The 115343-nt window shown below is 71.9% G+C and carries 105 protein-coding genes, 1 pseudogene and 1 riboswitch (2 of these 107 running past the window's edge); of the genes and pseudogenes, 81 read left to right on the forward strand and 25 right to left on the reverse strand.

The window, feature by feature from the left end; genetic code table 11:
- From rho to ES689_RS03255, 15 genes are all read left to right on the forward strand, one after another.
- Positions 1 to 1206, forward strand: the 3' portion of a protein-coding gene (gene rho, locus ES689_RS03185) for a transcription termination factor Rho (protein ID WP_146900081.1). The gene continues 1062 nt to the left of window position 1, outside the view; only the last 1206 of its 2268 coding nucleotides appear in the window; the start codon falls outside the window, past its left edge; the stop codon is at positions 1204 to 1206.
- Entirely contained in the window at positions 1206 to 2288 is a 1083-nt protein-coding gene (gene prfA / locus ES689_RS03190) for a peptide chain release factor 1 (RefSeq protein WP_146900084.1), read from the forward strand. The genes rho and prfA overlap by 1 nt, the downstream gene beginning before the upstream one ends.
- A gap of 50 nt (positions 2289 to 2338) precedes the next feature.
- The gene (prmC, locus tag ES689_RS03195) at positions 2339 to 3172 is read left to right on the forward strand and encodes a peptide chain release factor N(5)-glutamine methyltransferase (RefSeq protein ID WP_223269429.1); all 834 of its coding nucleotides are present in this window, start codon (positions 2339 to 2341) and stop codon (positions 3170 to 3172) included.
- A 38-nt stretch (positions 3173 to 3210) separates the two neighbouring features.
- Positions 3211 to 3888 (forward strand): L-threonylcarbamoyladenylate synthase, encoded by a 678-nt coding sequence (locus ES689_RS03200; RefSeq protein WP_146900089.1) that lies wholly within the window; start codon positions 3211 to 3213, stop codon positions 3886 to 3888.
- The gene (locus tag ES689_RS03205; protein WP_370512321.1) at positions 3885 to 5165 is read left to right on the forward strand and encodes an MraY family glycosyltransferase; all 1281 of its coding nucleotides are present in this window, start codon (positions 3885 to 3887) and stop codon (positions 5163 to 5165) included. Before ES689_RS03200 ends, ES689_RS03205 begins: the two co-directional genes overlap by 4 nt.
- Positions 5162 to 5587 (forward strand): hypothetical protein, encoded by a 426-nt coding sequence (locus ES689_RS03210; protein WP_146900092.1) that lies wholly within the window; start codon positions 5162 to 5164, stop codon positions 5585 to 5587. The genes ES689_RS03205 and ES689_RS03210 overlap by 4 nt, the downstream gene beginning before the upstream one ends.
- Before the next feature lie 240 nt (positions 5588 to 5827).
- On the forward strand, positions 5828 to 6634 hold the full coding sequence (gene atpB / locus ES689_RS03215; RefSeq protein WP_146900095.1) for a F0F1 ATP synthase subunit A: 807 nt from the start codon (positions 5828 to 5830) through the stop codon (positions 6632 to 6634).
- Between the two features lie 71 nt (positions 6635 to 6705).
- Complete coding sequence (gene atpE / locus ES689_RS03220) at positions 6706 to 6939, forward strand: ATP synthase F0 subunit C (protein WP_043594505.1); 234 nt, start codon at positions 6706 to 6708, stop codon at positions 6937 to 6939.
- A gap of 20 nt (positions 6940 to 6959) precedes the next feature.
- Positions 6960 to 7520, forward strand: coding sequence for a F0F1 ATP synthase subunit B (locus ES689_RS03225; RefSeq protein ID WP_146900098.1), 561 nt, complete (start codon positions 6960 to 6962; stop codon positions 7518 to 7520).
- A gap of 2 nt (positions 7521 to 7522) precedes the next feature.
- Positions 7523 to 8317, forward strand: coding sequence for a F0F1 ATP synthase subunit delta (locus ES689_RS03230; RefSeq protein ID WP_146900101.1), 795 nt, complete (start codon positions 7523 to 7525; stop codon positions 8315 to 8317).
- A gap of 58 nt (positions 8318 to 8375) precedes the next feature.
- Positions 8376 to 10013 (forward strand): F0F1 ATP synthase subunit alpha, encoded by a 1638-nt coding sequence (gene atpA / locus ES689_RS03235; protein WP_146900104.1) that lies wholly within the window; start codon positions 8376 to 8378, stop codon positions 10011 to 10013.
- 44 nt (positions 10014 to 10057) lie between these two features.
- Positions 10058 to 10957 (forward strand): F0F1 ATP synthase subunit gamma, encoded by a 900-nt coding sequence (locus ES689_RS03240; RefSeq protein WP_146900107.1) that lies wholly within the window; start codon positions 10058 to 10060, stop codon positions 10955 to 10957.
- A 39-nt stretch (positions 10958 to 10996) separates the two neighbouring features.
- Positions 10997 to 12457 carry a F0F1 ATP synthase subunit beta gene (gene atpD / locus ES689_RS03245; protein ID WP_133737669.1) on the forward strand — a complete coding sequence of 487 codons (1461 nt, stop codon included), beginning with the start codon at positions 10997 to 10999 and terminating at the stop codon, positions 12455 to 12457.
- Positions 12458 to 12459: 2 nt separating this feature from the next.
- Positions 12460 to 12720 (forward strand): F0F1 ATP synthase subunit epsilon, encoded by a 261-nt coding sequence (locus tag ES689_RS03250; protein WP_123546308.1) that lies wholly within the window; start codon positions 12460 to 12462, stop codon positions 12718 to 12720.
- A 29-nt stretch (positions 12721 to 12749) separates the two neighbouring features.
- The gene (locus ES689_RS03255) at positions 12750 to 13550 is read left to right on the forward strand and encodes a YaaA family protein (RefSeq protein WP_146900110.1); all 801 of its coding nucleotides are present in this window, start codon (positions 12750 to 12752) and stop codon (positions 13548 to 13550) included.
- Here ES689_RS03255 and ES689_RS03260 read toward each other — a convergent pair.
- Positions 13520 to 14080, reverse strand: a complete 561-nt coding sequence (locus ES689_RS03260; protein ID WP_223269354.1) for a methylated-DNA--[protein]-cysteine S-methyltransferase — start codon at positions 14078 to 14080, stop codon at positions 13520 to 13522. The genes ES689_RS03255 and ES689_RS03260 overlap by 31 nt on opposite strands.
- A 200-nt stretch (positions 14081 to 14280) precedes the next feature.
- On the opposite strand from ES689_RS03260, the gene ES689_RS03265 reads away from it, so the two are divergent.
- From ES689_RS03265 to ES689_RS03305, 9 genes are all read left to right on the forward strand, one after another.
- A complete protein-coding gene (locus ES689_RS03265) occupies positions 14281 to 14820 on the forward strand; it encodes an FHA domain-containing protein (protein WP_223269355.1) in 540 nt (179 codons plus the stop codon).
- Complete coding sequence (locus ES689_RS03270) at positions 14817 to 15611, forward strand: PP2C family serine/threonine-protein phosphatase (protein ID WP_146900113.1); 795 nt, start codon at positions 14817 to 14819, stop codon at positions 15609 to 15611. Before ES689_RS03265 ends, ES689_RS03270 begins: the two co-directional genes overlap by 4 nt.
- Before the next feature lie 183 nt (positions 15612 to 15794).
- On the forward strand, positions 15795 to 17225 hold the full coding sequence (locus ES689_RS03275) for a serine/threonine-protein kinase (RefSeq protein WP_223269356.1): 1431 nt from the start codon (positions 15795 to 15797) through the stop codon (positions 17223 to 17225).
- The gene (locus ES689_RS03280) at positions 17222 to 23068 is read left to right on the forward strand and encodes an Ig-like domain-containing protein (RefSeq protein ID WP_146900119.1); all 5847 of its coding nucleotides are present in this window, start codon (positions 17222 to 17224) and stop codon (positions 23066 to 23068) included. The genes ES689_RS03275 and ES689_RS03280 overlap by 4 nt, the downstream gene beginning before the upstream one ends.
- 73 nt (positions 23069 to 23141) lie before the next feature.
- The gene (locus ES689_RS03285; RefSeq protein ID WP_146900122.1) at positions 23142 to 24113 is read left to right on the forward strand and encodes a MoxR family ATPase; all 972 of its coding nucleotides are present in this window, start codon (positions 23142 to 23144) and stop codon (positions 24111 to 24113) included.
- Positions 24110 to 25561, forward strand: coding sequence for a DUF58 domain-containing protein (locus tag ES689_RS03290; protein ID WP_146900125.1), 1452 nt, complete (start codon positions 24110 to 24112; stop codon positions 25559 to 25561). The genes ES689_RS03285 and ES689_RS03290 overlap by 4 nt, the downstream gene beginning before the upstream one ends.
- On the forward strand, positions 25558 to 27921 hold the full coding sequence (locus tag ES689_RS03295; protein WP_146900127.1) for a transglutaminase-like domain-containing protein: 2364 nt from the start codon (positions 25558 to 25560) through the stop codon (positions 27919 to 27921). Before ES689_RS03290 ends, ES689_RS03295 begins: the two co-directional genes overlap by 4 nt.
- Before the next feature lie 8 nt (positions 27922 to 27929).
- Positions 27930 to 29948, forward strand: a complete 2019-nt coding sequence (locus tag ES689_RS03300) for a zinc-ribbon domain-containing protein (protein WP_146900130.1) — start codon at positions 27930 to 27932, stop codon at positions 29946 to 29948.
- Positions 29949 to 30037: 89 nt separating this feature from the next.
- A complete protein-coding gene (locus ES689_RS03305) occupies positions 30038 to 30964 on the forward strand; it encodes a hypothetical protein (protein ID WP_146900133.1) in 927 nt (308 codons plus the stop codon).
- On the opposite strand, the gene ES689_RS03310 is transcribed toward ES689_RS03305, so the two are convergent.
- Positions 30945 to 31973 (reverse strand): asparaginase, encoded by a 1029-nt coding sequence (locus ES689_RS03310; RefSeq protein WP_146900135.1) that lies wholly within the window; start codon positions 31971 to 31973, stop codon positions 30945 to 30947. The two genes, ES689_RS03305 and ES689_RS03310, sit on opposite strands and share 20 nt — an antisense overlap.
- A gap of 35 nt (positions 31974 to 32008) precedes the next feature.
- On the opposite strand from ES689_RS03310, the gene ES689_RS03315 reads away from it, so the two are divergent.
- The 20 genes from ES689_RS03315 to rbfA all read left to right on the forward strand — a co-directional run bounded on the left by ES689_RS03315 (position 32009) and on the right by rbfA (position 53677).
- The gene (locus tag ES689_RS03315; protein ID WP_146900138.1) at positions 32009 to 32488 is read left to right on the forward strand and encodes an OsmC family protein; all 480 of its coding nucleotides are present in this window, start codon (positions 32009 to 32011) and stop codon (positions 32486 to 32488) included.
- Positions 32489 to 32631: 143 nt separating this feature from the next.
- Positions 32632 to 33195, forward strand: a complete 564-nt coding sequence (locus ES689_RS03320) for an FKBP-type peptidyl-prolyl cis-trans isomerase (protein WP_146900141.1) — start codon at positions 32632 to 32634, stop codon at positions 33193 to 33195.
- A 2-nt stretch (positions 33196 to 33197) separates the two neighbouring features.
- Complete coding sequence (locus ES689_RS03325) at positions 33198 to 34184, forward strand: FKBP-type peptidyl-prolyl cis-trans isomerase (protein WP_146900144.1); 987 nt, start codon at positions 33198 to 33200, stop codon at positions 34182 to 34184.
- Positions 34185 to 34237: 53 nt separating this feature from the next.
- Positions 34238 to 35314, forward strand: coding sequence for a 1-deoxy-D-xylulose-5-phosphate reductoisomerase (dxr, locus tag ES689_RS03330; protein ID WP_146900146.1), 1077 nt, complete (start codon positions 34238 to 34240; stop codon positions 35312 to 35314).
- 128 nt (positions 35315 to 35442) lie between these two features.
- Positions 35443 to 36774, forward strand: coding sequence for an RIP metalloprotease (locus ES689_RS03335; RefSeq protein ID WP_146900149.1), 1332 nt, complete (start codon positions 35443 to 35445; stop codon positions 36772 to 36774).
- A 61-nt stretch (positions 36775 to 36835) separates the two neighbouring features.
- The gene (gene ispG / locus ES689_RS03340) at positions 36836 to 37984 is read left to right on the forward strand and encodes a flavodoxin-dependent (E)-4-hydroxy-3-methylbut-2-enyl-diphosphate synthase (RefSeq protein WP_191330158.1); all 1149 of its coding nucleotides are present in this window, start codon (positions 36836 to 36838) and stop codon (positions 37982 to 37984) included.
- Between the two features lie 646 nt (positions 37985 to 38630).
- Positions 38631 to 39548, forward strand: a complete 918-nt coding sequence (locus ES689_RS03345; RefSeq protein ID WP_146900152.1) for a MetQ/NlpA family ABC transporter substrate-binding protein — start codon at positions 38631 to 38633, stop codon at positions 39546 to 39548.
- A 79-nt stretch (positions 39549 to 39627) separates the two neighbouring features.
- The gene (locus tag ES689_RS03350; RefSeq protein ID WP_146900155.1) at positions 39628 to 40677 is read left to right on the forward strand and encodes a methionine ABC transporter ATP-binding protein; all 1050 of its coding nucleotides are present in this window, start codon (positions 39628 to 39630) and stop codon (positions 40675 to 40677) included.
- Between the two features lie 2 nt (positions 40678 to 40679).
- Complete coding sequence (locus ES689_RS15790) at positions 40680 to 41339, forward strand: methionine ABC transporter permease (protein ID WP_146900158.1); 660 nt, start codon at positions 40680 to 40682, stop codon at positions 41337 to 41339.
- Between the two features lie 29 nt (positions 41340 to 41368).
- A complete protein-coding gene (locus ES689_RS15795; protein WP_370512322.1) occupies positions 41369 to 42403 on the forward strand; it encodes an AAA family ATPase in 1035 nt (344 codons plus the stop codon).
- A gap of 5 nt (positions 42404 to 42408) precedes the next feature.
- A complete protein-coding gene (locus tag ES689_RS03365) occupies positions 42409 to 43290 on the forward strand; it encodes a DUF58 domain-containing protein (RefSeq protein WP_146900161.1) in 882 nt (293 codons plus the stop codon).
- Positions 43283 to 43762: a hypothetical protein gene (locus ES689_RS03370; protein WP_146900164.1), complete on the forward strand. Its 480-nt coding sequence runs from the start codon at positions 43283 to 43285 to the stop codon at positions 43760 to 43762. Before ES689_RS03365 ends, ES689_RS03370 begins: the two co-directional genes overlap by 8 nt.
- Complete coding sequence (locus ES689_RS03375; protein WP_146900167.1) at positions 43753 to 44754, forward strand: VWA domain-containing protein; 1002 nt, start codon at positions 43753 to 43755, stop codon at positions 44752 to 44754. Before ES689_RS03370 ends, ES689_RS03375 begins: the two co-directional genes overlap by 10 nt.
- On the forward strand, positions 44751 to 45815 hold the full coding sequence (locus ES689_RS03380) for a VWA domain-containing protein (protein WP_223269357.1): 1065 nt from the start codon (positions 44751 to 44753) through the stop codon (positions 45813 to 45815). Before ES689_RS03375 ends, ES689_RS03380 begins: the two co-directional genes overlap by 4 nt.
- Positions 45812 to 46657, forward strand: a complete 846-nt coding sequence (locus tag ES689_RS15525; protein WP_191330160.1) for a hypothetical protein — start codon at positions 45812 to 45814, stop codon at positions 46655 to 46657. The genes ES689_RS03380 and ES689_RS15525 overlap by 4 nt, the downstream gene beginning before the upstream one ends.
- 78 nt (positions 46658 to 46735) lie before the next feature.
- Positions 46736 to 48499 carry a proline--tRNA ligase gene (locus tag ES689_RS03385; protein ID WP_146900170.1) on the forward strand — a complete coding sequence of 588 codons (1764 nt, stop codon included), beginning with the start codon at positions 46736 to 46738 and terminating at the stop codon, positions 48497 to 48499.
- A 152-nt stretch (positions 48500 to 48651) separates the two neighbouring features.
- The gene (gene nusA / locus ES689_RS03390; RefSeq protein ID WP_146900173.1) at positions 48652 to 49638 is read left to right on the forward strand and encodes a transcription termination factor NusA; all 987 of its coding nucleotides are present in this window, start codon (positions 48652 to 48654) and stop codon (positions 49636 to 49638) included.
- Positions 49639 to 49874: 236 nt separating this feature from the next.
- The gene (locus tag ES689_RS03395) at positions 49875 to 50123 is read left to right on the forward strand and encodes a YlxR family protein (RefSeq protein WP_370512323.1); all 249 of its coding nucleotides are present in this window, start codon (positions 49875 to 49877) and stop codon (positions 50121 to 50123) included.
- Between the two features lie 95 nt (positions 50124 to 50218).
- Positions 50219 to 53032: a translation initiation factor IF-2 gene (gene infB, locus ES689_RS03400; RefSeq protein ID WP_146900179.1), complete on the forward strand. Its 2814-nt coding sequence runs from the start codon at positions 50219 to 50221 to the stop codon at positions 53030 to 53032.
- Positions 53033 to 53128: 96 nt separating this feature from the next.
- Positions 53129 to 53677 (forward strand): 30S ribosome-binding factor RbfA, encoded by a 549-nt coding sequence (gene rbfA / locus ES689_RS03405; protein WP_146900181.1) that lies wholly within the window; start codon positions 53129 to 53131, stop codon positions 53675 to 53677.
- A gap of 1 nt (position 53678) precedes the next feature.
- Here the strand turns inward: rbfA and ES689_RS03410 are convergent, their stop codons facing one another.
- Positions 53679 to 54548, reverse strand: coding sequence for an A/G-specific adenine glycosylase (locus ES689_RS03410; RefSeq protein WP_191330162.1), 870 nt, complete (start codon positions 54546 to 54548; stop codon positions 53679 to 53681).
- Positions 54549 to 54604: 56 nt separating this feature from the next.
- Here ES689_RS03410 and ES689_RS03415 point away from each other — a divergent pair, with 56 nt between their 5' ends.
- The 10 genes from ES689_RS03415 to ES689_RS03460 all read left to right on the forward strand — a co-directional run bounded on the left by ES689_RS03415 (position 54605) and on the right by ES689_RS03460 (position 62631).
- The gene (locus tag ES689_RS03415; protein ID WP_146900184.1) at positions 54605 to 55168 is read left to right on the forward strand and encodes a hypothetical protein; all 564 of its coding nucleotides are present in this window, start codon (positions 54605 to 54607) and stop codon (positions 55166 to 55168) included.
- Positions 55169 to 55203: 35 nt separating this feature from the next.
- Positions 55204 to 56103: a tRNA pseudouridine(55) synthase TruB gene (truB, locus tag ES689_RS03420; RefSeq protein WP_146900187.1), complete on the forward strand. Its 900-nt coding sequence runs from the start codon at positions 55204 to 55206 to the stop codon at positions 56101 to 56103.
- A complete protein-coding gene (locus ES689_RS03425) occupies positions 56100 to 56468 on the forward strand; it encodes a hypothetical protein (RefSeq protein WP_133737651.1) in 369 nt (122 codons plus the stop codon). The genes truB and ES689_RS03425 overlap by 4 nt, the downstream gene beginning before the upstream one ends.
- Positions 56469 to 56526: 58 nt before the next feature.
- Positions 56527 to 56964 (forward strand): hypothetical protein, encoded by a 438-nt coding sequence (locus ES689_RS03430; protein ID WP_123546244.1) that lies wholly within the window; start codon positions 56527 to 56529, stop codon positions 56962 to 56964.
- A gap of 5 nt (positions 56965 to 56969) precedes the next feature.
- A complete protein-coding gene (locus tag ES689_RS03435; protein WP_146900190.1) occupies positions 56970 to 57905 on the forward strand; it encodes a bifunctional riboflavin kinase/FAD synthetase in 936 nt (311 codons plus the stop codon).
- A 24-nt stretch (positions 57906 to 57929) separates the two neighbouring features.
- On the forward strand, positions 57930 to 59516 hold the full coding sequence (locus tag ES689_RS03440) for an SDR family oxidoreductase (RefSeq protein WP_146900195.1): 1587 nt from the start codon (positions 57930 to 57932) through the stop codon (positions 59514 to 59516).
- A complete protein-coding gene (locus ES689_RS03445; RefSeq protein ID WP_146900199.1) occupies positions 59513 to 59713 on the forward strand; it encodes a hypothetical protein in 201 nt (66 codons plus the stop codon). The genes ES689_RS03440 and ES689_RS03445 overlap by 4 nt, the downstream gene beginning before the upstream one ends.
- A gap of 128 nt (positions 59714 to 59841) precedes the next feature.
- The gene (locus ES689_RS03450) at positions 59842 to 60426 is read left to right on the forward strand and encodes a GDSL-type esterase/lipase family protein (RefSeq protein WP_146900202.1); all 585 of its coding nucleotides are present in this window, start codon (positions 59842 to 59844) and stop codon (positions 60424 to 60426) included.
- A 92-nt stretch (positions 60427 to 60518) separates the two neighbouring features.
- A complete protein-coding gene (locus ES689_RS03455; protein ID WP_146900204.1) occupies positions 60519 to 60899 on the forward strand; it encodes a DUF6804 family protein in 381 nt (126 codons plus the stop codon).
- Between the two features lie 100 nt (positions 60900 to 60999).
- Positions 61000 to 62631 carry a stealth conserved region 3 domain-containing protein gene (locus tag ES689_RS03460; RefSeq protein ID WP_146900207.1) on the forward strand — a complete coding sequence of 544 codons (1632 nt, stop codon included), beginning with the start codon at positions 61000 to 61002 and terminating at the stop codon, positions 62629 to 62631.
- On the opposite strand, the gene ES689_RS03465 is transcribed toward ES689_RS03460, so the two are convergent.
- Complete coding sequence (locus ES689_RS03465) at positions 62628 to 63167, reverse strand: NUDIX domain-containing protein (RefSeq protein ID WP_146900211.1); 540 nt, start codon at positions 63165 to 63167, stop codon at positions 62628 to 62630. The two genes, ES689_RS03460 and ES689_RS03465, sit on opposite strands and share 4 nt — an antisense overlap.
- 168 nt (positions 63168 to 63335) lie before the next feature.
- Between ES689_RS03465 and ES689_RS03470 the strand changes: the two genes are divergently transcribed.
- Positions 63336 to 64142 (forward strand): oxygenase MpaB family protein, encoded by an 807-nt coding sequence (locus tag ES689_RS03470; RefSeq protein ID WP_223269358.1) that lies wholly within the window; start codon positions 63336 to 63338, stop codon positions 64140 to 64142.
- A gap of 181 nt (positions 64143 to 64323) precedes the next feature.
- Here ES689_RS03470 and ES689_RS03475 read toward each other — a convergent pair whose 3' ends face one another.
- The 4 genes from ES689_RS03475 to rplU form a co-directional block, all read right to left on the reverse strand.
- Positions 64324 to 65289, reverse strand: coding sequence for a phosphodiesterase (locus ES689_RS03475; RefSeq protein ID WP_146900214.1), 966 nt, complete (start codon positions 65287 to 65289; stop codon positions 64324 to 64326).
- A 234-nt stretch (positions 65290 to 65523) separates the two neighbouring features.
- The gene (locus ES689_RS03480) at positions 65524 to 66699 is read right to left on the reverse strand and encodes an alcohol dehydrogenase catalytic domain-containing protein (protein ID WP_146900217.1); all 1176 of its coding nucleotides are present in this window, start codon (positions 66697 to 66699) and stop codon (positions 65524 to 65526) included.
- A 166-nt stretch (positions 66700 to 66865) separates the two neighbouring features.
- A complete protein-coding gene (gene rpmA / locus ES689_RS03485; RefSeq protein WP_123546220.1) occupies positions 66866 to 67135 on the reverse strand; it encodes a 50S ribosomal protein L27 in 270 nt (89 codons plus the stop codon).
- 41 nt (positions 67136 to 67176) lie between these two features.
- Entirely contained in the window at positions 67177 to 67488 is a 312-nt protein-coding gene (gene rplU, locus ES689_RS03490; RefSeq protein ID WP_123546218.1) for a 50S ribosomal protein L21, read from the reverse strand.
- Between the two features lie 89 nt (positions 67489 to 67577).
- On the opposite strand from rplU, the gene ES689_RS03495 reads away from it, so the two are divergent.
- The gene (locus tag ES689_RS03495; RefSeq protein ID WP_146900218.1) at positions 67578 to 68252 is read left to right on the forward strand and encodes a hypothetical protein; all 675 of its coding nucleotides are present in this window, start codon (positions 67578 to 67580) and stop codon (positions 68250 to 68252) included.
- 19 nt (positions 68253 to 68271) lie between these two features.
- Here the strand turns inward: ES689_RS03495 and ES689_RS03500 are convergent, their stop codons facing one another.
- The 6 genes from ES689_RS03500 to ES689_RS03525 all read right to left on the reverse strand — a co-directional run bounded on the left by ES689_RS03500 (position 68272) and on the right by ES689_RS03525 (position 76710).
- Positions 68272 to 68724, reverse strand: a complete 453-nt coding sequence (locus ES689_RS03500; protein WP_146900221.1) for a DUF779 domain-containing protein — start codon at positions 68722 to 68724, stop codon at positions 68272 to 68274.
- Entirely contained in the window at positions 68724 to 70265 is a 1542-nt protein-coding gene (locus tag ES689_RS03505; protein ID WP_146900224.1) for an aldehyde dehydrogenase family protein, read from the reverse strand. Before ES689_RS03505 ends, ES689_RS03500 begins: the two co-directional genes overlap by 1 nt.
- A 54-nt stretch (positions 70266 to 70319) precedes the next feature.
- Entirely contained in the window at positions 70320 to 71576 is a 1257-nt protein-coding gene (locus ES689_RS03510) for a GAF domain-containing protein (RefSeq protein ID WP_146900227.1), read from the reverse strand.
- Positions 71577 to 71773: 197 nt separating this feature from the next.
- The gene (locus ES689_RS03515; RefSeq protein WP_223269359.1) at positions 71774 to 72109 is read right to left on the reverse strand and encodes a TraR/DksA C4-type zinc finger protein; all 336 of its coding nucleotides are present in this window, start codon (positions 72107 to 72109) and stop codon (positions 71774 to 71776) included.
- Positions 72106 to 73128, reverse strand: coding sequence for a glutathione S-transferase family protein (locus ES689_RS03520; RefSeq protein WP_146900231.1), 1023 nt, complete (start codon positions 73126 to 73128; stop codon positions 72106 to 72108). Before ES689_RS03520 ends, ES689_RS03515 begins: the two co-directional genes overlap by 4 nt.
- A gap of 57 nt (positions 73129 to 73185) precedes the next feature.
- Positions 73186 to 76710 (reverse strand): DNA polymerase III subunit alpha, encoded by a 3525-nt coding sequence (locus tag ES689_RS03525; RefSeq protein ID WP_146900234.1) that lies wholly within the window; start codon positions 76708 to 76710, stop codon positions 73186 to 73188.
- A gap of 134 nt (positions 76711 to 76844) precedes the next feature.
- Between ES689_RS03525 and ES689_RS03530 the strand changes: the two genes are divergently transcribed.
- Both ES689_RS03530 and ES689_RS03535 read left to right on the forward strand, forming a co-directional pair.
- Positions 76845 to 78161 carry an aromatic acid exporter family protein gene (locus ES689_RS03530; RefSeq protein ID WP_146900237.1) on the forward strand — a complete coding sequence of 439 codons (1317 nt, stop codon included), beginning with the start codon at positions 76845 to 76847 and terminating at the stop codon, positions 78159 to 78161.
- 180 nt (positions 78162 to 78341) lie between these two features.
- Complete coding sequence (locus tag ES689_RS03535) at positions 78342 to 79706, forward strand: glucose-6-phosphate dehydrogenase (RefSeq protein ID WP_146900240.1); 1365 nt, start codon at positions 78342 to 78344, stop codon at positions 79704 to 79706.
- 72 nt (positions 79707 to 79778) lie between these two features.
- Here the strand turns inward: ES689_RS03535 and ES689_RS03540 are convergent, their stop codons facing one another.
- The 7 genes from ES689_RS03540 to ES689_RS03570 form a co-directional block, all read right to left on the reverse strand.
- Positions 79779 to 81575, reverse strand: coding sequence for a glycoside hydrolase family 15 protein (locus ES689_RS03540; protein WP_146900243.1), 1797 nt, complete (start codon positions 81573 to 81575; stop codon positions 79779 to 79781).
- Between the two features lie 83 nt (positions 81576 to 81658).
- Complete coding sequence (gene pnuC / locus ES689_RS03545; protein WP_146900246.1) at positions 81659 to 82345, reverse strand: nicotinamide riboside transporter PnuC; 687 nt, start codon at positions 82343 to 82345, stop codon at positions 81659 to 81661.
- A 73-nt stretch (positions 82346 to 82418) separates the two neighbouring features.
- Positions 82419 to 82558: riboswitch (FMN riboswitch) on the reverse strand.
- 55 nt (positions 82559 to 82613) lie between these two features.
- Positions 82614 to 82940: a DUF6504 family protein gene (locus ES689_RS03550; RefSeq protein ID WP_146900249.1), complete on the reverse strand. Its 327-nt coding sequence runs from the start codon at positions 82938 to 82940 to the stop codon at positions 82614 to 82616.
- Positions 82941 to 83014: 74 nt separating this feature from the next.
- Positions 83015 to 84301: a type II toxin-antitoxin system HipA family toxin gene (locus tag ES689_RS03555; RefSeq protein WP_146900252.1), complete on the reverse strand. Its 1287-nt coding sequence runs from the start codon at positions 84299 to 84301 to the stop codon at positions 83015 to 83017.
- Positions 84298 to 84645, reverse strand: coding sequence for a helix-turn-helix domain-containing protein (locus tag ES689_RS03560; RefSeq protein WP_191330165.1), 348 nt, complete (start codon positions 84643 to 84645; stop codon positions 84298 to 84300). The genes ES689_RS03555 and ES689_RS03560 overlap by 4 nt, the downstream gene beginning before the upstream one ends.
- A gap of 104 nt (positions 84646 to 84749) precedes the next feature.
- A complete protein-coding gene (locus tag ES689_RS03565; RefSeq protein WP_146900257.1) occupies positions 84750 to 85796 on the reverse strand; it encodes an App1 family protein in 1047 nt (348 codons plus the stop codon).
- 44 nt (positions 85797 to 85840) lie between these two features.
- The gene (locus ES689_RS03570) at positions 85841 to 86563 is read right to left on the reverse strand and encodes an SOS response-associated peptidase (protein ID WP_146900260.1); all 723 of its coding nucleotides are present in this window, start codon (positions 86561 to 86563) and stop codon (positions 85841 to 85843) included.
- Between the two features lie 158 nt (positions 86564 to 86721).
- Here ES689_RS03570 and ES689_RS03575 point away from each other — a divergent pair, with 158 nt between their 5' ends.
- From ES689_RS03575 to ES689_RS03595, 5 genes are all read left to right on the forward strand, one after another.
- A complete protein-coding gene (locus tag ES689_RS03575; RefSeq protein WP_146900263.1) occupies positions 86722 to 87369 on the forward strand; it encodes a TetR/AcrR family transcriptional regulator in 648 nt (215 codons plus the stop codon).
- Between the two features lie 131 nt (positions 87370 to 87500).
- On the forward strand, positions 87501 to 88406 hold the full coding sequence (locus tag ES689_RS03580; RefSeq protein ID WP_146900266.1) for an ABC transporter ATP-binding protein: 906 nt from the start codon (positions 87501 to 87503) through the stop codon (positions 88404 to 88406).
- Positions 88403 to 89131 carry an ABC transporter permease gene (locus tag ES689_RS03585; protein WP_146900269.1) on the forward strand — a complete coding sequence of 243 codons (729 nt, stop codon included), beginning with the start codon at positions 88403 to 88405 and terminating at the stop codon, positions 89129 to 89131. The genes ES689_RS03580 and ES689_RS03585 overlap by 4 nt, the downstream gene beginning before the upstream one ends.
- Positions 89128 to 89868, forward strand: a complete 741-nt coding sequence (locus ES689_RS03590) for an ABC transporter permease (RefSeq protein WP_146900272.1) — start codon at positions 89128 to 89130, stop codon at positions 89866 to 89868. Before ES689_RS03585 ends, ES689_RS03590 begins: the two co-directional genes overlap by 4 nt.
- Entirely contained in the window at positions 89865 to 90797 is a 933-nt protein-coding gene (locus tag ES689_RS03595; protein WP_146900275.1) for an ABC transporter substrate-binding protein, read from the forward strand. Before ES689_RS03590 ends, ES689_RS03595 begins: the two co-directional genes overlap by 4 nt.
- 93 nt (positions 90798 to 90890) lie before the next feature.
- On the opposite strand, the gene ES689_RS03600 is transcribed toward ES689_RS03595, so the two are convergent.
- Both ES689_RS03600 and ES689_RS03605 read right to left on the reverse strand, forming a co-directional pair.
- Positions 90891 to 91547, reverse strand: a complete 657-nt coding sequence (locus ES689_RS03600) for a DedA family protein (protein WP_146900278.1) — start codon at positions 91545 to 91547, stop codon at positions 90891 to 90893.
- A gap of 52 nt (positions 91548 to 91599) precedes the next feature.
- Positions 91600 to 92394, reverse strand: a complete 795-nt coding sequence (locus tag ES689_RS03605; protein ID WP_146900281.1) for an aminotransferase class IV — start codon at positions 92392 to 92394, stop codon at positions 91600 to 91602.
- 11 nt (positions 92395 to 92405) lie between these two features.
- Between ES689_RS03605 and ES689_RS03610 the strand changes: the two genes are divergently transcribed.
- The 5 genes and pseudogenes from ES689_RS03610 (at position 92406) to holA (ending at position 100903) form a co-directional block, all read left to right on the forward strand.
- Positions 92406 to 93830: an anthranilate synthase component I family protein gene (locus ES689_RS03610; RefSeq protein WP_146900285.1), complete on the forward strand. Its 1425-nt coding sequence runs from the start codon at positions 92406 to 92408 to the stop codon at positions 93828 to 93830.
- 104 nt (positions 93831 to 93934) lie between these two features.
- Positions 93935 to 96565, forward strand: a complete 2631-nt coding sequence (leuS, locus tag ES689_RS03615; RefSeq protein ID WP_370512324.1) for a leucine--tRNA ligase — start codon at positions 93935 to 93937, stop codon at positions 96563 to 96565.
- A 97-nt stretch (positions 96566 to 96662) separates the two neighbouring features.
- Positions 96663 to 97400, forward strand: a complete 738-nt coding sequence (locus tag ES689_RS03620; protein ID WP_146900288.1) for a ComEA family DNA-binding protein — start codon at positions 96663 to 96665, stop codon at positions 97398 to 97400.
- Positions 97401 to 98107: 707 nt separating this feature from the next.
- A pseudogene (locus ES689_RS15800) lies at positions 98108 to 99202 on the forward strand (ComEC/Rec2 family competence protein); the annotation flags it as partial.
- A gap of 666 nt (positions 99203 to 99868) precedes the next feature.
- Positions 99869 to 100903, forward strand: coding sequence for a DNA polymerase III subunit delta (holA, locus tag ES689_RS15805; protein WP_223269430.1), 1035 nt, complete (start codon positions 99869 to 99871; stop codon positions 100901 to 100903).
- A gap of 78 nt (positions 100904 to 100981) precedes the next feature.
- On the opposite strand, the gene rpsT is transcribed toward holA, so the two are convergent.
- Positions 100982 to 101242, reverse strand: a complete 261-nt coding sequence (rpsT, locus tag ES689_RS03630) for a 30S ribosomal protein S20 (protein WP_146900292.1) — start codon at positions 101240 to 101242, stop codon at positions 100982 to 100984.
- A 302-nt stretch (positions 101243 to 101544) separates the two neighbouring features.
- On the opposite strand from rpsT, the gene ES689_RS03635 reads away from it, so the two are divergent.
- The 5 genes from ES689_RS03635 to hemW all read left to right on the forward strand — a co-directional run bounded on the left by ES689_RS03635 (position 101545) and on the right by hemW (position 107162).
- Entirely contained in the window at positions 101545 to 102690 is a 1146-nt protein-coding gene (locus ES689_RS03635; protein ID WP_146900294.1) for a pyridoxal phosphate-dependent aminotransferase, read from the forward strand.
- 73 nt (positions 102691 to 102763) lie between these two features.
- Positions 102764 to 103099 (forward strand): DUF4190 domain-containing protein, encoded by a 336-nt coding sequence (locus tag ES689_RS03640; protein ID WP_146900297.1) that lies wholly within the window; start codon positions 102764 to 102766, stop codon positions 103097 to 103099.
- 222 nt (positions 103100 to 103321) lie between these two features.
- A complete protein-coding gene (gene lepA, locus ES689_RS03645) occupies positions 103322 to 105175 on the forward strand; it encodes a translation elongation factor 4 (protein WP_146900300.1) in 1854 nt (617 codons plus the stop codon).
- A gap of 5 nt (positions 105176 to 105180) precedes the next feature.
- Positions 105181 to 105933: a DUF1990 family protein gene (locus tag ES689_RS03650; RefSeq protein WP_146900303.1), complete on the forward strand. Its 753-nt coding sequence runs from the start codon at positions 105181 to 105183 to the stop codon at positions 105931 to 105933.
- Between the two features lie 2 nt (positions 105934 to 105935).
- Positions 105936 to 107162 carry a radical SAM family heme chaperone HemW gene (gene hemW / locus ES689_RS03655; protein WP_146900306.1) on the forward strand — a complete coding sequence of 409 codons (1227 nt, stop codon included), beginning with the start codon at positions 105936 to 105938 and terminating at the stop codon, positions 107160 to 107162.
- Between the two features lie 103 nt (positions 107163 to 107265).
- Here hemW and ES689_RS16075 read toward each other — a convergent pair whose 3' ends face one another.
- Positions 107266 to 107775 (reverse strand): DUF4870 domain-containing protein, encoded by a 510-nt coding sequence (locus tag ES689_RS16075; RefSeq protein WP_146900309.1) that lies wholly within the window; start codon positions 107773 to 107775, stop codon positions 107266 to 107268.
- Positions 107776 to 108030: 255 nt separating this feature from the next.
- On the opposite strand from ES689_RS16075, the gene hrcA reads away from it, so the two are divergent.
- The 8 genes from hrcA to era form a co-directional block, all read left to right on the forward strand.
- Positions 108031 to 109053 (forward strand): heat-inducible transcriptional repressor HrcA, encoded by a 1023-nt coding sequence (hrcA, locus tag ES689_RS03665; RefSeq protein WP_146900312.1) that lies wholly within the window; start codon positions 108031 to 108033, stop codon positions 109051 to 109053.
- A gap of 94 nt (positions 109054 to 109147) precedes the next feature.
- Positions 109148 to 110260 carry a molecular chaperone DnaJ gene (gene dnaJ / locus ES689_RS03670; protein WP_146900315.1) on the forward strand — a complete coding sequence of 371 codons (1113 nt, stop codon included), beginning with the start codon at positions 109148 to 109150 and terminating at the stop codon, positions 110258 to 110260.
- Between the two features lie 2 nt (positions 110261 to 110262).
- Positions 110263 to 111012 (forward strand): 16S rRNA (uracil(1498)-N(3))-methyltransferase, encoded by a 750-nt coding sequence (locus ES689_RS03675; protein ID WP_146900318.1) that lies wholly within the window; start codon positions 110263 to 110265, stop codon positions 111010 to 111012.
- 97 nt (positions 111013 to 111109) lie between these two features.
- Entirely contained in the window at positions 111110 to 111514 is a 405-nt protein-coding gene (locus tag ES689_RS03680) for an HIT domain-containing protein (RefSeq protein ID WP_146900321.1), read from the forward strand.
- Positions 111504 to 112634, forward strand: a complete 1131-nt coding sequence (locus tag ES689_RS03685; protein ID WP_370512325.1) for a PhoH family protein — start codon at positions 111504 to 111506, stop codon at positions 112632 to 112634. The genes ES689_RS03680 and ES689_RS03685 overlap by 11 nt, the downstream gene beginning before the upstream one ends.
- On the forward strand, positions 112631 to 113092 hold the full coding sequence (gene ybeY, locus ES689_RS03690) for an rRNA maturation RNase YbeY (RefSeq protein WP_146900326.1): 462 nt from the start codon (positions 112631 to 112633) through the stop codon (positions 113090 to 113092). Before ES689_RS03685 ends, ybeY begins: the two co-directional genes overlap by 4 nt.
- A 4-nt stretch (positions 113093 to 113096) precedes the next feature.
- Entirely contained in the window at positions 113097 to 114416 is a 1320-nt protein-coding gene (locus tag ES689_RS03695) for a hemolysin family protein (protein WP_146900329.1), read from the forward strand.
- A protein-coding gene (gene era, locus ES689_RS03700; protein WP_223269360.1) for a GTPase Era crosses the window boundary here: on the forward strand, positions 114413 to 115343 show its 5' portion. The gene runs 8 nt beyond the window's last position; only the first 931 of its 939 coding nucleotides appear in the window; it begins with the start codon at positions 114413 to 114415; the stop codon falls past the right edge of the window. The genes ES689_RS03695 and era overlap by 4 nt, the downstream gene beginning before the upstream one ends.

Below are 115343 nucleotides of genomic sequence, written 5' to 3' on the forward strand. Positions count from 1 at the left end.
GGCGTCCAGACCGACGAGTTCGAGCCCGAGATCTCCGACGACGACGTCCTCATCCCCGTCGCCGGCATCCTCGACGTGCTCGAGAACTACGCCTTCGTCCGCACCACGGGCTACCTGCCCGGCGCCAGCGACGTCTACGTGTCGCTCGGCCAGGTGAAGAAGTACCACCTCCGCAAGGGCGACGCCGTGGTCGGTGCCATCCGCCAGCCGCGCGAGGGCGACCAGGGCCAGGGGCGTCAGAAGTACAACGCCATCGTCCGGATCGACTCGATCAACGGCCAGCCCGTCGAGGAGGCCGCGAAGCGCGTCGAGTTCGGCAAGCTCACCCCCCTCTACCCGCAGGAGCGCCTGCGCCTCGAGACCGAGCAGCAGAAGCTCTCGACCCGCATCATCGACCTGGTGTCGCCCATCGGCAAGGGCCAGCGCGGCCTGATCGTCTCCCCGCCCAAGGCAGGCAAGACGCTGGTGCTGCAGGCCATCGCCAACGCCATCGCGGTGAACAACCCCGAGGTGCACCTCATGGTCGTCCTCGTGGACGAGCGTCCCGAAGAGGTCACCGACATGCAGCGCACGGTCAAGGGCGAGGTCATCGCCTCGACCTTCGACCGTCCTGCTGAGGACCACACGACGGTCGCCGAGCTCGCCATCGAGCGCGCGAAGCGCCTCGTCGAGCTGGGCCACGACGTCGTCGTTCTGCTCGACTCGATCACCCGTCTCGGCCGCGCCTACAACCTGTCCGCCCCGGCTTCCGGCCGCGTGCTGTCGGGCGGCGTCGACTCGTCGGCCCTCTACCCGCCGAAGCGCTTCTTCGGCGCCGCGCGCAACATCGAGAACGGCGGCTCGCTGACGATCCTGGCGACCGCGCTGGTCGAGACCGGCTCGAAGATGGACGAGGTGATCTTCGAGGAGTTCAAGGGCACCGGCAACATGGAGCTCCGCCTCTCCCGTCACCTCGCCGACAAGCGGATCTTCCCGGCCGTCGACGTCAACGCCTCCGGCACCCGTCGGGAAGAGATGCTCCTCAGCCCCGACGAGGTCAAGATCACGTGGCGCCTGCGCCGTGCCCTCGCCGGGCTCGAGCAGCAGAAGGCGCTCGAGATCGTCCTGGGCAACCTCAAGGAGACGCAGTCGAACGTCGAGTTCCTCGTGCAGATCCAGAAGTCGATGCCCGCGAACGGCCACGACGCCGGCCACAAAGACCACTGATGTTCGAGTCGGTGTCCGTGCTCCTCGCGGAGCACGACGACCTCCAGACGCAGCTCAGCGACCCCGCGGTGCACGCGGACGCGGCGCGCGCCAAGAAGATCAACCGTCGCTACGCCGAGCTCAGCCGCATCGTGGCTGCGCACTCGGCGTGGCAGCAGGCGGTCGACGACCTCGAGGCCGCACGCGAGCTCGCGAAGGAGGACGAGGCGTTCGCCGACGAGGTGCCCGCGCTCGAGCAGGGTCTGGACGAGTCCCAGGAGAAGCTGCGGCGCCTCCTGATCCCTCGTGATCCCGACGACGGCCGCGACGTGATCATGGAGATCAAGGGCGGCGAAGGAGGCGCGGAGAGCGCGCTCTTCGCCGCCGACCTCCTGCGCATGTACCTGCACTACGCCGAGGGCATGGGCTGGAAGTCCGAGATGATCCAGAGCGACGACAGCGACCTGGGCGGCTACAAGAACGTCCAGGTGGCCATCAAGTCGAACGCCACGGATCCCTCGCAGGGCGTCTGGGCCCACCTGAAGTACGAAGGAGGCGTGCACCGCGTCCAGCGCGTGCCCGCCACCGAGTCCCAGGGCCGCATCCACACCTCCACGACCGGTGTCCTCGTGTTCCCCGAGGTCGACGAGCCCGAGGAGGTCGACATCAACCAGAACGACCTCAAGATCGACGTCTACCGGTCGTCCGGGCCCGGAGGCCAGTCGGTCAACACGACCGACTCCGCCGTCCGCATCACCCACCTGCCCACGGGCATCGTGGTCGCGATGCAGAACGAGAAGAGCCAGCTGCAGAACCGGGAGGCCGGCATGCGCGTGCTGCGGGCGCGCATCCTCGCGCGTCAGCAGGAGGAGCAGGCCGCCATCGCGTCGGACGCCCGCAAGAGCCAGATCCGGGGGATGGACAGGTCGGAGCGCATCCGCACCTACAACTTCCCCGAGAACCGGATCGCCGACCACCGCACGGGCTACAAGGCGTACAACCTGGACGCCGTGATGGACGGCGCGTTGCAGCCCGTCGTCGAGTCCTGCATCCAGGCCGACGAAGAGGCCCGGCTCGCCGAGATCGGCGACACCGCGTCGTGACCGACGCCGCCGAGGCGCTCGGGCGCTCCCGCACGGTCGACTCCGCCCTCGTGGCGGCGTCGGCCGTGTTGTCGTCGGCGGGGGTGCCGACGCCCGACGTCGACGCCGAGCTCCTGCTCGCTCACGTGCTCGGCCTCGGTCGTGGGGTCGTCCGAGCCAGAGCGGTGACGCGATCCGCCGTGACCGCCTCCGACGCGTCGGCGTTCGGGGAGGCGGTGCGACGTCGTGCCGCGCGCGAGCCCCTGCAGCACATCACCGGCACGGCGGCCTTCCGGTCGATGCACCTGCACGTCGGCCCGGGGGTCTTCGTTCCCCGTCCCGAGACCGAGGGCGTCGCCCAGCTGGCGATCGACGCGCTGCGCGCGGCGCCCGGCGAGCGTCCCGTGGCCGTCGACCTCGGCACGGGCAGCGGCGCGATCGCCCTGGCGATGGCGACCGAGGTGCCCGTCGCGTCCGTCGTCGCGGTCGAGCTGTCGCCGCACGCGGCCGTCTGGACCCGTCGCAACATCGCCGCGGTCGGCGCCGGCAACGTGTGGCTCGTCGAGGGCGGCCTGGCCGGCGCGTTGCCCGAGCTCGACGGCACCGTGTCCGTCGTCGCGTCGAACCCCCCGTACATCCCGGTCGGCATGGTCCCGCGGGACCCCGAGGTCCGGCTGCACGATCCCGAGCTCGCTCTCTACGGGGGAGCGGACGGCCTCGACGTCGTGCGCGACCTCTCGGTGACGGCCCTCCGCCTCCTGCACCCCGACGGCGTGCTCGTCGTCGAGCACGGCGAGGAACAAGGAGGCGCGATCCGCGATCTCCTGGACGCCGACGGGTGGCGGTCCACGGTCACGCACCCCGATCTCGCCGGTCGCGATCGCGCGACGACGGCGGTGCGCTGACGTCCCCTCCAGGTCGTCCGCACTATCATCGTCAGGTCATGGCCTCCCTCTACGACCTCTCCGTCGACTCCGAGCTGCTCGCCGGCATGCGCCGGGCCCGTGGCGCCGTCGGGCGCGGCGAGCTCGTGGTCCTGCCCACGGACACGGTCTACGGCGTGGCCGCCGACGCGTTCGACCCCGGCGCGGTGCAGAAGCTCCTCGACGCGAAGGGGCGGGGTCGTCAGTCGCCGCCTCCCGTCCTCATCAAGGGCCTGGACACGCTCGCCGCACTCACCTCGACGGTCCCCGACGTGGTGAGGCCGCTGCTGGACGAGTTCTGGCCGGGGCCGCTCACGGTGATCTTCCGCGCGCAGGCGTCCCTCAGCTGGGATCTCGGCGAGACCCGCGGCACCGTCGCCCTGCGCGTGCCGAGCCACCCCCTCACCCTCGAACTGCTCGAGGAGACCGGTCCCCTCGCGGTCTCGAGCGCCAACCTCACCGGCCAGCCCGCGGCCGAGACCGCACAGGCGGCGCTCGAGATGCTGGGCGACTCGGTCGCCGTCTACCTCGACGCCGGCCCCGTGGGCGACGGCTACGAGCGCCGACCCGGCGCCAACACGGGCTCGACGATCGTGGACGCGACGGGCGCGGCCGACGGCGTCCTCCGCATCGTGCGGCACGGCGTCCTGCCCGACTCCGAGATCAGACGCGTCGTCGGGGCCGACGCACTCGCGTGAGGTACTACCTGCTCGCGATGGTCATCGCGGCAGTCGTCAGCTTCGTGCTGTCCGTCGTCGTCTGGCGCCTCGGCCTCAGGTTCAAGCTCTACCCGACCATCCGGGAGCGCGACGTCCACAAGACCCCGACTCCCCGCCTCGGGGGAGTGGCGATGTGGGCGGGCATCGTCGTCGCCCTCCTCGCCGCCTGGTTCGTGTTCCCGTTGATCTCGGGCGTCGACTACTTCCGGCTCGTGTTCGCGGACCCTGGTCCGCCTCTGGCGATCCTGGGGGCGGCGACGATCATCGTCGTGATCGGCGTGGTGGACGACCTCTACGACCTCGACTGGATGACCAAGCTCGCCGGCCAGATCATCGCGGCGGGCGTGCTCGCCTGGCAGGGCGTCCAGCTGGTGTCGCTGCCGATCGGGGGCAGCCTCGCCATCGGTTCCCCGTACATGTCCCTGATCCTCACGATCCTGGCGATCGTGCTCGTCATGAACGCGGTCAACTTCATCGACGGCCTCGACGGGCTCGTCGCCGGCGTCACGATCATCGCGAACAGCGTCTTCTTCATCTACAGCTTCGTCATCTCGATCACCATCGGCCAGACCGAGTACTTCAACCTCGCCGCTCTGCTCACCGCCGTCCTGATCGGCGCCTGCCTCGGGTTCCTGCCGCTCAACTGGCATCCCGCCCGGCTCTTCATGGGCGACGCGGGGGCGTTGCTGACCGGGCTGATCATGGCGACGAGCGCCATCTCCGTGACGGGGCAGATCGATCCGGCCACGATCTCACGGTCGGCCCTGCTGCCCGCCTTCATCCCGATCCTGCTCCCGTTCGCGGTGCTCGTGGTGCCGCTGCTCGACTTCGGGCTCGCCGTGCTCCGCCGCGTGAGCGCCGGCAAATCGCCCTTCACGGCGGACCGCAAGCACCTGCACCACCGTCTGCTCGACATGGGCCACTCCCACTTCCAGGCCGTGCTGATCTTCTACTCGTGGACCCTCGTCGTCTCCGTGGGCTGCCTGATGTTCCTCTTCGTCAAGCCCTCCTGGCTCGTCGGCCTGTTCCTGGGCGTGGGCCTCGTCGTCTGCGCAGTCCTCACGCTCGCACCGCTCAGCCGTCGGAAGCGCGTCGAGGTGGCCGTGCAGAGCACTCGCAGCGAAGCTCTCGCGGCGAGTGCGTCCGGCCGGTTCGACCCGCTCGACGAGGCCGCGGAGGTCCTCGACCCGTCCGACACCGACACGGCCCAGAACGCCGTGGTGCCCGAACTGACACCCCCGGAGGAACGCCCATGAACGCCCGCTCGATCTTCACCAAGATCCTGACCTACACGGGACTGCTGGCCCTCGTGATCGCCGTCGTCGGAGGTGGCCTCGGCTTCGCCTACGCGGGCACGGACGGCCTGTGGAGCGCCCTGGTCGGGGTCGCCCTGGCAGTCGTCTTCGCGGGCATCACCGCGGCGAGCATGCTCATCGCCATCCGGTTCCGGCTGGCGGCCTTCTTCGGCATCGTGATGGGCGCGTGGTTGCTGAAGCTCGTCATCTTCGTCGTGCTGCTGGTGCTCGTGAAGGACCAGCCGTTCGTGAACGACCTCGTGCTGTTCCTGGCGCTGGTCGTGTCGATCGTCGGGACCCTCGCCATCGACGCGCTGGTCGTGGTCCGCGGCCGGCTGGGCAACGTCAGCGACGCCGTCCTGCCGCCCGCGCCTCAGGACTGACGGAGCCTCGGCCCGCCGCCCGGCGTCCCCTTTAGGCGTGGACGACGCGGTCGATCGATCATGTTCCTTGCAGGGCATGAAAAGACCGCCGTCGATTCGTGCCAGCACCGAATACCTTGATAGAGTCTTGACCGTTCCCCGGCCGCGATTCTCTGCGGGTTCGGATGACAACCCCACCAATCGTCGCGACACTTCAGGGTGCTCGCCCCGACACAGGAGATAGCGCTGATAGCGAACGCTGTGAACCTGCTCTCCGCTGCCGAGACCGGCCACGGAGACGGGGGATTCCACGCCCCGACTCTTGACGAGTTCTTCCCGTCCGCGATCTTCCTCGAAGGCACGCCCTTCGAGCTGAACCGCATCATGCTGGTCCGCCTCTTCGCGATCGCCGTCATGCTGCTGCTCTTCTGGCTCGCCCTTCGCAAGGGGCGGCTCGTGCCGTCCCGCGGCCAGAGCATCGCCGAGCTCGGCCTCGACTTCGTCCGCGTCCAGATCGTCGAAGAGATCCTGGGCGAGAAGCTGGGCCGCAAGTACCTGCCGTTGCTGGCCGCCATGTTCTTCGGCATCTTCGCGATGAACATCACGGGCATCGTGCCCGGCCTGAACATCGCCGGTACGTCCGTCGTCGCCATGCCGCTGCTGCTCGGCGTCGTGGCCTACGTGATGTTCATCTACGCGGGCTTCCGCGAGGTGGGCGGAGCGACCTTCTTCCGGAACGCCCTGTTCCCGGCCGGTGTGCCGTGGTACATGTACATCCTGTTGACCCCCATCGAGTTCATCAACATCTTCATCGTGCGGCCGATCTCCCTGGCTCTGCGACTGCTGCTGAACATGATGGTCGGCCACCTCCTCCTCGTGCTCTGCTTCGCCGCGACGCACTTCTTCTTCTTCAGCATGAGCGGCGGGTTCATGGCGTTCGGCGCCCTGACCCTCATCGGCGGGTTCGTCATGACCATCGTCGAGATGGCCGTCGCCGTGCTGCAGGCCTACGTCTTCACGCTCCTCGCCTCGGTCTACATCCAACAGGCCGCGTCGAACGAACACTGAGCGTCGAACGAACACTAAGAACGACGGGGCCCGTCGCCTGACGAGCCCCGCCCAACCGGAAGGAAACACAAGTGGACACCACCACGATCCTCGCTGAGATCAACGGCAACATCGCGACCGTCGGCTACGGCCTCGCAGCGATCGGCCCCGGCATCGGCATCGGCATCGTCGCGGGCAAGACCGTCGAGGCCATGGCACGTCAGCCCGAGCTGGCCGGCCGCCTCCAGGTCACGATGTTCCTCGGCATCGCCTTCACCGAGCTGCTGGGCTTCATCGGCCTCGCCGCCGGCTTCATCTTCTCCTGATCAGTTAGGACGACACACCGATGATCGAGACGATCCTCGCGGCCGAGGGCGGTGCTCCTGAGGGGGCGGCCGTCTTCTTCCCCGCCGGTTACGACATCCTCTGGTCTCTCGTCGTCTTCGTGGTCATCGCCGCGTTCTTCGGGATCTTCGCGATCCCGAAGTTCCGCAAGATCCTCGACGAGCGTGCCGAGCGCATCGAAGGCGGCATCGCCCATGCCGAGGCCGCACAGGCCGAGGCCGCGAAGGCCCTCGACGAGTACAAGAAGCAGCTGGCCGACGCTCGCGCCGAGGCGGCTCGCATCCGCGAGGCAGCTCGCGCCGAGGGCGCGGAGATCCTCGCGGACCTCAAGCAGCAGGCTCAGGCCGAGTCCGATCGCGTCACCGCGAACGCCCACGTCCAGATCGAGGCCGAGCGTGCGGCTGCTGTCGCGTCGCTCCGTGCCGAGGTGGGCTCGCTGGCCATCGACCTCGCGTCGGGCGTCATCGGCGAGTCCCTGACGGACGACGCCAAGGCGTCTGCCGTCGTCGACCGCTTCCTGGCGGACCTCGAGGCAGAGCAGAACTCGAAGGCGGGCCGCTGACGATGGGCTCCATGTCCCGCGAGGCGCTCGGGTCGGCGAGGTCCACCCTCGCCGACCTCGGCGCTGCTGCCGACCTGGCCACGGGCCAGCAGGTGCTCGACGCAGGTCGTGTCATCGGCGGCAACGTCCAGCTGCAGGCCTACTTCGCAGACCCCGCCGTCGACGCCGCCACGAAGAAGCAGCTCGTCGACCGCGTCTTCGGCGCCTTCACGGAGCCCGCGCGTGCGCTGGTGCTCTCCGTGGTCGGTCGACGCTGGTCCTCGAAGCGCGAGCTCCTCGCGGGCATGGAAGAGATCGGCATCCGTGCCGTGGCCTCCACGACGGCCGACGGCACCTCGATCGCGAACGAGCTGTTCGCGTTCGACGCAGCCGTTCGTTCCGACTCGTCGCTCGAGCTAGCGATCGGCACCAAGCTGAGCGACCCTGAGGCGAAGGCCGGGCTCGTCCTCCGACTCCTCTCCGGTCGTGCGAGCGAGCAGACGATCACCATCGTCAGCCACCTCGTCCGTCAGCCTCGCGGCCGACGGATCGGCGAGCTCCTGCGCACGGCAGCCGAGATCGTGTCCGACCAGTCGGACCAGCTCGTCGCGACGGTCACGACCGCTCGCGTCCTCGACGACGCGCACGCAGCCCGCCTCGAGCAGGGTCTGTCCCGACAGTTCGGGCGTAGCCTCCGCATCAACCAGGTCGTCGACCCGGCCGTCATCGGCGGCCTCCGCGTCCAGGTCGGCGACGAGGTCATCGACGGGACCGTCGCCACCAAGCTCAGCGCGCTCCGCCTCCAGCTCGCCGGCTAGGCACGCACCCCACACAGACTCGAGGCCCCCTGAAGCCTCGCTACGAATAGGAATCACAATGGCAGACATCAAGATCAGCCCCGATGAGATTCGCGATGCGCTGAAGGACTTCGTGTCGTCGTACGACCCGTCCAAGGCCTCGACGACCGAGGTCGGCTACGTCACGGACGCCGCGGACGGCATCGCGCACGTCCAGGGTCTCCCCGGCGTCATGGCGAACGAGCTCATCCGCTTCGCGGACGGCACCCAGGGCCTCGCCCAGAACCTCGACGAGGACGAGATCGGCACCATCGTGCTCGGCGAGTTCTCCGGCATCGAGGAGGGCATGGAGGTGACCCGCACCGGCGAGGTCCTCTCCGTCCCCGTGGGCGACGGCTTCCTCGGCCGTGTGGTCGACCCGCTGGGCGCGCCCATCGACGGTCTCGGCGAGATCGCGAACGAGGGCCGTCGTGCCCTCGAGCTCCAGGCCCCCGGCGTCATGCAGCGCAAGTCGGTGCACGAGCCGATGCAGACCGGCATCAAGGCCATCGACGCCATGATCCCCGTCGGCCGTGGACAGCGCCAGCTGATCATCGGTGACCGCCAGACCGGCAAGACGGCCATCGCGATCGACACGATCATCAACCAGAAGGCCAACTGGGAGTCGGGCGACGTCAACAAGCAGGTCCGCTGCATCTACGTGGCCATCGGCCAGAAGGGCTCGACGATCGCCTCCGTCAAGGGCGCCCTCGAAGAGTCCGGCGCCATGGAGTACACGACCATCGTCGCCGCTCCGGCCTCCGACCCTGCCGGCTTCAAGTACCTCGCGCCGTACACGGGCTCGGCCATCGGCCAGCACTGGATGTACGGCGGCAAGCACGTCCTCATCATCTTCGACGACCTCTCGAAGCAGGCCGAGGCCTACCGTGCCGTGTCGCTCCTCCTGCGTCGTCCGCCGGGCCGCGAGGCCTACCCCGGCGACGTCTTCTACCTGCACTCGCGTCTCCTCGAGCGCTGCGCGAAGCTGTCGGACGAGCTGGGCGCCGGCTCGATGACCGGTCTCCCGATCATCGAGACGAAGGCCAACGACGTCTCGGCCTATATCCCGACGAACGTGATCTCCATCACGGACGGCCAGATCTTCCTGCAGTCCGACCTGTTCAACGCCAACCAGCGTCCCGCTGTCGACGTGGGCATCTCGGTCTCGCGAGTCGGCGGCGACGCGCAGCTGAAGTCGATCAAGAAGGTCTCCGGCACGCTCAAGCTCGAGCTGGCGCAGTACCGCTCGCTCGAGGCCTTCGCGATGTTCGCCTCCGACCTCGACGCGGCGAGCCGCCGACAGCTCGCTCGTGGCGCGCGCCTCACCGAGCTGCTCAAGCAGCCTCAGTACTCGCCGTACCCCGTCGAGGACCAGGTCGTCTCGATCTGGGCCGGCACGAACGGCAAGCTCGACGAGGTTCCCGTGCCCGATGTGCTGCGCTTCGAGCGCGAGCTGCTCGACTACCTCGGCCGCAACACCTCGGTGCTGTCTGACCTCCGCGAGAAGAACGTCCTGTCGGACGACATCGTCTCGGCGCTCGACGCCGGTGTCGACGCCTTCAAGCAGGAGTTCCAGACGGGTGAGGGCAAGCCCCTCGCCTCGGTCGGCAGCGAGCAGTTCGAGGCCACCGACGCCGCGGACGTCAACCAGGAGAAGATCGTCAAGGCCAAGCGCTGACGCGCTGGACCGACGATCACGACTGACGAGACAACAGGAGAGTCATGGGAGCCCAACTACGGGTCTACCGCCAGAGGATCCGCTCCGCGCAGACCACGAAGAAGGTCACGCGTGCGATGGAGCTCATCTCGGCCTCGCGCATCCAGAAGGCGCAGGCCAGGATGAAGGCCTCGGGGCCGTACTCGCGTGCCATCACGCGGGCAGTCTCGGCCGTGGCGACGTTCTCGGACGTCGACCACATCCTCACCACCGAGCCCGCGACCGTCGAGCGTGCCGCGGTCGTCGTGTTCACGTCCGACCGTGGCCTGAACGGCGCCTTCAGCTCGAACACGCTGAAGGAGGCGGAGCAGCTGGCGACGCTCCTCCGCGGACAGGGCAAGGACGTCGTGTTCTACCTCGTCGGCCGCAAGGCGCAGAACTACTTCGCGTTCCGCAAGCGCGACTCGGAGCAGATCTGGACGGGCAACACTGACCAGCCCGAGTTCGGCACCGCGAAGGAGATCGGCGACGCAGTCGTGGCGAAGTTCCTCACGGACGCCTCCGAAGGCGGCGTCGACGAGATCCACATCGTCTACAACCGCTTCGTGAACATGGTCAGCCAGGTTCCCGAAGTCGTGCGTCTTCTTCCCCTGGAGGTCGTCGAGGGCGTCGAGGCGCCCGCCGACGACGAGATCCTGCCGCTGTACGACTTCGAGCCCGACGCCACCGAGGTGCTGGACTCGCTGCTGCCGGTCTACATCGAGAGCCGCATCTTCAACGCGATGCTGCAGTCGGCGGCGTCCGAGCACGCTGCTCGCCAGAAGGCCATGAAGGCCGCCAGCGACAACGCGGACACCCTCATCCGGGACTTCACCCGCCTGGCGAACAACGCTCGCCAGGCCGAGATCACGCAGCAGATCTCCGAGATCGTGGGCGGCGCAGACGCCCTCAGCTCGGCCAAGTAGATCTGCCCCCCAGCATCACCATCCGAAGAGAGAGAAGCCATGACTGACACCGCAACCGCGCCGGTCGCGACCGAGTCGGCTCCCGGCGTCGGGCGAGTCGCCCGGGTCACGGGCCCCGTCGTCGACATCGAGTTCCCGCACGACGCCATCCCGGGCGTGTACAACGCGCTCCACACGACGATCACCATCGGCGACACGACGAGCGAGCTGACCCTCGAGGTCGCGCAGCACCTCGGCGACGACCTGGTCCGTGCCATCGCCCTCAAGCCCACGGACGGCCTCGTCCGCGGGCAGGAGGTCACCGACACCGGTGCGCCGATCTCGGTGCCCGTCGGCGACGTCACCAAGGGCAAGGTCTTCAGCGTCACCGGCGAGATCCTCAACCTCGAGGGCAACGAGCAGGTGGAGATCACCGAGCGCTGGCCGATCCACCGCAAGCCGCCGGCCTTCGACCAGCTCGAGTCGAAGACGCAGCTCTTCGAGACCGGCATCAAGTCGATCGACCTCCTCACCCCCTACGTGCAGGGCGGCAAGATCGGTCTGTTCGGCGGTGCGGGCGTCGGCAAGACCGTCCTCATCCAGGAGATGATCCAGCGTGTCGCGCAGGACCACGGCGGCGTGTCGGTCTTCGCCGGGGTGGGGGAGCGAACCCGCGAGGGCAACGACCTCATCGCCGAGATGGACGAGGCCGGGGTGTTCGACAAGACCGCCTTGGTGTTCGGCCAGATGGACGAGCCGCCGGGGACGCGTCTCCGAGTGGCCCTGTCGGCGCTGACGATGGCGGAGTACTTCCGTGACGTGCAGAAGCAGGACGTCCTGCTCTTCATCGACAACATCTTCCGCTTCACGCAGGCCGGCTCCGAGGTCTCGACCCTTCTCGGTCGCATGCCCTCCGCCGTGGGGTATCAGCCGAACCTGGCCGACGAGATGGGCGTTCTCCAGGAACGCATCACCTCGACGCGTGGGCACTCGATCACCTCGCTGCAGGCGATCTACGTGCCGGCTGACGACTACACCGACCCGGCCCCCGCCACGACGTTCGCGCACCTGGACGCCACGACGGAGCTGTCGCGTGAGATCGCGTCGCAGGGCCTGTACCCGGCCATCGACCCACTGACCTCCACCAGCCGCATCCTCGACCCCCGCTACCTGGGCGAGGCGCACTACAACACGGCCATCCGGGTCAAGGCGATCCTGCAGAAGAACAAGGAACTCCAGGAGATCATCGCCATCCTCGGTGTCGACGAGCTCTCCGAGGAGGACAAGATCACGGTTGCGCGAGCGCGCCGGATCCAGCAGTTCCTCTCGCAGAACACCTACATGGCCAAGAAGTTCACGGGTGTCGAGGGCTCCACGGTTCCCCTCAAGGAGACGATCGAGTCCTTCACCGCCATCGCGGACGGCGAGTTCGACCACGTCGCCACGCAGGCCTTCTTCAACGTCGGCTCCATCTCCGACGTCGAAGAGAAGTGGGCTCAGATCCAGAAGGAGAACGGCTGATCGTGGCTGCTCTCACCGTGAGCGTCGTCTCGGCCGACCACGAGGTGTGGTCGGGCGAGGCGTCGTCCATCGTCGCCCGTACCGCCGAGGGCGAGATCGGGATCCTTCCGGGTCACGAGCCTCTCCTCGCGATCCTGGCCACGGGCAAGGTCCGCGTCCGCCTGACCGACGGCTCCACCGTCGAGGCGACCGCGGACGACGGGTTCCTCTCCGTCGAGAACGACACGGTCACGGTCGTCGCGCGCAACGCGCAGCTGGCCTGACCATCGTTCGTCCTTCCGCCTGATCCACCGTGCTGTTCCTGCTGCCCCCGTCCGAGACGAAACTCGACGGGGGCAGCGGCATGTCCGGGCTCGATCTCGCGTCGTTGTCGTTCCCGCAGCTCGGCGACGCGCGCCGTGACGTCAGGGACCGCCTCCTCGCCCTGTCGTCGGACCGGGAGGCGGCGATGGCCGCCCTCAAGCTCGGGCCGCGTCTCGCCGCCGAGGTCGATCGCAACAGGGTCGTCGACTCGTCGCCGACGCTGCCTGCCCTCGCCCGATACACCGGTGTCCTGTTCGACCCCGTAGGGGTCGATGATCTCGACGAGCCAGGGTGGCGCTGGGCGCACCGCCACGTCGTCGTCCACTCCGCGTTGTTCGGGCTGATCCGGGCAGGTGACCCGATCCCGGCCTACCGCCTGTCCCACGACTCCCGGCTTCCAGAGGCGTCGCTCAGGTCCACCTGGGCCGCGCCGGTCTCGTCGCTCCTGGCCGAGATCGTGGACGGGGGCGAGTTCGTGGTCGATCTCCGGTCGGAGGGCTACGTCGCACTGGGTCCGGCTCCGCGCGGCGGTTCGGCATTCGTCCGTGTGGTGTCCGACGCGACCGGTCGACGGCGAGCGCTCAACCACTTCAACAAGAAGTCCAAGGGGCTGCTCGTTCGTCGCCTCGTGCGCGATCGCCCCGTTCTCGTCACCCTGGACGACCTGCTCGAGTGGGCACGAGAGTCCCGGATCGTCCTCGAGCCGATGCCTGACGGGGAGCTCGCGCTCGTGTCCGAGTCCGTGCTCGGCGCCGACGTTCAGGCGACCGGGACTGGCCCGACCCGGTAGACGATCCCTTCGTGGCGCAGCAACCACTGCTTGGTGGGCACGCCTCTGCCGACCGTGTACCCGGTGACGCCGCCCGTACGGCCCAGCACCCTGTGGCACGGGACGAGCAGCGGAAGGGGGTTCGACGCCACGGCGCCCCCGACGGCTCGCCCGGCCTGCGGACTGCCGACGGCCCCGCCGAGGCGGCCGTACGTCGTCGTCAGTCCCCACGGGACGGTGAGGAGCGCCGACCAGACGGAGAGCTGGAACGGGGTGCCGATCGGGCGGATCGGGAGATCGAACTGACGCCGACGGCCGTCGAAGTAGTCGTGCACCTGGCGCCGGGCCGCCTCGAGCAGGTCGTCGGTGTGCTCGGCGAGGCCGTCGTGGGGCAGGCCTCGCCCGTCGTCCACGAGGACCCGCTCCACGGCGTCCAGCCGACTGTGGATCTCGATCCGGCCGACCGGGGAGTGGAGCCGCACGAAGCGCACGTCGCCCGGGTCGTCGTGCAGCCCCGGCGGCAGCGGGGGGACGAGGGCGAGGTCGGGCATGGGGTCACGCTACGGAGCTGCCTCCCCCGGGGACGCGATGCCGGACGGCGCCTGTGGAGGGGCGCGCTGAGCCGCCCGCTGGGGAGTGATCACGGCAGTGGTGTCCTCGACGACGAGGTGGCGAGTGCGGGGGAGCGGTCGACGGTAGCGTCGTCGTGGGGTGTGACGCGCCTCCTCGACCACCGCCTCGTGAGGACACCGTGAACCGATCAGATGAGCACGAAGACGCCGAGCTCGACGACACCGTCCTCGCCGTGCGCCCCACCACGAGGTCGACGATGCCAGACGAGGACACGGTCGTCCGGCCCCGCGCCGCATCGGCGGACGAGCGCGACGCCGCGCCGTCCGCCGCCTCGCCTTCGCCCGTGCGGCGCGCGCACGCCGTCCGGGTCGGCCACCAGGCCCATCGACTCGACGCTCCCGTCGTCGTGGGGCGGCGCCCGGCGGCGCCGCGCGTCGCGACGGGTGCTCCCGTCGTCCTCGTCGCCGTGCCCTCGCCTGCCGGCGAGGTGTCGAGCAGCCACGCCCGCGTCGAGCAGGTCGGCACGACCGTCGTGGTCACCGACCTGCGCTCGACGAACGGCACGGTCGTGACGATGCCCGGCCGTCTTCCCGTGACTCTCCGGCAGGGCGAGTCGTGCGTGGCGCTGGCAGGGACCATAGTGGACGTCGGCGACGGCAACCTCCTCGAGATCCTCCCGCCTCCCCGATCCGCAGCCCAGGAAGAACCTCGCCCGTGACAGAGCTCGGCCGCCCCACGACCGCCCACCCCCTCGCCTCCGGCGCCCCCGGCCTCACGATCGACTGGGCCGGCGTCACCGACGTGGGCCTCCGTCGTGCGCACAACGAGGACAGCTACGTCGCCGAGGCCCCGGTCTTCGTGGTCGCCGACGGCATGGGCGGACACAGCGCCGGCGACGTCGCCAGCGACGCCGTGGTGCGGCGGGTCGCGGAGGCCGCCGTCCGCGACCGCCTGAGCACGGACGAGCTCGAGGAAGCACTGAGGCGCGCCACGGCGGACATCGCCGTGGCAGCGGCCGAGACCGAGCTCGGGGTCGGCACGACAGCCACCGGCGTCTTCCTCTCGGGCGACGAGGACGAGGCCGAGTTCACGGTCTTCAACGTCGGCGACTCCCGTGTGTACCTCGTCGCCGACGGCGTCCTGCAGCAGGTCACCGTCGACCACTCCGTCGTGCAGGAGATGGTCGATGCCGGCCTCCTCCGAGCAGAGGACGCCGAGTCCCACCCGGACAGCAACGTCATCACGCGGGCCGTCGGCTTCGACGTCGACCAGCGTCCCGACTACTGGCGCGTGCCCGCGCGTGCAGGCCTGCGCCTCCTCGTGTGCTCGGACGGGCTCACGAAAGAGCTGTCCGGCGCCGACATCGAACGCGTGATGGCCTCGCAGCCGGAGTCGCACGCCGCAGCGTCGGCGCTCGTCCGTGCCGCCGTCGAGGCCGGCGGACGCGACAACGTCACGGCCGTCGTGGTCGACGTCCGGGGTACAGAGGGCGAGCCGGTCGAGGCGTAGCCGGGGCCGCTGCGCACAGGCGTCGGCGCGTCCTCCCTCCCCCGAAGTGGGGGCGGGCGGGGCGTCCCCCGTCCGAGCCGGACGGGGCACGGTCCCCGAGGGCCCGACCTACAATGGCCAGGGCCGACAGCGTGTCGGCGCGCCCTGCGCGGGCGCATGCCGGAGACAGCCGAGGAGGGTGACGTGGCACGACGACTGCCGTCTCCGCCGCCGGTGCTGCCCGGCTTCTCGCACGTCCACGTGCTCGGCTCGGGCGGGTTCGCCGACGTGTTCCTCTACGAGCAGAACATGCCGAGGCGCCAGGTCGCCGTCAAGGTCATGCTGACCGAGGTGGTCAACGACCAGGTCCGCCAGATGTTCCAGGCCGAGGCCAACCTCATGGCCCAGCTGAGCGCGCACCCCTCGATCCTCACGGTCTACCAGGCGAGCGTCTCCGCCGACGGGCGCCCCTACCTCGTCATGGAGCTCTGTTCGTCGTCCCTGAGCGAGCGCTACCGTCGAGACCGCATCCCGGTCGCGGACGTGCTGCGGATCGGCGTCAAGATCGGCAGCGCCGTCGAGACGGCTCATCGGCAGGGCGTGCTGCACCGCGACGTCAAGCCCTCGAACATCCTCATGACGGCCTACGGCCACCCCGTCCTGTCCGACTTCGGGATCGCCGCCTCGCTGAGCGAGAGCGAGCCGCAGGAGACCGTCGGGATGTCGATCCCGTGGTCGGCCCCCGAGGTGCTCCTCGACGAGACGAACGGGACGATCGAGTCGGAGGTCTGGTCCCTGGGTGCGACCGTGTACTCGCTCCTCGCCGGCCGCAGCCCCTTCGAGATCCTCGGCAGCGACAAGAACGGCGCGTCCGACCTGATCGGTCGGATCGACAAGGCGAAGCTCGCGCCGACCGGCCGCACCGACGTCCCCGCGAGCCTCGAGCGCATCCTCGCGCGGGCGATGTCGAGGCGGCCGGAACACCGGCAGGCGAGCGTGCTCGAACTGCTCCGCGAGCTCCAGCAGGTCGAGTCGGAGCTCGGCGTCGGCCAGACGCCCATCGAGGTCGCCGTCGACGACTGGGCCCTCGCGACCGTGGCCGATCTCGAGGACAGGACGCGGCTCCGCGGCGCAGCCCCCGTGCAGTCGACTCGACGTCGCCGCCGGCGTCGTCGAGTGACGGAGGCGCAGGCGGCGGCCGTCCACGGCTCCGGTCTCGGCCGCAGCCGGGCCGTCCTGCGCAGCACCGGCACGCGGCCCGCGCCGCGCAGTCGTCGTGCCCTCGTGCTGGTGTGGTCGCTGATCGCCGCGGCCGTCGTCGCGATCGGCCTGGGTGCCACGGCCACCCTCGTCCTCGTGCGGGCGACGTCGACCGAGATCCCGCGCGTGTCCGAGATCTCGGCCACGTCCGAGGGGTCGTCGGTCGTCTTCACGTGGAGCGACCCCGGGCTCCGCTCGGGTGACGCCTACATCATCTCGACGGGCTCGGACACGAGCCAACAGACGTCCAACCGTTTCGTGGCCGGCGCCTCCGAGACGGGCGAGCAGCTCTGCATCACGGTGAGCGTCAACCGCGCGGGCCAGAGCGGCGAGCCGAGCGGCGAACGGTGCGCCGTGGTCGGGGGCGGCGAGTGACGCGCCTCGGCGCCTGGGCCCGGGCTCGCCGGTCGGCCGTGGCGACCGGGGTGAGCGCGGTCGTGATCACGGCGCTCGTCGTCACCGTGGCCGTGGTCAGCACGGGGTACGAGGCGCAGCGCCTCGACCTGGACGACGGCACGGTGTGGGTCGCCAACGGGTCCCGGACGGCTGTCGGCCGGGCCAACACCGACGTCGCCGAGCTGAACGCGGCCGTCCGCAGCACCGGAGGCGACCTCTCCGTCACCCAGTCGCCGGACGCCGTCCTCATGGTCGACCGCAGCAGCGCGACGGTCGGCATCGTCGACCCGGCGACGTCCACGGTCGGCGACAGCGCGCCGTTGCCGCCCGAGTCGCCCGACGTCCTCCTGACCGGCGACCGCGCCGTGGTCGTGTCGGGCGGCACGGGCGAGCTGTGGAGCCTGCCCGTGTCGGACCTCGCGTCGTTCAGCTCAGAGGACGACGCCGATCTCAGCCTCGGCGAGGACGCCGTGACGAGCGTCGCCCCCGACGGCACGATCACCGTCTTCTCGGCTGCCAGCGGCGACGTGTCGCGAGTCGCCTCGGGCGACGCCTTCGACGTCGACTCGACCCGATCGACGGCCCTCGCAGGGCCGGGGGAGCACCAGGTCACGAGTGTCGGCACGCACTGGGCCGTGCTCGACGTCGACGCGGGGCACCTCGTCGTCGACGGCGAGGAGGTCGACCTCTCGGGCTCCGCCGCGGGCGGCCTGGCCCTGCAGCAGGCGTCCGACGACGGCGACGGCGTCCTCGTGGCGACGAGCGAGGCGCTCCTGCGCGTCCCGTTCGGCGGGGGCGAGCCGAGCGAGGTCGTGACCGGCCAGACCGGGCTGCCGGCCCGGCCGGTCGTCGTGGGCTCGTGCACGTGGGCGGCGTGGTCAGGCGGCACCGCCTGGAGCGACTGTTCCCGTTCCCGCGGCGGGGTCCTGCAGCTCGACGGGGTCCCGGGGGCGGCCCCCCTCGTGTTCGACGTGAACGGGCGGCGCACCGTGCTCAGCGACCCCGTCGGAGGCGGCAGCTGGGCGGTGCAGAGCCGTGGTCAGCTGATCGACAACTGGGACGAGCTGCTCGACCGAGACGACGAGCAGCAAGAAGAAGAGACCGACAGCACCGACGAGCCGCCCGAGCTGGACCCAGACCAGAAGCCCCCGGTGGCGGTCGACGACGACCTCGGCGCGCGCCCCGGCAGGGCGAGCACCCTCTCCGTCCTGCTGAACGACTACGACCCGAACGGCGACCCCCTGGTCGTCGACCAGGTGTCCGACCTCGACCCGGCCACGGGCCGTCTCGACGTCGTCAACGACCGTCAGCAGGTGCTGCTCACGCTCACGGACGAGGCAGCCGGTGCGTTCACGTTCGACTACACGATCAGCGACGGGCGCGGCGGAACGGCGACGTCGACGGTGACGATCACCGTGCGTGAGGCCGGGGAGAACAGCCCGCCGGCACAGGTGCGGCGGACCTCCGCCGACGTGTCGTCGTCGGGGCGCGTGACGACGTCCGTGCTCGGCGACTGGGTCGACCCCGACGGGGACGCCTTCTACCTGACGAGCGCCGTCGGCGACGAGGGCGTCTCGTACAAGCCGTCGGGCGACGTCGTCTACCAGGACGCCGGCTCGGGCGCGACCACGCTCGACGTGGGCCTCGTCGTCTCGGACGGCCAGGCCGAGGGGCGCGGCAGCATGACGATCCGGGTCGCGGGGTCGTCGCCGCTCACCGCCGACTCGTTCTCCGTGCAGGCCTACGCGGGTCAGCAGCTCACGGTGCGGCCCCTTCCCTACGCGAGCGGAGGATCCGGCTCGATCCGGCTGAACAGCGTCCCGGCGAAGAACGGCTCGATCGTCACCCCGAGCTACGAGTCGGGCACGTTCCGGTTCGTCAGCGACGAGGTCAGGACCCACAACCTCGAGTACTCCGTGACCGACGGCGACCAGACCGCCACGGGCACGATCCGGGTCGACGTCCAATCGCCGCCCGACCCGTCGAGCCCCCCGATCACGACGCCCAAGACGGTGTTCGTCGAGACCCTCAGCAGTCAGACCCTCGACGTCGTGGCGACGGACCACGATCCCGCCGGGAACGTGCTGATGGTCACGTCGACCTCGGAGGTCCCGCTGTCGTCCGGAGTCCGCGTCGAGACGCTCGACCAGCGGTACCTGCGCCTCACCCTCGCTGCTCCTCTCGACCAGGGCCCGGTCACCTTCACCTACACGGTCACGAACGGCCTGGCCTCGGCCGAGGGTACGGTCACGGTCATCGAGACGCCGCGCCGCTCGCAGACGCAGCCGCCGGTCGCGACCGACGACCAGGTGACGGTCCGCGTCGGGGACGCGATCGACATCGACGTGCTGGCCAACGACGAACAGCCCGACGGAGACGAGATCACCCTCGTGCCGGACCTCGTCCAGGACGTCCCGGCGGACGGCGGACTGCTCTTCGCGTCCGGCTCGATCCTCCGGTACCTCGCACCGACGACGCCGGGCAACGTCACTGCCGTCTACGCGGTGGAGGGCCGAGACGGCCAGCGCGACACCGCGCAGGTCACGATCGCGGTGCGCGAGGCCGACGTCGCGACCAACAACCCGCCCGTCCCGCAGACGGTGACGGCCCGGGTCGTGGCGGGCGAGTCCGTCCGCGTCACCGTTCCCCTCGACGGGGTCGACCCGGACGGCGACAGCGTCTCGCTGCTCGGCGTCGGCACGAACCCGGAGAACGGCAGCGTGACGAGCGTCGGCACCGACTCGATCCAGTACGAGGCGAACGGGACGAGCGCGGGCACCGACACCTTCACCTACACGGTGGTCGACGGGCTGGGGGCCCGGGCCAGCGGCAAGGTCCGGATCGGCATCTCGGCGCGGGCCGACGGATCCCGCAACCCGATCGCCGTGGCCGACGACGTGACCATGCGGCCGGGCGGCACGATCACCGTCCGGGTGCTCGACAACGACTCTGACCCCGACGGCGGCGCCCTCACGGTCACCGGTGTCGAGGCCAACGACGTCGACACGTCCGCCGAGGTCGTCGACGGCGCCCTCGTCGCGGTCCGCCCCCCGGCTGCCGAGGGGCAGTACGGCCTCGTCTACACGGTCGAGAACGACCAGGGCGGCTCGAGCTCGAGCTTCGTCACGGTCGACGTCGACGCCGACGCTCCGCTGAACCGTCCCGTCGTGGACGACACCGTCCTCGACCTCAGCGACATCGCGGGACGACAGTCCGTCGACGTCAACGTCCTCACGAACGCCTTCTTCGCGGACGGCCCGGCGTCGTCGCTGGGCCTCGACCTCACGCCGGGCTACGGCGGCACCAGCCAGGTGACGCCCGACCGCCGCGTGAGGGTGACGATCACCGACTCGAGCCAGATCATCCCGTTCTCGGTGTCGCACCCTGACGACCCCGCCGTGCGCACCTACGCCTTCATCCGGGTCCCGGGCTTCGACGACGCGCTCCCGCAGCTGGACAAGACCGCACGTCCCCTCACGGTGGTGAGCGGCGACCGCCTCACGATCGACCTCACCCGGTACGTCATCGCGGCCGGCGGCAAGACCGTCCGACTGACCGGGGAGGACTCCGTCAGGGCCACCCACGCCGACGGGGCCGACCTGGTCGTGGGCCCGACCACGCTCGCGTTCACGTCGGAGGACCTCTACTTCGGGACGGCCTCGGTCTCGTTCGAGGTGACGGACGGCTCGTCCGCCGACGACCCGGCGGGCCGCACGGCGACCCTGGTCCTGCCCATCACGGTCACCCCGCGCGAGAACCAGCCGCCGACCTTCACCGGCACCTCCGTCGATCTCGAGCCGGGGCAGTCGCGGACCCTCGACCTGCAGCGGCTCACGTCCTACCCGTATCCCGACGACGTGGCAGAGCTCCGCTGGACCGCGGACGCCCAGTCCGTGCCCGGCTTCGCCGTCGACCTGTCCGGCCGCGAGATCACGATCACCGCCGACGCGGGAACGCCCAAGGGCACCACGCGGGCGCTCCCCGTGACCGTGGCCGACGCCGTGACGACGGGTCAGCCAGGCTCGATCCGACTGGCCGTCGTCGGGTCGACCAGGCCGCTGGCCCAGCCCGCGGCCGACACGCAGGCGGTGCGTCGCGGCACCTCCGCCACGATCGATGTCCTCGCGAACGACCAGGCCACGAACCCGTTCCCCGGCCAGCCCCTCCGGGTAGTCGACATCCGAGGGCTCGGGGGAGGCGGGCTGCCGGCGGGCGTGAGCGTCACGCCCAGCGCGGACAACCGCACCCTCGCCGTCTCCGTCGGGCAGTCCGCGCAGCCCGGCGACACGAACCTCCAGTACCGCGTGGCCGACGTCACGGACGATCCCGACCGCTACGTCTGGGGCAACGTCACGATCTCTGTGCAGGACGTCCCCGACGCCCCGGCGGCCCCGGTGCGCACCGGCACGTTCACGGGCGGCCAGCTGACCCTGAGCTACGCGGCGCCGCAGGCGAACAACTCGCCCCTGACGCGTTTCCGCCTGACGGGCACCGGCAGCGCTGGTGGCTCGTACTCGAAGGACTGCGGGCTCTCGACGGTCTGCACGCTGACCGACCTGGACCCCGAACAGACGTTCCGGTTCACGGTCGTCGCCACGAACGCCCTCGGCGACTCGGCTCCCAGCGCGGCCAGCCCCTCGTACAGCGCCGACTTCGTCCCGGCCCCGCCGACCGGCGTCACCGTGAGGCCGTCGTCGACGACGCCTGGGGCGCTCGACGTCTCGTGGGAGCCGGTTCCCAAACCCGCTCGTGGAACGTCCGTTCTCTCTGCGGGTGGATACGTTGTTGAGGTTAACGGCTCAGTTGCGCAGACAGTTTCGGGCTTGAGTACCACATTGACCGGTCTGAGCGCTGGTTCCGTCTATTCGGTGACCGTCTACGCCCGAAACCGGGCTCAGGTCAGCAGCGAAGCCGATTGGGCTCGAAGCGCTGGGCGTACGGAAACAGCCTTCGGCTATCCCAGCGGGACGGGGCCGAGCGCCGCTGCTCAGTCCAACGGCAGCATTCAAGTCTCCTGGACCAAACCGCAAGATCTGGCGGGCGATGGGTCGATCTCCTACCAGGTCTTCCGTTACGACGGGACCCCTTCGACAGCCCAGTGTGGACGTTCAGGAACGCCTTTCACGCCGGCGGAGGGGGTGCTTTCGATCACGGACACGACGGCCGCGCGCGGTGGTAACTACGTGTACGTGGTCAATGCAAGTAATCGGTCCGGCCTGTGTTCCGCAAGCGCAACTTCCTCGATCGGGGCCGCCCCTGGAACGGTAGATGCGGCCCTGACGATGAGTCAGCAGGGCAATCAAGTTGATGTTCAAGTGGAACGGCTAAGGGAGTCGACGGGGGCTTCCGGTGTCAGCTACCAGCGGCTCTCAGACGGTGACTGGGTGCCAGTGTCAGAGGGAACATTCATTACCGGTGTCAGATTCGGCACGCAATATGGCTCACCCGTTGACGTTTCATTCCGGGCTTGTCGAGCTGCAAGTTGTTCGGACCAGGTGACCACGGTCAGGAGCGATAGGCCGCTCCAGCTCGAGGCGAAGATCCGTTCATGCGTCGTTTCATCATCGGATGCGCAGAGCAGGCTTGACTACGTACCTCCAGCCAACGCAGGTGTCAAAGACACCGACGTTAGCTACAAGGTTGAGTATGAGAGGCCCGCACCCAGCATTCTTGACCCGAACCGTTACGCGTGGGCTTCGGCCGCGGATGACCAGTTCGTCGTTCCGGACGATGCACGGGCCGCGCGAATCAAGGCCACGGTGCTGGGGTTCGAAGCAGCCGAGTTCACCTTGACTGCCTGTTCGCCTGCTCCGCCGCTTTGATTTTGAGAACAAGCATCGTCGGTCCAGAAGTGGAACTGAAGACACCCACCACCACGAGAGAGACGAACACCGCATGAGCATGACCCCCGAGCAGGCGACCTGGTTCTCCGAGATCTTCGGGCGCCTCGTCGCGAACGTCGACCAGGTGCTGCTGGGCAAGACGTTCGTCGTGCGCCTGTCGTTCACGGCGCTGCTCAGCGAGGGGCACCTCCTGCTCGAGGACTTCCCCGGCACGGGCAAGACCTCGCTCGCCCGCGCCATCGCGCAGAGCGTGCAGGGCACGAGCAACCGCGTCCAGTTCACGCCCGACCTGCTGCCCGGCGACATCACCGGCGTGAGCATCTACGACCAGAAGGCGGGGGAGTTCGAGTTCCACCGCGGTCCGATCTTCTCGAACATCGTCCTGGCCGACGAGATCAACCGGGCCAGCCCCAAGACCCAGTCGGCCCTGCTCGAGGTCATGGAGGAGAACCGCGTGACGGTCGACGGCGTCAGCCACGACGTCGGCAGCCCCTTCATGGTGATCGCCACCCAGAACCCCGTCGAGCAGGCCGGCACGTACCGTCTGCCCGAGGCCCAGCTCGACCGGTTCGTCATGAAGACGTCGATCGGGTACCCCGACCACGCGGCGACCGTCCGCATCCTCGAGGGCTCCGCGACGCGCGTGCACGAGGGCAGCCTCAGCCCCATCGTCCAGGCCGGCGTCGTCACCGAGATGGCGCAGCTCGCCCGCACGGTGCACGTCGAGTCGACCATCAGCGACTACGTCGCACGGCTCGTCGAGGCGACCCGGACCGCGGAGGAGGTGCGGCTCGGCGTGAGCGTGCGAGGCGCCCTGGCGCTCGTCCGCACGGCCAAGACCTACGCCGCCTCCCACGGGCGCCACTACGTCGTGCCGGACGACGTCAAGGCCCTCGCCGAGCCCGTGCTGGCCCATCGCCTGGTGCTCGACCCCGAGGCGGAGTTCGACGGCGTCACCCCGTCGAGCATCGTGAGCCAGCTGCTGATCGAGACTCCGCCGCCCTCCGAGCGGATCGCCGTGTGAGCGACGCCGGACCAGGCAGCACCGACAGCCGCGCCCGTCGAGACCGGGACTCCTCCCGGGGCCGGACGCAGACGCGCGGCGGCCGCACGCAGTCCCGAGCGGGCTTCGACAGCGGCTTCGCGACGGGGACCCAGGGCCTCACCAACGCGCGCACGCGGATCGTGGGCGACCGTTCCGGTCCCGTGGCGGACGCGCTCGTCCTCGGCGTGCGCCTCCTCCGCTCTGCCAGGACGTGGCTGGGTCGGGCGTTCAGGGCAGTGTCGGGCGTCGTCACCCCCGTGGGCTGGGCAGTGCTCGTCGTGGTGCCCGTCGGCTTCGTCGTCGGCTACCTGCTCGGCTGGCTCGAGCTCGTCGTGGTCGCCTGGGCCGCGCTCGTCGTCCTCGTCGTGGCCGGGCTGAGCCTCATCGGCCGCAACGCGTTCCGGGTGGCCCTCGAGATCCCTCACGAGCGAGTCACCGTCGGGGAGCCGGCCTCGGGCAGCGTCGTGGTCGAGAACCCGACCCGCCGGCGCATCCTGGGCGTCTCCGTCGAGATCCCCGTCGGCGCGGGGCTGGCGGAGATCAGCCTGCCCGGTCTCCGCGCGGGCGACAGCGTCACGGAGCCGTTCTCGGTTCCCACCCATCGGCGGGGCGTCGTCCGGGTGGGTCCCGTCCGCACCGTTCGGGGCGACGCCGTCGGCCTGGTCCGGCGCGAGCTCGAGTGGACGGGCGTCACCGAGATGTTCGTCCATCCCCGAACGATCGGCATCCCGAGCACGAGCACGGGCCTCATCCGCGACCTCGAGGGCAACCCGACCCGCGACCTCTCGCCGAGCGACATCTCGTTCCACGCGCTCCGCGAGTACCAGCCGGGCGACGAGCGGCGGAACATCCACTGGAAGTCGACGGCGAAGACCGGCACCTACATGGTGCGGCAGTTCGAGGAGAGCAGACGGAGCCACATCGTCATCGCGCTCAGCCTCGCGAGCGCCGACTTCGCCTCCGACGACGAGTTCGAGCTGGCCGTGAGCGTCGCGGGGTCGCTCGGGGCGCGTGCGGTGCGCGACGCCCGCGAGGTGAGCGTCGTCGTCAGCGAGCGCACGCCCGAGTTCGCCAAGCGGAAGACCCTGGAGATCCGGTCGCTCAGCACCCTGACTCGCACGCGCCTGCTCGACGACCTCGCGGTCGTCGAGCACGCGGAGTCGGCCCTCGGCATCGTCGACCTCGCGCGGGTGGCCGGCGACCGCGTCGCCGGCGTCTCCGTGGCGTTCCTCGTGGTGGGCAGCACCGCCACCCTCACGCAGCTGCGCTCCGCCGGACTGCACTTCCCGGTCGGAGTCGAGGCCGTCGCCATCGTCTGCGACCCCGAGGCCGTGCCCGGGATGACGCGCATCAGCGACCTGACCGTCCTCACCATCGGCTACCTCGAGGACCTGCAGAAGTCGCTGGCCCGGGCGGCCGCCACATGAGCCACGCACCGGCTGCCGCCCCGGCCCGGCCCGGCGACCTGCGGACGCGGGTCCGCCGCCCTCGGCTGCGCGCCTCCTTCGTCCTGCTGGCGACCGGGCTGCACGTCCTCGCCCTGCTCGCGGCCGCGGCGGTCTTCTGGCCCGTCTACCAGAGCGCCGAGTTCGTCGTCCTCGCCCTGGTCACGGTCGCGGCCGGCAGCGTCGTCGCCGTCGCCGGGGCCGTGCTGCGGCTCTCCAGCTTCTGGGTGCTGCTGCTCACCGTCGTGGCGTACCTGCTGCTCGGCGTGCCGCTCGCCGTCCCGTCGCAGGCCCTGTGGGGCGTGGTGCCGACGCTCGGCGGCCTCGGCCAGCTCGTCACCGGTACGGCGCTGGCCTGGAAGCAGCTCGTCACGATCACCCTCCCGGTCGGCAGCTACGAGTCCCTGCTCGTGCCGGTCTTCGTGCTCCTGCTGCTGGCGTCCGTCGTCGGTCTGACGACGGCCATCCGGTCGCGTCGGGCCGAGCTCGCCGCCCTCGGCCCGGTCGTCGTCTGGGTCGCGGGCATCGTGCTCGGCCCGGTGCAGGCGTTCCTGCCGGTCTTGTCCGGGCTGACCGTGCTGGTCGTGTCGCTGGTGTGGGTCGTCTGGTGGCGTCTGCGCCGCCGCCGAATCGCCGTCGAGGCGCTGGGACGAGGCACGGGCGCCTCGCGGGCACACGGCCACGGGTCCGTCGCCAGGAGGGCCGTCGCGGGCACCGCGGTCACCCTCGCCGTCGCGGGCGTCGCCGCGGCGGGTGCCGCGACCGTGCTCCCGCCCGCCGCAGAGCGCACCGTCGCCCGGACGGTCGTCGTCCAGCCCTTCGACCCCCGGGACGTGGTCAGCCCGCTGACGCGCTTCCGCGTCTACGAGCAGGACCCGACCGTCGACGAGACCCTCTTCGAGGTGGAGGGACTCACGGCCGGCCAGCTGCTGCGCCTCGCGACGCTCGACACGTACGACGGCGTCGCCTACACGGTGGGCAGCGACAGGGTCACGAGCGAGTCCGGCTCGTTCGACCGGGTGCCGTCCGTGTTCGACCAGTCGGGGGTCGCTGGTCGCCAGACCACGATCGCCGTCACCGTCGACGGCTACGACGGGGTCTGGTTGCCGACCGTCGGCAAGTTCGAGTCAATCGACTTCGGCGGCGCGACCGCCACCGACCGGCGAGACGCCTTCTTCTACAACGACACGAGCGGGACCGCCGCGGTCGTCGGCGGGCTCGCGGAGGGGGACAGCTACCGGCTCGAGGCCGTGCTGCCCGACCAGCCCGCCGCCGGCGCCCTCGACGGCCTCACGCCCGGCTCGGCCAGGGTCCCCGCGCCGCGTGCGGTCCCCGACGAGCTGACCGATGCCGTGCAGGAGGCGGTGGAGGGCGTGCAGGAACCGGGCGCCCGGCTGCAGGCCGTCCTCGCCGTGCTCGCCCAGGACGGCTACATCAGCCACGGCGTGGGCGCCGACGAGCCCGTGAGCCTGTCGGGCCACGGCTCGGCGCGCATCGCGCAGCTCTTCACCGACCCGGTCATGGTGGGCGACGCCGAGCAGTACGCGACGGCCGCGGCCCTGATGGCCGACGAGCTCGGGTTCCCCTCACGGGTCGTCATGGGCTTCGTTCCTGACGCGGACGACCTGGCCGACGCGGCGGGCCCCGTGCCCGTCCGCGGGGGAGACGTCACCGCGTGGATCGAGGTCGACACGGCCCAGGCGGGGTGGGTTGCCCTCGACCCCGTTCCGGCCGAGCGTCCCATCCCCGAGGACGTCGTGCAGGACCCGAGCGAGGTGTCCCGCCCCGAGTCGGTCGTGCAGCCGCCGCCCCAGGAGCCCCAGGTGCGCGACGACCAGACGCCTCCTCAGTCCGAGCAGGAGGATCCCGACACGTCGCCCGCCTGGCTCGCGGTGCTGCTCGTCGTCGTCCGGGTGGTCGGCTGGGCGGCACTCGTCGCCGGCGTGGTCGCCGCACCGTTCCTGGCAGTGGTGGCGGCCAAGGCGCGCAGGCGTCGTGCCCGACGTCGCGCTCCCGACGCCGCGTCGCGCATCACGGGCGGCTGGCGCGAGTTCGAGGACGCCGTCGTCGACCACGGGATCGAGACGCCCCGGTCGGGAACGCGGAGCGAGGTCGCGCAGGCCGTCGGAGGGGCCCGGCCGGCGGTGCTGGCGCGCGTCGCGGACCGAGCCGTCTTCGCCCCGACGCCGCCGCCGATCGAGGACGCCGACCGCGTGTGGACGGCCGTGGCCGAGATGCGCCGGTCGCTCGACGCCGACCTGACGCGGTGGCAGCGAGCCAAGGCCGCGGTCTCGCTCCGCTCGCTCCGTGGATACCATGGCGGGACACGTCCCGAGCGTTAGAGGTCCTGATGCACTGCCCCACCTGCGACAGCCCGTTGCCCGTCGGCGCCATGTTCTGCGGAGTCTGCGGCAGGGCCGTCACGAGCGCCGACGTCGCCGCGGCGGCCGCTCGGGGCGACGACGGCAAGGCGTCCGACACCGGGTCACAGGCAGAGCCGCCGGCCTGGCGGCTCCGCCAGCCGCCCCGGCCCTCCACGTCGGGCGACGCGCCCTGGTGGGTCCGTGACCGCGGCGTGGAGCAAGACCTCCTCGAGCAGCGTCCGGCAGAGCAGGGACCTGCAGAGCAGCGACCGGCAGAGCAGGGACCGGTCGAGTCGAACACGGTCGACCACCCAGCCGAGGAGGCGCCTCCCGCCTGGGTCGTCCCGGCCCGGCCGGTCGAGACGCCCGAGTCGCACGACCTGACGGTCGATCGCGAGGCGGAGGCCCGCGCCCGCCAAGACGGTCTCTCGTCCGAGACGTCCGACTCGTCCTCGACCGGCACGGAGCAGGAGTCGGGGGCCCCGGCGGCCGAGGTCCCGGCGCCCGCGGCCCCGTCGGCTCCCGAGGTCCCGGCCCCCGCGGCCCCTCCGGCCTCCGAGGCTGCTCCGGTGCCGCTCAGGGTCCCGGAGGTGCACGCCGACAACGGCCCCCGTCCGACGTCGGCGCCCCTGTGGACCGCGTCGTTCGCCCCGCGTCCCTCCGAGGCTGAGGCCGAGGCCGAGGCCGAGCCCGACGCCGCGGCGCCGCAGGACGAGACGGCCGGCGCGTCCCGTGCGCCGGTCGCCGACGAGGCGGACCAGGTCGTCGGCGCACCCGCCGACCTGCCCGCCGGTGAGACACGTCCGGCTCAGGCTGACGACGACGCCGTCGAGCCCGACAGCGACTCCGCCGGCGAGTCGGAGCCCGACCCCGAGCCCGGCGTCGCCCCCGACCCCCAGCCGGAACCGGAACCGGAACCGGCACTGGCACCTGCACCCGCACCCGCACCCGATGAAGAGGCTCCCGGTCGGCCGAACTCGGTCGGCACGGCCGTGCCCGTGCCTCTTCGTGCGCCTGCCCCCGACGGCGTCGCCGGCGACACGGCCCCCGTCGTCCCGGTGACGCGGGCCGTCCCCGGGAGCTCCCCAGCGGTCGCCCCCGTGTCCGTCGGCGACCCCGTGCCCCTGGTCGAGCCCGGGCAGCAGAAGGTCGTCGAGCACTGCACCCACTGCGGTGCCCTGCTCGACGAGGACGACATCTTCTGCCCCGAGTGCGGCGCCGTCGTGCAGTCGGTGGCACTGTCGTTCACCGGACCGGTGACGCCCCTCCCGCCGGAGTGGCGTCCGAGCGCCCCTGCTGCGGAGTCGGCGTCCGAGTCCCGTCCAGCCGTGCAGGAGGGCGACCCCGCGGCCCGGCCGGTCGACGAGCGACCTGCGGACCCGGTCACCGAGCACGCGGTCGAGCCGCTCGCCAGGCCCGTGGTCGAGCAGCCCGCCGAGCAGCCCGCCGAGCAGCCCGCCGAGCCGCCCGCCGAGCCTCCGGTGCGACGCGGGGCGGTACCGGGGCACTGGACGGAGGCGACGGGCCATGGCAGCGCGACCGCCCTTCCCGAGCTGCCGCCGATGCCGGCGTCCTCGCCGGCGTCGGCGTTGTCGGGAATCCTCGCCGGCGACGGCCGTTCCCGTCTGGTCACGGACGACGACGTCGACGAGACCCGTCTGGTCCGGAGAGGGCCGGTGGGCACCGAGTACCTCCTCCAGTTCAGCACCGGCGAGAGCGTCACCGTCGACGGAGCAGGCCTGCTCGGGCGTGCGCCGTCGCCTCAGCCGGGCGAGCGCTTCGACCATCTCGTGCGCATCGCCGACCCGGGCAAGTCGGTCTCGAAGACCCATCTCGAGTTCGGACAGGAGCTCGGTGCCCTCTGGGTCAGCGACCGCTGGTCCGGCAACGGCACCGTCGTGCGACCCCACGAGCAGCCGGCGCGACGTGTCGAGCCCGGCACCCGCGTGCGCGTCGCGAGGGGCACCAGGGTCGAGATCGGCGAGCAGTTCTTCATCGTGAGCTGATCCCTCCCCAGGAGGCACGACAGGCAGGGTCCGGACGTCGGGCTGGGGAAGCTCACCACGAGGTGCGTCCGTCGTGATGGGCTGGCCTCGTGTCCGACCCCGTCCTCCGCAGCAGCGCCTCCGCCTCCGTCGTGTTGCCCGGTCCGCCGACCAGCCCGTCGCCGTGGGCCCTCGCCGTGGCCGCCGCCGTGGTCGCCGGCGTGGCGGTCGGCGGTGCAGGAGCTGCGCGGGCAGACCTCGACCTCGTCGCGGCGCTCTCCTCGGGGGCGTCGGTCATGGCGGCCCAGGCCCTCGGACTGCTCGCCTCGCGACGGGCCAGCCGGGTCGCGCACGGCCGCTGGGACAAGGCCCTCGACGAGACCGAGGCGGTCTGCCTCGCCCGGCTCGAGTCCCGTCGTCGGGCCCTGCTCCGTCTCTGGCCGACGTCGGCCGACCTCGCGGACCGACTGCGTCGAGGTGAGGCCTCGCCGGTCGTCGGCCGGCCCTCGCTCGTCGTGCTCGGCGTCGGCACGGTCGAGAGCGGCATCGTCCTCCTGGGCGACACGGGCGGGGCCGTCGTGGGCCCGGCGCGCGCCGTGGCTCTCCGGGAGCGCGTCGCCGACCTGCCGGACGGACCGCTCTGCGTCGACACGGCGGGGGGCCTGCACGTGAGGGGACCGAGCATCCTCGCTCGTTCGCTGGCGGGCGGCTACCGTGCCCAGCTCCGGCACCGAGGCGCTGACGAGTGCGTCGTGACCTGGCAGTCGGTCGGGGCTGCTCCCGCCGAGGCGAGGCTGGGCCCGACCGCAGGAGGCGGGGCCTCCCTCGCCGCCTGCGTCCTCGAGATCTCGAGCCTGGGTGCCGTGACGGTCGTCCGCCGTGACGGCTCGGCCTGCGAGGTGCCGGTCACGCCCGCGTGGACGTCCCTGCTCGACGCCCCCGGTGCCTCCGGTGCGCTGGACGTCCCGGGTCGTTCCGAGGTGCTCGACGGTCTCGGGGACAGGAGGCGGGAGCCGCTCAGGCCCGAGTGCCGGTGAGCCCCTCGCCGAGGCGGAGGGAGCCGACCGGGACCCCGCCGCCGAGCACCTTCTCGAGCGTGGCCGAGGTCACGCGGTCGGCGGCGGCCTGCTCCACGACGCCCTGCTCGACCAGGAGGTGCAGGGCGACGAGCGTGCCGGCGCGGACGTTGCCGTCCAGCACCTTGACCGCGACGCCGACACCGCCCGTGGTGCCCATCACCATGACGCCCTCGGCCCCCAGCTTCGCGAAGACGCCGAGCTCGTCGATCGTCACTGTGTTGTCCCGTCCCGGTCCGTCGATCGCCCACGCGTCGGCGAGCACCGAGCGGACGAGGTGCCCGGCGTCGGGGTCGCGGTCGTCGCGCACGTCGCCGGCTGACCCGGCCACCCGGGCGACGGCCCGCGCGAGTCCCGTGACGGTCGTGGCGAACACGGGCGCGCCGCAGCCGTCGGTGCCGGCGTGGTCGATGACCTCGCTGGTGAACTCGGCGACGGTCTCGCGCACGGCGGCCTGCAGCGGGTGGTCGATCGCGGTGTAGGTCGCCGTGTCCCAGCCCTGCGCGTCGCAGGCGAGGAGGAACGCGGCGTGCTTGCCCGAGCAGTTCATGGCTGCGCGTCGGGGCTCGTCGAGCAGGCGGGCGCTGCGGCGGTCGCCGGGCCAGTCCGCGGGGCAGAGCAGGTCGTGCTCGTGGTGGTCGCCGCGGGCGAGCATCGCCTCGACGACCTCGAGGTGGGCGGACGTGCCCGCGTGGCTCGCGGTCGACAGCACCGCCTGCGGGCCCTGCAGCTCGACGCCGGCGCGCAGCACCGTGAGCGCCTGCAGCGGCTTGAGGCACGACCGCGGGTAGATCGAGGCTCCGACGTCGCCGACCGAGCGCAGGACGGCTCCGTCGGGCCCGACGACCACCCCGGCGCCGAGGTGCCTGCTCTCCTCGAGACCGGAGCGGACGAGGACGGCGAGCTCGACGCTCCCGTCGGCGGTCAGGGGGCGGCGCGTGCCGGCCGCAGAGCTGCTCAGGTGGGTCATGATGGGGAGTGTATCGACGCCCCGAGGAGGACCCCGTGCTCGACCACCACTACGCAGTCGACCTGGCCTGGACCGGCGACCGGGGCGTCGGCACCGCGTCGTACCGCAGCTACGGCCGTGACGCCACCCTCTCCGCCGCCGGCAAGCTGCACGAGATCGAGGGGTCGGCCGACCGCACGTTCCACGGCGACGCCGATCGCTGGAACCCGGAGGAGCTGCTGCTCGCTGCCCTGGCCGAGTGCCACCTCCTCAGCTACCTGCACGTGGCCGCGTCCGCGGGCGTGGTGGTGCTCGCCTACCGCGACTCCGCCGAGGGCTCCATGACGCAGACCTCCGACGGGGGAGGGCGCTTCACGTCGGCCACGCTGCGGCCCGTCGTGACCGTCGCCGACGCGTCCATGGTCGAGCTCGCGGGCACCCTGCACGCCGAGGCCGCCCGCAAGTGCTTCATCGCGGCGTCCGTCGCGTTCCCCGTGGGCCACGAGCCGACCACGCTGGTGGCCACGGCGTCCTGATCCCTGATCCCTGCTGCCGCGCCGTGGCAGGCAGACGGCCGTTCAGCAGCCCCTCCGACGCGGTGGGGCAGAATGGGCGGGACCGGTGCCCTGTGCGCCGCCCCGGCCCCGAGCCGTCCCCGCCCCTCGATCGAGAGACTCCCATGCGCCGCTCCCTCTCCCTGCTCGCCGTCCCCGTCCTCGTGCTGGGCCTCGCCTCCTGCGCCTCCGAGGCGAGCACCGGCGACACCGCGACCTCCGCGCCGTCCTCGTCGTCGAGCGCCCCCTCCGACGTGCCCACCCGCGCCAGCGGCGAGGCGCAGGAGGCGCAGGCCGGCTTCCCGACCGTCGAGCTCGACTCCGACGGCCGCCCGACCGTCACGCTGCCCGGCACGGAGGCGCCGACCGAGCTGCAGGTCGAGACCCTGATCAAGGGCGACGGCGCCGTCGTCGAGGACGGCGCCCAGGTCACCGTGCAGTACCAGGGGTCGCTCTGGAGGGACGGCACGGTCTTCGACGAGAGCTGGAAGCGCGGCGAGCCGACCACCTTCGGCACCGGCCAGGTCATCCCCGGCTTCGCCGCGGGCATCGTCGGCCAGACGGTCGGCTCGCAGACCCTCGTCGTGATCCCGCCGGCCGAGGGCTACGGCGACGCCGGCGCCCCCCAGGCCGGCATCGCGGGCGACGACACGCTCGTCTTCGTGATCGACATCCTGGCCGCGAACTGACCGTGACGGCTGCCGGTCGCCGCGCGCGCCTCCTCGGCCTGATCGGGGTCCCGCTCCTCGCGGCGGCCCTGGTCGGCTGCACGGACGACGCGGCGCCCGAGCCGTCGGCGACCACGCCCGGGGCGAGCGCGGCCGCGACGGCCTGCCTCGGCGGCGGGGCCGAGGCCGACTCGGTCGAGGTGTCGGGCGAGGTCGGGCAGAAGCCGACCATCGCACTGTCCGGCCCCCTCGGCGCGGCGACGAGCCAGCGGGCCGTGGTCTCGCAGGGCACCGGGCCCGAGACGAAGTCCGGCGACGTCGTCCAGGTGGCCGTGACGGTCTTCGACGCGACGACCGGCGCCGAGCTGAGCTCCGCCGGCTACGAGCGCGGCAGCGGCGAGCAGCTCACGATCAGCGCCGACTACTACGTGCCCGGCCTCGAGGCCGCGCTGCTCTGCAACCAGGCCGGCTCCCGCTCGGTCACGGTGGCCAGCGCCGCCGACATGCAGCCGGCCCAGACGGGCACCGCCCCGCCGAACGCGGCGGCCGTGATCGTCGTCGACACGTTCTCGATCGTGCCGACGCGCGCGACCGGCGTCGACCAGCCCGCGCAGTCGGGCTTCCCCGAGGTGGCGCTCGCCGACGACGGCCGTCCGACCGTGACGATCCCCGACGCCGACCCGCCGGCCGAGCTGCAGGTCGAGGTGCTCAAGAAGGGCGACGGCGAGGTCGTCCCCGACCCGGCCAACGTGACCGTCCAGTACCAGGGCGTCAACTGGCGCGACGGGGAGGTCTTCGACGAGAGCTGGGGCAAGGGCACCCCGACCCCGTTCTCGACCGCGCAGGTCGTCCCGGGCTTCGCGGCGGCGATGATCGGCCAGACCGTCGGCTCGCAGGTGCTCGTCGTCGTCCCGCCCGCCGAGGGCTACGGCGACGGCGGACAGCCGAGCGCAGGCATCGAGGGCGGCGACACGCTCGTGTTCGTCATCGACGTCCTCGCCGTGGCCTGAGCGGCACCTGCTCAGCACGGGCCGAGGGCCGGCCACGCCCCTAGGCTGACCGCATGCGTCGCGTCATCCTCCTCGGCTCCACCGGCTCCATCGGCGTGCAGGCGCTCGACGTGGTCGCCGCCAATCCCGACCTGTTCACCGTCGTCGGGCTTTCGGCCGGCTCGAACGCCGCCCTGCTGGCCGAGCAGGCCGCCCGCTTCGGAGTCGAGCACACCGCGCTCGGCACCGACGAGTCGGTCGCCCTCGTCCGCGACGTCGAGGCCGACGTCGTCGTGAACGGCATCACCGGGAGCGTCGGCCTTGCGCCGACCCTCGCCGTGCTCGACTCGGGCGCCACCCTGGCCTTGGCCAACAAGGAGAGCCTGATCGTCGGCGGCGACCTCGTGCGCCAGCGCGCTCGTCCCGGCCAGATCGTGCCCGTCGACTCCGAGCACTCGGCCATCGCCCAGGCGCTCCGGTCCGGCGACCGCGGCGAGGTCCGTCGTCTCGTGCTCACCGCCTCCGGCGGGCCCTTCCGCGGCCGGACGCGCGCCTCCCTCGCCGACGTCACCCCCGCCGAGGCCCTCGCGCACCCCACGTGGGACATGGGCCGGGTCGTCACGACCAACTCGTCGACCCTCGTCAACAAGGGGCTCGAAGTGATCGAGGCGCACCTGCTCTTCGACGTCGACTACGACCACATCGACGTGACGGTGCACCCGCAGTCGATCGTGCACTCCATGGTCGAGTTCGTCGACGGCTCCACGATCGCCCAGGCGTCGCCGCCCGACATGCGGCTGCCGATCTCGCTCGGGATGGCCTGGCCCGACCGCGTCCCGGGCGTGGGCGTGCCGCTCGACTGGACCACCGCCTCCACCTGGACCTTCGAGCCGCTCGACGACGAGGCCTTCCCCTCGGTGCTGCTCGCGAAGCAGGTCGGCCGGGCGGGCGCCACGTGGCCGGCCGTGTTCAACGCGGCCAACGAGCAGGCGGTGCACGCGTTCCACGACGGCAGGGTCGGCTACCTCGGCATCCTCGACACCGTGCGCGAGGTCGTCGACCGGCACACGGCCGGGCCGAGCACCCTCGAGGGCGTGCTCGAGGCCGAGCGCTGGGCCCGCGAGGCGGCCGACGCGCTCCTCGCCCGCTAGCGACGCCGGTCCGTCCCGCCGGGGCCGGGCACCCCTCCGAGTCGAGGAGGCGCGGGCACCGACCGCTCACAGCGTCGCCATGGCCGGCGCGGGGCCGGTTCCCCGTCTCGGACGGCTACCCTTGCCCGGTGGAAACCGTCCTGCTCTACCTGCTCGGCATCGTCGTGATCGTCATCGGGCTCGCCGTCTCGATCGCGCTGCACGAGATCGGGCACCTCGTGCCGGCGAAGAAGTTCGGCGTCAAGGTCGGGCAGTACATGATCGGCTTCGGGCCGACGATCTTCTCCCGCCGCCGGGGCGAGACCGAGTACGGCGTCAAGGCGCTGCCGCTCGGCGGCTACATCTCGATGTCGGGCATGTACCCGCCGGCACGCGACGGCCAGAAGGGCCGCACGGCGAGCACGGGCTTCTTCCAGACCCTGGTGCAGGACGCACGCACCGCGAGCGCCGACACAGTCGACCAGGGCGACGAGCACCGCACCTTCTACCGGCTGCCCGTCTACAAGCGGATCATCATCATGCTCGGCGGCCCGACGATGAACCTGCTCATCGCGATCGTGCTCTTCACGATCCTGCTGTGCGGCTTCGGCACGGCCCAGTCGAGCACCACCGTGGGCCTCGTGAACCAGTGCGTGCTGCCCGCCGGGTCGACCGAGACCGAGTGCCCGGCCGACGCCACGGCGGCGCCTGCCTTCGCGGCCGGGATGGAGAACGGCGACCGCATCGTGTCGATCGACGGCGTGGCGATGACCGACGGCGACCAGGTGACGAGCGCTTTCCGTGCCGCCCCCGACGAGGCGCTCAGCGTCGTCGTCGAGCGCGACGGCAGCGAACAGACGCTCGAGGTGACACCCGCGCTGTCCGCCCGCCAGGTGCTCGACTCGGCTGGCGTGCCCGTCGTCGGCGACGACGGCGCCCCGGTCACCCAGGAGGTCGGCTTCGTCGGCATCGGCTTCGCGACGGTGACGGTGCAGCAGCCGATCACGGCCGTGCTGCCGACCGTCGGCACGAACATCGGCCACGTCGCGAACGTCATCGTGCACCTGCCGCAGCGCATGGTCGCCGTCGCCCAGGCCGCGTTCGGCGGGGGAGAGCGCGACGCCAACGGCCCCGTGAGCGTCGTCGGCGTCGGCCGGATGGCAGGCGAGGTGGTCAGCCTCGACACCGTGCCGTTCATCGACCGGGCCGCGTTCCTCGTGAGTCTGCTCGCCAGCCTCAACGTCGCCCTGTTCGTCTTCAACCTCGTGCCGCTGATGCCCCTGGACGGCGGCCACGTGGCCGGTGCGCTCATCGAGGCGATCCGTCGTGGATTCGCCAAGCTGTTCCGCCGCCCCGACCCCGGGCCCGTCGACACGGCGAAGGTCATCCCGCTCACCTTCGCGGTGGTGATCGTCCTGGGCGGCATGGGGCTGCTGCTCGCGTACGCCGACATCGTCAACCCGATCTCGCTGATCCGCTGATCTGCTGAGCGTCCTCGGCCCCGGCATCGTGCGCCCAGCGCACGGGTCTACGATCGAGGACGTGCCTGCAGTCAATCTCGGAATGCCGAAGGTCCCCGAAACCCTTGCCCCGCGACGCAAGTCGCGGCAGATCAAGGTCGGCAAAGTCCTCGTCGGAGGCGACGCTCCCGTCAGCGTCCAGTCGATGACCACCACGCCCACCACCAACATCAACGCGACTCTCCAGCAGATCGCCGAGCTCACCGCCTCGGGCTGCGACATCGTCCGCGTCGCCGTCCCGAGCCGCGACGACGCCGAGACGCTGCCGATCATCGCGAAGAAGAGCCAGATCCCGGTCATCGCGGACATCCACTTCCAGCCGAACTACGTGTTCCAGGCGATCGACGCCGGCTGCGCGGCCGTGCGCGTCAACCCCGGCAACATCCGCAAGTTCGACGACCAGGTCGGCAAGATCGCCGCCGCGGCGAAGGCCGCCGGCGTGTCCATCCGCATCGGGGTCAACGCCGGCTCGCTCGAGCCCAGCCTGCTCCAGAAGTACGGCAAGGCCACGCCCGAGGCCCTCGTCGAGTCCGCGGTGTGGGAGGCGTCGCTCTTCGAGGAGCACGACTTCCACGACTTCAAGATCTCGGTCAAGCACAACGACCCGGTCATCATGGTCAAGGCCTACCGCCAGCTCGCCGAGCGCGGCGACTGGCCCCTGCACCTCGGCGTCACCGAGGCGGGCCCCGAGTTCCAGGGCACGATCAAGTCGGCCACGGCCTTCGGCATCCTCCTCGGCGAGGGCATCGGCGACACCATCCGCGTGAGCCTCAGCGCTCCTCCCGCGCAGGAGGTCAAGGTGGGCCTCCAGATCCTCCAGTCGCTGAACCTGCGCGAGCGCAAGCTCGAGATCGTCAGCTGCCCCAGCTGCGGTCGCGCACAGGTCGACGTCTACAAGCTCGCCAACGACGTCACCGACGGCCTCGAGGGGATGACGGTCCCGCTCCGCGTCGCGGTCATGGGCTGCGTCGTCAACGGCCCGGGCGAGGCTCGCGAGGCCGACCTCGGCGTCGCGTCCGGCAACGGCAAGGGCCAGATCTTCGTCAAGGGCGAGGTCATCAAGACCGTGCCCGAGTCCGAGATCGTCCAGACCCTCATCGACGAGGCCAACCGCCTGGCGGCCGAGATGCCCCCGGGCGAGGTCGGCTCGCCGCAGGTCCTGACGGTCTAGTCACGCGCGCCGCCCGGCCCGCAGCTCACTGCACCGGGAAAAGTGCACTGCACCGCGTTTCGTGCACTGCACCGTATCCGGACCCGGTGCAGTGCACGAAACGCGGTGCGATGTCGCACGGCGAGGCGGCGACGGAGAGTCGGCTGAGGCGAGTCGGCGGCGGCCAGCTGTCGCGAGACAGCGGCCCCGGCCGCGAGGCCTGCCCCCGGTCTGCGCCACGTCGCCTGCATCCCCGGGTCTCGCCGCACCTCCTCGAATCCAGGAGGTGCGGGTCGAGCAATCCTGATCCGTGCACGATTCAGGAGCCCGAGTCCTGCGCAACCGCAACTCAGGACTCAGAGTCCTGAATGGGAGGGCACCGAGCGCGTGCCGTGCGATGCCCTCGTGTCGTTCGCCGCACCTCCTCGAGCTCAGGAGGCGCGGGTCGGGATGTCCTGACCCGTGCACGCATCAGGAGCGCGAGTCCTGAGCAACCGCATTCAGGACTCGGAGTCCTGAATGCGGCGGTCGGCCCACGCCGGTGTGTCGCCGTGTGACGCGCCGATTGTGACCCGGTCCGCCTCTCCGGTCACGATGGAGGGACGCACGGTCGTGGTGCCGGCACCAGCAGCCGGCGACGTGCGCAGCACCGTCTGAGAGGAACGTCATGTCCGAGGCAACACCCCTGATCGAGGCCCCGAAGAAGAAGCGCGGACGCCTGGTCGCCCTCGTCGTCGCGGTCGTCGTCGTGCTCGCCGCCGTGGGCGTCGGCATCGCCGTCGCGAACCGGGGAGGGGACGCCGTGCGGATCGGCGTGGTCGGCGCGAGCGACCCGTACTGGGCGACGTTCACGCAGGCAGCCGCCGACGAGGGCATCGACGTCGAGATCGTCGACTTCGCCAACTACGAGCAGCCGAACCCGGCGCTGACCGAGGGCGAGCTCGACCTCAACCAGTTCCAGCACATCGTCTACCTCGCTCAGTACGACGTGTCGGCCGACGCCGACCTCGTGCCGATCGGGTCGACGGCCATCTACCCGCTGCCCCTCTACTCTCAGGAGCACACCTCGCTCGGCCAGTTCAGCAAGGGCGACACGGTCGCCGTGCCCGACGACGCGAGCAACCTCGCCCGTTCGCTGCTCGTCCTGCAGTCCAACGGCCTGATCGAGCTGAAGGACGGCGGGGACGTCTTCTCCGGCCTCGACGACATCGACACCGAGGCCTCGACGGTCACGGTCTCGCCCGTCGCCGCCGACCTGGCCGCGACGTCGCTGCCCGACTTCGACGGGGCGATCATCAACAACGAGTACGCGACCAAGGCGGGCCTCTCGCCCGACTCGATCATCGCGACCGACGACCCGTCCGACCCTGCCTCGCTGCCGTACGTCAACGTCTTCGCGACCCGCGAGGGCGACGCGGACAACGAGACCTACCAGAAGCTCGTCCAGATCTACCAGGACACGAAGTCCGTGACGGACGGCGTGGTCGAGAACTCCGGCGGCACGGCGCTCGTCACGAAGGTGCCCGTCGCCGACCTGCGCGAGTCGCTGGACCAGACCAAGGAGCTCGTGGAGCAGAACGGCTGACGCCGCCTGCCCCGCCGGGCCCGACCCGCTCGCCACGACGGCGCGCGGGTCGGGCCCTTCCGACCGTGACGAGGAGACCATGCCCGCCATCACCCTGACCGACGTCGTCAAGACCTATCCGCCCCGAGAGAAGGGCGCCGCTCCGCTGACGGCGGTCGACGGCGTCAGCCTCGAGATCGCCGACGGCGAGATCTTCGGGATCATCGGCTACTCCGGCGCCGGCAAGAGCACGTTGGTGCGGCTGATCAACGCCCTGGAGCCGACCACGAGCGGTCGGATCGAGATCGACGGGCGACCCGTGACGGGGCTGCGCGAACGCGAGCTGCGGGGGGTGCGCGCCGGCATCGGGATGATCTTCCAGCAGTTCAACCTGTTCTCGTCGAAGACGGTGTGGGGCAACGTCGAGTTCCCCCTCAAGGCAGCCGGCGTGCCCAAGTCCGAGCACCAGCGACGCATCAGCGAGCTGCTGCACTTCGTCGGGCTGGCCGACAAGGCCCACGCCCGTCCGGACCAGCTGTCGGGCGGGCAGAAGCAGCGCGTCGGGATCGCCCGCGCGCTCGCGACGTCCCCCGGCGTGCTGCTCGCCGACGAGGCCACCAGCGCGCTCGATCCCGAGACCACGCAGGAGGTGCTGGCCCTGCTCCGGCGGGTCAACGCCGAGCTGGGCATCACCATCGTCGTCATCACGCACGAGATGGACGTCATCAAGTCGATCGCCGACCGCGTCGCGGTGATGGACCGGGGCCGGGTCGTCGAGATAGGGCGCACCTTCGAGGTGTTCTCCGCCCCGCGCGAGGCGTCGACCCGGCGCTTCGTCTCCACCGTCGTCGCGGGCTCGCCGCAGGGCGACGACCTCGCGGCGCTCCGTCGACGCCACGAGGGCCGCCTCGTGACGGTCCGCGTCTCCGAGGGCGGGGTCGACCAGCAGCAGGTCTTCGGCGTGCTGGCCCGCCACGGCGTCCGCTTCGAGATCGTGTTCGGGGGCATCGACGAGATCGGCGGTCGCACCTTCGGCACCCTGACCCTCGCGCTCACGGGTGCGGACGCCGACGTCTCGGCCGCCGTCGCCGAGCTCGGCGACGCCGCCGCCGAGCTCCCCGCCACGACCCAGGACGCGGAGGCGCGCTGACCATGGAATCCCTCATCGACCTGCAGCCCCAGCTGTGGAAGGCCGCCTACGAGACGGTCTACATCGTCGCCCTGACCCTGCTCTTCGGCGGGCTCGGCGGGCTCCTCCTCGGGCTCGCCCTCTACCTCACTCGCGAGGGCGCCCTCTTCGCGAACCGCGTCGTCTTCGGCGTGCTCAACGTGGTCGTCAACGTGTTCCGGCCCATCCCGTTCATCATCTTCCTCGCGGCCGCGCAGCCCCTCGCCCGCGCCGTCGTGGGCACCGGGGTCGGCAACACGGCCATCATCTTCACGCTCTCCCTGGCGGCCTCGTTCGCCATCTCGAGGATCGTCGAGCAGAACCTGCTCACCGTGCAGCCGGGCGTCGTCGAGGCGGCCAGGGCGGCCGGTGCCGGGCCGTTCCGGATCATCGGCAGCATCGTGCTGCCCGAGGCGCTCGGCCCGCTGATCCTCGGCTACACGTTCATCTTCGTCGCGCTCGTGGACATGTCGGCGGTCGCCGGCTACGTCGGCGGCGGCGGGCTGGGCGCCTTCGCCCTGCTCTACGGCTACCGGCAGTTCGACCCCGTGGTCACGTGGGGCGCGGTGCTGCTCATCATCGTGCTGGTGCAGCTCGTCCAGTTCCTGGGCAACCACCTCGCGAGGAGGGCGCTCCGGCGGTGACGTCGGACGCCTCGGTTACAGTGGGCCGCGTGACCGACACCTCGACGACGCCTCCGCCTCCCGCCGCGGTCGGCACCCCGATCAGCCCCGCCGACCTCGAGCGGGCGGCCAGCGTCGTCGGTGCCGTGTCGCACGCGTTCTCGCGCAAGGTGGTGGGTCAGACGGGCCTCCGCGACACGCTGCTGATCGCTCTCATCACCGGCGGCCACGTGCTTCTCGAGAGCGTCCCCGGGCTGGCCAAGACGACCGCGGCGGCGACGCTCGCGCAGTCCGTCGAGGCGAGCTTCACCCGCATCCAGTGCACGCCCGACCTGCTGCCGAGCGACATCACCGGCACCCAGATCTACGACGCCCAGAAGTCGACCTTCGTCACGCAGCTCGGCCCGGTGCACTCGAACTTCGTGCTGCTCGACGAGATCAACCGCTCGAGCGCGAAGACCCAGAGCGCGATGCTCGAGGCGATGCAAGAGCGACAGACGAGCATCGGCGGCACCGTGTACCCGCTGCCGCGGCCGTTCCTCGTGCTCGCCACACAGAACCCGATCGAGCAAGAGGGCACGTACCAGCTGCCCGAGGCACAGCTCGACCGGTTCCTCCTCAAAGAGGTGCTCGACTACCCGTCTCCCGCCGAGGAGGCCGAGGTCATCCGGCGCATCGAGGCCGGCGTCTACGACGAGCAGCAGGTCGACGCCCCCACGGGCGTGTCGCTCGACGACGTGGTGTGGCTGCAAGAGCTGGCCAAGCGCGTCTACGTCGACGCGTCGATCGTCAACTACATCGTGCAGCTGATCTACGTGACGCGGCACCCGCAGCAGTACGTCCCCGGCAGCCTGGCCGACTACGTCCAGTTCGGCGCGAGCCCGCGGGCGAGCATCGCCTTCATGCAGGCCGCGCGCGCCCTGGCCCTGCTGCACGGTCGCGACTACGTCATCCCGGAGGACGTGAAGCACCTCCGGCACGGTGTGCTCCGTCACCGCATCATCCTGGGCTACGAGGCGACGGCGGACGACGTGGCCCCCGAGACGATCATCGACGCCGTCTTCGCCTCCGTGCAGACTCCCTGACGACCGTGGCGAGCCTCCTCCTCAGGGTGCGCACGAAGATGTCCCTGTTCGCGCACCGCCGCACCCTCGACCTGCTCGAGGGCGGCTGGGCGTCCGTCCACCACGGGCGCAGCCACGACTTCGACGACCTCAGGGCCTACGTGCCCGGCGACGAGGTGAAGGACATCGACTGGAAGGCCACCGCGCGTCACGGCGAGCCGCTGGTGAAGCGCTACGTCGCCAGCAGGAGGCGCTCGCTCGTCCTCGTCGTCGACACCGGTCGCAACATGGCCGCGACGGCGGCCAGCGGCGAGACCAAGAAGGAGATCGCGATCATGGCGGCCGGCGCGCTGGGCTACATCGCGTCGCGGCACGGCGACGTCGTCGCCCTCGTCGCCGGCGACGAGGGCGGAACCGTCGCCCTGCCTGCCGGCGCCACCGAGGCGCATCTCGAGCGCCTCCTCCGCCAGGTCGACCGTCGGGTCTCGCTCGACGCCCCTCGGAGCGACCTCCGGGCGGTCCTCGACTGGGTCGCCCGGGGAGTCCGGCGCCGGTCGATCCTCGTCGTGGTGACCGACGACGTCGTCGTCGACGCCGAGCTGGTGCGTCTGCTCCGGCGGCTCAGGGCACAGCACGAGATCGTCTGGGTCACGGTGGGCGACGCCGACCTCATGACGAGGTCGGGCCACGCGCGGGACGTGTACGACGTGCAGGAGGTGACGGCTCTCCCGGCGTACCTGCGCGAGAACGCGGCGCTGCGACGCGCCTTCGACGAGTCGTCGGAGCAGCGTGCGGACGACGCGGGCCGCCAGCTGCAGGCGCTGGGCATCAGCAGCCAGAGGCTGCCGAGCCAGGCTGCCGTGGTCCCGGGGCTCTTCACGCTGATGGAGAAGCACCGCCGTGCTTGACGACAAGGGCTTCTTCGGTCCGTACCAGTACCCGCTCTGGGGCCTGTGGCTGGTGCTCGGCCTGTTCCTCCTGGCCCTCGTCGTCGCGTGGATCGTGTTCGTGCTGCGCTTCTCCGCCCGGCGACTGCCTCCGTCGGCCCGTCGCGCTGCCGCGTCGGCCGTCGTCGACCTGCCGTCCGTCCGCTTGCGCTACCTGGGCCTCATCGACGAGGTGCAGGCGGCCTCGCGCGACGGCCGCCTCGGCGAGCGGGCCGTGCACAGCCGGCTCAGCCTCCTCCTCCGGTTCTTCGTGCACGAGACGGCGGGCGCGGACACGCACGTGATGACCCTGGCCGACCTGCGCGAGGCCGATCTGCCCCGCGTGGCCGACGCGGTCGAGCAGTGGTACCCGCCCGCCTTCGCCCAGCAGCACCCCGGCGACCCCGACCGGGCGGCCGAGACCGCTCGCGAGGTGGTGCGCTCGTGGTCCTGATCTGGTGGTGGGCACTCCTGGCGGCCCTCGTCGTGTCGGGTCTCGGCGCGTGGCTCTGGCTCGTGGCGCGCCGCCGCGAGCGTGCCCGACTCCGCCGTGCCGGCACCCCGGTCGCCCACAGCGAGCGCCTGACCGAGCTCCCCGTGTACCGGCGGCTCGTCGCGCGCTACCGGGCCGCCCTCGTGGGCGCTCTCGTCCTCGTGATCGCCCTCGCCGGGCTCGGCGCCCTCCTGGTCGCGCGGCCCGGCACGGTCCAGGTCGTCGAGCCGCCCTCCTACAAGCGCGACATCGTCCTCTGCCTCGACGTCTCGGGGTCGATGACCGAGGTCGACTCCCAGATCGTCGCGACCTTCGCCGAGCTCGCCTCGGGGCTCGACGGGGAGCGGATCGGCCTGACCCTGTTCGACAGCTCGTCCGTCCAGGCCTTCCCGCTCACCGACGACTACGACTTCGTCGCCGAGCAGCTGGGCCGGTACCGTGCCTCGTTCGACAGCGCAGGAGAAGACGGCACGCGCTACTGGACGGGAACGGACCTCGGGCAGGGCGCCTCGCTGATCGGCGACGGCCTCGCCTCCTGCGCCCTCAGCTTCGACGGAGGCAGCGAGAGCACGCGACCGAAGTCGATCGTGTTGGCGACCGACAACTACGTGAACGGCGCGGCCCTGCTGACGCTCGACGACGCCGGGCAGCTCGCGACCGACCGCGGCATCAGGGTCTACGCCCTGAACCCCGCCGACTACTCGGACGACGCGGTCGCCGACGAGGTCGCCGGCGAGCTGCGCACGGTCGCGGAGTCGACCGGGGGCGGCTACTACGCGCTCGACGGCGCGACGACCGTGACCGAGGTCGTCCAGCGGATCGACGACCAGGAGGCGGGCCTCTTCACCGGGACCCGTCGCCTCGTCACGACCGATGCCCCGCAGGCCGCGGTGATCATCGCGCTCCTGGCGGCCGCGGCGTCGTTCGTCCTGCTCTGGCGGGTGCGGCTGTGACGGCCGTCGCCGGCTCGCTGCCCGCCGCGGTGGTGCTGCAGCCCGTGCTCCCGTGGTGGCTGCTCGTGGCCGTCGGCGGCGCTTTGCTGGGCTTCGTCGGGTGGAGGGTCGTCGCCGAGCGAGGCGACCGCCGCCTCCTCCGCAGCTGGGTGCGTCGCCTCGTGATCGTCGCGCTGCTGCTCGTCGTGGCCGTGCGTCCCGGCGTGCCCGGAGGCAGCGCGCAGGCGTCCTCGGCGGCGCTCAACGTGTTCTTCGTCGTCGACACCACCTCGAGCATCGCGGCGGAGGACTGGGACGGCGACCGCCCGAGGCTCGAGGGCGTCCGGAGCGACGTCGACGACATCGCGAGCGAGCTCGCCGGCGCCCGCTTCTCGCTCATCTCGTTCGACAGCACCGCCGTGCTCCGCACCCCGCTCACCGACGACGCCGCGGCCGTCGTGACGGCGGCCTCCGTGATGAACCAGGAGATCACCTACTACTCCAGCGGCAGCAGCATCACCGAGGCCTCCGAGCTCCTGGCCGAGCGGCTGCGGGAGGCGCGCGAGGCCGACCCCGAGAGGGCGAACGTCGTCTACTACCTGGGCGACGGAGAACAGACGGCCGACGAGGCGCCCGGCTCGTTCGCGGCGGCCGCGGCGGACGTCGACGGGGGAGCCGTGCTCGGCTACGGGACGGCCGCGGGCGGGCGCATGAAGGTCTTCGACGGGTACGGCGACGCCTACAGCAGCACCGAGTACATCAAGGACAGGACGCAGCCGGGCGAGCCGGACGCCCTCTCGGTGATCGACGAGGACGCCCTCCGCACGATGGCCTCCCAGCTCGGCGTCGACTACGACCACCGGGAGGCCGACACGGGCGTCGAGGCCGTCGTCGCCGACGCCCGCGACGGCGCGGTCGACTCCGACGAGGGGCGTGCCGAGGCCGTCGTCGACCTCTACTGGATCGCCGCCGTCCCGCTGTTCCTGCTCGCCCTGGTCGAGGTGGCCGTCGTCGCCCGCGCCCTCGCCGAGATCCGCGTCCGGCCCCGGGCCGACCGCACACCAGGAAGGACGTCGTCGTGACCGACACCCTCGCCGCTCGGCCGGTCGGCCCTCCGCCCGCCGGCGAGCCGGACCGCGACCGTACGGCTGCCGCTGAGCCGAGCGTCGAGCAGTACCGTCGGCGGCTCCGCCGTCGCCTGTTCCTCTGGTCGGCACCGGTCGTGCTCGTCGTGCTCGTCGTGGCGCTGAAGCTGCTCAGCCTCCCCCTCTTCGCAGCGCTCACGCAGCACGCTTACGAGGGGCGCGCCTTCGAGCGCGCCGCCTCGCTCACGGCGCCCCTCGGCGTGGCGAACGTCGTCGAGCCCTGGGTGCACCACTTCGACCGCGGCACGGCCTGGGCGCAGGTCGGCGTGCTCGACGTCGCCCGGGACGAGTTCGTCACGGCGCTCGACCTCGCCCCCGAGGGGGACGAGACCGTCTCGTGCGTCATCCGCACCGATCTCGTCCTCGTGATCGAGGCGCAGGGGGACGCCGCCCTGCTCGAGCTGCGGTACGCCGACGCCGAGCAGCTGTACGAGCTCGGGCAGACGACCATCGACGACGCTCCCGAGGGCTGCTTCCAGCCGCCGGACGACCCTCAGCAGCCGGACACGTCGCAGCCCCTCGACGACGCGCAGGGCAGGCTCGGCGACAAGCAGCAGCAGGCCGAGGGCGGCGACCAGGGCGACCCCTCCGGAGGCGACGGCTCGGATCCCGGCCAGGGCGGCGGGGACGACGGAGGCGACTCCGGCTCCGGCGGCGCCGACCCGCTCGACCAGCTGCAGCAGCAGGGCGACGAGAGCCAGCAGGAACGCCAGCAGGACGCCGACCGCGAGCGGTACTACGAGCAGGCGCCGGGGGAGTACGACGGCAAGCCCTGGTGACGCTGGCCGGCACCGGCACCGGCACCGGCCTCGGGCCGCCGAGCCTCGCCACCTGAGGCACGCCCCTATGCTGGGCGGGTGTCCACGCGCCTCTCCCAGCTCTTCGTCCGCACCCTCCGTGAAGATCCCTCCGACGCGGAGGTGACCAGCCACCGCCTCCTCGTCCGGGCCGGCTACATCCGCCGCCAGGCCCCCGGCGTCTTCGCCTGGCTGCCCCTAGGCCTCCGGGTCAAGGCCAAGATCGAGGCCGTCATCCGCGAGGAGATGACCGCCGCGGGTGCGCAGGAGGTGCACTTCCCTGCCCTGCTCCCGCGGGAGCCATACGAGGCCACCGGCCGCTGGACCGAGTACGGCGAGGGCATGTTCCGCCTCAAGGACCGCAAGGACGCGGACTACCTGCTCGCCCCGACGCACGAGGAGGCCTTCACGCTCCTGGTGAAGGACCTCTACTCGTCGTACAAGGACCTCCCGCTGACCCTGTTCCAGATCCAGGACAAGTACCGCGACGAGGCGCGGCCCCGTGCCGGCCTGCTGCGCGGCCGCGAGTTCACGATGAAGGACGCCTACTCGTTCGACGCGAGCGACGCCGGGCTCGAGGCCAGCTACCAGCTGCAGCGCGACGCCTACGAGCGGATCTTCACGCGTCTCGGCCTCGAGTACGTCATCGTCCAGGCCGACGCCGGCGCGATGGGCGGCTCGCGCTCCGAGGAGTTCCTGCACCCCACCGAGGTCGGCGAGGACACCTTCGTCCGCACGGCCGGCGGCTACGCCGCGAACGTCGAGGCCTTCACCACGGTCGTGCCCGAGTCGATCCCCCTCGAGGGGCTCGCCGAGGCCGTCGCCCTCGAGCCCGCCGACACCCCGACCATCGCCGGGCTCGTCGAGCAGCTGAACGACTCGCACCCGCGCGACGACGGCCGTCCCTGGACCGCCGGCGACACCCTCAAGAACGTCGTCGTCGCCCTGGTCCACCTGGACGGCACCCGCGAGGTCGTCGTCGTCGGGCTGCCCGGCGACCGTGACGTCGACGTGAAGCGCCTCGAGGTCGCCTTCGCGCCGGCCGAGGTCGAGGCCGCCGGCGACGCCGACTTCGCGCGGCACCCCGTGCTCGTCAAGGGCTACCTCGGGCCGCAGGTGCTCGGCAGCGAGTCCGAGTCGGGCATCCGCTACGTCGTCGACCCGCGGGTCGTCGACGGCTCCGCCTGGGTCACCGGCGCGAACGCTCCCCGCCTGCACGTCTCGGGCCTCGTCGCCGGCCGCGACTTCGTGCCGGACGCCGTCATCGAGGCGGCACAGGTGCGCGAGGGCGACCCGGCCCCCGACGGCTCCGGCCCCATCGAGACCGCCCGCGGCATGGAGATCGGCCACGTGTTCCAGCTCGGCCGCAAGTACGCCGAGGCGCTCGGCCTCAAGGTGCTCGACGAGAACGGCAAGCAGGTCACCGTCACCATGGGCTCGTACGGCATCGGCGTGACGCGCATCCTCGCGGTGATCGCCGAGGCGAACAACGACGCCAAGGGCCTCGTCTGGCCGGCGAACGTCGCGCCGTTCGACGTGCACGTCGTCGCGACGGGCAAGGACCCGGTCGTCTTCGAGGTGGCCGAGGCGCTCACCGCCGCGCTCGAGGCGCACCGCCTCGACGTGCTCTACGACGACCGCCCCAAGGTCTCGCCCGGGGTCAAGTTCGGCGACGCCGAGCTGCTCGGCGTGCCGCAGATCGTCGTCGTCGGCCGCTCGGCGGGCGAGGGGATCGTCGAGCTCTGGGACCGCCGCACGGGCGAGCGCACGCCCGTCCCGGTGGCCGAGGCCGTCGCGGCCCTGTCGGCTCCGCGCGCCTCCTGACGTCCCCGGCCCGCGCCTCCGCATGTCCTCCGGGACGCAGGAGGCGCGGGTCGCGCACGGTGCTCGGCCTCCGTCGCTCTCGGGTACCGTAGGGGGATGCTGTGCGCGCCACCGTGCGCGCAGCCTGAAGATCTGAACAGTGGAGGCCCTCAGTGGACATCGACCTGAGCGTGCTGCGCCTCATGGAGCGCGAGCGCGAGATCCCCTTCGAGGAACTCGTGGGGATCATCGAGCAGGCCATCCTCACGGCCTACCTCAAGCACACCGACCAGCCCGAGAGCCGCGTGCCGGCGGCCAGGGTCGAGCTCGACCGCAAGAGCGGACACGTGTCCGTGTTCGCGATCGAGCGCGACGAGGAGGGCGAGGTCGTCGGCGAGTCCGTCGACAGCCCCAGCGACTTCGGCCGCATCGCCGCCTTCGCCGCGAAGCAGGTGATCAACCAGCGCCTGCGCGACATCGGTGACGACAAGGTGCTCGGCCAGTTCAAGGGCCGGGAGGGCGACATCGTCGCCGGCGTGATCCAGCAGGGCCCCAACCCCCGCATGGTGCACGTCGACCTCGGCACGATCGAGGCCATCCTGCCGCCCGAGGAGCAGGTCCCCGGCGAGAAGTACGTCCACGGCTCGCGCATCCGCGTCTACGTGACCGGCGTCAGCAAGGGCACGAAGGGGCCGCAGATCACGGTCTCGCGGACGCACCCCTCGCTGGTGCGCAAGCTCTTCGCGCTCGAGGTGCCCGAGATCGCGAGCGGCGTCGTCGAGATCGTCTCGCTGGCCCGTGAGGCCGGACACCGCACCAAGATCGCGGTCCGCGCCACCGAGCCCGGCGTCAACGCCAAGGGCGCGTGCATCGGCGAGATGGGCGCTCGGGTCCGCGCCGTCCAGACCGAGCTCGGCGACGAGAAGATCGACATCGTCGACTACTCGAGCGACCTGCCCGTCTTCGTCGCGAGCGCGCTCTCGCCGGCGAAGGTGTCGTCGGCGTTCGTCATCGACCAGGCGACCAAGGCCGTCCGCGCCCTGGTGCCCGACTACCAGCTGTCCCTCGCCATCGGCAAGGAGGGGCAGAACGCCCGTCTCGCCGCGAAGCTCACGGGCGCGCGCATCGACATCCAGCCCGATTCGATCCTCGAGGACTAGGCCTGGATGTCGAGGCGCGCGCCGGGTCGACGACGCGCCAGCGTCGGCGGTCCGGTCCTGTGCCTGACCCATCCAGCCCGATTCGATCCTCGAGGACTAGTCGACCTCGACGCCGGGGCGGACGGCACACCACGCCGTTCGCCCCCGGCGTCTCCCGTCCGCCGACCCGAGGGGGTAGAGTGGTACCCGTAAGAACGTGCATCGGTACTCGAGCGCGCGCTCCACGGTCCTCACTCGTGAGGGTCGTCGCCCGTGACGGACGCTTGGTGGTCGATGAGACCGCCACGCTGCCCGGGCGGGGTGCGTGGTTGACGCCTTCGATGGACGCGTTCGAGTCGGCAGTGAAACGCAGGGCCTTCCGCCGTGCGCTCCGCCTCGACTCCGAGCCCGACACCGAGCCGCTCCGCGACCACCTGACGCGGCTGCGAGCCGATGCGCACACCCCGAGTTCCACCACGACCACTGGCCACGACAGAACAGGCTGACAGGCACATGGACAACTAATGAGCGGCTCGAAATGAGACCCGTCCAGAACTGACGGCTCCCTCCTGACCGGGAAGGGGCCCGAGACAGGAGAACTGTGGCTAAACCACGCGTACACGAGATCGCCAGCGAGCTGGGGATCGACAGCAAGACCGCACTAGAGAAGCTCAAGGAGATGGGCGAGTTCGTCAAGGGACCGTCCTCCAGCGTCGAGCCCCCCGTGGCCCGCAAGCTGCGCCAGGCCTTCGCCGGTGCCGCCGCAGCGGCGCCCAAGACCGCTGCCGCGCCCTCCGCGAGCACGAAGGCGTCGGCCCCCGCCGCCTCCTCGGCTCCGAAGCCCGGCGGGCCCCGTCCCGCCGCCCCCAAGCCTCCCGTCGCCGAGCAGCCCGCTGCTCCCGTCGAGGCCCCTGCCGCCGCTGACGACACGGAGGCGGCACCTGCCCCCGTGGCGCCGCTGACGGTCGCAGAGCGTCAGGCCCAGGCCGAGGCGCAGCGTGCCGCGGCCGCTGCCGCCAAGGAATCCGGCGCCGCGCCCGTCGCCGACGCTCCCGCCGAGTCCGGCGCCTCCGCGCCCAAGCCCGGCGGGCCCCGCCCCGGGGCTCCGGCTCCGCGCCCCGGCAACAACCCGTTCGCCAGCAACCAGGGCATGGGCCGCCCGAGCGCGCCCCGTCCCGGCGGCTCCGGCGCCGCGACCAGCATGCCCCGCCCCGGCGGAGCAGCAGGGCCGCGCCCGATGGCTCCCCGTCCCGGTGCTCCTCGTCCGGGCGCTCCGCGTCCCGGCGTCGGCGCCAGCCCCCGCCCCAACGGCTTCGGCCAGCGCCCCGCCGGTGCCGGCGGTCGTCCCGGCGGTGCCGGCGGCGGCTTCCAGCGTCCCGGCGGCGGTGCTCCCGGCGCGGCCGGCGGCTTCCGTCCCGGCTTCGGCGCTCCCCGCCCTGCGGGCGGCGGCGGCGGTGGCCGTGGTCGCGGCCCCGGCGGCGGCACGGCCGGCGCGTTCGGTCGCGGCGGCGGCAAGAGCAAGGCACGCAAGTCGAAGCGGACCAAGAGGGCCGAGTTCGAGATGCGCTCCGCCCCGTCGTTGGGCGGCGTCAGCGTCCCCCGCGGCGACGGCAGCACGATCGTCCGCCTTCGTCGCGGCGCGTCCATCAGCGACTTCGCCGACAAGATCGACGCCAGCCCCGGCAACCTGGTGACCGTCCTCTTCCACCTGGGAGAGATGGCGACCGCCACGGAGTCGCTCGACGACGCGACGTTCCAGGTGCTCGGCGAAGAGCTGGGCTACCGCATCCTCGTCGTCTCTCCCGAGGACGAGGACAAGGAGCTCCTCGAGGGCTTCGACATCGACCTCGAACAAGAGCTCGAGGACGAGGACGAGGCCGTGCTGCAGGTCCGTCCGCCCGTCGTCACGGTCATGGGCCACGTCGACCACGGAAAGACCCGACTGCTCGACGCGATCCGCAACGCGAACGTCGTCGCCGGCGAGGCGGGCGGCATCACGCAGCACATCGGTGCCTACCAGGTCTGGGCGCCCCACGAGGGCGTCGAGCGCGCCATCACCTTCATCGACACCCCGGGCCACGAGGCGTTCACCGCCATGCGTGCCCGCGGTGCCCAGGTGACCGACATCGCGATCCTCGTGGTCGCGGCGGACGACGGCATCATGCCGCAGACGGTCGAGGCGCTGAACCACGCCCAGGCGGCCAACGTGCCGATCGTCGTCGCGGTCAACAAGATCGACAAGGAGGGCGCGAACCCGGCCAAGGTGCGTCAGCAGCTGACCGAGTACGGCCTGGTCGCCGAGGAATACGGCGGAGACGTGATGTTCGTCGACGTGTCCGCACGCGACAACAAGAACATCGACGCGCTGCTCGAGGCCGTCCTCCTCACGGCCGATGCCGGTCTCGACCTGCGGGCGAACCCGGACAAGGACGCTCGTGGAGTCGCGATCGAGGCGCGCCTCGACAAGGGCCGCGGCGCCGTCGCGACCGTGCTCATCCAGTCGGGCACCCTGCGGGTGGGCGACGCGATCGTGGCGGGAACGGCCTACGGCCGGGTCCGCGCGATGATGGACGAGAACGGCGACACCGTCGACGAGGCCTTCCCGAGCCGTCCCGTGCTCGTGCAGGGGCTCTCGAGCGTTCCCCGTGCCGGCGACACCTTCCTCGTCACCGAGGAGGACCGCACGGCCCGTCAGATCGCCGAGAAGCGCGAGGCCGTCGAGCGCAACGCGTCGCTGGCCAAGGCCCGCAAGCGCATCTCGCTCGAGGACTTCACCCGTGCTCTCGAAGAGGGCAAGGTCGAGGCGCTCAACATCATCATCAAGGGCGACGTCTCGGGTGCCGTCGAGGCGCTCGAGGAGTCGTTGCTCAAGATCGAGGTGGACGACAGCGTGCAGCTGCGCATCATCCACCGCGGCGTGGGCGCCGTGACCGAGAGCGACGTCAACCTGGCGACCGTCGACAACGCGGTCATCATCGGGTTCAACGTCCGACCGGACACGAAGGCCCGCGAGCGTGCTGCCCGAGAGGGCGTCGACGTGCGCTTCTACTCGGTCATCTACGCCGCGCTCGAGGACATCGAGAACTCGCTCACGGGCATGCTCAAGCCCGAGTTCGAGGAGAAGCAGTCCGGTGTCGCGGAGATCCGCGAGATCTTCCGCTCGTCGAAGGTCGGCAACATCGCCGGCGTCATCGTGCGGTCGGGAACGATCACGCGGAACGCCCGTGCCCGTGTCATCCGCGAAGGCGTGGTGGTCGGCGACAACCTCGCCATCGACTCGCTGCGTCGCTTCAAGGACGACGTCACCGAGGTCCGCACGGACTTCGAGGCCGGCATCGGTCTCGGCAAGTTCAACGACATCCAGATCGGCGACGAGATCGAGACCATCGAGATGGTCGAGAAGCCGCGGGGCTGACGCCCGGCGACGCATCGTCAGAGGCCCTGCCACGACTACGGTCGGGGCGGGGCCTCACCCCTCTCGCCCCCGGGCGAACAGCAGAAGGAGCAACGAATGGTCGACGCACAGCGCGCCCGCAAGATGGCCGACCGCATCCACGAGATCGTGGCGCGGCGGCTCGAGCGCGGCATCAAGGACCCGCGCCTCGGGTTCGTCACCATCACCGACGTCAAGGTGACGGGCGACCTGCAGCACGCGTCCGTGTTCTACACGGTCTACGGCACCGACGAGGAGCGCGCGGACACCGGTGCCGCCCTCAAGTCCGCCACCGGCATGCTGCGCAGCGAGGTCGGCAAGAACATCACGGCCCGGCTCACCCCGAGCCTCGAGTTCATCCTCGACGCCCTGCCCGAGAACGCGGCGTCCATCGACCGCCTCCTGCAGGAGGCGCGCCAGCGCGACCACGAGAGCCAGACCGTCGCCGCCACGGCCGAGTACGCGGGCGACGCCGATCCCTACGTCAAGCCCCGCGACGAGGACGACTACGACGACGACCTCGACGACGACGCGGCCGACGAGGTCGTGCCGGTCCTCGACGAGGCCGACGTCGAGTCGGGCGCCGTCGACGACGGGATGGTCGAGCCCGACGGCTCCACCCGCTGACTCAGCTCGGCAGCGACCAGCCCTCGTCGGCCGACCCCGTGGCCAGCCCGTCACGGAGAAGGCCGGCGAGGGCTCTGTCGCGCTGGTCGGCGTCGGGCCACACCCGGGCGAGCTCGTCGCCCGTGACGGGCACGTCGCTCGCCCGGAGCTCGGCCATGACCAGTCCGCGCACCTGGCGGTCGGATCCGGCGAAGGCGGCCTGGCGGCGCAGGGGAGGACCGGCGTGCTCCGGCCGGCCGGCCAGCACCCACGCGCACTGCGCGACCAGCGGGCACTCGTCGCAGCGCGGCGACCGCGCCGTGCAGACGAGCGCGCCGAGCTCCATCACCGCCGCGCTGGCGACCCGGGCCTCGTCGACGTCGGTCGGCAGCTGCGACTCCATCGCCGGCAGGTCGCGGCGCGCGTTCGGGGCCCAGGGCTCGGCCAGGCCCTCCACGGCGCGGGCGAGCACTCGACGGACGTTCGTGTCGACGACCGGGTGCCGGTGGCCGTACGCGAACACGGCCACCGCGCGCGCGGTGTAGTCGCCGACGCCCGGCAGGGCGAGCAGCTCGGGCACGGTCTCGGGCACGACGCCGCCGTGCCGCTCCGTGATGAGGACGGAGGCGCCGTGCAGGGCGAGCGCGCGGCGCGGGTACCCGAGCCGGTCCCACGCGCGCACCGCCTCCGAGGCAGGGGAGGCGGCGAGGTCGGACGGCGTCGGCCAGCGCTCCAGCCACTGCTCGAGCCGGGGGACGACCCGCACGACCGGTGTCTGCTGCAGCATGACCTCGCTCACGAGGGTGCCCCAGGCCGTGAAGCCGGGCCGGCGCCAGGGCAGGTCCCGGCCGTGCTCGCGGAACCACGTCGAGACGGCAGGGGCGATGGTCACCGGACGATCCTACGGGCGCTCGGACCGCTGTCGGCGGCCCGGCCTAGGGTGACCGCATGACGACTCGCTGGGCCCCCGCCAAGAAGGACACGCTGCGCGCTCTCGCGACGGAGATCCTGCACAACTACTCGAGGGGTCGGGCGTTCGTCGCCGTCGACGGCCCCGCGGGTGCTGGTCAGTCGGCCTTCGCCGACGACCTCGCGGCCGCCCTCGTCGAGGCCGGCCACTCGGCCTTCCGTGCGTCGGTCGCCGACTTCGGCAGGCCGAGGGGCGAGGGAGGCGCGGTGGCCGACGGCGAGCCCGCCCCCGTCGACGGGGCGGTCCTCCGCCGCGTCCTCGTGGAGCCGTTCCGGCTGGGCGGCAGCACCGCGTGGGTCCCCGCCGCGTTCGACAGCGCGTCACAGCGCGAGGTCGAGCCGCGCTGGGTGACCGGCCCCGACGACGCCCTGCTCGTCGTCGACGGCGAGGCGCTCGGCCGCCCCGAGCTGGCGGGTCTCTGGAACTACACGGTCTGGGTGACTCCCGGCGGCGGCCGCGGCGGCCTGCGGGCCGTCGCCACTGCCGTCGTCGACGTATCCGACGCCGAGCACCCGCGCCGCGTGTTCGACGACGCGTGCTGAGCGTCGGCCAGGGCACGGTGCGGTAGCGTCGTCGCGTGAACAGCGGCATCCTCCTCGTCGACAAGCCGCAGGGCATCACCAGCCACGACGTGGTCGCCCGCGTCCGCAAGGCCGCCGGCACCCGCAAGGTCGGCCACGCGGGCACGCTCGATCCCCTCGCCACCGGCCTGCTCGTCCTCGGCCTCAACTCGTCGACCAGGCTCCTCACGTTCCTCGTCGGGCTGGACAAGACGTACGAGGCGACGATCCGGCTGGGCGTCTCCACCGCCTCCGACGACGCCGAGGGCGAGGTCACGGCGACCGCCGACGCGTCGGGCGTGGCCGACGACGCGGTGGACGCCGGCATCGCCGACCTCACCGGGCCGATCAGCCAGGTGCCCACGACCGTCAGCGCCATCAAGGTGGGCGGTCGTCGGGCGTACGACCTGGCCCGAGAGGGCGTCGAGGTCGAGCTGAAGGCGCGCGACGTGGTCGTCTCCGAGTTCGTCGTGCTCGATCGACGCGACGTGGTCGTCGACGGCGTGGCCGTCCGTGACCTCGACGTCCGGGTCAGTTGCTCGTCGGGCACCTACGTGCGGGCCCTGGCCCGCGACCTCGGCGGCGCCCTGGGCGTCGGCGGGCACCTCACCGCGCTGCGGCGCACGCGGGTCGGCTCGTTCGACGTGGCCGACGCCGTGGTGCTCGAGGGCATCGAGGTCGCTCCGGCCCTCCTGGCTCCCTCGGCCGTCGCCTCCTCGTTGTTCCCCGTCTGGTCGATGACGGCCGACGAGGCGATCGACCTCGGCCACGGCAAGCGGCCCACGACCGGCCGCGCCGACACCGAGGGCCCCGTGGCCGCGGTGACCGCCTCGGGCGACCTCGCCGGGCTGGTCTCGGTGCGCGGCGGCCGTGCCGTGCCCATCGTCAACTTCCCGACCGACGAGGTGAACGCGTGATCGAGTGGTTCACGTGGGCCCAGGTGATCGTGGCCTGCGTCGCCGGCCTCGTCTGCCTGGTGGCAGGCTTCTCCGGCAAGCTGCCGAACGACATCACGGTCGGCGCCACCGCTCTCGTGCTGCTCCTGCTGCTGGTGCAGCTGGTGGTGGCGATCGTCGCCCCGTTCGCGGGCAACCCGCCGACGGGGAACGTCGTCGAGTTCTACATCTACCTGGTCTCGGCGATCCTGCTGCCGCCGCTCGCCGTCGTGTGGGCGCTCGTCGACCGGACGCGATGGAGCAACCTCGTGCTCGCCGCGGCGGTCTTCGCGGTCGCCGTCATGGTCTACCGCATGCTGCAGATCTGGACCGTGCAGGTCGCGTGAGGGCCGCCTCCTGCGCCCTGGCGGCGGTGCACAGCCGCGCGCCATATCCTTGTCGGTGATGGTCACTCAGAAGTCTTCTCGTGCGGTCGGCGTCGGCCGGGTCCTCATCGCGGTCTACGCGGTGCTCGCCCTGGCGGCGACCGGCCGGTCAGTGTTCCAGATCCTCGAGCAGTTCGACGAGGCGCCGCTCGCGTACACGCTGAGCGCCCTCGCCGCCGTGGTCTACATCGTCGCCACCGTGTCGTTGATCCGCCGCGGCCGCACGTCGTACGCCGTCGCCTGGGCGACCATCTCGTTCGAGCTGGCCGGCGTGCTGATCGTCGGGCTGGTGACCGTGCTCGACCCGGAGCTGTTCCCCGACGACACCGTGTGGTCGTGGTTCGGGCGCGGCTACGGCTTCGTCCCCCTCGTCCTGCCGGTGCTCGGCATCCTCTGGCTGCTCCGCTCCCGGCCCGCGGTCGCCGCCGAGGCGGACGCCGCCGACCGGACGGAGTAGCGAGCGTGCAGTTCTGGGACGCCCTCGCCGACGTGCCCGCCGACGTCGGCCCGACCGCGGTGACCATCGGCAAGTTCGACGGCGTGCACGTGGGCCATCGGGCGGTCATCGACCTGCTCGAGCAGGTCGCGGCCGAACGGGGCCTGACGTCCGCCGTGGTCACCTTCGACAAGCACCCGCTGGCCGTGCTGCGGCCGGGCTCCGTGCCGCGCTCGCTCGTCAGCAACCGGCAGAAGCGCGAGCTGCTCGAGGCCGCCGGGGTCGCGGCGACGCTCATGCTCACCTTCGACGACGAGCTGCGGAGCCTCACGCCGGCCCAGTTCGTCGACCGCATCCTCGTCGGTGCCCTGCACGCTCGTGTCGTCTTCGTCGGCGACGACTTCCGTTTCGGCGTCCGGGGCAGCGGCGACGTCGACACGCTGCGCGAGCTCGGCGCCGAGCGCGGGCTCGAGGTCGTCTCGATCGACGACGTCCGTCTCGGGGGCGGGCGCCGCGCCTCCTCGACCTGGATCCGGGAGCTGCTCGAGGCCGGTGACGTGGGGCGCGCCGGCGAGCTGCTCGGCCGTGAGCCGGCCGTCCGCGGGATCGTCGTGCACGGCGAGCAGCGCGGGCGCGAGCTCGGCTTCCCGACCGCCAACCTCGCGCCCGACAGCGAGGGCTACGTCCCGGCCGACGGCGTCTACGCGGCCTGGGTGCTGGTGGGCGACACGACCTATCCCGCCGCCGTGTCGGTGGGGCACAACCCGACCTTCGAGGGCGTGCCCGAGAAGCAGGTCGAGGCCCACCTGCTCGACGTCTCGTTGGACCTCTACGGCCAGGAGCTGACGGTGAGGTTCGTCGACTGGGTCCGCGGCAACGTCGCCTTCGAGGGCATCGACGCGCTGATCGAGCACATCCGCGCCGACGTCGTCCGCACGCGCGAGGTCCTCGGCCTGTCCTGAGACCGGCGGCGTACCGTCGTGGGCATGCCTCCTGAGAACGACGTCACGCGCGACACCGATCCGGCCGTTTCCCGTCGGCGCATCCTCGTCACCGGGGCCACCGGCTACATCGGCGGCCGCCTCACCCCGCGCCTCGTCGAGGCCGGGGCCGACGTGCGCGTGCTCGTGCGCTCGCCCGAGAAGCTCGCCGAGGTGCCGTGGGCCGGCGACGTCGAGGTCGTCCAGGGCGACCTCACCGACCGCGAGTCGGTCCGTCTCGCCCTCGACGGGGTCGAGGTGGCCTACTACCTCGCCCACGCGATGGGCAGCAAGGGCGACTTCGAGCGGGCCGAGGCCGAGGCCGCCCACGTCTTCGCCGACGCCGCCCGCGACGCCGGCGTCGCACGCATCGTCTACCTCGGGGGCCTGCACCCCGACGGGGAGCTGTCGAAGCACCTCCGGAGCCGTCGTGACGTCGGCGACGTGCTGCTCGCGAGCGGCATGCCCACCGTGGCCCTCCAGGCCGGGGTGGTCATCGGCTCCGGCTCGGCGTCGTTCGAGATGATCCGCCACCTCACCGACGTGCTGCCGTACATGCCCGCGCCGAAGTGGGTCCGCAACCACATCCAGCCGATCGCCGTGCGCGACGTGCTGCACTACCTGATCGGCTCCGCCGACGTGCCCGCAAACGTCAACCGCACCTTCGACATCGGCGGCCCGGACGTGCTGCGCTACGGCCAGATGATGAACGGCTACGCGCTGGAGGCGGGCCTCGCGCAGCGCCCGATCGCCTCCCTGCCCGTCTTCACGCCCTGGCTCGCCTCGCAGTGGGTGAACCTGGTCACGCCGATCCCGCGCGCCCTCGCGATCCCGATCATCGCCTCCCTGCAGTACGACTGCGTCGTCAGCGAGGACGACATCGACGACGTCGTCCCGCCGCCCGCCGAGGGGCTGCTGCGCTACCGGGCCGCCGTCCGGCTGGCCCTGCAGCGCGAGAAGGACGGTGAGGTCGAGACCAGCTGGCAGGACTCGTCCGTCGCGGGCGCCCCCAGCGACCTGCTGCCGAGCGACCCGGACTGGTCGGGGCACACCGTCTACACCGACGACCGCGAGACCGACTCGAGCGCGTCGCCGGAGGCGCTCTGGCGAGTCGTCGAGGGCATCGGCGGAGAGAACGGCTGGTACTCGTTCCCGCTCGCCTGGGCCGCCCGCGGATGGATGGACCGCCTCGTCGGGGGAGTGGGGCTCCGTCGTGGTCGCCGCAGCGCGACGTCGCTCCGGGTGGGCGACGCGCTCGACTGGTGGCGCGTCGAGACCCTCGAGCGCGGCAGGCTGCTGCGGCTGCGCGCCGAGATGAAGGCCCCGGGGGGCGCCTGGCTCGAGATGCGCGTCACCCCGCGCGAGGGCGGCGGCTCGCACTACCGGCAGCGTGCCGTGTTCTTCCCGCACGGACTCGGCGGCCGGTTGTACTGGTTCGCCATCCTGCCGTTCCACGGAGTGATCTTCAGCGGCATGCTGCGGCGGATCACGGCCACCGCCGCTCGCGACGTGTCGGGCTCCGGCTCTGCGGGCGGCTCCCGGGGCGGCGAGCCCGTGGGGGCCGAGGTCGAGGCCGGCGTGGCGCGGTCGTGACCCTCACGGCCGTCCTGGCGGCCACGCCGACGCCGCTCTACCCGGCCGACCCCGGGGTCGGGTCGCCCGTGCCGCTCTGGCTCGGCGTGGCGTTCGGCGTGCTCGTCGTCGTCGCGTCGTTCGTCGTCCTGCTGCCGAGCGTCCGGCACGCCCTCGACCGCGTCGCCGCCCGGCGACCCCGCCGTTTCCGTCGCTGACGCGCCTCGGGCTCCAGGGCCCCGCCACCGTGCGGGTCGTGCGCAGCCGGTCAGCGGTACGCTTCCCCGAGACGACACGCCGGGGGCCGTCCGGCCCCTCGGCACATCGACACCACCCGGAGGTACCCATGGCGCACGGCGAGAGACTGGTCTTCGTCGGAGACAGCACGACAGCAGGCGGCGACTGGTCGGCCTGGTTCCCTGACGACGAGGTCGTCGCCCTGGGCCGTGACGGCGACACGACGGCGACCCTGACGGAGCGGCTCGACGAGGTCGTCGCGGCACGGCCCGACTCGGTCGTCCTCCTGATCGGCAACGAGGACTTCACGGCCCGCCGCACCGTCGAGCAGGTCGTCCGTGGCGTGGAGTCGCTCATGGTCACGATGCGCCGCGAGCTCCCGGGGACGCGCCTGCTGCTGCAGTCGATCCTCCCGCGCACCGCGGACCAGGCACCCCGCATCCAGGACGCGAACCGGCACCTCCGACAGTTCTCGTCGACGGTCAGGGCCCAGTGGCTCGACCTGTGGCCGGCTCTCGCCGACGAGTCGGGCGAGGCCCTCCGCGCCGAGTTCACCACCGACGGCGTGCACCTGAGCGACGAGGGCTATCGTGCCTGGGTCGCCGAGCTCGTGCCCGGGCTCGAGCGGCTGCGCGGCGAGCCGCCGATGAGCCGCCCGCTCACGGTGCTGCACGTCCCCTACGACATCGACTGAGGTGCACCCGTCCAGGAGGCGCCTCCACACCCGCCGCTAGGCTCTCCCGGGGCGCGATCGCGCCTTCCCGTGCATCGACGAGAGGCGGCTCCGTGCCCACGCCCCAGGCCCCCGACTTCCTCCGCCCGGCCCTCGCGCCGGGCCTGCTGGGCGCCGTCGTCCTGACGGTCGGGGCCTTCCTGCTCGACTCCGACACGTTCACCGTCGTCCGCTACGTCGTCGCGATCCTGGCCCTGATCATGGCGGTGTTCGCCTGGCGTGGTCGTGCCTGGTGGGCGGTCGTGCTCCTCGGCGCGGTCGCCGTGCTCTGGAACCCCGTCGTCGTCGTGCCCCTGAGCGGCCAGCCCTGGGCCGCGATGCAGTTCGCGGCGGCCGTCGTCTTCATCGTCGCGGGCGTCCGCACCAAGGTCCCGAACACCGAGGCGGGCCGCGGCGCCGGAGGTGGTCGTCCCGCTCAGGGACGACGTCGCTGACCAGCCGCCGGCCCCCTGGACGCGGCCCGCTCCGCAGACCGCTAAATTAGGTCACGACGTGCACAGCCTGCCCGAGGCGAGCACAGGAAGTTGAGCCTAGATGGTCACCGAGATCACCGGAACGACGGAGAGTCCGCTCCTGACCCCCCGTCCTCGAGCCGGTGGTCTGGACCGCGACGACGTCGTGGTGCGCAAGGGCCAGTTCACGCTCCTCAACGGCCATCTCACGCCGCAGCAGTCGATGATCGAGGACTTGCTGTTCATCCGTCAGGTGCTCGACGAGGCCGAGGTGCCGTTCCTGCTCGTCCGCGGCAACGACGTCCGGCCCGTGATCGCCGTCGACACCGTCCACCGTGCCGCGTTCGCCGCCGCCATGGCCGAGGCCGCCGCGACGGAGCCCTTCTACGCCAAGCCCCCCAAGGGCCAGGCTGTCCTCGTGTCCGAGGGCGGGCTCGAGTCCGAGGACGACCGCATCTTCCGGCTCTACCGACCGCGCGTCGAGCCCATCGGACGGCTCCGCTACGGCGCGGGCACGGCCGTCCAGGTCGAGTTCTGGATCCTCACCGACGACCAGGTGCTCGTCCCGGTCGAGAACGCGCTCATGCGCACCGACCTGCCTCGCTCCGAGGCCGTCGAGGAGACAGTCGAGCGCTACGGCATGCAGTGGCCCACCCTCGCGCACATGTTCGACGACCACGCCACGGACATCACCTTCGACGTGGACATCGTCTTCTCGTGGGTCGACGGCAACTCGGTCGAGTACCAGCGCGCCCGGGCAGCCAAGGCGAAGAGCCACGTGGTCGGCGAGGGCGACGACGCCCCCGCGCGGTTCCGGCAGATCGACGAGCTCAAGTACGCCCTGCGCTCCGTCTACATGTTCGCGCCGTGGGTGCGCAACATCTACATCGCGACCGACTCGCCCGTGCCCGAGTGGCTGGGCGACCACCCCCGGGTCCGTGTCGTCCGCAGCGAGGAGTTCTTCTCCGACCTGTCCTGGCTGCCGACCCACAACTCGCAGGCCGTGGAGTCGCAGCTGCACCACATCGAGGGCCTCAGCGAGCACTTCCTCTACTCCAACGACGACATGTTCTTCGGTCGACCCGTCGCTCCGTCGATGTTCTTCTCACCCGGCTCCGTGTCGAAGTTCATCGAGGCCGACACCCGGATCGGCCTGGGGCTGAACAACCCCGACCGCAGCGGCTTCGAGAACGCCGCGCGGGTGAACCGCCGCCTCCTGCAGCAGCGCTTCGGCCGCGTCACGACGCGGCACCTCGAGCACACGGCGGCGCCGCTCCGCCGCAGCGTCATGTTCGAGATGGAGCACGAATTCGCCGACGACTTCGCCGCCACGGGCGCCAGCCCGTTCCGCGCGAAGGAGAACATCTCGGTCACCAACTCGCTCTACCACTACTACTCGCTGATGACGGGGCGGGCGATCGTCCAGGAGAACGCGAAGGTGGCCTACGTCGACACCACGATGGTGTCGGGGCTCGCGTCGCTCTCCGAGGTGCTCAAGAAGCGCTCGTTCGACTTCTTCTGCCTGAACGACGGGAGCTTCCCCGAGGTCACCGACGAGGAGCGCACCGGCACCGTCACGGACTTCCTCGAGCGGTACTTCCCGTTCGCGGCGCCGTGGGAGCAGGCCGAGATGGACCGCATCGCCCGCGAGGCCGCCGAGCAGGAGCGCCGCACGCTCCGGGCCGGCGGCCCCCAGGGCAGCATCGAGTCCTAGGAGGCGGGCGTCGCGCCGGTACGACCGCCGGCGGCGTCCTCGCGCCGACCTCCGCCTCGGAGCTCGCCCGCGGCGGTGAACCGCGCGCCGGGCTCGTCCGAGAGCCCGGCGTCGATGCGGCCTCGCATCTCGTCGCTGATCGGCGGGAGCGCGTCCCGGGGGAACCACCGCGCCTCCGTGTTCTCGCCGTCGGCCGGGGCGGGCTCGCCCGAGACCCAGCGCAGGGCGAAGGTGTGGTCGAGGTAGCTCGCCTGGTCGCCGTTCGGGTAGACGACGACCCCGGTGACCCCGACGGCCGCGAGACGGACGGGCTCGGCCGTCACGTCCGCCTCCTCGAGGACCTCGCGGGCGGCCGCGTCCGCAGGGTGCTCACCCGGGTCGACGATGCCGGTGACCGGGGTCCACGCGCCGGTGTCCGAGCGGCGGACCATGAGCACCTCGTCGCCCTTCGTCACCACGGCCGTCACGCCCGAGAGCCAGAGCGGGGCGGTGCCGACGGCCGCGCGGAGGGACAGGACGAAGTCGGGAGTGGCCATGCCCCGAGCCTACTGAGGCGCCCCGCGGCGGCTCCTCGGGTCGCGTTCCGGTCGAGGGCGGGTCATCTCGGCCGAGGGCGGGTCCGGCGTGACCCGCCCTCGAGGCAGGCGACCCGCCCTCGACGGGTTCGCGGCGGCGACACGGGGCGGCAGTCCTAGGCTGGGCCGGTGCACGAGGACCAGGTGAGGCGCGGCCGCGACGTGCGCGGCATGCGCGACATGGCGGGGGAGGCCCTGCTGCTCGGCGCGGGCGGACGCGCCATCCTGCTCCAGCTCGCCTGCCCGGGCGTCGGCCACGGCGTGGCCGAGCACAGCGACTTCGTCGACCGGCCGCTGCAGCGCCTGCACGGCACGATGACCTACCTCTACGCGATCGTCTACGGCAGCGACGGGGAGGCCGCGGCGGTGCGCCGTCTCGTCGACCGGGCGCACGCGCCGGTCCGCAGCGACGCCTCCTCGTCCGTGGCCTACGACGCGCACGACCCGCAGCTGCAGCTCTGGGTCGCCGCCACGCTCTACGACTCCGCCGTCGACCTGTACGAGCGCGTGTACGGCGCCATCGCCGCCCCCGAGGCCGTCTACCGCGACTACGAGCTCGTCGGGACGGCCCTGCAGCTGCCTCCCGGGGCCTGGCCCGCCGACCGCGCCGCGTTCCGTCTCTGGTGGGACGCCCGTCTCGACGAGCTCGTCGTCGACGACGTCACGCGCGACGTGGCGCACCAGCTGCTGCACCCGCGGGCCGTGCCCCTCGCGCTGTGGCTCGCCATGCCGCTCGCCCGGCTCGTGACGACGGGGCTCCTGCCTGCGAGCCTGCGCCAGGCGTTCCGCCTCCCGTGGGGGCCCGTCAGGGCTCGGGCCTTCGACGCGGTGCTGCTGGTGTGCCGCATCGTCGTGCCGCGGTTGCCCGCTCGGCTGCGGCACGTGCTCCGGGACCACTACCTGCGGCGGCTGCGCGCGTACCTCACACGCGGCTGACCTGGGTCCGCTCGCGCACGGCGAACCGGGTGATGAGCCGCGGCGGCACGTGCGCGGCGGCACACGCGCTCGGAGCGTGTCGAGCCCGGAGCGTGTCGAGCTCAGTGCGTGTCCAACTCAGTGCGTGTCGACTTCAGAGCGTGTCGAGCTCAGTGCGTGTCGAACTCAGTGCGTGTCGACTTCAGAGCGTGTCGATCGGACCGGTCAGCGCGAGGTCGCGCACGACCGGCACGGGCGCGGTGTCCGTACGGCGGTGCCGGGGCGCGGCCGGCTCGATCCGCACCCCCGCGACGGCCAGGCGCTCGGCCGTGGACTCGCTGGAGACCGGCTCGCCCACCGTGTCGTAGGTGCCCATCGGGACGACCGAGTGCACGACCGTGTCGCGATAGAGGTGCACGAGGTTGAACGACTGGGCGCCGTCGCGGCCGCGGGTGCCGCCGAGGCGCGCGTTGAGGTCCTGGGTGTAGCAGGTGGCCGAGGCGACGCTGACCGGGACGCCCGCGAACATCGCCGTCGTCGAGAAGTGCAGATGACCGGCGATGACGGTGCGCACGTCGCTGCCCTCGATGACCTCGGCCAACGAGGCCTGGTCGCGCAGCTCGACGAGCACGCTGAGGTCCTGCACGGAGGGGACCGGCGGGTGGTGCATGGCGATGATCGTGCCGTCGGGGGCGGGGGTGCTGAGCTCCTCGGCCAGCCAGTCGAGCTGGGCGCCGCTGAGCTCGCCGTGGTGGTGCCCGGGCACGCTCGTGTCGAGCGTGATGACCCGGAGGCCGTTGACGTCGTACACGAGGTCGACGGGCCGGTCGGAGGGGAGCTGCCCGAAGAGCTGCTCGCGGAAGGCGCCGCGCTCGTCGTGGTTGCCCATGGCCCAGATGACCTGGGCGCCGAGCCGCTCGGCTGCGGGCTCGAGCAGTGCCCGGAGCTTGCGGTACGCCTCCGGCTCGCCCTTGTCGGTGAGGTCGCCCGTGAGGACGATCGCCTCGGGACGGACGCCCGACGCCTCGATCTCGCGGACGATCTGGCCGAGGCGGGCCTCGCTGTCGACGGCCCCGTAGAGGGGCCCGTCGCCTCCGACGAGGTGCGTGTCGCTGAGGTGCAGGACGAAGTGGTCTGGCCGGGGGTGCTCGGCCGTCCGGAGATCCATGAGTGCTCTCATTCGATGTCACCGACGGGGGCCTCGGGATCGGGACCCTCGTTGTGTGTTCGACACCAGTCCATCATCCGGTAGCTCCGCGTGGGGTGAACGGACCTGCGTGTTCCGGTGAACGGTGGGCGAACTCAGGGCCGGACCCGAGGCGGCAGCGCGCAGGAGGTGCGGCCGGAGGCCCCGGGACCGGCCCGGTGACCAGGCGGTGCGGGTGCAGATGGTGCGGGTGGGTCAGGGCTTGAGGACGACCTTGATGCAGCCGTCCTCCTTCTTCTTGAAGAGCTCGTACATCTCGGGCGCACGGTCGAGGGGCACCGGGTGCGTCGTGAGGTCCTCGGTGCCGAGCGGGTCGGACGGGTCCTCGACGAGGGGCATCAGCGTGTCCATCCACTTGTGGACGTTGCACTGGCCCATCCGGATGGTGATCTGCTTGTCGAAGAGCGTGAGGAACGGCGTCGGGTCGGCGGTCCCGCCGTAGACGCCGCTGAGCGAGACGGTGCCGCCGCGGCGGACGACCTCGAAGGCGAGGTGCATCGCGCTGAGGCTGTCGACGCCGGCCTTCTGCATCAGCGCCTGGCCGACCTTGTCAGGAAGCGCCGCCGCGAACTTCTGCACCATGCTCACGCCGCCGTGGTCGTGGGCCTCCATGCCGACTGCGTCCACCACGGAGTCGGGTCCGCGGTCGTCGGTCATGCCCTTGACGACGTCGGCGACGTCCTTGGTCAGGTCGAGGACCTCCACGCCGTGGCGCTCGGCCATCGCGCGACGCTCGGGGACGGGATCGACGCCGATGACGCGGAAGCCCTTGTGGACGCCGATGCGCGCGGCGAACTGGCCGACCGGGCCGAGGCCGAGGACGACGAGGGTGCCGCCCTCGGGGACGTGTGCGTACTCGACGCCCTGCCAGGCGGTGGGCAGGATGTCGCTGAGGAACAGGTAGCGCTCGTCGGCGAGGTCGTGACCGACCTTGACGAGGTTGGCGTCGGCGAGCTTGATGCGCAGCTGCTCGGCCTGGCCGCCGGGCACCTGGCCGTAGAGCTTGGTGTAGCCGTAGAGGGTCGCACCCGAGCCGTACTCGGTGACCTGGGTCGTCTCGCACTGCGAGAAGAGGCCGCGCTGGCACATGAAGCACTCGCGGCAGGCGATGACGAAGGGGACGACGACGCGGTCCCCGACCTGGATGCGCGACACGGCGGAGCCGACCGCGGTGACGACGCCCATGGTCTCGTGGCCGAGCACGTCGCCCTTGTCGAGGTAGGGGTCGAAGACGTCGTAGAGGTGCAGGTCGCTGCCGCAGATCGCGGCGGAGGTGACCTTGATGACCGCGTCGGTGGGGTCGACGATCTGCGGGTCGGGCACCTCGGTCACGGCGACGTCGGCGATGGACTGGTAGGTGAGAGCCTTCATCCGCCCCGTCTACGCCGGGGGACCGGGAGCCCCCTGGGCCGAGGGGTACACGACTTTCGTCGTGTTGCGGACGACCTGCGAGGTGCATGCCGGGACGACGACGGCGGCCGCCCCCGTGAGGGGACGACCGCCGTCGGACGGTGCCGCGCGTGCGCGGGACCGGGTGCTACGCGTCGACCGCGACCTGGGTCGCGACGATGTTGACGACCTTGCGGCCGCCCTTGTTGCCGAACTCGACCGCGCCGGGGGCGAGGGCGAACAGGGTGTCGTCACCGCCACGACCGACGTTGGCGCCGGGGTGGAAGTGGGTGCCGCGCTGGCGGACGATGATCTCGCCGGCGAGGACGACCTGGCCGCCGAAGCGCTTCACGCCGAGGCGCTGTGCGTTCGAGTCGCGGCCGTTACGAGTGGACGATGCGCCCTTTTTGTGTGCCATGTGGTGTCAGCTCCTGGGATGTCTTCGGTGTCGCGGCGCTACTACTTGGTGGTGATCGAGGTGATCTTGACGCGGGTCAGGTCGGCACGAAAGCCCATGCGACGCTTGTAGCCGGTCTTGTTCTTGTAGTTCTGGATGACGATCTTCGGGCCGCGGAGGTCGTTCAGGACCTCGCCCTCGACGGTGACCTTCGCGAGGTCGTCGCCGGTGAGGATCGTGTCGCCGTCGACGTGCAGGACGGGGACGAACGAGACGGTGTCGGATGCCGAGGCCTTGAGGCGGTCGACGGTCAGGATCGTCCCGACCTCGACCTTCTCCTGACGGCCGCCGGCGCGCACGATTGCGAATGCCATGGGAACTCCTGGGAAGTGTGAGGGTGTGACGCCCGGATCGCCGGACGACGTCGCGCTGCCGCTCGGGCAACTTGGATAGTCTTTCACAGATGTCACGACCGATCAAACTTCGACGCCCGCCGCAGTTCACGGCCGAGATCGTCGACGACGCACGGGGGCGCCTCCTCGACCTGCTCGCCGACCTGCGCACCCTGACGACCGAGCACGGCGACGACATCGAGGTCTGGGGCTCCGCCGTCACGGCCGCGGGCTGGGAGATCGCGAGCCTCGGGCAGTGGCTGGCGCTCGAGGGGGAGGCGGTCCTGCTGCTGGGGGGCGCCTCCTACCCGGAGATCGCCGAGCACCAGGGCACCAGCGCGTCGGCGGTCCACGGCCGGGTCGGCCGGTCGCTGACGCTCGCGCCCTACGCGCAGGCGGCCGGGCCCGACGGCGCCACGACGCGGGTGACCGCGGAGGGGCTGGCGCAGGCCCGGATCGAGTACTCGGCCGAGGCAGGGGCCGACGGGACCTCGCCCGGAGGCGAGGACGGCGACGTCGCGGGCAGCTCGTCCGGCGACTCGCTCGTGGAGCGGCTGCCCGAGGTGATCCGCGCCGGCGCCCGCCGCACCGCCGAGATAGTCGCGGCGCTTCCGGGCTACCGACGCTCGAGCGTGCTCTCGACCCTCTCGGTCCTGGCGCGACAGGGCGTCATCGTGCGGACCGGCCACGGCGTCTACGCCCTGCCGCCCGCCGAGAGCGGGACGGCAGCGGCGCAGACGCCGTAGACCTGCGGTGTCTTCTCGATCAGCTTCCCGGGACGAGTCCCAGCGCGGCCTGCTCGGCGTCGTCGAGCATGCGCGACCGGATCAGGAACCGGCGCCCCTCGGGCGACTCGACCGAGAAGCCGGCGCCCCGGCCCGCGACGACGTCGATCGTGAGGTGGGTCCACTTCCAGTACTCGAACTGGCTGCGCGACATGTACACCTCGATCGGGTCGAGGCCGTCGACGTGGAGGTCGCCGAGGTGGACGTCGACCGTGCCGACCCTGAAGAAGCCCACCGGGTAGCACATCGGCGACGAGCCGTCGCAGCAGCCGCCCGACTGGTGGAACATCAGCGGGCCGTGCTTCGCGGTGAGGTCGACGAGGAACGCCGCCGCCTCCGCGGAGACGTCGACCCGCGAGGGCGGGGCGACCGCCTCGGGGGCCGGGGCAGGGTCGGCCGGGCCGACCCGCGCCTCCTTCGCTGCGGTGCTCATCAGAAGAAGCCCATCGGGCCGTCCGCGTAGCTGACGAGGAGGTTCTTCGTCTGCTGGTAGTGGTCGAGCATCATCTTGTGGTTCTCGCGCCCGATGCCGGACTGTTTGTAGCCGCCGAACGCCGCTCCCGCGGGGTACTGGTGGTACGTGTTCGACCAGACGCGACCGGCCTGGATGTCGCGGCCGGCCCGGTAGAGCTGGGCGCCGTTGCGGCTCCACACCCCGGCGCCGAGGCCGTAGAGGGTGTCGTTGGCGATCTTGATCGCGTCGTCGTAGTCGGAGAAGCTCGTGAGGCTGAGGACGGGGCCGAAGATCTCCTCCTGGAAGATGCGCATCGAGTTCTTGCCCTCGAAGATCGTCGGGTTCACGTAGTAGCCCCCGGTCAGGTCGCCGCCGAGGTCGGCTCGGTCGCCGCCGAGCAGCAGCGTCGCGCCCTCCTGCTTGCCGATGTCCATGTAGCTGAGGATCTTCTCGAGCTGGTCGTTCGAGGCCTGCGCGCCGATCATCGTGTCGAGCGACAGGGGGTCGCCCTGCTTCACCGCCTTGACCCGCTCGATGCCGTCGGCCGTGAACTGGTCGTAGATCGACTGCTGCACGAGTGCCCGGGACGGGCAGGTGCAGACCTCGCCCGAGTTGAGGTTGAAGAACGAGAAGCCCTCGAGCGCCTTGTCGTAGAAGTCGTCCTGCTCGTCGGCGACGTCGGCGAAGAAGACGTTCGGGCTCTTGCCGCCGAGCTCGAGGGTCACGGGGATCAGGTTCTCGCTGGCCATCTGCATGATGAGCCGGCCGGTGGTCGTCTCGCCGGTGAAGGCGATCTTGCGGATGTTCGGGTGGCTGGCCAGGGGAGCGCCGGCCTCGACGCCGAAGCCGTTGACGATGTTGAGGACGCCGGCGGGCAGCAGGTCGGCGATGAGCCCCATGAAGACGTGGATCGACGCTGGGGTCTGCTCGGCCGGCTTCAGCACGACGCAGTTGCCCGCAGCCAGGGCGGGGGCGAGTTTCCACACCGCCATCAGCAAGGGGAAGTTCCAGGGGATGATCTGCCCCACCACGCCGAGCGGTTCGTGGAAGTGGTAGGCGACGGTGTCGCCGTCGATCTCGCCGGTCGAGCCCTCCTGGGCGCGGATGGCGCCGGCGAAGTACCGGAAGTGGTCGATGGCCAGGGGCACGTCGGCGGCGAGCGACTCGCGGATCGGCTTGCCGTTGTCCCACGTCTCGGCGACGGCCAGCATCTCGAGGTTCGCCTCCATCCGGTCGGCGATCTTGTTGAGGATGATCGCGCGCTCGGCGATGGTGGTGCGCTTCCAGGAGTCGAAGGCCCGCCACGCGGCCTCGACCGCCCGGTCGACGTCCTGTGCGTTGCCCCTGGCGACCTCGGTGAAGGGCTTGCCGTTCACCGGGCTGGGGTTCTCGAAGTACTGTCCGCTCGCCGGGGCGACGTACTCGCCGCCGATGAAGTGGTCGTAGCGGGCCTCGAACTGCACGGCGGCGCCCGGCTGGCCGGGCTGCGCGTAGGTGCTCGGGGGAGTGGTGACGGTCATGGCTGTCCCTTTCGACGACGGTGTCGGAGGCCACGGATCGCGCGGCCCGTGGGGTCAGGGTAGGTCGGCCGGGGTTGCGGCGAGTTGCGCGACGAGACCGGCCCGGCGGGGCGACCGCGGAGGCAGCAGGCGGAGCAGCTCACGACGGGCCAGGTCGTCGTCGCGGCCCTGGGCGGTGGCGACCCACTGCAGCAGCACGTCGGCCGAGCCGGAGGTGCGCAGGGACTCGCCGAGGCGTCGGACGAGGTCGTCGCGGAGCCCCTCGACGCCCGGGGCCGACGAGCCCGGCAGGAGGAGGCCCGTGGCAGCACGGAGGGCGGCGCGGTGCGCGCCCCGGTCGAGCAGGTCCACGACCTCGTCGGCGTCCGTGGCGAGTCTCGTCGGCAGCCGGTACGGCCGGGACGTCGGCACGAGCGCGGGGGCGACCGACTCGAGCGCGTGGCGGAGCCGGACGAGCTCGGGCCGCAGGGTGCCCACCGCTCCGCGCTCGCCCCAGACCGCCTCCGCCAGCGCCTCGGCCGACCAGCCCTCCGGACGCGCGGCGAGCAGCAGGAGGAGCTCGGAGTGCCGTGCGCTCAGCGTCGTGGCCAGACCGGCGGCGTGCAGGACGGCCTCGTCCCGGCCGAGGACGTCGAGCCGCGGCGGGGGCGGCGGGGTCGACCTGGCGGAGGGGTGAGCTCGCGGGCGTCGGGCGGGGCGGGAGGTGCGCGTCCTCGACAGCGCGAGCTCCGCCTCCATCGCGGCGACCGTCGCGCGCAGCAGCGGCAGCGTCTGCTCGCCGGCGGCCCTGTCGTCACCGGTGATGTCGACCACGCCGATGACGCGTCCGTCGGCGGGGTCGTGCACCGGGACGGCGGTGCAGCTCCACTCCTGCACGAGGTGGGAGAAGTGCTCGGGGCCCCTGACCTGCACGCCGCGGTCGAGCTCGAGGGCGGTGCCCGGTGCGGACGTGCCGACCCTCGACTCGGCCCACCCTGCCCCGGCGACGAAGAGCATCGACTCGGCCCGGCGTCGTGCCTCGCGGTCGCCCTCGACCCAGAGCAGGCGCCCGCGTTCGTCCCCGACGGCCACGAGCAGGCCGCTGCCCTCGACGTCGTCGAGCAGCAGCCGCTGGACGACGGGCAGCAGCAGCGCGAGCGGGTGCTCACGGCGCCACTCGGCCAGGTCGTCGTCGGGCAGCTCGAGACGGGGCAGGGCGTCGGGGTCGACGCGCTGGTCGGCGGCTCGCTGCCAGGACGCCGCGAGGAGGAGTCGCCGCGCGGCCCCGTGCGAGGCGCGTGCGGACGGCGGATCGGGTCGCGCCGCTGCCATGTCGCCCCTCGTCGTCGAGCGGATGCGTCGCGCCTCGCTGTCGGGCGGGGCGTCGTCGCCGTGGTGACGGCAGCCTACGTCGCGGCCGCCCGGGGCGGAAGGGCCGCGGTGCCGAGCAGGGAGCAGGAGTTGTCGACGCTGGCGGGGCGGGGCGGGGCGGGGCGGGGCGGGGCGGGCGCGGGGAGGTGCGGAGCGGGTCAGCGGGCGCAGTCGATGCAGAGGCGGGCGGTGGGCCTGGCCTCGAGACGCGCCGCGCCGATCCGAGCGGCGCAGCGCTCGCAGCGGCCGAAGGTGCCGTCGGCGAGCCGGCCGAGCGCCGCCTCGGCGTCGGCGGCGCGCTCGAGGGCCGAGCGGCGGACCGCGTCGAGCTGCGACCGTTCGTAGGCGATGGTCGAGCCCTCGGGGTCGTGCTCGTCGTCGACGTTGGCCCCCTCGCGGGCCGCGGCCACCGCTTCCATGTCGGTCAGCAGTCGCTCGGCCAGCCCGATGGCCTCGTCACGGGTGCGGCGCAGCTGATCGGCAGGGTCGCTCACGCGACGAGCGGCGGAACCCGCTCGCCCTCGGGCGGCGCGGCCGGGGGAGTGCCGTCGCCGAAGGGGCGACCGCCGAGCTGCTCGCGACCGTGCTCGGTCAGCCAGCCCGACGGGTCGGGCCCTGCCGGGATGATGCCCGTCGGGTTGATGTCGCTGTGGACCACGTAGTAGTGGGCCTTGATCTGGGCGAAGTCGACGGTGTCGCCGAAGCCGGGCGTCTGGAACAGGTCGCGGGCGTAGGCCCAGAGCACCGGCATCTCGGCCAGCTTCGAGCGGTTGCACTTGAAGTGCCCGTGGTAGACGGCGTCGAAGCGGGCGAGCGTCGTGAAGAGGCGGATGTCGGCCTCGGTGATCGTGTCGCCGACGAGGAACCGCTGGTCGGCGAGACGCTCTGACAGCCAGTCGAGTCTCTGGAAGAGCGTGCGGTAGGCCCGCTCGTAGCTCTTCTGCGAGCCGGCGAACCCGGCCCGGTACACGCCGTTGTTCACGTCGCGGAACACGACGGCGTTCACCTCGTCGATCTCGGCGCGCAGGTGCTCGGGGTAGAGCTCGGGGGCACCCTCGCGGTGGTGCTCCGTCCACTCGGTGGCGAAGTCGAGGGTGATCTGCGGGAAGTCGTTGGTGACGACCTTGCCGGTCGGCACGTCGACGATCGCGGGCACGGTGATGCCGCGGGCGTAGTCGGGGGTCCGGGCGAAGAACGCCTCCTGCAGCCGCTCGATGCCGAGCACCGGGTCGCGGCCGTCGGGGTCGAGGTCGAAGGTCCAGCTGCGGGCGTCGTGGGTCGGCCCCGGCAGGCCCAGGGAGATCGCGCCCTCGAGGCCGAGGAGCCGGCGCGAGATGACGGTGCGGTTGGCCCAGGGGCAGGCACGAGCGGCGACCAGGCGGTAGCGGCCTGCCTCGACGGGCCAGCCGTCGACGGCGTCGCGCGTCACGCGGTCCTCGATGTAGTTGGTGTCGCGGGTGTACTCCTGGCCGGGCTCGACGTACGTGCCCTTCGCCTGCTGCTCGTCGCTCATGCCCGCCACCCTACGCAGACGCGTCCGGGAGGCCTCATGCAGACGCGTCAAGGAGCCTCACGCAGACGCGTCCGAGAGGTCGGGCAGCTCGTGGCCCTCGGTCGGCGTGTCCGCCGCGCCCGCCGCCGCGCGGCCAGCCTGCCAGTCGCGCCACATCGCCTTCAGGTCCCAGGCGGCCTCGGCCTCGAGCGAGATGCCGCGCTCGCCGGTGCGGCGGGTCCGGCCTTGGATCAGCAGCAGCTTCGTGCCGAACAGCAACGGCCCCGACCTCGCCTGAGCCTCCTCGAAGAAGGTCGCGTCGGCGCATCCCGTGCCGTCGTCGACGCTGATGAAGACGACCCGTTTGCCGCTGCGCATCGGAGGCGTCTGGGTGGCGATCCGGATGCCCGCGACGAGGACGGTGGTGCCGTTCCAGTGGTCGCGGAGGTCGGCTGCCCGGACGACGCCGAGGTCGTCGAGCATCGGGCGGTAGCTCTCGATCACGTGCTCGCTGACCTCCATCGAGAGGATGTCGAGCTCGTCGCCCACCCTGTCGCGCAGGCTCACGTCGGGAGTGCCGGTGGGCACCTCGGCCGAGTCGTCCACCGAGAAGTCGAGCTGGTTCTGCACGTCGGAGGCGCGTGGCCGTGCGGTGCGCTGCGTCAGCGACCGCACACGGGCGAGCACGTCGCCCCTCGTCCTCCCTGGGCCGGCCAGGGAGTCGAGCGCGCCGACCTGCGCCAGTCGCTCGATCAACCGCCGCGACGGCGTGGCCCGCTGCCAGAAGTCGGTGATCGACTCGTAGGGCCTGCCCACGACGATGCGGGCGAGCTCGGAGTCGCTGATGCCGTGCACGTCCGAGAGCGACAGGCGGATGCCGAGGTCGCCGGGGCGGCCGGGCGCGATCGGAGTCGCCGGGGCGCGCACCCGCTCGACCCTGTAGACGTCGGTCGACGCGTTGACGTCGAGCGGCAGCACGGGCACGCCCATGCGCCTCGCCTCGGTCAGCAGCAGCCGCTTGGGGTACATGCCGGGGTCGTGGGTGAGCACCCCCGCGAGGAACTCGGCCGGGTAGTGGGTCTTCAACCAGGCGGTCTGGTAGGTGGGCAGCGCGAACGCGGCACCGTGCGCCTTGCAGAAGCCGAACGAGCCGAACCCCTTGAGCACCGCCCAGATCTTGTCGACCTGGGCGTCGGTGAACCGCCTCCTGCCGTCGTCGTCGACGTTCGCCGTCGTGCGCCGCCGGAACTCGACCTCGAGGGCGTCGTCGGCTCCCTTGCCCATGTGCCGACGGATCTCGTCGGCCTCGGCGAGGGTGACCTCCATCGTCGCCTCGAGGATGCGCAGCACGTGCTCGTGGTAGATCACGACGCCGTAGCTGTCGTCGAGGAAAGGGGCGAAGCTCGGGTGCAGGTAGTCGGGGCGCTGGAATCCGTGCTTCGTGTCGAGGAACGGCGCGACCATGTTGCCCTTCATCGGGCCGGGGCGGAACAGCGAGATGTCGGCGATCAGGTCGCTGTAGCGGTCGGGCTGCATCTTGCCGATCAGCTCGCGCTGCCCGGGGCTCTCGATCTGGAACATGCCGAGGGTGTGGGTCGTGCGGATCGCCTCGAAGGTGGGTTCGTCGTCGTGCGGGATCTCGTCGAGCTCGACCCGCCCCTGCCGGTTGACGTAGTGGACGTCGACGGAGAGCCCGCCGGCCAGCGCGGCACGGGCGCCGTTGACCCGCTCGATCTCGTCGAGGGCGTAGGCCATCGAGCTCTGCATGCGGACGCCGAGCACGTCGAGCTTCAGCAGCCCGGCGTCGTTCATGTCGTGCTTGTCGAACTGGCTCATCGGCAGGCCAATGCCGCTCGGCTGCACGGGGGTCGTGCTGAGCAGGTCGGAGTCGCCGAGGATCACCCCGCACGGGTGCATCGAGATGTGCCGGGGCAGCCGGTCGAGCCGCTCGGTCAGGTCGACGAGCAGGTCGATCTGGCCGTTCTGCCTGGCGAGGTCGGCGATGGCCCTCAGCTCGGGCTTCTCGGCCATCGCGGTGCGGAGGTCGCGGGCGTTCGAGCGCCAGACGTTGTTCGCGACGAGGTCGATCTGGTCGTCGTCGAGCCCGAGGGCCTGGCCGGCGTCGCGCACCGCCCCCCGGCCGCGGTAGGTCGACTGCATCGACATGAGGGTGACCCGGTTGCTGCCGTACCGGTCGAAGATCGCCCGGTAGATCTCGTGCCGCCTGGCCGACTCGACGTCGATGTCGATGTCGGGCAGGGTCTCGCGCTTGTTGCCGAGGAACCGCTCGAACAGCAGGTCGTGCTCGATCGGGTCGACGTTCGAGATGCGCAGCAGGTAGGTGACCAGGCTGCCGGCGCCCGACCCGCGCGCGGCGTTCCGCACCCGCATGTCGCGCATCAGCGCCGACACGTCGGCCACGGTGAGGAAGTAGCTGGCGAAGCCGAAGCCCGTGATGATGCCCAGCTCGTAGCGCATCCGCTCGTCGACGGTGCGGCGGAGCGCCTGGTCGGCGTGGCCGAAGCGCTCGGTGACGCCCGCCTCGGCCCGGCGGAACAGCACCTGGTCGGGGTCGCCGTCGACGCCGATCGCGCTCAGCTCAGGCGTCTTCGGCCGACGCCAGCGCAGGTCGGCGTCGGGGTCGAGCCGGCAGCGGTCGGCGAGCCGCTCGGTCTCGGCCAGCATCTCCTCAGCCGCGCGGCGAGGGCACGAGGAGGCGTCGGCCACGAGGGTCGCCAGCGCCCGCATCTCCTCGCCCTCCTTGAGCGACGCCTGGGCGTTCGGCTGCGGCGTGAACGCCCCGAGCGGCGCCAGGTGCCCCGCCGAGTCGAGCACGTCGGCCGTGACCGCGCCGTCGGGGTCGAGGTAGCGCACCGCGTTGGTCAGCACGGCGGGCACCCCGACGTGCTCGGCCAGCTCGAGCATGCGCGCCGCGTGCCGAACGCTGCGGCTCTCGCCCGGCTCTGTGAGGTGGCAGACGACCTCGACGACCACGCCCCCCGGCAGCTCGCGCGCCCACGCTGCCAGCGATGCCGCCGCGGCCGTGTGCCGCCCCTCGGCCACCAGCCGCCCCACGTCGGAGTCGGGCCCGAGCAGCACCGTCGCGTCGGCGCCCTCGTCTCCGCGGAGGAACGCCCTCAGCCGCGAGCGGGGGATCGTCGCCACGCTGTTCGCGCTGCCGCTCACCCGCCGCGTCGCCCGGCCGTGCGCCGCGCTGATCAGTCGGCAGAGAGCGGCCCAGCCCGAGCCCGGACGACCCTCGCCCGCCCCGTGCGCGAGCACCACGATCCGGTCGACCGAGGAGGCGCCCGCCCTGCCCCCGGGACCGGCGCCGGCCGACGCTCCCCCCGCCTCCTGCGCCCTGCCGCCCACCGCCTCGTCGACCGTGTCGTCGACGCAGCCGAGCTCGACGCCGACGATCGGGTCGATGCCCGCCGCCCGGCAGGCGCCGATGTGCCGGATCGCCCCGTAGAGGCCGTCACGGTCGGTGATCGCCAGCGCGTCCGCGCCGTGGGCGGCTGCCCGCTCGACGAGCTGGGCCGGCGGCGTCGTGCCGTAGTGCGCGCTGAACGACGACGCCACGTGGAGGTGGGTGAAACGCATCGTGCTGCCTCGGTGCTTCTCTCGTCGGACCTCCCGGCCGAGGTCGGTTCGAACGTGTGTTCGACGAGTGTACGTCGCTCAGGCGGGGTACGACGACCCAGGCGGCGACCGCGCACTGCTGTCATCATCGTCAGATGCCCGACCGAGGAGCCGCCGCCCAGCACACCGCCCGCACCGCCTCCCGGTGGACGCGGACGCTGCTGGCCCAGCCGCGCCTCCTCATGGCGGCGAAGGGGGCGCTCGCCGCGGCCCTCGCCTACTGGATCGCGCCCCACGTGCCGGGCGTCGCCGCCGAGTACCCCTACTACGCGCCCCTGGGGGCCGTGCTCGCGCTCTGGCCCACCGTCAAGACCTCGCTCAAGCAGGGGCTGCAGACGATCCTCGGCCTCGTGATCGGCGTGCTGCTCTCGACGACGGTGTTCGCCCTGCAGGACGGGCAGCCCGGCGTGCTCGCCGTGGCGCTGGTCGTCGGCCTGGGGACGCTCATCGCCGGCATCCGCTGGCTCGGGGCCGGCCGCGACTGGGTGCTCACCGCCGGGCTCTTCGTGCTGCTGCTCGGGGGAGCGAACGCCGGGGACTACTCCACCGGCTACGTCGTCCAGATCGGCGTGGGGGTGGCGGTGGGCGTCCTCGTCAACCTCCTCCTGGTGCCGCCGCTGTACACCGGCCGCGCCGAGCAGCGGCTCCGGCTCGTGCAGGCGTCGCTCGCCGACCGGGCCGACGACGTCGCCACCGTGTTCGAGGCGCACTGGCCGATCGAGGACGACGACTGGGAGAGGCGCGTCGCCGTCCTGCCGAGCACGCTGCGGCACGTCCGCGACAGCGTCGCGTACGCCGACGAGTCGCGACGCCTCAACCCCCGGTGGCTGCTGCGACGCCGCGACCTGGGCTCCGAGTACGCCGACCTCGTCGTCTTCGAGCGCGTGGGGTTCCACCTCCAGGACCTCGCGGAGGTCTCCGGGATCCTCGGTCGTCGCATCGGTCGCCAGATCGGCATCGTCGACGACCTCGCCCCCGTCGTCGCCCGCGCCGTCCGCAGCGTCGGCGAGGTGATCAGGAGGCGCGGCGGCGACGACCGGGACGCCTTCGTCTCCGCTCGCCGCGACGTCGAGGAGCTCTGGAGGGCCGTCGACTCGCACCGTGAGCTGCCGACGGTCGCCACGAGCGGCGGCGTGTCGGTCGCCGTCTCGCTCGGGCGGATCATCGCGGCGCTCGACCCTGACGACTCGACGGCACCGCGACCCGACGACGAGGCGGTCGGCGACCTCGACGGCGACGGCGACGTCGACGCGGACGACGGCACGGCCGCGGTCGGCGGCACCACGAGCACCGGCCCCGTCGACGACCCCACGGCGCCCCGCGACACCGCCCCGCGCGACAGCGAGCGACGCCAGGAGGCGCAGGGCCCGGCTGCCGACGGCGAGGCGGAGGACGCTCCCCGCGAACGCTGACGGCGTCCGGCGCCCCGGCGCAGTACGGTGGGGGAGGCATCGTCGCCGAACGCCCTGTCGCGCCCTGCGTCGGTCTCGCGCACGCCCCTGCGGCGTGTCGCGACCCCGCCCCGGCCCGGCAGCCCGTACCCCTCACACACCGAGCGGCGATCCGTCGCCGCCCTCACGGAAGCCGTACCTGTGACAGACACCACCACCCTCATCATCCTCGGAGCCTCGGGAGACCTGACCGAGCGCCTCCTCCTCCCCGGCCTCGCGAGCCTCCTCAAGAGCGACCGCGGCGTCGACGTGCAGCTGATCGGCACCGGCCGCAGCGAGCGCAGCGTCGACGAGTGGGACGACGTCGTGAAGACGGCGTTCAACGGCGACGCCGGCAGCGACCTGGCCAAGAAGACGCTGGCGTCGAGCCGGTACATCCAGGGCGACCCGACCACGGTCGAGCACCTGAAGGCGCTCTTCGAGGCGTCCGAGGGCACGCCGGTCATGTACTTCGCGCTGCCCCCGGCGATCAGCACCAAGGTGATCCAGGCGCTCGCCGAGATCGACCTGCCCGACGGCCTCCGCCTCGCCCTCGAGAAGCCCTTCGGCTCCGACGAGGCGAGCGCGCGCGAGCTCAACGCCGAGCTGCTGAAGATCGTGCCGGAGGAGCGCATCCACCGCACCGACCACTTCCTCGGCCGTGCGACCGTGCTCAACATGATCGGCCTGCGCTTCGCCAACCGCCTCTTCGAGCCGGTCTGGAACAGCGACAACATCGAGAAGGTGGAGATCTTCTACGACGAGGTCCTCGGCCTCGAGGGCCGGGCGCAGTACTACGACAAGGCCGGTGCACTGATCGACATGATCCAGAGCCACCTGCTGCAGGTGCTCGCCGTCATCGCGATGGACGCCCCGTCGAGCATCGACTCGGTCGAGCTCCGCAGCGAGATCGCCCGCGTCCTGCGCGCCACCTGGGTCAAGGGCGGCGACCCCGTCGCCTCCAGCCGTCGCGCGCAGTACGCGGCCGGCACGATCGACGGCAAGGAGGTGCCCGCCTACGCCGACGAGGACGGCGTCGACGTCGAGCGCCAGACCGAGACGCTCGCCGAGGTCGAGTTCGAGGTCAAGACCCGTCGCTGGGCGGGCGTCCCGTTCGTCCTGCGCTCGGGCAAGGGCATGACGAAGATCCGCAAGGAGGTGCTGATCACCTTCAAGCCGGTGCCCGCGCTCCCCGAGGGCCTGCGCGGTTCGTCGACCCCCGACACCCTGCGCATCGAGATCAGCCCCGAGACGATGGAGCTCGGCGTCACCACGAACGGCGTCGGCAACCCCTTCGACCTGGAGAAGTCCACGTTCCAGGTGACGCTCGGCAAGCCTGAGCTGACCCCCTACGGCGAGGTCCTCAGCGGCATCTTCCACGACGACCCGACACTGTCGATCCGCGGGGACGTCGCGGAGCGCTGCTGGGCGATCGTCGCCCCGGTGATCGACTCCTGGAAGGCCGGCGACGTGCCGCTCGACACCTACGCGGCCGGCTCGACCGGCCCGTCGGACTGGCCCGCCTGAGCCTCGACGCTCCCGCAGACGACGGCCGCCCCGCTCATCGAGCAGGGCGGCCGTCGCCGTCTGCCTCGCCCCTCAGGCCGGGGCGGGGGCCGGGGCCTGACGGGCCTTCGCGATGGCGTCGGCGGCACGGACGAGAGCGAGGTGAGAGAGGGCCTGGGGGGTGTTCCCGACGTGGCGCCCCGTCGCGACCTCGATCTCCTCCGAGAGCATCCCCACGTCGTTGCAGTAGCCGACCAGGCGGTCCATCAGGGCCACGGCGTCGTCGACCCGACCGGACGCCGCGTACTGCTCGGCGAGCCAGAACGAGCAGGTGAGGAACGGGTTCTCCGCGCCGCTCAGCCCGTCGACGCCGCTCTCCGTCCGGTAGCGGCGCAGCAGGCCCTCGTGCAGCAGGTCCTCCTCGATGGCCGCGACGGTGCCGAGCATGCGGGGGTCGTCGGCGGCGACGAAACCGACCTGGGCCAGCTGCAGCAGCGACGCGTCCACCTCAGTCGTGCCGTAGTACTGGGTGAAGGTGCCGCGGTCGGCGTCCCAGCCCTTGGCCTCGATCTCCGTCCGAACCTCGTCCCGGAGCGCTCGCCACCGGTCGACGGGGCCGTCGAGGTCGAACTGCTCGACGCCCTGGATCGACCTGTCGAGCGCCGCCCAGATCATGGCCCTGGAGTGGGTGAAGTGCTGGAGCCCGCCGCGGATCTCCCAGATGCCGTTGTCCGGCCGCGTCCAGTTGTCCTCGACGTACTGCATCAGGGCCCGCTGGAGCGGCCAGGAGTACTCGGTCTCCTCGACGCCCAGCATGCGGGCCTCGTGCAGCGCGACCATCACCTCGCCGAAGATGTCGCCCTGGTACTGCTTGTAGGCCGCGTTGCCGATGCGGACGGGGGAGGCGCCTCCGTAGCCCGGCAGCTGGCCGAGCTCGCTCTCGTGCAGGTAGCGCTCGCCCGCCAGGCCGTACATGATCTGCACGTCGGCAGGGTCGCCGGCGATGGCCCGCAGCAGCCAGCCGCGCCAGCGGTCGGCCTCCTCGGCGTAGCCGTGCAGGATCAGCGCCTGCAGCGTCATGGAGGCGTCGCGAAGCCACACGTAGCGGTAGTCCCAGTTGCGGGAGCCGCCGAACTGCTCGGGCAGGCTCGTCGTCGCGGCCGCCACGATGCCGCCGGTGTCCTCGTTCGTGAGTGCACGCAGGATGAGCAGGGACCGATGGACCTCGCGCGCGTAGGCCCCGGGCACCGTGCACCGGGCCGCCCACTCCTGCCACCACGCGACCGTCTCGTCGAGGCGGGCCGACACGTCGATCGCGGCTGGCGGCTCCCGGTGCGAGGGATACCAGGTGAGGCTCTGGTCGACGGTCTGGCCGGCTGAGACCTCGAACTCCGCCTCGTGGGTGTGGTCGGTGGCGGTGAGGCGCGGGCCCCGGACGACGACCGCGTCCGGCCCTGCCGTGGCGACGAGGGCCGTCCCGTCGGCCTCGGGCACCTGGCGCACCCAGGGGACGGCCGTGCCGTAGCCGAAGCGGATGGCGAGGTCGACGTGCATCGTCACCGTCCCGGACAGGCCGGTCACGCGCCGGACCACGTCGGCCCGCCGATCGCCGTACGGCATCAGGTCGGTGACCTCGACCACCCCGGTCGGGGTCGTCCAGGTCGTGACGAGCACGAACGTCCCGTCGACGTAGCGTCGGGTCGACGTGGCGGCGGCGTCTCGGGGAGCGACCAGCCACCGGCCGGAGTCGTGGTCGCCGAGCAGGGCGCCGAAGGTCGACGCGGAGTCGAAGCGGGGCAGGCAGAGCCAGTCGATGCTGCCGTCGGTGCCCACCAGGCAGCCGGTGTGCAGATCGCCGATGAGCGCGTAGTTCTCGATGGCCAGGGGCATGGGCACATCCTGCCAGCGGCTGCTCGGATCCAGCCCGGCTCGGCCGAGCGGGCCGGTTCCCCGCGCAGCCGGCTCAGCTCAGCTCAGCGCTGCAGCGTCGGGTCGGGCCAGAGGGTCTCGACCAGCGGCTTCTGTCGACGGGCGCGAGCCCACACGAAGAAGCCCACGAGGGTGAACGCCCCGTAGAAGACGTACATGAGACCCGAGGCGTAGTAGCCGGCACTGAAGAGCAGGGGCGTGCCGACGAGGTCGACGGCGACCCAGATCAACCAGAACTCGACCCAGCCCTTGGCCATGCCCCAGGTAGCGAGCAGCGAGCCCGTGAAGATCCAGGCGTCGGCCCAGACCGGCTCGTACGAGCCCAGGGCGCTGAAGACCGGGGTGAGGACGGCGGTGCCGCCGAACAGGGCCACGACGAGCACGACCCGGTTCTTCGCGCCGGCCCAGCGAGGCTCGACCGGGGAGCTCGCACCTCCGTCGCGGGAGCGGCTCCAGCGGTACCAGCCCCAGATCGAGACAGCGATGAACATCACCTGGCGCCCGGCCTGGCCGAGGAGGTTCACGGGGTTCGGGGTGTCGAACACGGCGCCGAGGAACACGGTGAAGAGCAAGGCGTTGCCCACGATGCCGACCGGCCAGGCCCACACCTTGCGGCGCATGCCGCCCAGGGCGCTCAGCAGGCCGAAGACGTTGCCGATCACCTCGCGCCACAGGATCGTCTGGTCGCCCAGCACGAGCTGCGCGTCGAACAGCCAGCGGATCAGGGTCATCGTGTCCTCCTCGTCGGTGACGACGCCGGGCGTCGTCGGATCGGGGAGGAGGCGCGACCGCAGGCGCGATCGACGCTCGCTTCTCTCATCCAGACTTTACTGTCGGCTCCAGAATGGTCCTTCTCAGGACTGTCACTGGATCAGCCTCTCGGTGTCGAGAGGGTCGCGGGCTGTCACCGCCGGTACGGAATCACACCGTCCCCGAAGCACTCGTGAGAACGAGTCTTGCACCCCGGGCATTCCCGGGGGCGTCGAGCGTCTCACGGCGTCACGCGAACAGCTGCTGCTCGACCCTGTCGTCGAACACGCCGAGCAGCAGCCACGAGCCGTCGGCGCCGTCACGGGCGAGGTCGAAGGTGCCGTCGACCCGATGCGCCCCGTCGGTCAGCGGCAGGGCGTCGACCCGCCAGACCGGCAGCTCGAGCAGTGCCTCGCCGGCGCCCCGGGGCGCCCTGGCCGCCGACCGCCACCACTCGCGGCGGGTGACCCACCTCTCTGGCGGGCTCACCACGCCGTAGACGACCCCGCGCCAGACGAACCGCAACGGGGCCCCGCCCTCGGTCGTCTCGACCGGCACCGCTTCGTCGACCTTCATGCCGCCTCCTCGTTCGAATGTGTGTTCGAACACGAGTGTAGGTCGGGCCCCCGACATCGGCCAGGGCCCCGGCATCACCAGGGCAGCAGGTTCTCCGCGACGTGCCGCACGACCCGGTCGGGCACGCCGGCCTCGTCCGCGAAGCCGCGCCAGCCCGCGACGGCGTCGTGCACCTCCGCGACGATGTCCGAGGCGCCGGGCACGAGGTGCCGGTCGGCGAGGCGCATCACGTCCGCCTCGACAGGGTCGCGCCACACGCCGTCGACCCCCATCAGGTGCTGGTACGTGAACCGGCCAGCCGGGTTGTGCGCGAACGTCAGGTCGTACGCCGGGGCCAGCTCCCACGACGCCGACGCCGACGCCGACCGGAGCAGGAACGACGTGTTCTTCGTGTGGTCGTCGTTGTTCGCCGCCAGCACGTTGAAGACCATGCGCCGGAACGCCTGCGGCAGCGCCTCGCTCCCGACGACGCGGGCCGTCACGTCGAAGAGCTGTCCGTAGTCGTGCACCTGCCGCTGGCGGTAGTCGAGGTGCGCCGTGCCGCAGAGGGTCACCGCATGCGCCTTGCCCGACTCCAGCCGGTCGAAGCGCCGCGTCATGAAGTGCGCCCTGTCGCCCTCCTCGAGCAGCCGGCACTCGGTCATGTCGATGCCGGCCGCCCCGGCCATCGCCGAGTACGCCAGCTCCACCCGGCCCGACGAGTCGCCCTGCCCGAGCTCCGAGTCGGCGCCCATGCCGTCGAGCTTCAGCAGCCAGTGCTCGAAGCCCTCGGGGGCCGGCAGCTGGCCAGAGCGGACCTCGCCCGTCTCCCGGTCCCACGCGATCACGGCCTTGGCCCTGGCCCCTCCCGCCGACGTCCCCACCTGGATCAGGGAGCGGATCGCCGACTCGGTCTCCCGGTCGCTCGAGAACTCGGCGTCGAGCACGCTCCTCGCGCCCTCGACCAGGTCGCTCAGCTCGACGGCGCTCGTGGTCCGGTGACGCGGCCCCCTCGACGGCCGGAACTCCAGGGCGCCCATCGCGCGGTCCGCCATGTACGCGAGTCGATCGAGCGGCGTCGCGGCTCCGCGCCCGACTCCCTGTCGGGCCAGCCACGCGTCGATCACCGCGTTCCCGAAGTCGTCGGGCAGGGCATCGGCCAGCAACGCGGGGAGGCGGTGGAACGTCGCCTCCGGCAGCTGGGGGAACACGTGACGGCGCCGACGCACCGGCATGGTCAACGGGGCGAGCTCGACCCCCTTCGCCGCCCACTCGGGGTAGTACTCGAACACGTACGCCCCGAGCGCGGGATCGAGGGCGACCGCGCCGACCCGCTCTCCCCAGGCCGTGACCTCGACGGCCTGGACGGGCACCCAGCTCACGATCCGTCTCTCCTGCGCGGTGTCCGTGGTCGATAGACGCGACGACGCGGGGCCGGGTCCGCCGACCGGAGGACGTCGATGGGGCTCACGGCGCTCGCCGGGGCCAGGGCGTCGAGGGCGTCCTCGGCGCCGAGGGCCCGCAGCACGCGCACGAGGCTGGCGAGGGTGCTCCCGCGGCCGTTCTCGAGCGACTGGAGCGTGCTGGTCGAGAGGTCGGCACGCCGCGCCAACGAGATCTGGTCGAGGCCGGCGTCGAGCCGGAGGGCTCGGACCTGGCTGCCGATGCGTGCTTCCCACTCGTCGGTGGAGCGCACGGGCGCGTCGGAGGGCGGCTGATCGATCATGGGTCTCCTGTACGTGGATTTTCCAGCATAAGAGCCAGATCGAGGCCTGGCAACCGGATTTCCCGTCATAGGAGGACCGCAACTCCCCGCTGTCAGGTCAGGCGTCAGGGGGTGCTGACGACCCCGGCGTCCGTCAGCTGGTCCCAGAGCCCTGCGCCGTCCGGTGCCGACACCCACGCGACATCGGTGCCCTGGGCGTGCTCCGACCGAGACCGCCCGCCGGCCAGGACGGCCTCGCTGGGCGACAGCTCGCGGATGGCGACGGCGGCGACGTTCTCGGGATGGTCGTGCAGGAAGCGGCCGTAGAGCTCTTCGTCGTGCTGCCCGTCGTCGCCGACGAGGAGCCACCGCACCTGCGGGAACTCCTCGGCGAGTCGATCGAGCGAGCCCTGCTTGTGCAGGCGCCCGCTGCGGAAGAAGCGGTCGTGCGTCGGCCCCCAGTCCGTGAGCAGCAGGGGACCGCGAGGGTAGAGGTTCCGGGACAGGAACCGCGAGAGCGTCGGAGCCACGTTCCAGGCGCCCGTGGACAGGTAGACCACCGGGCAGCCCCCAGAGGAGGCGTGGAGCCGTTCGTAGAGGACGGCCATGCCGGGCACCGGTCGCCGCGCGTGCTCGTTGAGGACGAAGGTGTTCCAGGCGGCCAGCAGGGGCCGCGGGAGCGACGTGACCATGACCGTGTCGTCGATGTCCGACACGATGCCGAAGCGCTCGGCGGGGTCGATCACCGCGACCGGCGCCTCCACCGGCAGCGAGCCCTCGGTCGTGATCGTCACGACGTGCCAGCCCGGCGCGAGGTCCGACTCCAGCCGCACGTCGAGGACGCCGCCGCGATCGGTGGTCACCGTCTGCGTCCGGCCGCCGATGGTCACCTCGACGACGGCGTGCTCGACCGGCACGCTGGTGAAGCTGCGCCAGCCGCGCACGTTCGCGCGGTCGGCGCCGTCGAGGGTGCCGGTGCGCGTGAGCAGCACCCGCGAGAGCACGCGGACCCATCCGCTCGAGCCGTAGCCCGTGTACGGCACGATCGTGGGGCGGAGGCCGCGCTTGCGAGCACGCTTCTCACGGAACCGGTGCACGGAGTTCTCGATGCGCGCCGCCCGGTGCAGGAGGGGCTCGACAGCGGCCGGGGCCGTCTTTCGGGTGTCGGGCATCCGGTCATCCTCCCACGGTCGCCCGACCGAGCGCCGTCACCTCGTCAGACGGGCGACAGCAGGGAGGGGGAGTCGTTCGCGACCGATCCGACGTCGGGGGAGACCTCGTGCACGACGAGTCGCGCCGCGATCTCGTCGGACAGCCCCGCCACGCCCTGCAGCAGGTCGTCGTCCCCCTCGGTCTCGGGGTCGAGCCAGTCGTCCATCACGTCGGCGCCCACGAGCACGGGCATCCGGTCGTGGACGGTCGCGACCGGACCCGAGGAGGCGCGCGTCAGCACCGTCGTGGACAGCAGCCACCGAGACGGCGACCCCACCGCGGCGCCGGGGTCTCGCCACCACTCGTACAGAGCCGCGAACAGGAGGACCTCGTCGTCGGGGAGCCGCACGGCCACGGGCCGCCTGCCGCCGTCGGGCAGCACCTGCCACTCGTACCAGCCCGTCGCCAGCACGAGGGCCCGCCGCGTGGCCAGGGCCTCGCGGAACATCGGCTTCTCGGCCGCGGTCTCGGCCCGCGCGTTGAACACCGGCGGACCCGCCGGGCCGTCCGAGCCGGACGGGACGAGGCCCCACCGAGCCGCGGCGAGTCGTCTCACGGGGGGCCCGCCCGCGTCGTCCCCGCGCGGCGCCGCGTCGATCAGCACGGTCACCGGGCGGGTCGGAGCGATGTTCCAGGAAGGGTCTGGGAGACTGTCGCCCGAGACGTCGACGTCGAACAAGGGCACCAGGTCGCTCGAGGCACGCGCCATCACGAATCGTCCGCACATGCGCACCATTCTCCCGGCTGCGACCGACATCGGTCGACGAGGTCGCCCAGACGCCCCCCTCGGGGCCCTGACCCAGCCGGTCACGGCCCGTACCGCATGCACCACGTCGCACCGCACGCACCACGTCGCCCCGGCGGCGCCGCACGAAGGAGAACCCCTTGCTCGTCACCGACCTCCACGACGCACTGCCCGGGGGTTCGTCGCTTCTCAGGAACGAGCCCGTGCAGGCGCGCAGCTCCGCGCGGCTCACCGGCCTCCTCGACGCCGCCGCCGCGATCATCGACGAGATCGGCTACGAGCGCCTGACGACGGCGATGGTCGCCGAGCGCGCCGGCGCCTCCATCGGCACGGTCTACCGGTACTTCCCCGACCGCATCGCCGTCGTCGACGCCCTGGCGCTCCGCTGCGTCCAGCGCCTGACGAGCCGGGTGGCCGACGCCCTCGACGCGGACGGTGCCGCCGACTGGCGCGGCGCGGTCGACATCGTCATCGACTCCAAGGTCGAGCTCTACCGCAACGAGCCCGGCTTCCGGGCGATCCGCTTCAGCGACGCTCCCGACGCGGGCTCGCCGCAGGCCACCTCCTCGCTCAGCCCCTTCGCCGAGGCCGTGCTCGGCATGTTCGAGCAGCGCTTCGGCGTCGTCCGTGACGCCGAGTCCGAGCTCGCCGTCCAGGTCGTCGTCGAGATCGGCGTCTCGCTCCTGGCGCGGGCCTTCCTCTCGGGCGGCGAGGGCGACGCCCGCTTCGTCGACGAGTGCCGCCGCGTGTCGAAGTCGTACCTCGAGGCGCATCTGACCCTCGGCTGACGCGTCGGCGGGCCCCCACGGTCCGTTCTGCGACACGGACGAGGCAGGAGCGGCCCTCGTCCGTCGTCGTGTGGTTCAGTGTCGGGACTGGCAAGTGTCGATTCGTGCTGCCCACGAGGAATGAGCCACCCATGATCGAGTTCACCTCGGTGACCAAGCAGTACCCCGACGGCACCCTCGCCGTCGACGACTTCAGCCTCGTCATCCCGTCCCTCAAGACCACCGTCTTCGTCGGGTCGAGCGGCTGCGGCAAGACCACCATCCTCAGGATGATCAACCGCATGGTCGACCCGACCAGCGGGTCGATCGAGATCGACGGCGACGAGATCGGCGGCCTCGAGCCCGTGGGGCTCCGCCGCAGCATCGGCTACGTGATGCAGAACTCGGGCCTGCTGCCGCACCGCCGGGTCGTCGACAACATCGCGACCGTCCCCGTGCTCAAGGGCGTCTCCAAGAAGGAGGCGCGGAGCCGGGCCCTGGAGCTGATGGACACGGTCGGGCTCGACCGCTCCCTCGCCGACCGCTGGCCGAGCCAGCTCAGCGGCGGCCAGCAGCAGCGCGTCGGCGTCGCCAGGGGCCTCGCCGTCGACCCGAACATCCTCCTGATGGACGAGCCCTTCGGCGCCGTCGACCCGCTCGTCCGTGCCGACCTGCAGCGTGAGCTCGTGCGGCTGCAGCGCGACCTCGACAAGACGGTCGTGTTCGTCACGCACGACATCGACGAGGCCTTCCTCCTGGGCGACCAGGTCGTCATCCTCGAGAAGGGCGGCAAGATCGCCCAGAAGGGCTCGCCCGCCGAGATCCTGTCCGACCCGGCCAGCGACTTCGTGGCCGACTTCGTCGGCTCGAACCGGGGCAAGCGGGCCCTGCACATCGAGCAGACCGCCACCGGCCAGGTCGTCGTCGACGACGACGGCCGCACGACCGGCGTGCTGACGGCGCCCGGCACCGTGCCGCGCGCGAGACCGGCCGGCCCGAGCGAGGCCGGTGCCGTCCAGGCCCCGGGTGCCCCGGCGCAGGGTGGGCACGCGTCGTGAACTGGATCTGGTCGAACGCCGACTACATCTGGGACAAGACGCTGGTGCACCTCGCCCTCAGCGTGCCTCCTGTCGTCCTCGCCTTCGTCATCTCGCTGCCGATCGGCTGGCTCGCGAACCGCTATCGCGTGTCGCGCGGCATCCTGACGGTCGCAGGGCTCTTCTACGCGATCCCGTCCCTGCCCCTGTTCGTCGCCCTGCCGGCGATCGTCGGCACGTCCCTCCGCAGCCCCGTCAACATCGTCATCGGCCTGACGCTCTACGGGGTGGCCCTGATGGTCCGCTCGGTCGCCGACGCCCTGGGCGCTGTGGAGGTCGACGTACGGCAGTCGGCCACGGCCGTGGGCTACTCGAGCTGGCAGCGCTTCTGGCGCGTCGAGTTCCCCCTCGCGGGCCCCGTCATGCTCGCCGGCCTCAGGGTCGTGGTCGTCAGCACGGTCAGCCTCGCCACCGTCGGCGGCGTGCTGGGCGTCAACGGCCTCGGCCTCCTCTTCATCGACGGCTTCCAGCGGGACATCCCCGAGGAGATCCTCGCGGGCATCGTGGTCACCATCGTCATGGCGCTCGTCCTGGACGGGCTGCTCGTGCTCCTCGGTCGCGCTCTGATGCCGTGGAGCCGTCCCGGCAGGCCGCGCCGCGCCTCCTCGAGGCGGTCGTCGGCCCGCTCGTCCGGGAGCGGCGCCTCCGCGCCCCGGACGACTCGGCGAGAGGCGGTGCGCTCGTGAACTTCTTCGCGGAGGCATTCGCGTTCATCGGCGACGGCAGCAGCTGGGTCGGCCCGAACGGCATCCCCGCCCGCCTCGGCGAGCACCTCTGGTACTCGGTCGTGGCGGTCGCCCTGGCGTCGATCGTCGCGATCCCCGTCGGCTTCGCCATCGGCCACACCGGTCGCGGGCGCGCGATCGCGGTCGCGGTCTCCGGGGGAGCCCGGGCGCTGCCCACCTTCGGCGTCATCACGCTCGTCGCGGGCTGGGTCGGCATCGGCCTGACGGCTCCGATGATCTCGTTCGTCATCCTCGCGATCCCCTCGGTGCTCGCCGGCGCCTACGCGGGGTTCGAGGCCGTCGACCGCTCCACCGTCGACGCCGCCCGCGCCGTCGGGATGACCGAGTGGCAGATCGTCACGCGGGTCGAGGTGCCCCTCGGGCTGCCGCTGCTGATCGGCGGGATCCGCTCGGCGGTGCTGCAGGTCGTCGCGACGGCGACGCTCGCGACCATCGTCGGCTCCGGCGGCCTCGGCAGCTACATCATCACCGGGCTGCGCGCGAACGACTACGGCACGATGCTCGCGGGCTCGATCCTCGTGATCGCCCTCGCGGTCGCGCTCGAGGTCGTCTTCTCCGTCGTCCAGCGACTCGTCGTCCCGGCCGGCGTCACCGCCGGGCGTCCCACCGACTCCCGCGCGCGCGTCGCCCGACGCGCCCCGGGCACCGCAACACCCCTCCAGGAAGGAACACAGTGAACAACACAGCGAAGAAAGGCCGGCTCACCGTTCTCGGTGCAGTCGCGATCGGGGCCGTGGTGGCCCTGGCAGGGTGCTCGTCGAGCGACCCTCTCAGCAGCGGCTCCGACGACACGGCGTCGTCCTCCGACGCCCTGGTGATCGGCTCGCAGCAGTACTACTCGAACAAGATCATCGCCGAGCTCTACGCCCAGGCGCTCGAGGACGGCGGCTACACGGTCGACCGTCAGTACGACATCGGCCAGCGCGAGGTGTACCTGCCCGAGCTCGAGAGCGGCAGCATCGACGTGTTCCCCGAGTACTCCGGCAACCTCCTGCAGTTCTACGACGCGGAGACGACCGCCAAGACGCCCGACGAGGTGGAGTCGGCCCTCGCCGACGCGCTGCCCGACGGCCTCACCAGCCTGACCGCCGCCGAGGCGACCGACCAGGACAGCTACAACGTGACGAAGGAGTTCTCCGAGGAGAACGGCATCACGAGCCTGGCCGACCTCAAGGACTACTCCGGCTCGATCGCCCTCGGCGCCCCGCCGGAGAACGTCGACCGTCCCTACGGCCCTCCCGGCCTGAAGAGCATCTACGGCGTCGACGTCACCTCGACCCCGATCGACGACGGAGGCGGCCCGCTGACGGCCAAGGCGCTGTCGGACGGCAGCGTCCAGATCGCGGACCTCTACTCGGCCAGCCCGCTGATCGTCGAGAACGACTTCGTGACCCTCGACGACCCCGAGAACATGATCCTGCCGCAGAACGTGGTGCCGATCGTCTCGGACAAGGTCGACCAGGGCGCCCAGGACATCATCGACGCGGTCGACGCGGCGCTGACCTCGGCCGACCTGCAGGAGATGAACTCCAGGAGCCAGACCGACAAGGAGTCCGAGGGCACCATCGCCAAGGACTTCCTCGAGAGCAAGGGGCTCGTCGGCTGATCAGCGACGTCTGACGCTCGACGAGCGAGGGGGAGGGGCCGGCACGGACGTGTCGGCCCCTCCGTCGTCAGCGGCCGTGATCAGCAGCCGTCGTCAGACGGCGTCGTCGTCAGGGCGGGCCATGTGCTTCTCCTCGCGTCGGTGCACGAGCCGCTTGACGAGCAGCACCACCACGGCGAACGCGACCACGATGCCGACGAAGACGTAGCCGGCCCCGTGCAGCCGGTCGGCGAGCTCGCGGTAGCTGCCGGCGGCCGCCGCGCCCACCGACACGTACGCCGTCGCCCAGAGGAGGCAGGCCGGCGTCGTCCAGGCGAGGAACGTCCGGTAGCGCATGGGGCTCGTGCCCACGGTCAGCGGGATGAGCGAGTGCAGCACGGGCAGGAACCGCGACACGAACACCGCGATGCCGCCGCGTCGGGCGAGGTAGTTCTCGGCCCTGGTCCAGTTGTGCTCGCCGAGGCGCCGGCCGAGACGGCTGCGCCGGATCGCCGGGCCGAAGTGCCGCCCGAGCGCGAAGCCGATGCTCTCGCCCGTGAGGGCGCCGAGCACGAGGGCGACGACGAGGGAGGCGAACTCCACCGGGCCGACCACTGCGGTCGCGGAGACGACGGCCACCGTGTCGCCGGGAACGAGGAGCCCCAGCAGGACGCTCGTCTCGAGCACCATGGCGAGCCCGGCGAGCAGGGTCCGGAGGAGCGGGTCGACCGACTGCACGAGGTCGAGGAGTCCTGTCAGCACGTCGTCCACCCGGCCGATCCTATGCACTGCCGGCCGGGAGCCCCCTGGTCCGGCAGGTCGGTCAGGACCTCGCCGGGAGCGGGCGGCGCAGGGCGTCGAGGCGAGCCTGCCACGCCGCGAGCCGCCCCGGCTCCTCCGCCGGCGACGGCCCGTCGACCCACCCGTCGACGATCCGGACGCCGTGCAGTGCGCTGAGCGACCAGATCTCGGCACCGTCCAGCTCTGCCGGGGTCGTCCGGTCGTGGAGCACGTCGACGCCGAGCACGGCGGCGAGGGTCAGCACCGTGCGCGACGTCACCCCCGGCAGGCGGGGCAGGTCGTCGGCCGGCGTGCAGAGGGAGTCGCCGCGCCACCAGACCAGGGAGCTCCACGCCCCCTCGACGACGTGGCCCTCGGGGGAGAGGATCACCGCCTCCTCGGCTCCCCTCGCCGATGCCTCCGCCCGCAGGTCCCCGAGGACCGCGAGGTCGGGCCCCTTGACGAGGGGCGACGTGCGTGGGTCGCGGGCCGCGGTCGCGACGCGCACGGATCTCGTGCGGTCGGGAGCGGTCCGCAGCCGGGCCCGGAGCTCGGGCGCCCCTGCCGAGCGGGAGCGGACCAGCTCGACCCGGGGGAACCAGGCGCCGTCGCGCGGCAGGCGGTCGACGACCCCGCCCCAGAAGGCCGCGGCGTCGTCGTCGGCGACGAGCCCCGTCGCCGCGACGGACGACGTGAAGCGGTCGCGGTGCACGTCGAGGGCACGGACGGCACCGTCGAGCACGAGCCACGAGTCGGCCACGAGCACGTCGCCGTTCGGGGTGCCGGGCGACGCCGCGAGCGCGCCGTCGCGCCACAGGAGTGTCTCGCCGGGGCTCATACACTCAGGGTATGCGTCTCCCGGTCCACCGTCGCCCGCTCCCGTGGCGGGACCCGGAGGCCGTGGTGCTCGCCCTCGCGAGCACGGGCGACGTCGCCTGGACGGACGCCGGGCCGGGTGCGTCGTCCGGTCGGTCGGTCGTCGCCTGGGGGCCCGACCTCACGGCGACGGGTCCCGACGCCCTGGCTGCCGCGTGGGCGGAGCTCCGTGCCGTCCTCGCCGAGCCGCGGGACGACGCCGACCCGCTCGGGCCGACCGGCTGGCTCGGCTACGGCGTCGGCACCTGGCTGCTCGACCGGGACGCGACCGTCGGCGAGGGCCGGGGGGCACCTCCGTCGGTCACGGCCGGGCTCGTGCCCGACCCGGACGCCCCCGCCGACCTCGCACTGCTGCTGGTCGACCGCGCTGTGGTCTTCGACCACGGCGAGCGAACGGTGGAGGCGGTAGTCCTGGGCGACGACCGGTGGCTGTCGGACCTAGCCGCGGCCTGGTCGGCTGTGCCCGAGGGCGACCCCGAGCCCCCGTCGCAGCCCGGTGCCCCGACGCGCCCGGCCCGACGCCGGCACGCCGACGCTTCCTACCTCGCGCTCGTGTCGCGGTGCCAGCAGGCCATCGCGGCGGGCGAGGCCTACGTCCTCTGCCTCACCACGACCACCACCGTCGAGGGCGACGTGGACGACCTGGCCGTGTACCGGAGGCTGCGCCGGTCCTCTCCGGCCCCGCACGCCTCCTTCGTGCGGATCGGGCCCACGTCGGTGCTCGGGGCGTCGCCCGAGTCGTTCCTCAGGGTCGTCGCGGAGGGCGCGGTGTCGTCGTCGCCGATCAAGGGGACGCGGCCGCGGTCGTCGGACCCTGCGACCGACGCGCGCGCCGCCGCCGAGCTCCGCGCCGACGAGAAGGAGCTCGCGGAGAACCTGATGATCGTCGACCTGGTGCGCAACGACCTGACCCGGGTCGCGGCGCCCGGCAGCGTGACGGTGACCGAGCTGTTCGCCGTGCGGTCGTACCGGCACGTGCACCAGCTGGCGAGCACGGTGACGGCCGTCCTGGCGCCCGGCCGCACCGCCCTCGACGTCGTCGAGACGGCGTTCCCCGCGGGGTCGATGACCGGTGCGCCCAAGCGCCGGGCCGTGCAGCTGCTCGCCGAGTGGGAGGGGAGCCCCCGCGGCGTGTACGCCGGGGTCGTCGGCCGTCTCGGCCTCGACGGCTCCGCCTCGCTCGCCATGGCGATCCGGTCGATCGTCGTCGAGCGGGCCACGTCCCTGCGCCCCGGCCGCGCCAGCGTCGGCGCCGGGGGAGGCATCACCGCGTCGTCGGTGCCGTCCGTCGAGCTCGAGGAGGTGCGCCTGAAGTCGGCCGCCCTGCTGCGCGCCCTCGACGCGGTCCCGGGGGGCGCCTCCTCGGCCCCTGCCGTGTCGACGCCGCCCGTGCCCTGACGGGCGGATCGGCCCGCTACCCTGGACGACGGACCGCCCCGCGCGCGTGCCCCTCAGGGCGCCCTCGGGCCGCCCATCTCCCCACCGCAGCGATTGAGAGTCCCGTGGCCCACGAGCACGACACGACACCGTCCGCCGACCAGGCGTCCACTACCCCGGCCCCCGGCACGCCGGGCGTCTCCGAGGGCGAGACGGAGCGTGCCTACGACCCCGCCCGCCTGCAGCAGAAGTGGCAGGCCGTCTGGGAGGAGGCGAAGCCCTTCGCCGTCGACCCGGACGACAAGCGGCCGCGCAAGTACATCCTCGACATGTTCCCCTACCCGTCGGGCGACCTCCACATGGGGCACGCGGAGCAGTACGCGCTCGGCGACATGGTCACGCGCTACTGGCGCCAGCAGGGCTTCAACGTGCTGCACCCGATCGGCTGGGACAGCTTCGGCCTGCCCGCCGAGAACGCGGCCATCAAGCGCGGGGTCGACCCCCGCGAGTGGACCTACGCGAACATCGCCCAGCAGAAGCAGAGCATGAAGCTCTACGCGCCCTCGTTCGACTGGGACAGGGTGCTGCACACGAGCGACCCCGAGTACTACAAGTGGAACCAGTGGCTGTTCCTGCAGATGTACGACAAGGGCCTCGCGTACCGCAAGGACAGCTGGGTCAACTGGGACCCGGTCGACCAGACCGTGCTCGCGAACGAGCAGGTGCTCGCCGACGGCACGTCCGACCGCTCGGGCGCCGTCGTCGTCAAGAAGAAGCTGACGCAGTGGTACTTCAAGATCACGGACTACGCCGACCGCCTGCTCGACGACCTCAACCAGCTCGAGGGCCACTGGCCGACCAAGGTGCTGAACATGCAGCGCAACTGGATCGGCCGGTCGATCGGTGCCGACGTGCACTTCGAGATCGAGGGCAGGGAGGAGCGGGTCACGGTGTTCACGACCCGTCCCGACACGCTCTGGGGCGCCACCTTCATGGTCGTCGCGCCCGACTCCGACCTCGCGGCAGAGCTCGTCGCCGACGCGACCGACGACGTGAAGGAGGCCTTCGCCTCCTACCTCGTCGAGGTGCAGAAGGCGACCGAGATCGAGCGACAGTCGAGTGAGCGCCCGAAGACCGGCGTGCCCCTCGGGCGCGTCGCGGTGAACCCCGTCACGGGCGACCCGATGCCCGTCTGGGCCGCGGACTACGTGCTCGCCGACTACGGCCACGGCGCCGTCATGGCCGTGCCCGCGCACGACCAGCGTGATCTCGACTTCGCCCGCAAGTACGACCTGCCGGTCCGCGTCGTCGTCGACACCAACGCGCCCGTCACGGGCGTCATCCCGAAGCTGCAGCTCGACGACGAGGGCCAGGCGATCCTGCCCGACGACCTGCCCGACCTCGACCCGGCGTCGACCGGAGTCGCCCTGACCGGCGAGGGCCGGCTGATGAACTCGGGGCCGCTCACCGGCCTGAGCAAGTCGAACGCGATCAAGCGCGTGATCGAGCTCCTCGAGCAGACGGGGGCCGGGAAGGCCGCGAAGACGTACCGTCTGCGCGACTGGCTCATCTCGCGGCAGCGCTTCTGGGGCACGCCGATCCCGATCGTGCACGGCGCCGACGGGGTCGAGGTGCCCGTGCCCGTCGACCAGCTGCCCGTGCTGCTGCCGTCGACCGAGGGCCTCGACCTCAAGCCCAAGGGCAGCTCGCCGCTCGGAGCGGCCACCGACTGGGTGAACGTGCCCGACCCGCGCGACGGGTCGCCCGCCCGTCGCGACGCCGACACGATGGACACCTTCGTCGACAGCTCGTGGTACTTCCTCCGGTTCCTCGACCCGACCGACTCCGAACGGGCCTTCGACCCGGCCCAGGCCAGCAAGTGGGCCCCCGTCGACCAGTACGTGGGCGGCGTCGAGCACGCGATCCTGCACCTGCTCTACGCGCGCTTCATCACCAAGGTGCTCTTCGACCTCGGGCACGTCGACTTCACCGAGCCCTTCAGCGCCCTGCTGAACCAGGGCATGGTGCTGCAGGACGGCGCGAAGATGAGCAAGAGCAAGGGCAACGTCGTCAGCCTCTCCGACGAGATCGCGAAGCACGGCGTCGACGCGATCCGCCTGACGATGGCCTTCGCCGGCCCGCCCGAGGACGACATCGACTGGGCCGACGTCTCGCCGGCCGGGTCCGCGAAGTTCCTCGCCAGGGCGTTCCGGCTGGCGACCGACGTCGACAGCCCGCGGGACGTCGTGTGGGCCGAGGGCGACCAGGCGCTGCGCCGGGTGACCCACCGGTTCCTCGCCGAGGCTCCCGGCCTCAGCGAGGCGTTCAAGTACAACGTCGTCGTCGCTCGCCTGATGGAGCTCGTCAACGCCGTCCGCAAGACGATCGACAGCGGCGCCGGCGCCGCCGACCCGGCCGTTCGCGAGGCGACGGAGACGGTGGCCCTCGGCCTCTCGCTCTTCGCGCCCTACACGGCGTCCGAGATGTGGGAGCTGCTCGGCTACGACGGCGTGGGCCTGGCCCACTTCGGCTGGCGGCGAGCCGACCCGACGCTGCTCGTCGAGACGAGCGTCACTGCGGTCGTCCAGGTGAACGGCAAGGTGCGCGACCGTCTCGAGGTCTCGCCCAAGATCACGTCCGACGAGCTCGAGGCCCTGGCGAGGGCCTCGGCCGCGGTGCAGCGTGCCGTCGGCGACAAGCAGATCGTCAACGTCGTCGTGCGGGCGCCCCGCCTCGTCGCCATCGCGGTGAAGTAGCGCACTCGCTCCTCCCCGTCGCCGACCGGCCGTCCTGGTTCCCCAGGGCGGCCGTCGTCGTCTGCGGGGGCTGAGTCGCTCCTCCTACGGTCGGGGGATGGTCGTCGACTTCCGTTCCGCCCCTGATCCCGCGGCCCCCCGCGGGCCTCGCTGGCGGCTCGGGGTCGGCGCGGTGGTGGTGCTGGTGCTGGCCGTGCTCGCGGTCACCGTCGCGGTCTCGGCGACGGCGACTCGAGGAGGTGCGGGCGAGACCGCGATCACGTCGCGGCCGACGTCGGCCGATGAGCCGGTCGGGGCGTCCGGGCCGCCCGGGGCGTCGGGAGCACCCGTGGCGTCCGGCTCGCCGGTCTTCGTGCACGTGCACGGGAGAGTCGCCGCGCCCGGCCTCTACGAGCTGGCCTCCGGGGCGCGTGTGGTCGACGTCGTCGCGGCGGCGGGGGGCTTCGCGGCCGACGCGGAGCAGGGCGCGGTGAACCTGGCACGGCTCCTCGTCGACGGTGAGCAGCTGTACGTGCCCGCGGTCGGGGAGGCGCCGGCGGACGGGCTCGTCGGCGGGTCGGTCGCCGGGTCGGCAGGCGGGGTCGGCGACGGCGCGGGTGGTGCGGGCGCCGGCGCGGGCGGAGGGGCGTCCGCGGCCGGCGGGGCTCTCGTCGACCTCAACTCGGCCGACGCCGCCGCGCTCGAGACCCTTCCCGGGGTGGGGCCGGCGACCTCGGCGGCGATCCTCGACTGGCGCCGGGAGAACGGCGGGTTCCGGTCGGTGGACGACCTGCTCGGCGTCAGCGGGATCGGCGAGAAGACGCTCGCGAAGCTGGCCCCGCTGGTGAGGGTGTGAGGGCGCCGACGCAGGTCGACGTCCGCTGGGCGGCGCCGGCGGGGGCGTCCTGGGTCGTCCTCGTCGTGGTGCTGCCGCGTCCCGAGCTGCACGTCGCGGTGAGCGCCCTGCTCCTCCTCGTCGGCGCCGCCGCCCTGGGCGGTGCCGTCGTGGTCGGCCGGCGGACTCGGCGTGGGTCGTCGGCGTCGGCGTCTGCGTCGGGCTCGTCGGCTTCCCGCGTCGTCCCTGCCCTGGCGCTGGTCGCGCTCGTGGCGCTCGTGGCGGGGCTCGTGCTCGTGAGCGCTGCCGCTCGACAACAGGTGCGCTACCCGGAGGCGCTCGTGGCCCTGTCCGGCCACGCCGCGGACCTCCACGGCACGGCCAGGGCCCGCGTGGTGCCCGGCACGCGAGCCGCGCAGGTGACGGTGGACGAGGTCGTCGTCGACGACGAGGTCGTCTGGCGTGGCCGGGCGTCGTTCCTCCTCCTCGGGCCGCGCGTCCCGGAGGGATCGACCGTCGAGGTGGGGCAGCAGCTGGCCGCCCGGGCCTCGGTCCTCCCTGTCGAGCCGGGAGACGACGTCGCCTTCGTCGCGGCGGCGCGCGGTCAGGTCGTCCCCGGGGCCACGCCCTCCGGCGCGGCGGGCGTGGCCGACTCGGTGCGTTCCGACTTCCGCGGCGTGACCGCGGAGCTGCCGGGCGACGGCGGCAGCCTCCTGCCCGGGCTCGCCGTGGGGGACACGTCCGCCGTCGACGACGAACTCGACGAGGCGATGAAGGCGTCCTCGCTGTCGCACCTGACGGCCGTCTCAGGATCCAACTGCGCCGTTCTCGTGGCACTCGTCATGCTCGTCGGCGGGGCGCTCGGAGTGCCGAGGACGGCACGCCTCCTGCTCGCGGCGGTCCTGCTCCTCGCGTTCCTCGCGCTCGTCACCCCCGAGCCCAGCATCGTCCGCGCCTCCGTCATGGCACTGGTCGTGCTCGGGCACCTCGCGGCAGGACGCCCCGTGTCCGGGCTGCCCGTCCTCGCGTTGGCCGTCACCGGGCTCCTGGTCGTCGATCCCTGGCTGGCTCGAGACCTCGGATTCGCGCTGTCGGTCCTCGCCACCGCAGGGCTCGTCGTCCTCGCCGCGCCCCTGGCCGCCGCGTTGGCCTCGTTCCTGCCGCGCCCGTTGGCGGCGGTGCTCGCCGTCCCGGTCGCGGCCCAGCTCGCCTGCCAGCCGCTGCTGCTGCTCCTCGACCCGCGGCTGGCCGTGCACGGCGTCGTGGCGAACGTCCTGGCCGAGCCGGCGGCGCCCCTCGCGACCGTCGGCGGACTCGTTGTCTGCGCGACCGCCTCCTGGGCGCCGGGCTTCGCAGAGCTCGCCGCGCGCGCCGCGTGGGTGCCGTCGACGTGGGTCGGCGCCGTCGCCCGGTCCGCCGCGTCCTGGCCGTTCGCGCGGGTGGAGATCGCGGGCGGGGCGATCGGGGTCGTGCTGATGGCCGGGTTCTCCGTCCTCGTGGCCGGGGCGGTCCTGGCACGGTCTCGGGGGCACGTCCGGCGAGCGGCGGTCGTGCTGCTCGTCGGCTCGCTCGTGGTCGCCGCAGGCGCCGTGGCGGGCGTCCGCGCGGGGGAGCGCAGCGTCGTGCCCGACGGCTGGACCATCGCCCAGTGCGACGTCGGACAGGGCGACGCGGTGCTCGTCCGGAGCGCCGACCAGGTCGCCCTCGTCGACGTGGGCGACGACGAGGAGGCGCTCGGCGGCTGCCTCCGCCGCTTCGGGGTCGACCGGATCGACCTCCTCGTGCTCACCCACTTCGACGCGGACCACGTCGGAGCCGTCGACGTGGTCACGGGACGAGTGGGTCGCGCCCTGGTCGGGCCGACGGCGAGCCCCGACGACGAGCACATCGTCGACGACCTGGCCGGCAGCGGCGCGGAGGTCGTCGAGGTCGCGGTCGGCACGGGGGGAGTCCTCGGCGAGCTCGGCTGGTCGGTGCTCTGGCCGCTGCGGACGGACACGGCGGGCAACGACGCGAGCGTCGTCGTCCTGTGGCGGCCCCTGCCCGGCTGCCGCAGGGACTGCCTGTCGTTCGTCGACCTGGGAGACCTCGCCGCGGCTCCGCAGCGTCGCCTCCTCTCGGCGGCGGGACAGGCCCTGCGCGGCGTCGACGTGGTCAAGGTCTCCCACCACGGCTCCGCGGACCAGCACGCCGCGCTGTACGACGCTCTCGGCGCGGCCGTCGCGCTCGTCGGGGTCGGCGCCGACAACACGTACGGGCACCCGCGCAGAGAAGCGCTCGACATGGTCGAGGAGGCGGGCGCCGAGGTCACGAGGACCGATCTCGACGGCGACGCCGCCGTCGTGGTCGGCGACGCAGGCCTGCGGCTCTGGCGCCAGCACGCCTCGGGGGCCGAGTCGGACGACGAGAGCTCGGCCGAGCCCTCGGCGTCGGGGGAGGCCGTTACGCTGGGTCGAGGACGTCCGAGGCGTCCTCGACCGAGGAGGACCGTGGCCGCGAGAACCACCGGAAAGCCGACCAAGAAGGCGGTCGTCGCCGTCGACCAGGTCCCGTGGCACGCCATCCGACCCGCACCCGTCGTCCTCGTCAGCGGGCCGGAGCAGTTCCTCGCCGAGCGCGCCGTCCGTCAGCTCCGTGACCAGCTCGTCGCCGAGGATCCGAGCCTCGAGGTCCACGACCTCGAGGCCGACCACTACCAGCCGGGTGAGCTCATCACGCTCGCGAGCCCGTCCTTGTTCGCCGAGCCGCGCCTCCTTCGCGTGGTGTCGGTCGAGAAGTGCACCGACGCGTTCCTCACCGAGACGCTGCGATACCTCGAGTCGCCGGCCGACGACACCTATCTCGTGCTGCGGCACGGCGGGGGAGTGCGCGGCAAGAAGCTGCTCGACACGATCCGTGCGGGCGTCGGCGGGGGCGTCGAGGTCGTGTGCGCGGAGCTCAAGAAAGACACGGAGAAGCACGACTTCGCCGCGGGCGAGTTCCGGTCCGCACGTCGCCGAGTGTCGGGCGGCGCCCTGCGAGCGCTCGTGACCGCCTTCTCCGACGACCTGGCCGAGCTCGCGAGCGCCTGCCAGCAGCTGATCTCGGACGCGGCGGACGAGATCACCGAGGCGACCGTCGAGAAGTACTACGCGGGCCGGGTCGAGACGAACGCCTTCAAGGTCGCCGACGCGGCGATCGCGGGGCGCCAGGGCGAGGCGCTCGTGCTCCTGCGGCACGCCCTCTCGTCGGGCGCCGACCCGGTGCCCGTCGTCGCGGCCTTCGCGATGAAGATCCGCACCATGGCGAAGGTGCAGGGGGTCTACGGCCCGTCCGGCCAGCTCGCGTCGCGCCTCGGCATGGCCCCGTGGCAGGTCGAGCGCGCACAGCGCGACGTCCGGGGCTGGAGCGAGGACGGCCTCGGCCGGTGCATCGAGCTGCTCGCCGAGACGGACGCCGCGGTCAAGGGCGCCCAACGCGACGCGATCTACGCGCTCGAGCGGATGGTGACGACCGTGGCGACCAGGGGCGCCGTCGGGCGCTGACCGGGCACACGCGAAGGGCCCCGTCTCGGTCGAGACGGGGCCCTTCGCAGCGAGCGCGAGGCGCTCAGGTGATCAGGCTCAGAGAGCGCCGACCTGCTTCGCGATCGACGACTTGCGGTTCGCGGCCTGGTTCTTGTGGATGACGCCCTTGCTGGCGGCCTTGTCCAGCTTCTTCGAGGCCAGGGCGAGCGATGCGGTCGCCTTGTCCTTGTCGCCGGCGACGATGGCCTCGCGCGCGGCGCGGACGGCGGTCTTCAGCTGGCTCTTGACGGCCTTGTTGCGGTCCTGGGCCTTCTTGTTGGTGCCGATGCGCTTGATCTGCGACTTGATGTTCGCCACGTTCGCTACTTCCTGTTTCGTGTGTCGGGGCCTGCGGCACCGAGATGCGGCGCCGTGCCCGGGGGACGGTTCTGTGAGGTGGTGCTGCGAGCCGACCGGGAAGGGACTGGCTCTTCTCGGACTGCCGCCGGTGGTGCCACCGGAGCGGCTCTCGGCTGCGTTCGCGATCCGTCACGTCAGACGTTCCGCGCAAGCCAACAGGCAACGTTACCAGCACGTCGCCCGACTCTCAATGATAGGGCGTCCCCGACGGGCTCCGGTGACCCGGCGGAGGGGCGTGTCGCCCGTAGTACGGTGCCGTCATGCCGTCGCTCGCCCCGCACATCGCGTCCGTCCCCGCCTCGGGCATCCGCCGGGTGTTCGAGCTCGCTGCCGGCCTGGACGACGTGGCCATGCTGGTCATCGGCGAGCCCGACGTGCCGGTGCCGCACCACGTCGGCGACGCGGCCCGCCGTGCCTGGTCGGAGGACCGCACCGGCTACACGCCGAACGGCGGCATCGCCCCGCTCCGCGAGGCGCTCGTGGCCAAGCTCGCCCGCGAGAACGACCTGCACGTCCACGTCGAGCAGGTCTGGGTCACGGTCGGGGCGACCCAGGCGCTGTACCAGGCCATGGGGCTCGTCCTCGCGTCGGGCGACGAGGTGCTCGTGCCCGACCCCGGCTACACGACGTTCTCGATGAACGCGCACATGCTCGACGCCGTCCCCGTGCCGTACGCGCTCTCGCCGGATCACGGCTTCCTGCCCGACCTCGAGGCGATGGAGGCGGCCGTCACGGACCGCACCCGGGCCGTCGTCGTCAACTCGCCGTCGAACCCCCTCGGGGTCGTCTGGCCGCGTGAGGTGCTGCAGGGGCTGCTCGACCTGGCCGCCCGACACGACCTGTGGGTGATCAGCGACGAGGTCTACGAGTACTTCACCTACGGGACGCCGCACGTCAGCATCGCCTCCCTCGACGCCGACGACCGGGTCTTCAGCGCGTTCTCGCTGAGCAAGACGTACGCCATGACCGGCGTCCGCGTCGGCTACCTCGTGACGCCGCGCGGCCTGGCCCCGACGATGCGCTCGGTCCAGGAGGCCATGATCAGCTGTGTCGCCGAGCCCGACCAGCACGCTGCCCTGGCGGCCGTCACGGGCGACCACGGCCCGGTGTCCGAGGCCCGGGAGCACTATCGCCGCAACCTCGGGCTCGCCACGGACCTCCTGGCCGAGCGCGAGATCGTGCACCTCGACCCGCAGGGCGCCTTCTACCTCTGGATCGACGTGAGCCACGCGTCGCAAGGCGACGTCGCAGGCTGGGCCGAGCGGTTCCTGCTCGAGCAGCGAGTGGCCGTGGCCCCGGGCAGCGCCTTCGGCCGGTCGGGAGAGGGCTGGATCCGGATCTGCCTGGCCGCGGCTCCCGAGGTGATCGAGCGCGGCCTCAGGGCCCTCCCCGCGCCCGGTGCCTGACGGGGACGCCCCCGCCTCGATCCGGGGGTCTGCCCCCTTCAGGCGGGCTGCGCCTCCTTCGTAGGCTCGAGACATGACGAACACCGCACCCTCCACTCCGCCCCTCGCCGCGCACGCCGCGGCCCAGTCCGCCCCTGCCGCCGCCGGGGGCCTCCACTCGCCGTTGAGCGTGACGAGCCTCGTGCTCGGCATCGCGTCCGTGGCTCTCAGCTTCACGTTCGTCGTGCCGATCGTCGGCGTCGTGCTCGGCGTCCTCGGCCGACGCCGCGAACCCGAGGGCCGGACGATGGCGCTGATCGGCATCGTCGCCTCGGCGGTGATGCTGCTCGGCAGCGTCGCGTTCGTCGTGGTCGGCCTGCTCGCCGCGGTCCCGATCGGCCTGGCCGGCCTGTTCCACGTGCTCGGCTGACGCCCTGGGCCCCGTGTCCAGCCGACGGTCGGTCCGCAGCCCGGCGTCGACGCGCGCCGGCCCGCGCGCCGCGTCGACAACTCCTGACCGGTGCGCCGTGGGGTGTCGTGGGCGCCTGCGGCGGCTCGGCGGCCGTTCACGCATCAGGAGTTGCCGACACGGTTCCCGAGCGCGACGTGGGAGAATCGAGGCGACAACCGCCCGCCACCCCCAGAGGACCGTGTGAGCCCCCTAGCAACCCGTGCACTCGAGCCGGCGAAGACCGCGCCCGAGCACATCCGCAACTTCTGCATCATCGCGCACATCGACCACGGCAAGTCGACGCTCGCCGACCGCATGCTGGGCATCACCGGCGTCGTCGAGGACCGGGCGATGCGCGCCCAGTACCTCGACCGCATGGACATCGAGCGCGAGCGCGGCATCACGATCAAGAGCCAGGCCGTGCGCATGCCCTGGGAGCGCGAGGGCCAGACCTTCGCCCTGAACATGATCGACACGCCGGGCCACGTCGACTTCAGCTACGAGGTCAGCCGGTCGCTCGCCGCGTGCGAGGGCGCGATCCTCCTCGTCGACGCCGCCCAGGGCATCGAGGCCCAGACGCTGGCCAACCTCTACCTGGCGCTCGAGAACGACCTCGAGATCATCCCGGTCCTCAACAAGATCGACCTGCCGGCGGCCGACCCGGAGAAGTACGCGGCCGAGCTCGCGAGCCTCATCGGCGGCGACCCCGCCGACGTCCTCCGCGTGAGCGGCAAGACGGGCGTCGGGGTGACCGAGCTGCTCGACCGCGTCGTCGACCGCATCCCGTCGCCCACAGGCGACTTCGATGCTTCTCCCCGCGCGATGATCTTCGACTCCGTCTACGACAGCTACCGCGGCGTCGTGACCTACATCCGCATGATCGACGGCACCCTGCACCCGCGCGAGAAGGTGCAGATGATGTCGACGAAGTCGACGCACGAGATCCTCGAGATCGGCGTGTCGTCCCCCGAGCCGACGCCGAGCCAGGGGCTCTCGGTCGGCGAGGTCGGCTACCTGATCACCGGTGTGAAAGACGTGCGGCTCTCCAAGGTCGGCGACACCGTCACCACCTCCGCGAAGCCCGCCACGGAGGCGCTGGCCGGCTACGTCGAGCCGCTCCCGATGGTCTACTCGGGCCTGTACCCGATCGACGGCAGCGACTACCCCGACCTGCGGGAGGCCCTCGACAAGCTCAAGCTGTCCGACGCGGCCCTCGTCTACGAGCCCGAGACCAGCGTCGCGCTCGGCTTCGGGTTCCGCTGCGGGTTCCTCGGCCTGCTGCACCTCGAGATCATCACCGAGCGCCTCGAGCGCGAGTTCGGCCTCGACCTCATCACCACGGCGCCGAGCGTCGTCTACGAGGTCACCACGGACGACAAGCAGACGGTGACCGTCACGAACCCGAGCGAGTTCCCCGGCGGCAAGATCGCCAGCGTGAGCGAGCCGATGGTCAAGGCGGCGATCCTCGCCCCGAAGGACTACGTCGGCGTCATCATGGAGCTCTGCCAGCAGCGCCGCGGCGCCCTGCTCGGCATGGAGTACCTCGGCGAAGACAGGGTCGAGATCCGGTACGCGATGCCCCTCGGCGAGATCGTCTTCGACTTCTTCGACAGCCTCAAGTCGAAGACGGCCGGCTACGCGAGCCTCGACTACGAGCCCATCGGCGACCAGGAGGCCGACCTCGTGAAGGTCGACATCCTGCTCCAGGGCGAGCAGGTCGACGCGTTCAGCGCGATCGTCCACCGCGACAAGGCCTACGCGTACGGGGTCCTCATGACGGGCCGCCTCCGCGAGCTCATCCCGCGCCAGCAGTTCGAGGTGCCCATCCAGGCCGCCATCGGCGCCCGCATCATCGCGCGCGAGAGCATCCGGGCCATGCGCAAGGACGTCCTCGCCAAGTGCTACGGCGGCGACATCAGCCGCAAGCGCAAGCTGCTCGAGAAGCAGAAGGAGGGCAAGAAGCGCATGAAGACCATCGGTCGCGTCGAGGTGCCCCAGGAGGCGTTCATCGCCGCCCTGAGCGGCGACACCGAGGCGAAGAAAGAGAAGAAGTAGCCGACATGCGCCGATCGACCCACGCCGAGACGCACACGACCTACGGCGAGGTCGGGGCGACGCAGGCGCCCGACCTGATGCAGTACCCGCCGAAGGGCTTCCGCCCGGCCGAGTACCGCACCCGTGTCGGCCACGGCGACGCCCGCTTCGAGGCGGCGTGGATCGCCACGATGACCTGGAAGATCCAGGAGCGGAGCGGCATCGAGGTCCGCGTCGACTCGGTTCCGCCCGTCGAGGAGGGCGGCTACCACCCCGTCACCTTCGACGACGACGGCGTCCCGGTCGACCCTGCCCACTGGGAGCAGGGTCGCGACGAGTCGCGCTTCGCCCCCGACGGCACGGCTTTCCTCACCGCCGGAACGACGGCGACCCTGTCGATCTCGGCCTACGGCCGCAGCGTGCAGGCGCCCGTCCGGGTCGTCTACGTCGTCGACGAGCCGAGGCGCAAGGGCTTCGCCTACGGCACGCTCGACGGCCACCCGGAGAGCGGCGAGGAGAGCTGGGTCGTCGACCAGACCGACGACGGCTCCGTCTGGCTGTCGATCCGCTCGTTCTCCCGCCCGAGCACCTGGCGCTGGAAGCTCGTCGAGCCCTTCATGCGCCGCCAGCAGGCGATGTACACCCGTCGCTACCTGAGTGCCCTCAGCCTCAGCGAGCCCGACGTCCCCGCCGAGGCCGACATCGACCTCGAGGCCGCCGCCGAGGCGGCGCACGACGACGAGATCCGCGAGCCCGGCTCTCGCCGGTCGGGCGACTGACGGTGCCCGGAGCCCTTCCCCTCGGCGACCCTGCCCCCGTCGACGGCTCGCTGCCGGCCTCGGTGCTCGACGGCGTCGCCGACCGCAACTTCGGCGTGTACCTGCACGTGCCCTTCTGCCGGGTCCGCTGCGGCTACTGCGACTTCAACACCTATACGGGCGACGAACTGCGCGGGGCCCGGCGAGACGACTACGCGCAGGAGGCGGTGGACGAGGTGCGCCTCGCCGGTCGCGTCCTCGAGGGCGCCGGGCTGCCTCCTCGTCCGGTCTCGACCGTCTTCTTCGGCGGCGGCACGCCCACGATGCTGCCGCACTCCGACCTCGCCGCCATGCTCTCGTCGGTGGTCGACACCTGGGGGCTGGTCGACGGCGCCGAGGTGACGACGGAGGCGAACCCCGACTCGGTCGACGCCGAGTACCTCGAGGCGCTGGCGGCCGCCGGCTTCACGCGGGTCAGCTTCGGGATGCAGTCCGCTGTGCCGAGCGTGCTCGCGACCCTCGAGCGGACGCACGACCCCGAGCGCGTGCCCCTCGTCGTGCGCTGGGCGCGCGACGCCGGGCTCGACGTCAGCCTCGACCTCATCTACGGGACCCCCGGCGAGACCCTGGACGACTGGTCCCGGTCGCTCGACGTCGCCCTCGAGCAGGAGCCCGACCACCTGTCCGCGTACTCGCTCATCGTCGAGGACGGCACGAAGCTCGCCCGGCAGATCCGCCGGGGCGAGGTCGCCCAGCCCGACGACGACACCGCCGCCGACATGTACGAGCTCGCGGACGACCGCCTGGCCGCCGCCGGCTACGGCTGGTACGAGGTGAGCAACTGGGCTCGCGACGAGCAGCACCGCTCGCGCCACAACCTGTCGTACTGGCAGGGCCACGACTGGTGGGGCGTCGGCCCGGGCGCGCACAGCCACGTCGGCGGTGTCCGCTGGTGGAACGTGAAGCACCCGGCCGCCTACGGCCAGCGCATGGCCGCGGGGGAGTCGCCCGGAGCCGGCCGCGAGACCCTCGACGCCGAGACGCGCCGGGTCGAGCGGGTGCTGCTCGCGGTCCGGATGCGCGAGGGCCTGCCCACCTCCGACCTCGATCCCGAAGGCCGGGCGGCCGTGGCGGGGCTGATCGCGGACGGCTGGGTCGAGGGGCGCGAGGCCCTGGCCGGCCGCGTGGTCCTCACGCGCACGGGACGGCTCATGGCCGACGCCGTCGTCCGTCGGCTGCTGCCGATCTGAGTCCGGTCCTTCCCGGGCGCGCCCGTCCAGCGACGTCCTGCCGAGACGACGCGAGGCGCGCCTCCCGAGCGGGGAGACGCGCCTCGACGAGCGTGCCGGCGGGCTACGCCTTGATGAACTCGATGCTCAGCGGGTACTTGTAGTACTCGCCGCGGTTGGCGGCCAGGGCGGCGATGATGCCGAAGACGATCACGAGGATGCCCGCGACGAGCGTGATCACCAGGCCGATGCCGAGGAACGACGTCGCACCTCCGATGACGTACGCGATGACCATCGTCAGCTGGAAGTTCAGCGCGACACGGCTGTGCTCGCGGACGAACGGCCCGCGGTCCTTGAGCACGAGGTAGCCGACCAGCGGCGCGACGAAGCTGAGCAGGATGCCGCCGACGTGGATCAGCGTGGCCCAGAGCTTCTCGTCCTCAGGCCGCAGGGGCTGCGCGGGCTGGGGGGCGCCGTAGCCGGGCTGCTGGCCGTAGCCGGGCTGCTGCGGGCCGGGCTGACCGGGCTGCTGGCCCCAGCCGGGCTGCTGCGGGCCGGGCTGGCCCTGGCCGGGCTGCTGGCCCCAGCCGGAGCCCTGCGGGTCGTTCGGCTGGGAGGGAGGGGTGTCGGTCATCTGCTCACCTGTTCGTCGTCGTGGGCCCGACCGCGTCGAGGCGAACGGGCGCGTCGCGGGTGGTCGGTGCTGGCCTCCCTGCCGGACGAGGTCGTCCGGCGGGCGTCACGGCGAGCATAGGGCAGGAGGTGCGGGTCGAGTAGGCCCGGACGGCGGCGTGACGTAGGATTGGCAGTCTGGCATGACGAGTGCCAGCGGGCTCGGGTCGTCAGCCCTGACGACTCCGCCGCCGGCCGTGCGAGAGGGAGGTGCGTCGTGGTCTCGGAACGTGGTCTCGAGGTTCTGCGCGTCATCGTGCACGACTACGTCGCGTCCCGCGAGCCCGTGGGCTCCAAGTCGATCGTCGAGCGGCACCACTTCGGCGTCTCCGCCGCGACCATCCGCAACGACATGGCGCTCCTCGAAGAAGAAGAGCTGATCGCGGCGCCGCACACCTCGTCCGGTCGGGTGCCGACCGACAAGGGCTACCGGCTCTTCGTGAACCACCTCGCCGACCTGCGACCGCTCAGCGCCGCCCAGCGCCAGGCGATCGAGACGTTCCTCGGCGACTCGGCCGACCTCGACGAGGTGCTCGGCCGCACCGTCCGGCTCCTGTCGCAGCTCACGAACCAGGTGGCGCTGGTGCAGTACCCCTCGTTCTCCCGTGCCCGAGTTCGCCACGTCGAGCTGGTCAGCCTGGCCGAGCGACGCGTCATGACGGTGCTCATCACCGACACGGGCCAGGTCGAGCAGCGGCTCGTCGAGCTGCCCGTGGCGGTCGACGACGAGTTCCTCGCCGAGCTCCGCCGAGCGCTGAACGCGGCGGTGGGCGGCACCGAGCTGAGCGCCGCCGCCGCCCTCCTGGCCGACCTGCACGAGGGGTTCCGCCCCGAGCACGCCGTCGTGGTCGGCCTCGTCGTCGCGAGCCTGGCCGAGCAGCTCGCCGCGGGGCGGCAGGAGCGTCTGGTGATGGCCGGTGCGGCCAACCTCGTCCGCACCGGCGACGACTTCAGCGGCGACCTCTATCCGGTCCTCGAGGCGATCGAGCAGCAGGTGGCCCTCCTGCGCCTCTTCGGCGAGATGCAGCTCGACGCGGTCGACGTGGCGGCGAGCATCGGACGGGAGAACGCCTCCTTCGGCCTCTCACAGGCGTCCGTGCTCGCGAGCGGGTACACCTCGACGGGCAGCGAGGTCGCGCGCCTCGGCGTGCTCGGCCCGATGCGCATGGACTACTCGACCAACATGGCCGCCGTGCGTGCGGTGGCCCGCTATCTCTCGTCCTTGCTCTCCGAGCGCTGACGACCCGCACCTCCTCGGTCCTGCGCCCCGGCGCCGCGGCCCCTGACCAGCCCCCACGAGACCACCCCCAGACACCAGAGGCAGACGAGAACAAGTGGCAGATCATTACGACGTGCTCGGAGTCGACCGTTCGGCGACGCCGGACGAGATCAAGAAGGCGTACCGCCGGCTCGCGCGCGAGCTGCACCCGGACGTCAACCCGAGCCCCGAGGCCTCCGAGCGCTTCAAGGACGTCACGCACGCCTACGACGTGCTCAGCGATCCGCAGCAGCGCGAGCGCTACGACCTCGGCCCGCAGGCCGGGTTCGGCGGCGGCGGCGGCGCAGCCGGCTTCGGCGACATCTTCGACGCGTTCTTCGGAGGCGGAGGAGGCGGCGGCCAGCGGCAGGGCCCCCGGTCACGTCGCGAGCGCGGCCAGGACGCCCTCCTGCGCCTCGAGGTCGACCTCGAGGAGATCGTCTTCGGCACGACCCGCGACATCGAGGTCGACACGGCCGTCCTGTGCGAGACGTGCAACGGGTCGTGCTGTGCGCCCGGCACGTCGCCCCAGACCTGCGACATCTGCAACGGCTCGGGCCAGATCCAGCGCACCGTCCGGTCGCTGCTCGGCAACGTCATGACCTCGAGCCCCTGCGGCACCTGCCGCGGCTACGGCACCGTCATCCCGAACCCGTGCCCCACCTGCCAGGGCCAGGGCCGGGTCCGGGCACGCCGCACCATCCCCATCGACATCCCCGCGGGCGTCGACACGGGCATCCGGCTGCAGCTGCCGAGCCAGGGCGAGGTCGGCCAGGCCGGTGGCCCCAACGGCGACCTCTACCTCGAGGTCAAGGTGCGCCACCACGACATCTACAGCCGCGACGGCGACGACCTGCTCGCGACGCTCGAGGTCCAGATGGCCGACGCCATCCTGGGCACCGAGACGACCCTGCACGCGCTCGACGGCGAGGTGGAGATCGAGCTGAAGCCGGGCACCCAGAGCGCCGACGTCATCACGATCCGCGACCGGGGCATCACGAAGCTCCGCGGCACCGGGCGCGGCGACCTCAAGATCGGCGTGCAGGTGGTGACGCCCACCAAGCTCAGCCACAAGGAGCGAGAGCTCATCGAGAAGTTCGCGGCCGGTCGCCGCTCGGCGGCGCCCGAGCTCTCGCAGTTCCAGCAGGGCCTGTTCGGCAAGCTCCGCGACCGGTTCCTGCACTTCTGATCGTGGCCCACTTCTACCTGGTCGACGACCTCGCCGACGCGTCCGTCGGCGGCACCGTCGTTCTCGAGGGGCAGGAGGCTCGCCACGCCGTCACGGTCAGCCGCGTCAGGGTCGGTGAGTCGTTGTCGCTCGGCGACGGGCGTGGCACCTCCGTGCGCGGTGAGGTCGTCGAGGCGTCGGACTCACGGCTGACGCTGGTCGCGGCCGAGGTGACGAGGACGGAGCGACCCCTGACCAGGCTCGTGCTCGTGCAGGCCCTGGCCAAGGGCGACCGCGACGAGCTCGCCGTCCAGGCCGCGACCGAGCTCGGCGTCGACGAGGTCATCCCGTGGTCCGCAGCGCGCAGCATCTCCCGCTGGGAGGGCGCCAAGGTCGCCAAGGGCGCTGCCCGGTGGCGCTCGATCACGCGGGAGGCGACCAAGCAGGCGATCCGGCCATGGGCCCCCGAGGTCTCCGACCTGTCGACGACGAAGCAGGTCGCGGCGCGGGCCGCGGACGACACGGCGCTCGTTCTCGTGCTCGAGCCGAGTGCCGAGCGGGCGCTGTCCGACGTCGTCGTCGAGGGCGGGGGAGGCGCGCCGTCGTCGGTCCTGGTGGTGGTCGGCCCCGAGGGCGGCATCTCGCCCTCGGAGCTCGAACTGCTCGCGAGCGCGGGGGCCGTGCCGGTGCGGCTCGGCGACGCCGTGCTGCGCACCTCGACGGCGGGGCCGGCCGCCCTCGCAGTCCTGAGCGTGCGGCTCGGGCGCTGGTAGGCGCCGGGGCCGCCGGCGGGGCCGTGGCGCCGTGCCGGCGGTGAGGACCGTTCCGTCGGTGGGGGCCGTGTCGGCGGCCGCGACTACCATGGGACGCATGTCCGAGCCAGAACCAGCACCGACCGAGGCGTCGGTCTTCAGCCGCATCATCGCGCGCGAGATCCCCGCCGACGTGGTCTTCGAGGACGACTCGGTGATCGCCTTCCGTGACATCGCGCCCCAGGCGCCCTTCCACGTGCTCGTCGTGCCCAAGACGTCGCGTCACCGCGACGTCGTCGAGCTCGCGGCCGCCGATCCGGCCCTGCTCGCCCACGTCGTGTCGACGGCGTCGGCGCTCGCCTCCGACCCGGCCCTCCTCGGCGACGAGGTCGTGGCGGCCTCGGGCGGCACGGGCGAGTTCCGACTGATCTTCAACACCGGCGCCTCCGCCGGCCAGACCGTGTTCCACGTGCACGCCCATGTGCTCGCAGGCCCCCTCGAGGAAGGCTCCCTTGCCCACTAGCGAGACCCGCTCCACCGACCCTCAGCCCGCAGGCGAGGGCACCACGCGCGTCGACCTCACCGTCGACGGCGTCGCCATGGTCCAGCTGCTCGGTCCCCAGGACCGCCTGCTGCGCACCGTCGAGAAGCAGTACCCCGACGTGCGCGTGCTCGTCCGGGGCAACGAGGTGGCCCTCGAGGGCCCGACGGCGTCCGTGAGCCGCGCCCGGGTGCTCGTCGACGAGCTCGTCGGACTCGTCCGCGGGGGCCACGACCTCGCGCCGGCCGAGGTCGAGACGTCGGCGAAGTTGCTCGACTCCGGAACGGCGGCGCCGTCCGACGTCTTCGGCCAGCCCATCGTCTCGAGCCGTGGCAAGGCCGTGCGCGCCAAGACCCTCGGCCAGAAGCAGTACGTCGACGCCATCGACGAGCACACGATCACGTTCGGCATCGGCCCCGCAGGCACGGGGAAGACCTACCTGGCGATGGCGAAGGCCGTGCAGGCCCTGCAGCGCCGCGAGGTGCAGCGCATCATCCTCACGCGCCCCGCGGTCGAGGCCGGCGAGCGGCTCGGCTTCCTGCCCGGCACGCTGACCGACAAGATCGACCCGTACCTGCGCCCGCTCTACGACGCCCTGAACGAGATGATGGACCCGGAGATCGTGCCGAAGCTCCTGGCGGCGGGCACCGTCGAGGTGGCGCCCCTGGCGTACATGCGCGGCCGGACGCTGAACGACGCGTTCGTCGTGCTCGACGAGGCGCAGAACACGACGCCCGAGCAGATGAAGATGTTCCTCACACGACTCGGGTTCGGCTCGCGGATGGTCGTCACCGGCGATGTCACGCAGGTCGACCTGCCCACCGGGGCCAGCGGCCTCCAGCTCGTCACCCGTGTCCTCGACGACATCGACGACATCCACTTCGCCCGACTGACCAGCGACGACGTGGTCCGTCACACTCTCGTCGGGCGGATCGTCGACGCCTACACGACCTACGACGCCGAGCGGCAGGCCCAGCGGCACGAGCGAGAGGCGGCGGCGGCCTCGGCGCCGGCCTCGGGCATCGCCGGCGACGGCGTGGACCGTGCCGAACGTCGTTCGTCAGCGAGCCGCGACCGGCTCCCGAAGAGAGGCACCCGATGAGCATCGAGGTCAACAACGAGTCCGGCCTCGAGGTCGACGAGGCCGCGATCCAGCGCCTGGCGACCTTCGCGCTCGACCAGATGCACGTGCACCCTGAGGCCGAGCTCGCGATCGTCTTCGTCGACGAGACGGCCATGGAGCAGCTGCACGTCCAGTGGATGGACGAACCCGGGCCGACCGACGTGCTCAGCTTCCCGATGGACGAGCTCCGGCCCGGCACGGAGGACGAGCCGACGCCGGCCGGACTCCTGGGCGACATCGTCGTCTGCCCGCAGGTCGCGGTCGCCCAGGCGGCGACGGCAGGCCACAGCCCTCTCGACGAGATGCTGCTGCTCACCTGCCACGGCGTGCTGCACCTGCTCGGCTTCGACCATGCCGAGCCCGACGACGAACGCGAGATGTTCGGTCTCCAGCGCGAGATCCTCGCCGCGTTCGCCGGCGCCGACGAGAGACGGTGACGCCGTGATGGTCGCCGTGTTCGTCATCGTGGCCGTCGTGCTCGTCGTCCTCGGGGGCCTGCTCGCGGCCGTCGACTCCGCGTTGGGCGTGCTCAGCCGGGGCGACCTGCTCGAAGAGGCGGAGCAGTCGCCCCGCAGCAGCGCCGCGTTGTCGGCGGTCGCCGCCGACGTCGGCGCGCACGTCAACGCCGTCAACTTCATGCGGATCCTGGCCGAGACCTCGGCAGCCGTGCTCGTCTCCCTGTCGTTCGCCTTCTCGGTCGAGCCCTGGTGGCTCGCCCTGCTGTCGTCGGCCCTGATCATGACGCTCGTGTCGTTCGTCCTCGTGGGCTCGAGCCCCCGCAGCGTCGGGCGTGCTCATGCTCGCGGCCTCGTCGTCGCCACCGCGGGTCTGGTCCGCGGCGTCCGCGTCGTGCTCGGCCCGTTGGCGGACGCCCTCGTCGCCCTCGGCAACAGGGTGACGCCCGGCCGGCCCCGCAGCGCGTCCTTCTCGTCGGAGGAGCAGCTCCTCAGCATGGTCGACGAGGCCACCGAGCTCGACGTGCTCGAAGAGGACGACCGGGAGCTCATCCACTCGATCTTCGAGTTCAGCGACACGGTGGTCCGCGAGGTGATGGTGCCCCGCACGGACATGGTCACGATCGAGTCCACGGCCTCCGTCCGGTCCGCCATGAGCCTGTTCCTGGGGCGCGGCGTCTCGAGGGTGCCGGTCGTGGGCCGTGACAGCGACGACGTCGTCGGGGTCGTCTACCTCCGTGATCTGGCGAGACGGCTGCACGAGCACGCCGGCGACGACGACGCCGCGGTGGCCGCCCTCGCCCGCCCGGCGGTGTTCGTGCCCGAGTCCAAGAAGGCCGACGACGCGCTCCGTCAGATGCAGCTCGACAAGAACCACCTCGCGATGGTGGTCGACGAGTACGGCGGCATCGCCGGCCTCGTCACGCTCGAGGACCTCATCGAGGAGCTCGTCGGCGACATCAGCGACGAGTACGACCGGACGGTGGCCGAGCACCGCGAGATCAGCCCCGGGGTGTTCCGCGTGAGCGCCCGGCTCGCGGTCGACGAGCTCGGCGACCTCTTCGGCATCGAGCTCGACGACGACGACGTCGACTCCGTGGGGGGCCTCCTGACGAAGCAGCTCGGGCGCCTGCCCGAGAAGGGCTCGATCGTCACCGTCTCCGGGCTCGTGCTCACGGCCGACCGCACGGAGGGACGGCGTCGCGACCTGCAGACCGTCCTCGTCGAGCGCGACCCTGCCCTGGTCTCCGCCCAGGACGCCTTCACCGACCCCGACTCCATCACCTCCCCGAGAGAAGCACCATGACGACCACCGGCGACGACACCGCTCTGCCCTCCATGCCTCCCGTCGGCCCTGACCACCGGGCGGGCTTCGTCTCGTTCGTCGGGCGGCCCAACGTCGGCAAGTCGACCCTGACGAACGCTCTCGTCGGCGAGAAGGTCGCGATCACCTCCTCGAAGCCCCAGACGACCCGTCGCGCCATCCGTGGCATCGTCCACCACCCGGCCGGTCAGCTCGTGCTCGTGGACACCCCCGGCATGCACCGCCCACGGACCCTGCTCGGCGAGCGCCTGAACGACGTCGTGCAGACGACTCTGGGCGACGTCGACGTGATCGGGTTGTGCATCCCGGCCGACGAGAAGATCGGTCCGGGCGACAAGTTCATCAACGAGCAGCTCGACGCGTTCCCGCGGGCCAAGAAGGTCGCCATCGTCACGAAGACGGACACGACGTCGCGACCGGCCGTGGCAGAGCAGCTGCTCGCCGTGAGCCGCCTCCGAGACTGGGAGGCGATCATCCCGCTCTCCGCAGTCGGCGACGTCCAGCTCGACGTCCTCGCGGACGAGCTCATCAAGCTCATGCCGCTGTCGCCCGCGCTCTACCCGTCGGACGCCGTGACCGAGGAAGTCCTCGAGGACAGAGTCTCGGAGTACATCCGGGAGGCGGCGCTCGAGGGCGTGCAGGACGAACTGCCGCACTCCCTCGCGGTCACCATCGACGACATGGTGCAGCGCGACGACAAGGACATCCTCGAGATCTACGCCAACCTCTTCGTCGAGCGCGACAGCCAGAAGGCGATCGTGATCGGCAAGGGCGGCGCGAGGCTGCGCGAGGTCGGCGCCCGGGCACGCGCGCAGATCGAGCCGCTCGTCGGGCACCAGGTGTTCCTGTCCATCCGCGTCAAGGTCGCGAAGGACTGGCAGCGCGACCCGAAGCTGCTGGGTCGCCTGG

Origin of the sequence: Frigoribacterium sp. ACAM 257 (assembly GCF_007954365.1) — a bacterium.
Classification (GTDB): Bacteria; Actinomycetota; Actinomycetes; order Actinomycetales; family Microbacteriaceae; genus Frigoribacterium.

Excerpts from the sequence above, each read along its gene's own strand:
- prfA (WP_146900084.1), top strand. The coding sequence starts at position 1,206 with ATGTTCGAGTCGGTGTCCGTGCTCCTCGCGGAGCACGACGACCTCCAG.
- ES689_RS03200 (WP_146900089.1), top strand. The coding sequence starts at position 3,211 with ATGGCCTCCCTCTACGACCTCTCCGTCGACTCCGAGCTGCTCGCCGGC.
- ES689_RS03210 (WP_146900092.1), top strand. The coding sequence starts at position 5,162 with ATGAACGCCCGCTCGATCTTCACCAAGATCCTGACCTACACGGGACTG.
- ES689_RS03225 (WP_146900098.1), top strand. The coding sequence starts at position 6,960 with ATGATCGAGACGATCCTCGCGGCCGAGGGCGGTGCTCCTGAGGGGGCG.
- ES689_RS03230 (WP_146900101.1), top strand. The coding sequence starts at position 7,523 with ATGGGCTCCATGTCCCGCGAGGCGCTCGGGTCGGCGAGGTCCACCCTC.
- atpA (WP_146900104.1), top strand. The coding sequence starts at position 8,376 with ATGGCAGACATCAAGATCAGCCCCGATGAGATTCGCGATGCGCTGAAG.
- ES689_RS03240 (WP_146900107.1), top strand. The coding sequence starts at position 10,058 with ATGGGAGCCCAACTACGGGTCTACCGCCAGAGGATCCGCTCCGCGCAG.
- atpD (WP_133737669.1), top strand. The coding sequence starts at position 10,997 with ATGACTGACACCGCAACCGCGCCGGTCGCGACCGAGTCGGCTCCCGGC.
- ES689_RS03260 (WP_223269354.1), bottom strand. The coding sequence starts at position 14,080 with ATGCCCGACCTCGCCCTCGTCCCCCCGCTGCCGCCGGGGCTGCACGAC.
- ES689_RS03285 (WP_146900122.1), top strand. The coding sequence starts at position 23,142 with ATGAGCATGACCCCCGAGCAGGCGACCTGGTTCTCCGAGATCTTCGGG.
- ES689_RS03295 (WP_146900127.1), top strand. The coding sequence starts at position 25,558 with ATGAGCCACGCACCGGCTGCCGCCCCGGCCCGGCCCGGCGACCTGCGG.
- ES689_RS03300 (WP_146900130.1), top strand. The coding sequence starts at position 27,930 with ATGCACTGCCCCACCTGCGACAGCCCGTTGCCCGTCGGCGCCATGTTC.
- ES689_RS03310 (WP_146900135.1), bottom strand. The coding sequence starts at position 31,973 with ATGACCCACCTGAGCAGCTCTGCGGCCGGCACGCGCCGCCCCCTGACC.
- ES689_RS03320 (WP_146900141.1), top strand. The coding sequence starts at position 32,632 with ATGCGCCGCTCCCTCTCCCTGCTCGCCGTCCCCGTCCTCGTGCTGGGC.
- dxr (WP_146900146.1), top strand. The coding sequence starts at position 34,238 with ATGCGTCGCGTCATCCTCCTCGGCTCCACCGGCTCCATCGGCGTGCAG.
- ES689_RS03345 (WP_146900152.1), top strand. The coding sequence starts at position 38,631 with ATGTCCGAGGCAACACCCCTGATCGAGGCCCCGAAGAAGAAGCGCGGA.
- ES689_RS03350 (WP_146900155.1), top strand. The coding sequence starts at position 39,628 with ATGCCCGCCATCACCCTGACCGACGTCGTCAAGACCTATCCGCCCCGA.
- ES689_RS15790 (WP_146900158.1), top strand. The coding sequence starts at position 40,680 with ATGGAATCCCTCATCGACCTGCAGCCCCAGCTGTGGAAGGCCGCCTAC.
- rbfA (WP_146900181.1), top strand. The coding sequence starts at position 53,129 with ATGGTCGACGCACAGCGCGCCCGCAAGATGGCCGACCGCATCCACGAG.
- ES689_RS03415 (WP_146900184.1), top strand. The coding sequence starts at position 54,605 with ATGACGACTCGCTGGGCCCCCGCCAAGAAGGACACGCTGCGCGCTCTC.
- ES689_RS03430 (WP_123546244.1), top strand. The coding sequence starts at position 56,527 with ATGGTCACTCAGAAGTCTTCTCGTGCGGTCGGCGTCGGCCGGGTCCTC.
- ES689_RS03440 (WP_146900195.1), top strand. The coding sequence starts at position 57,930 with ATGCCTCCTGAGAACGACGTCACGCGCGACACCGATCCGGCCGTTTCC.
- ES689_RS03450 (WP_146900202.1), top strand. The coding sequence starts at position 59,842 with ATGGCGCACGGCGAGAGACTGGTCTTCGTCGGAGACAGCACGACAGCA.
- ES689_RS03460 (WP_146900207.1), top strand. The coding sequence starts at position 61,000 with ATGGTCACCGAGATCACCGGAACGACGGAGAGTCCGCTCCTGACCCCC.
- ES689_RS03465 (WP_146900211.1), bottom strand. The coding sequence starts at position 63,167 with ATGGCCACTCCCGACTTCGTCCTGTCCCTCCGCGCGGCCGTCGGCACC.
- ES689_RS03475 (WP_146900214.1), bottom strand. The coding sequence starts at position 65,289 with ATGGATCTCCGGACGGCCGAGCACCCCCGGCCAGACCACTTCGTCCTG.
- ES689_RS03480 (WP_146900217.1), bottom strand. The coding sequence starts at position 66,699 with ATGAAGGCTCTCACCTACCAGTCCATCGCCGACGTCGCCGTGACCGAG.
- rpmA (WP_123546220.1), bottom strand. The coding sequence starts at position 67,135 with ATGGCACACAAAAAGGGCGCATCGTCCACTCGTAACGGCCGCGACTCG.
- rplU (WP_123546218.1), bottom strand. The coding sequence starts at position 67,488 with ATGGCATTCGCAATCGTGCGCGCCGGCGGCCGTCAGGAGAAGGTCGAG.
- ES689_RS03495 (WP_146900218.1), top strand. The coding sequence starts at position 67,578 with ATGTCACGACCGATCAAACTTCGACGCCCGCCGCAGTTCACGGCCGAG.
- ES689_RS03500 (WP_146900221.1), bottom strand. The coding sequence starts at position 68,724 with ATGAGCACCGCAGCGAAGGAGGCGCGGGTCGGCCCGGCCGACCCTGCC.
- ES689_RS03505 (WP_146900224.1), bottom strand. The coding sequence starts at position 70,265 with ATGACCGTCACCACTCCCCCGAGCACCTACGCGCAGCCCGGCCAGCCG.
- ES689_RS03510 (WP_146900227.1), bottom strand. The coding sequence starts at position 71,576 with ATGGCAGCGGCGCGACCCGATCCGCCGTCCGCACGCGCCTCGCACGGG.
- ES689_RS03520 (WP_146900231.1), bottom strand. The coding sequence starts at position 73,128 with ATGAGCGACGAGCAGCAGGCGAAGGGCACGTACGTCGAGCCCGGCCAG.
- ES689_RS03525 (WP_146900234.1), bottom strand. The coding sequence starts at position 76,710 with ATGCGTTTCACCCACCTCCACGTGGCGTCGTCGTTCAGCGCGCACTAC.
- ES689_RS03530 (WP_146900237.1), top strand. The coding sequence starts at position 76,845 with ATGCCCGACCGAGGAGCCGCCGCCCAGCACACCGCCCGCACCGCCTCC.
- ES689_RS03540 (WP_146900243.1), bottom strand. The coding sequence starts at position 81,575 with ATGCCCCTGGCCATCGAGAACTACGCGCTCATCGGCGATCTGCACACC.
- pnuC (WP_146900246.1), bottom strand. The coding sequence starts at position 82,345 with ATGACCCTGATCCGCTGGCTGTTCGACGCGCAGCTCGTGCTGGGCGAC.
- ES689_RS03550 (WP_146900249.1), bottom strand. The coding sequence starts at position 82,940 with ATGAAGGTCGACGAAGCGGTGCCGGTCGAGACGACCGAGGGCGGGGCC.
- ES689_RS03560 (WP_191330165.1), bottom strand. The coding sequence starts at position 84,645 with ATGATCGATCAGCCGCCCTCCGACGCGCCCGTGCGCTCCACCGACGAG.
- ES689_RS03565 (WP_146900257.1), bottom strand. The coding sequence starts at position 85,796 with ATGCCCGACACCCGAAAGACGGCCCCGGCCGCTGTCGAGCCCCTCCTG.
- ES689_RS03570 (WP_146900260.1), bottom strand. The coding sequence starts at position 86,563 with ATGTGCGGACGATTCGTGATGGCGCGTGCCTCGAGCGACCTGGTGCCC.
- ES689_RS03580 (WP_146900266.1), top strand. The coding sequence starts at position 87,501 with ATGATCGAGTTCACCTCGGTGACCAAGCAGTACCCCGACGGCACCCTC.
- ES689_RS03605 (WP_146900281.1), bottom strand. The coding sequence starts at position 92,394 with ATGAGCCCCGGCGAGACACTCCTGTGGCGCGACGGCGCGCTCGCGGCG.
- ES689_RS03610 (WP_146900285.1), top strand. The coding sequence starts at position 92,406 with ATGCGTCTCCCGGTCCACCGTCGCCCGCTCCCGTGGCGGGACCCGGAG.
- ES689_RS03620 (WP_146900288.1), top strand. The coding sequence starts at position 96,663 with ATGGTCGTCGACTTCCGTTCCGCCCCTGATCCCGCGGCCCCCCGCGGG.
- ES689_RS03635 (WP_146900294.1), top strand. The coding sequence starts at position 101,545 with ATGCCGTCGCTCGCCCCGCACATCGCGTCCGTCCCCGCCTCGGGCATC.
- ES689_RS03640 (WP_146900297.1), top strand. The coding sequence starts at position 102,764 with ATGACGAACACCGCACCCTCCACTCCGCCCCTCGCCGCGCACGCCGCG.
- ES689_RS03650 (WP_146900303.1), top strand. The coding sequence starts at position 105,181 with ATGCGCCGATCGACCCACGCCGAGACGCACACGACCTACGGCGAGGTC.
- ES689_RS16075 (WP_146900309.1), bottom strand. The coding sequence starts at position 107,775 with ATGACCGACACCCCTCCCTCCCAGCCGAACGACCCGCAGGGCTCCGGC.
- ES689_RS03680 (WP_146900321.1), top strand. The coding sequence starts at position 111,110 with ATGTCCGAGCCAGAACCAGCACCGACCGAGGCGTCGGTCTTCAGCCGC.
- ybeY (WP_146900326.1), top strand. The coding sequence starts at position 112,631 with ATGAGCATCGAGGTCAACAACGAGTCCGGCCTCGAGGTCGACGAGGCC.